Source organism: Paraburkholderia sp. LEh10 (assembly GCF_017814945.1).
Classification (GTDB): domain Bacteria; phylum Pseudomonadota; class Gammaproteobacteria; order Burkholderiales; family Burkholderiaceae; genus Paraburkholderia.
Genome location: NZ_JAGIPX010000030.1, coordinates 10,485 through 95,372, shown reverse-complemented (window position 1 = coordinate 95,372; position 84,888 = coordinate 10,485). Strand labels below are relative to the sequence as shown.

The following is an 84,888-nucleotide window of genomic DNA, read 5'->3' as shown; positions in this document are numbered from 1 at the left end:
GTACATGAAGCCGTTCTTGTCGGCGGTGCCGAACCAGGCGGCGGAGCGCAGTTTGCGGGGTTGGTCGGTCATGGTGTCTCGTTCAATTTAGTTCAAATATAGTAATACTATATGCCTTGTGCACTCCGATGTCCAATGATGCGTACAGGCAAACTTTTGCCGGACCTGTCGCGTTCGCAATGTTCAGAATAGTGCGTACAGGTCTCGCTAAAGCATAGGCAACGCCCGACGCCGATAATAAATTGAATGACGTTAGCGCGCTCGGCATGGGGGAAAGTACTAATCACATGTCCACGAATCGGCGCATATAGTTTGGCTAATTCGTCGGCAGCGTCGTGACAAATGAGGAGTTTCAAATAGTGGCAAGTTCGGACAATCGCTTCTTCGGATCGCTCGCTGCGCGGCTCGGCCGGCAGGTCGGCATGACGCCTCGCGGCGCTCGCATCGAACCATGCGAACTCACGCGTGCAGCGCATGCGCTTGCGTTACGCTGGGACCGCTAACAATCCGTTAGTCCCTCGAAGCTCTATCGCCCACTATATGAACACCAGACTTTCCATCGGCATCGTCGGCGTCGGCAAGATCGCCCGCGACCAGCATCTGCCCGCTATCGCCGCGCTCGACGGCTTCGAACTCGTCGCATGTGCGAGCCGCAATGCGCAGGTCGACGGCGTGCGCAACTACAAGACCATCGGCGAGATGCTTGCGAACGAGCCGCAACTCGACGCTGTGTCGCTGTGCGCGACGCCGCAGGTGCGCTTCGACCAGGCGCGCGCGGCCCTCGCGGCGGGCAAGCACGTGATGCTCGAAAAGCCGCCCGGCGCGAGCGTGCATGAAGTGGACGTGTTGCGTTCGATGGCGCGCGCCGCAGGCCGCACGCTGTTCGCGACGTGGCATTCGCGTTACGCGCCCGCTGTCGAAACGGCGCGCGAATGGCTCGCGCAACGCACGTTGAACGAAGTGCAAGTGCGCTGGAAGGAAGATGTGCGCCGCTGGCATCCGGGCCAGGCGTGGATCTGGACGCCGGGCGGACTCGGCGTGTTCGATCCCGGCATCAACGCGCTGTCGATCATCACGCACATGCTGCCGCGCGAAGTGATACTGCGTGCGGCGACGCTGTCGGTGCCCGCGAACGTGCAGACGCCGATTGCCGCCGACCTCGATTTCATCGACGCAGCAGGTGTGCCCGTGCGCGCCGAATTCGACTGGCGTCATGGTCCCGTCGAGCAATGGGAAATCGAAGTGACGACGACGGACGGCGTGCTCCATCTGAGCGAAGGCGGCAAGAAGCTCGCGATCGCGGGCAAGCCGGTCGGGCTCGGACCCGAGCGCGAATATCCGTCGCTGTATGAACGGTTCCACTGGCTGATCACGCATGGCGAACACGATGTCGATGTGCGCCCGCTGCGGCTGGTCGCCGATGCTTTCCTGCTTGGCCGTCGTCACGAGGTCGAGCCGTTCCACGACTAGAGCCTGGGAGAAATCCGGGCCTGGCCGTTCTGTCAACCTGTTAAGCGCTGATTCGAACTATCACAAGCAACGACCTGTTCAAGGAGACAAGCATGACCCGCAAACTTCGACGCCTCACGTTGTCCGCGATGGCCGCCACGCTATTGGCCGCGCCATTTGCAATGCAGATGACCGCGCACGCGGACGCGCCGCTGAAAATCGGCGTGCTCGTGAAAATGCCCGAGCAGGCATGGTTCATCAACGAGCAGAAGGCGGCGACGGCGTTGGGCCAGAAGGAGGGCTTCTCGGTGGTGAACATCGGCGCGCCCGACGGCGAGAAGGTGCTCGCAGCAATCGACAACCTCGGCGCACAGGGCGCGCAAGGCTTCGTGATCTGCCCGCCCGACGTGCGTCTCGGACCGGCGATTCAGGCGCGCGCGAAGCGCTACAACATGAAGTTCGTGACCGTCGACGATCAGCTGGTCGATTCGACGGGCAAGCCGCTCGCGGGCGTGCCGCATCTGGGCATGTCGGCGTTCAAGATCGGCAATCAGGTCGGCCAGGCGATCACCGACGAAATGAAGAAGCGCGGCTGGAAGCCGGAAGAAGTCGGCGCGATCCGCATCACCGACTACGAACTGCCGACGGCCAAGCTGCGCACCGACGGCGCAACGGAAACGCTGCTCGCGAACGGCTTCAAGAAGGACAACATCTTCGACGCGCCGCAAAAGACGACTGACGACGAAGGCGGCTTCAACGCAGCGTCGCCCGTGCTGTCGAAGCATCCGAACATCAAGAAGTGGGTGATCTTCGCGCTGAACGAAGAGACGGTGCTGGGCGGCGTGCGCGCCACCGAGCAACTGCACATTCCGGGTTCGGACGTGATCGGCGTCGGCATCAACGGCGCAGGAGAAGCGTTCGCCGAGTTCCAGAAGAAGGAACCGACGGGCTTCTTCGGCACGATCGCCGTCAGCTCGACCAACCACGGCAAGCAGAGCACGCAGAACCTCGTCGACTGGATCAAGTCGGGCAAGCAGCCGCCCGCCGACACGCAGACCACGGGCAAGCTGATGACGCGCGAGAACTGGAAGGACGTGCGCACGGAACTCGGAATCTGATGCGGCTTAACGGATGCAAGACACGATGAACGCGAACGACGCTGGCAGCGCGGCTTATGTCGCACCTTCCGATCAACCGTTGACCGCGGCCACGACGCATCTCGAACTCGACGGCATCACGGTCGCATTTCCGGGCGTGGTCGCGCTCGACAATGTGTCGTTCGACGTGCGCGGCGGCGAAGTGCATGGCCTGATGGGCGAGAACGGCGCGGGCAAATCGACGCTGCTGAAGGTGTTGTCGGGCGTGAACCAGACGCAGGCGGGCGCGTTGCGCCTTGCCGGCGTCGAGCACAAGTTCACGACGACGAAGGCCGCGATCGAGGCGGGCATCGCGATCATCTATCAGGAACTGCATCTCGTGCCCGAGCTGACGGTCGCGGAAAACCTGATGCTCGGGCAGTTGCCGAACCGCTTCGGCGTGCTCGACGAGAAGTCGCTCGTCAAGCGCGCGATGACGGAACTCGAGCGGCTCGGTGAATCGATCGATCCGAACACGCAGGTCAAGCGCCTGTCGATCGGTCAGCGCCAGATGATCGAGATCGGCAAGGCGTTGATGCGCGATGCGCGCGTGATCGCGTTCGACGAACCGACGAGCTCGCTGTCCGCGCGCGAGACGGAGCGGCTCTTCAAGATCATCAATGCACTACGCGCGCAAGGGCGCGCGGTGATCTACGTGACGCACCGGATGGACGAGGTGTACGAACTCTGCGACCGCGTCACGGTGTTCCGCGACGGCCGCAGGATCGAAACCTTCGACTCCGTCGCGGACCTCGATCGCGATCGCCTGATCAGTTGCATGGTGGGCCGCTCGATACGCGATGTGTATGGTTATCGTCCGCGCAAAGCGGGCGACGTTCAGCTTGAAGCGAAGCAGTTGATGGGGCCGGGGCTCTCCGCCCCGGTCTCCTTCACTGCGCGCAAGGGCGAGATCGTCGGCTTCTTCGGGCTGGTCGGCGCGGGGCGTTCCGAGCTGATGAAGCTGCTCTACGGCGCGACGCAGCCTGTTAGCGGCCATGTCGAACTCAATGGCAAGCGTGTGTCGTTTTCGACGCCGCGCGACGCCGTGCGCGCGGGCATTGCGTTGTGCCCGGAAGATCGCAAGCAGGAAGGCATCGTTGCGATTGCTTCCGTGGCCGATAACCTGAACATCAGCGCGCGGCGGCATTTCAGTCCGCTGAGTTTTCTGCTGAACGGCAAGCGCGAGCGCGACCTCACGCGCGAATACATCGACAAGCTGTCGATCAAGACGCGCAATACGGAAACGGTGATCGGCACGCTGTCGGGCGGCAACCAGCAGAAGGTGATTCTGTCGCGCTGGCTGGCGGAACGCATCGACGTGTTTCTGCTCGACGAGCCTACGCGCGGCATCGACGTCGGCGCGCGTGCCGAAATCTACGATCTGCTGTACGACCTCGCGGAAGCGGGACGCACGGTGATCGTCGTATCGAGCGATCTCGCGGAAGTGATCGGCATTGCGGACCGCGTGCTGGTGATGAAGGAAGGGCGCATCGTCGGCGACTTGCCTAAGGCCGATGCGTCGCCCGATCAACTGATCAAACTGGCTTTACCGCAGTGACGCAAACGCGTGACGCAGGCGCGTGAATCAAAAGCGTGAAGCAGCAACGCACCACGTAGACCACGGAACTGGAAGACCATGCAAACACCGAGCACCCGTCCGGCAACCGAGCCGGCAGCCAATCACGCCGCTTCGCCCGGCACGGCCGCACATGCGGCGCGCACATGGGACCTGATCAACAAGTCGGGCATCGTGATGGTGTTCGTCATACTGTTCGCGGTGCTGTCGTTCGCGGTGCCCGACTTTCTGACGAGCCGCAACATGCAAGGGCTGTTGCTCTCGGTCACGCTGATCGGCTCGATCTCCGTGACAATGATGTTCGTGCTCGCGCTCGGCGAGGTGGATCTTTCCGTCGCGTCGATCGTCGCGTTTTCGGGTGTCGTCGCATCGACGCTGATCACCGCGACGCATAGCGTGCTGCTCGGCGTCGCGGCGGGTGTGCTGGCGGGCGGCGCGGTCGGGCTCGTCAATGGCGTGCTGATCGCGCGCTACAAGATCAACTCGCTGATCGTCACGCTCGCGATGATGGAGGTGGTGCGCGGCCTCGCATTCATCACGTCGAACGGCGACGCGGTGATGATCTCCGAAGAGAGCTTCTTCGATCTCGGCGGCGGCTCGTTTCTCGGCATTTCATATCCGATCTGGAGCAACATAGTCGGCTTCGTGCTGTTCGGGTTTCTGCTGCGCAAAACGGTGTTCGGCAAGAACGTGCTCGCGGTGGGCGGCAATAGCGAGGCCGCGTTGCTCGCCGGTTTGCCCGTCACGCGCATCAAGATCACGGTGTTCGTGCTGCAAGGGCTCGTCACCGGCTTCGCTGGCGTGATGCTCGCGTCGCGGATGAGCCTCGGCGATCCGAAGACATCGGTCGGCCTCGAACTCGGCGTGATTTCGGCGTGCGTGCTCGGCGGCGTGTCGCTGACGGGCGGCGTCGCGACGATTTCGGGCGTGCTAGTCGGCGTGCTCATCATGGGTTCGGTGCAGGATGCGATGAGCCTGCTGAATGTGCCGACGTTTTATCAATACCTGATTCGCGGCGGTATTCTGCTGCTGGCGGTGTTGTTCGATCAGTTCAGGCGCAGCAAGCGGCGGGTTTGATTGCTCCGCCTGTGCATCGGTGTCGGCGTCAGCGCAACATAAACGACATCGCCGACAGGCAATTCAGCGTGCGAACCGCATGCTCGACAGAAGGCGCGGAGCACCGCAGCGTGACGCCGTCCACGCGTTCGAGCGACGGCATCTGTGCGAACAGATCGGCAAGCGCGGTGGTCTGCACGCGAAGCTCGATATCGACGGGTTGCGGCGTAACGCGTTGCGCAACAGCCCGCCTCTCCAGTCGCGCGACAACGTCCTTCGCGGCTTCCTTGATCGCATCGCACGCACGTTCTGGTGTTTGCGTGACGCCGCTGCCATAGCCCGTCGCGTTCTTCGTGACCACGAACACAGCTTCGGGAAACGAAGCGCGCGTCTCTTGCGCGAACACGTCATCGCCGGAAAGCAGCACGACGCGTGCGCCATATTCGGCGGCGAGCGCGCCATAAAGCCCTGCCTCGCCTACATCGCGTCCGTTCATCGTGACACGAGAAAAAGCAAAGCTGTTGATCGTGTGCGCGAGAATCCCACGGCTTTGCGCCATCGCGTGATAGCCGATCATGAACACGAGCTGCGGCGCGTATTCGAGCCCCGCCATCATGCCGAGCGTGCGCGGCTTGCCGAGTACCACGTTTGCGCGCGCATCGAGCATGTCGGGCAGCAGATTGCGAAAGCCGCCGTGCGAATCGTTGACCCAGACGTCCGTTGCGCCGCCCGCGAACGCGCCTTCGATCGCCGCATTCGCTTCGAGCGTCATCCAGCGGCGCGCGCGTTCATATTCGCCGTTGCCCGCGCGAGTTTGCTCAGGGCTCATGACGCCCGCGACGCCTTCTATATCGACGGAAATCAGTACCTTCATGTTGTGTGCCGTTTCAGCAGTTGATCGAGATCGGGCACCGCTTCGTGCAGCGAGAAACGCGTGTGAGCGTCCCGTCCCGTGACGGTCGTGGCCGACCACAACGCGTCGACGATCGCCTGCTCGACGCTATCCGCGCAGGCCTGAAACAGCGGATCGAGACGTGCATCATTGAGCAGCGGTGGCGGAGCATTGAAGTCGGCTTCGGACGCAACCGTCCAGGCCGTCGAGAACGCGAGCGCGATATCGCCGCTGCCGTGCCCGTAGACGGAGCCGGTGCGCGCGAGACCCGCGGCGGCGCGCATCGACAGACGTCTGAGCTGGCGCGCATCGAGGGGCGCATCGGTGGCGACGATCATGATGATCGAGCCTTGCTCGGGCTTCACTGCTGTTGCCGCGGCTGCGCGTCGCCGCGCGAGTTCGCGGCCAACGGGTATGCCATCGATAGTCAGCATCGGCAATCGGCCGAAGTTCGCGAGCACGAGCGCGCCGAGCGTGAACGCGTTCCCCGCCACGCTCGCCACACGCGACGCCGAACCGATCCCGCCTTTCAGGTCGAAGCTCGACATGCCGCGCCCCGCGCCGACCGAGCCGCGTGCGAACGCCGACGATGCCGTATCGAGTGCGTGAACATAGTGCGATTCTTCAACCGCGAGCGCCTGAATATCGTTCAGGTAACCGTCGTTGCATTCGAACACGAGCGGATTGACGGTCGGCCATTCGCGCCCGACCTGTGGATTGTTGGCGATGGCCGCGCGAATCTGCGCCTGCGCGACGGCTGCGACGCCGAATGTGTTGCTCAGCGCAATGGGCGTTTCGAGCACGCCAAGTTCTTCGACCTGCACGAGTCCGATGCTCTTGCCGAAGCCGTTTATCACGCTCGCCGCGGCGGGCACCTTTTGGCGATATGGATCGCCGCGATGCGGGCGGATCGCGGTCACGCCCGTCTGTATCGCGCCTCGATCGATCATGCAATGTCCGACCGTCACGCCGGATACATCGGCGATCGTGCCCAACGGACCTGCGGGCAATACGCCGATATGCGGCATCGGCGGCATGTTCATGGCCGGTCGAGCTTCGGATCGAGCGCGTCGCGCAAGCCGTCGCCGAGCAGATTGAACGCGAGCACCGTCAGAAAGATCGCGAGGCTCGGGAACAGCGCGATATGCGGCGCTGTCACCATGTCGGCGCGCGCCTCGTTAAGCATCGCGCCCCACTCGGGCGTCGGCGGCTGCGCGCCGAGGCCGAGAAACGACAGGCTCGCAGCCGTGATGATCGACGTGCCGATGCGCATCGTCAGATACACGATCACCGACGAAATCGTGCCCGGCAGAATGTGCCGCATGATGATGGTCCAGTCCGACGCGCCGATGCTGCGCGCCGCTTCGATATACGTCAACTGCTTGAGCATCAGCGTGTTGCCGCGCACGAGCCGCGCGAACGCGGGGATGCTGAACACCGCGACGGCGGCGATCACGTTGATCATGCCGTTGCCGAGTATCGCGACGATGCCGATCGCGAGCAGAATGCCGGGGAATGCGAACAGCACGTCGGCGACACGCATCGTGATGCGGTCCCACCAGCCTTCGTAATAGCCCGCGAGCAAGCCGAAGAACGTGCCGGCAATCGCGCCGATCGCCACCGACACGAAGCCCGCCGCCAGCGAAATGCGCGTGCCCGCGACGATGCGGCTGAAGATGTCGCGGCCCAGCGCATCGACGCCGAACCAGTGCGCAGCCGAGGGGCCCGCGTTCAATGCATCGTAGTCGAAATAGTTTTCCGGGTCGTACGGAACGAGATGCGGACCCGCAATCGATACGGCGACGAGCAGCAGCACGAACACGCTCGCCGCGAGTGCGACATGCTGCTTGCGGAACTTGCGCCAGAACTCGCTCCAGGGCGTGCGGATCGCGCGCTCTTCGTGAGCGGTCGAGACGGCGCGGGTGTTATCGGCGGTCGTGCTCATGCGGACCTCACTTGAAACGGATGGTCGGATTGATGACGGCGTACAGCACGTCGACGACCAGATTGATGACGATGAATTCGAACGAGAACAGCAGCACTTCGGCCTGAATCACCGGGTAGTCGCGCATCGCGACGGCGTCCACCAGCAGGCGGCCCATGCCCGGCCAGTTGAACACCACCTCGACGACGATCGAGCCGCCGAGCAGAAAGCCGAACTGCAAGCCCATCATCGTGACGACGGGAATCATCGCGTTGCGCAGGCAGTGCTTGATGACGACCCATTGCTCGGCGACACCTTTCGCTCGCGCGGTGCGCACGAAGTCTTCGTTCAGCACTTCGACGAACGACGCGCGCGTGAAGCGCGCCATCACGGCGGCGACGGCTGCGCCGAGCGTGACGGACGGCAGCACGTAGCTGCGCCACGAGCCATCGCCGACGATGGGCAGCCAGCCGAGCTGCACGGAGAACACTTCCATCAGCAGCATGCCGAGCGCGAACGCGGGAAACGAAATGCCCGACACCGCGAGCGTCATGCCGAGCCGGTCGGGCCACTTGTTGCGCCACACGGCCGACACGATGCCGATCGCCATCCCGAAGATAACGGCCCACACCATGCTGACGAGCGTGAGCAGCAGCGTCGGCATGAAGCGCTCGCCGATCTCCGCGGCGACGGGGCGCTTGCTGCGCGTCGACGTGCCGAAGTCGCCATGCGCGATGCGCGCGAAGAAGTTCACGAACTGCTGCGGCATCGGCTTGTCGAGTCCGAGATCGGCGCGCACGAGCGCGACGGTCGCTTCATCGGCTTCGGCACCGGCCGCGAGCCGCGCGGGATCGCCGGGCAGCATGTGCACGAACAGGAACACGAGACCGGCGACGATGACGAGCGTCGGCAGCAGGCCCAGCAGGCGTTTGACGAGAAAGTTCAGCATAGAGCGATCCGCTATCGAAAAGCAGGTGCGGCATGAGGCGAAGGCGCTGGTCCCGAAACCTGTGCTTCGAGACCAGCGCGGCTTCAGCGGCTTACTTCAACGCGATTTCGTCGAAGTTGAACGACCCGTCCGGCGCGACATACGCGCCCGACAGACGCTTGCTGCGCGCATACACGATCTTCTCCTTGACGAGGAAGATCCACGGCGCGTCCGTCCAGATGCGCTTTTGCGCATCGCCATAGAGCGCGGCCTTCTTCGTGCGGTCCGTCGTTTCCAGCGCCTTCGTCAGATCGCTGTCGACGTCATCGTTCTTGTAGTACGCGGTGTTCACGAGCTTCGGCGGGATCGACGACGACGCGAGCAGCGGCGTGATGCCCCAGTCCGCTTCGCCCGTCGATGACGACCAGCCGATGTAGTACATGCGCACGGGCGCCGTCGCGGGATCTTGCGCGCTCTCCACCCTCGCGACACGCTGGCCCGCTTCGAGCGCTTCGACGCTGGCCTTCACGCCGACTTGCGCCAGTTGCTGCTGCACGAACTGAATCGTCTTCTGCGACGTCGAGTTGTTGTACGCCGACCAGAGCGTCGTTTCGAAGCCGTTCGGATAGCCCGCTTCCTTCAACAGCGCGCGCGCCTTCGCGGGATCGTACGGCCACGGGCCGAGCTTCGTCGCGTAATCGACGCCTTCGGGAATCACGCCGTCGGCGGGCACCGCATAGCCGGAGAACGCGACCTTCGCGAGCGCTTCCTTGTTGATCGCATAGTTCAGCGCCTCGCGCACCTTCGGATTGTCGAACGGCTTTTTCGTCGTGTTCAGGCTGACATAGCGGTTGATGATCGACGGCGTCGCGACGATGTCGACCTTCGGGTTCGATTGCAGCGTCGCCGCCTGCTCGAACGGAATGCGGAACGCGAAGTCCGCCTCGCCCGTGCGCACGAGCGCCGCGCGCGTGTTGTTGTCGACGACCGGCTTCCAGTCGATCTCATCGATCTTCGGATAGCCCTTCTTCCAGTAGCCGTCGAACTTCTTCACCGTCAGATCGCCAGCGGGGTCCCATTTGACGAGTTCGAACGGACCTGTGCCGACGGGATGAAACGCGAGGTCCTTGCCGTACTTCCTGATCGCGTCGGGCGAGATCATCACGGCCGACGGATGCGCGAGCACGTTGACGAACGCCGAGAACGGCGCCTTCAGCGTGATCTTCACCGTGTACGGATCGACGACTTCCGTTTTCTCGATGCGGCTGAACATGTTGTAGCGCTTCAGCTTGTTCGCCGGATCGGTCACGCGGTCGAACGTCGCTTTCACGGCGGCCGCGTTGAAGTCGGTGCCGTCCTGGAACTTCACGCCCTGGCGCAGCTTGAACGTGTAGACGCGCGCGTCGGGGCTCGCTTCGTAGCTCGTCGCGAGCACATTGACGAGCTTCATGTCCTTGTCGAAGCCGAACAGGCCTTGATAGAACGATTTCGACACGGCTTGCGACAGCGTGTCGTTGGCGTCGTACGGATCGAGCGTCGTGAACGTCGAGTCGACGGCCATCACGGCGGTCTGCGCCGCGTGCGCGGCGCCGCAAGCGAGCATCGCAAAGACCAGCGCGCCGCTCGTCACGAGCGAACGCAGGCGCAACGGTTGAAGCATGGAAGGCGTAGTCATCGTTTCGTAACTCCACTGAGCAAGTGAACTGCTTGTTGTCATGCCGCTGGTCCACGCGGCTTCTGGTTTGTTGCCTGATAGTCTGGCTGACTAGTAAGCGCCGCCGATCCTGTGCGCGGCCACGAAATGATCCGGCCCGACCGCGACGAGCGGCGCGACAACGGGCTCGTTGTCGAGCGCGCGGATCGGGCTGGGCAACTCGTCGGCGGCGAGCATGCGCTTCGCGTGGCGGCGCGCCGGATCGGCGACGGGCACGGCGCCCATCAGCTTCTTCGTGTACGGATGCTGCGGCGATTCGAACACCGCGCGGCGCGGGCCGATCTCGACGATCTGCCCGAGATACATCACCGCGACACGATGGCTGATGCGCTCCACGACGGCCATGTCGTGCGAGATGAACAGATACGCGACGCCGAGTTCGCGCTGCAGATCGAGCATCAGATTGATGATCTGCGCCTGCACGGAGACGTCGAGCGCCGACACCGACTCGTCCGCGATCACGACCTTCGGGTTGAGCGCGAGCGCGCGCGCAATCGCGATGCGCTGACGCTGGCCGCCGGAGAATTCATGCGGATAGCGGCGCGCGGCATCGGCGGGCAGGCCGACCTTGTCGAGCAGCCACGCGACGCGTTCCTGCGCTTCCTTGCCGCTTGCGACGTTGTGCACGAGCAGCGGCTCCATGATCGAGAAGCCGACCGTCAGACGCGGATTGAGCGACGCGAACGGGTCCTGGAAGATGAACTGGATATCGCGCCGCAGCGCCTGCAACGAAGGGCCGCTCAACGAGCTGATGTCCTTGCCGTCGAACTCGATGCTGCCGCTCTGGCTTTCGACGAGACGCAACAGCGAACGGCCGGTCGTCGATTTGCCGCAACCCGATTCGCCGACGAGCGCGAGCGTTTCGCCCGCATGCAGATCGAAGCTGACGCGCTCGACGGCATGCACGCGGCCCGTGAGCTTGCCGAACAGACCGCTGCGCACCGGAAAGCGCGTGACGAGGTCGCGCACGCGGAGAACCGGTTGGGCGGGCGGGTGCTGCGCGGCGTCGTCATGCGCGGCGCGCGCTTCGTGCGACGTGTGCGCGTGCTCGCCATCAAGCGTGAGCAGTTGAAACTTCGCGGGCGCATTCGTGCCTTGCATCGAGCCGAGTTTCGGCACGGCGGCGAGCAGCGCCTTCGTATAAGGATGCGCGGGCGCGGCGAACAATTGGGCCGACTCGCCTTGCTCGACTTTCTCGCCGCGATACATCACCAGCACGCGGTCCGCCACTTCGGCGACGACGCCCATATCGTGCGTGATGAAGATCACGCCCATGTTCATCTCGTCCTGCAAGCCGCGTATCAGTTGCAGGATTTGCGCCTGGATCGTCACGTCGAGCGCGGTGGTCGGCTCGTCGGCGATCAGCAGCGACGGCTTGCACGACAGCGCCATTGCGATCATCACGCGCTGCCGCATCCCGCCCGACAACTGATGCGGATAGCGCGCGGCCACGCGGCGCGCCTCGGGAATGCGCACGAGATCGAGCAGGCGCAACGTTTGCGCGTGCGCTTCGCTGCGGCTCATGTTCTGATGCAGCGCAATCGCTTCGCCGATCTGGTCGCCCACCGTGAAGACGGGATTGAGCGACGTCATCGGCTCCTGGAAGATCATCGCGATGTCCGCGCCGCGAACGGAGCGCATCGTCGCCTGCGAGGCCTGCGCGAGATCGAGCACGCTGCCGCTGCGTCGGCGAAACGCGATACTGCCGTTCGCGATGCGTCCGCCGCCATGTTCGACGAGACGCATCAACGCGAGCGACGTCACCGACTTGCCCGAGCCCGACTCGCCGACGATCGCCAGCGTCTCGCCGCGATCGACGGACAGCGACAGATCGCGCACCGCGTTGAACGTGCTGTCGCCGCGACGGAACGAGACCGTCAGGCGGTCGATATCGACGACGCGTTGTGGCGGCAGGTTATCGAGCGCACGTGTCTGGTCAGGCGTGTTCGGCACGATGGTTTCTCCCGGCATTTGAGGCAGTGAATTGCGTGAGCGTTGTGGCTAGCGATAGATCGCCGTGACGGGCGCTTCGCCGACACGCGCGTAACCGCGATACATGCCTTCCGTGTTGAACGGCAGCACGACGTTGCCGTGCGCGTCGACGGCGATCAGGCCGCCGCGCCCGTCGATGCGCGGCAAGCGGTTCATCACGACGTCGTTTGCCGCTTCCTCCAAAGCCACGCCGCGATACGCCATTTGCGCGGCCACGTCGTAGGCGGCGACCATGCGCATGAACATCTCGCCGGAACCCGTGGCCGACACGGCGCAGGTGGCGTCATCGGCATAGCAGCCCGCGCCGATCAGCGGCGCATCGCCGACACGGCCCAACTGCTTGTTCGTGATGCCGCCCGTCGAGGTCGCGGCGGCGACGTGGCCGTACAGATCGACGGCGACCGCGCCGACCGTGCCGAACTTCTTGTTGGGATCGATGGGCTCGTGCGGCAGCGCGTCGTCCTTGACGGCCTCGTTTTGCGCGGCGAGCGCCGCACCGTCGTGATCGAGCATCGCACGCTGCTGCTCGCGCGCAAGCTGCCACTGACGATAGCGCGCATCGGTGTGAAAGTACGAGGGATCGACGAACTCAAGCCCTTGCGCCTGCGCGAACGCTTCCGCGCCTTCGCCCGTGAACATCACGTGCTCGCTGTATTCGAGCACGTGGCGCGCCGCGACGATGGGATTGCGCACGCGCTTCACGCACGACACCGCGCCTGCTTCGAGCGTGCGGCCGTCCATGATCGATGCGTCGAGCTCATGCGTGCCCGCCGACGTGAACACGGCGCCGTGCCCGGCGTTGAACAGCGGGCAATCTTCGAGAAGGCGCACGGCTTGCGTGACGGCGTCGAGCGCGCTGCCGCCGTCGGCGAGCACTTTCTGCGCGGCGACGAGCACCGCGTGCAATTCGGCGTGGTAACGCGCCTGCGCGTCGGAGGCCATCGACGCGCGCACGATCGTGCCCGCGCCGCCGTGAATCGCGATTACGGCTTTGGTGGTCATGGCTTTTTCTTTGCCTTCGTAGTGGTGGGCCGCGTGGATGTCTTCGAGTGGTTGCGTATCGCCGAGGTGTCGGTGAGCCAGGGCAGCACGAACCCGGTCATTTCGGCGGCGGCCTGCGCGGAACGCTTCGCGCGGTATGCAACGGCATCGCACAACGCTTCGATCACGGCGAGGACGGTCGCCTCGGAGGTTGCCGCGAGACGCCGCTCCGCGCGGATGAAGAGCGAGCGGGTCGCGAGCACGGCGAGCGGCGACGCCGGACCGTCGGTCAATGCAAGCACCTCCGCGCCGAGACTGGCGGCGCGGCGCGCGAGCTCGACCGTATCGTCGACATAGCGCGGGAACGCGATCGCGATCACGAGATCGCCCTTGCGCGCGTTGAAGAGGCGGCGTGCGGCATGCGTTGGCCCGCCGATCAGCGCAAGCGATTGCACGTTGTCGTGATACGGCAGCAGGTTGTGCTCCATCAAGCTCGCGAGAAACGCGCTCGCGCCCGAGCCGAGGATGAACACGCGCCGCGCGGCGATGATCGCCTCGACGGCGGCGAGCGCTGCGGCGTTGTCGATTGCGCTGCGCGTCGTGCTGAGATTGGTGGCCGCCTGTTCGAGCGATGAGCTGAAAAGCTCGTCGCCCGTCGTTTGTGCTTCCTGAGCCGAACGCAAGCGCTCGACGGGCGCGAGTGTCGCCTCGAAGCCCCGGACGAGTGCTTCGCGAAACGCCGGATAGCCGTCGAAGCCGAGCGCGCGGGCGAAGCGGTTCGCTGTTGCGATGGAGGCGCCGACCGCGTTCGCCAGCTCGTCGATGCGCATGGTCGCGGCGCGGAACTGGTTCGCCAGCACGAATTCGCCCATGCGCCGATGGACCGGCGTGAGGATCGGCATCGCGGCCGTGATGCGGGCGGCGATGGCGGGCTCGGCGGCAACAGGGGACTTGGGGCTGTGACGGGACATCGAGCGTTGCGGTCAGATTGATGGATCAGGAATGTAAGCGAATTTACATGAAAACTGTCTCATGAAAATAAATTTTCTTTCGGATAAGGGTTTGTACGGAGGGGTCGAGGAGAGTCGAGGCCGCGTCAGATGCGTTGTGACATGCCGATCCTTGCAGGCGCGGCTCATCGGCAGGCATCCTCAAGCATCGTCAAGTGTGCGGGTGCGCCCGCATCGTTTGTTTGATTTTTAGCAATGCTGCGCTCGCGCTTGATCCAACCTTCGCGCGAACGCGCCCATAGACGTTGCGCGTGAAGCGCAAGCGCAGACAGAAACAGCTGCCTCAAGTCAAGGCCGCCTTGTTTTGCTTCGAGACTTGTCGGGGTGAGCGCCGTGCGTCAGAACGAGTGGTGAACACCCGTCAGCACGATCGCCTGATTGAGTCCGCCCGATACGCCCGCCGTGAAGAATGCGGCGTTCGCGCTGTCGTTCGCGTGCTCATGCCGGTTTCTCTTCCTTTGCCTGCGTTGGTGGCGCGTGGCTCAAGCTCGCGGCGATCTTCGCGCCGACACTCGCGTGTCGAAGACGATGATCGGCGGCAATCTCGATGTGGCGTTTTATCTGCTTGCTGTCGTGCCGATTCTCGCGGCGCTGACTGTGCAGTTTCCTGGGATCGAGACGTAGGGGAAGATGTTGGAGCAACGGGAGGCTCGAGGTTCCTCTCTTCTTGACGGCTTGAATGTTGGGCCCACGGTGCGCGGCTGTTCGCGTAGCGTGGCCCAGGCCGTTTAGAGGTGAGAGTTTTCGGGAGTGAGTTCTGGGGTGGGGATTTCTTTCACCTCGGGGCGTGGCTTGTTGCGTTGATGGTCACGTAAAAGGCTGAAATTTCGCGGGAATTTGGGGGTTTTCGCAAAACGGCCAGACAGTGGCGCTTGCGTTGTCGAAGTCGTGAATCGCGCGACGCGGTGTAAAGGTGAGCGTTTTCGGGAGGTCGGTTTTCCATGTCCTGGGCTCGTATTGCCGAACGCCCGGTGTGAGTCCGTGAGGCACGTGTGCTCCGCGTGCGCGAAGGCTGCTCACCCTTGCGGCAACTCTCTCACGTCTGCCGTCGCCACCGCGCCGAACGTATCGCTCAACGCATAGTCAACGAGCTTTGCCGCCGACTCTTCCGCCGTCGACAGTTTCCCGCTGCGCTTCAACTCCTCGAACTTCTCGCGCATCGGAAACTTGTCCAAACCTGTCGAGCGAATCTCAGCCTGCATGTTCGTATCGACGACACCCGGCGCGACGCTGCAAATGCGCAGCGCGCGGTTCTGATCGAGTGCGACGGAACGCGCGTGATGATCGAGCGCGGCCTTGGTCGCGCAGTAAACGCTCCAGCCCGCATATGGATGCCGTGCGGCGCCACTCGAAATATGAACGATGCGCCGGTCGCCCGCATCCGGGCTTGCGGCAGCGAACGCGCTCGCCAGCATCAATGGCGCGCAAACGTTCAACGCCACGGCTTGCGCAATCGCAGCAACGTCCTGCGCCTCGACGGGACCAATCGGCTGCACCATGCCGGCGTTGTTGAACAGCAGCGCCGTTTGCGCACCGCGAAGGAAGTTGCCCAACGTATCGCCCGCGAGAAACTGCGCGAGACGATTAGCATCGGAAAGATCGACCTCGACCTGATCGAAGCCGGCCCGAGCGGCGAGCGCCTCGTTACGCGAGCGCGCAACACCCAGCACGGCGATGCCTCGCGCAAGCAGTTGTTCGGCGAGTGCCGCGCCGAGGCCGCGCGTATGGCCGGTGACGATGGCGCGAACAGAAGTAGTGGCGTTCATGTTGAGGTTCGAGAAAGCCGTTGAGGTGCCGATCATTTTCGCACGCGAGTCACGCGGCTGCATCCGCACGCCTCAATCGTGCCGGAAACGCTCGCGGTATTGCTTTGGCGTCGCACCGATACGCTTCGTGAACACGATCCGCATGCGGTCCGCCGTGCCGAAGCCGCAATCGTAGGCGATCGTCTTGAGCGCCGCGCCGCTGCTTTCGAGCAACTGGCGCGCCGCGTCCATCCGCGCGCGTTCGACGAACTCATGCGGCGTCACGCTGGTTTCCTGCACGAAGATCCGCGCAAAGTTGCGCGCGCTCATGCCCGCCACTTCGGCAAGCTGCCTGACCGTGAAGTTCTGCCTGATGTTTGCCATCACGTGCGCCTGCACCCTGGCGACGGGCGAAGTTTCGTCGGCGGGCGCAGTGAGGTAAGGGCTGAACTGCGACTGGCCGCCCTGGCGCTGCGAGAACACGACGAGCCGCTTCGCCACTTTCAGCGCGGTCTGCGGGCCGTGATCCTCGGTGACGAGCGCAAGCGCGAGATCGATGCCCGCCGTCACGCCCGCCGATGTCACGAGCCGGTCGTCGCGCAGATAGATACGGTCGAAATCGACGCGCGCTTTCGGGAACTGCGTCGCGAGTTGCTGCGCGTGCTGCCAGTGCGTCGTGACGTTGCGCCCGTCGAGCAGACCCGCGTGACCCAACGCGAACGCGCCCGTGCAGATAGACCCATAGCGCTTACATTGAGAGGCGACGTTCGCGAGCCATTGCGTGAGGCGCCCCTCCGGGATGCTCTCCGGCAACGCGGGGCCGCCCGCCATCAACGCGAGATCGAATCTCGTGCGCTTGTCGTCGAACGTTTCGTCGGCGACGAAGGTGATGCCGTTCGACGCCCGCAACGGCTTGCTGTCCACGGCGAGCAGCTTCACTTCATAGCGGTCCTTGCCGTCGATGAACAGGTTTGCTTCGGCGAAGACATCGACGGGACCGGCGACATCCAGCGCCTGGACGCCCGGAAAGATCGCTATGGCAACGCTCGGCATTCAATGACCTCGCAGACAACGCGTTGAGAGAAACGGCAGCAGACGACGTGAGCCTGGCAGCGTCCAGCCGTCCACGCAGGTTGTTGGCGAAGGCATCGAAAACAAGACTGAAGCCATCGCATTCACTTTGGAAACGGGACGCAGCCACCATCGAGCAGCAGGATAACAAACCCGCCCATCGACGAAGGGCGCATCGACCGTCACGGGCAGCTGCTGAACATCGCATTGATGGACACGTTTGCTGCAAGCGATCCCATTTCGCTGATGTGTTTCGACTGACGGCAAGCGTTCGCGGCGCGCTCGCGGCACAATATGAAGCATTGCATCTCGTTGCTATGCGCCATTCGTGTCCGCCATGGTCCTGAAGAACCTGCTCCGCCGCCTCGACCTCACGACCCTGCAACTCTTCATCGCCGTCTATGAGGAAGGCACGCTGACGCGCGCCGCGGAACGCGAGGCCATTGCCGTTTCCGCAGCCAGCAAGCGTTTGCTCGAACTGGAGCAGGCGGTCGGCGCGACGCTCTTTCAGCGTAACGCGCGCGGCATGACGCTCACGCCCGCAGGCGAAACGCTGCTGCATCACGCGCGCCGCGTGATGCGCGGCATCGAGAACATCGGCATCGAACTCGCGGGCCACGCGAGCGGCGTGCGAGGCTACGTGCGGATGATGGCGAACCTTTCCGCGATCGTCGAATTCCTGCCCGAAGACTTGCGTGCGTTTCTCGCGGTGAACGACCGCGTGAAGATCGATCTCGAAGAGCGGCCGAGCGGCGGCGTCGTCGAGGCGGTGGCCGACAGTCTCGCCGACTTCGGCATCTGTTCCGGTGAAGCGGACGCGCGCGGCCTCGAAGTGACGCATTATCGGCACGACGCGCTCTGCGTCGTGATGCGAGACGATCATCCGCTCGCGGACCGCACGAGCGTCGCGTTCGCGCAAACGCTCGACAGCGATCACGTCGGCCTGCACTCGGCCAGCTCGATCAATGCGCGCACGCATACGGCCGCGCGCCAGGCGGGCAAGCCGCTGAAGCTGCGCATCCACGTGCCCGGCTTCGACGCCGTGTGCCGGATGATTCAGGCGGGCATGGGCGTCGGCGTGCTGCCGATCAACGTCTATCGCATCATGGGCAGGCCGCTGGGCCTCGTGTCCGTTGCGCTCGAAGACGAATGGGCCGAGCGCGACCTCATCATCGTCACGCGCGACGCGGCCCATCTTTCGCCCGTCGCGAAGCTGCTGTTCGACCATCTGCGCTCCGTGGAAGCCGCGTCCAGCAAGGCTTAGCGCCGAGCGTTCGCGAACCGCGAACGGTCGTTGGCGAATTGCGGTTGGACGCCGGGGCCGCGTCGCTTCTAACCTTGTCTCCAACATGAAACAAGATTGGAGACAGCATCATGAGTGGTCCATTGAAGGGTATTCGCGTCGTCGAAATCGGCACGCTGATCGCGGCGCCGTTCGCCGCGCGGCTGCTTGCCGAATTCGGGGCGGAGGTCATCAAAATCGAAGCGCCCGAAACGGGCGACCCACTGCGCAAGTGGCGCAAGCTGCATGAAGGCACCTCGCTCTGGTGGTATCTGCAATCGCGCAACAAGAAATCGATCTGCGTGAATCTCAAGTCGGCGCAAGGCGCCGACGTCGTCAAGCGTCTCGCCGCCGACGCCGACATCGTCATCGAAAATCTTCGACCTGGTGCGCTCGAAAAGCTCGGCCTCGGCTGGGACGTGCTGCACGCGATCAACCCCAGGCTCACGATGGTCCGCATCTCCGGCTACGGACAGACGGGCCCGTACCGCGACCGTCCGGGCTTCGGCGCGATCGGCGAAGCGATGGGCGGCATCCGTTATACGACGGGCGATGCCGAGGGTGCGCCGGCGCGCGTCGGCGTGAGTCTCGGCGATTCGCTTGCCTCGCTGCACGGCGTGATCGGCGCGCTGATGTCGCTGCTGCGCGTGAAGACAGGGCAGGGCGACGGACAGGTGGTCGATGTGTCGCTCGTCGAAAGCGTGTTCAACCTGATGGAAAGCCTCGTGCCCGAATACGATCTGCTCGGCCACGTGCGCGAGCGCAGCGGCGGCGCGCTGCCGGGCATCGCGCCGTCGAACACGTATCGCACGGAGGACGGCGGCTTTGTCGTGATCGCGGGCAATAGCGATCCCATCTTCAAGCGCCTAATGCACGTGATCGGCCGAGCGGATCTCGCCGACGATCCCGCGCTCGCCCGCAACGACGGCCGCGTCGCGCAGAGCGCGATGCTCGATGCCGCGATCACGGCCTGGACCTCGCATCATTCGATCGACGATGTGCTGGCCGCGCTCGAGCAAGCGGAAGTGCCTTCGGGCCGCATCTATTCCGTCGCCGACATCGTCGCCGATCCCCACTACGAAGCGCGCGAGATGTTGCTGAAGGCGGAGTTGCCGGGCGGCGCGTCGGTGAAGATGCCGGGCATCGTGCCGAAGCTCTCCGACACGCCGGGCGAAGTGCGCTGGCAAGGTCCGGCGCTCGGCGCGCATACGTCGAGCGTGCTGGCCGATCTGGGCTATGAGCAAAGCGACATCGAGCGGCTGCGCCGCGAAGGAGCCGTGCAATGAACTTCGAACGCGAAGACATTCAGTTCGACAAGCTGGTCGTCCAGGAAGTCGCGCCGCGCGACGGCCTGCAGATCGAGCCGACGTGGGTCGAAACAGCCGACAAGATCGCGTTGATCGATCAGTTGTCGACGGCGGGCTTCACGCGTATCGAAGCTGGCTCGTTCGTATCGCCGAAGGCGATTCCCGCGTTGCGCGACGGCGAAGCGGTGTTCACGCAGATCCAGCGCCGCGAAGGCGTGATCTTCGTCGCGCTCGTGCCGAACGTGAAGGGCGCCGAACGCGCACTCGCGGCCCATGCCGACGAACTGAACCTCGTGATGTCCGCGAGCCAGACGCACAACCGCGCGAACATGCGGATGAGCTGCGAAGCGTCGCTGGATGCATTTGGCGATATCGTGCGGCTCGCGCGGCATTTCACGGTGTCGTTGAACGCGACGGTGGCGACGGCGTTCGGCTGTCCGTTCGAAGGCAAGATCGACGAAGGCCGCGTGCTGTCGATCGTCGATGCGTACCGTGAAATGGGCATTCACGGCATCACGCTCGCCGATACGACAGGCATGGCGAATCCGCGCCAGGTTGCGCGGCTCGTCAAGCGCGTGCTGCAACGCGTGCCCGCCGACGCGCTCACGCTGCACTTTCACAACACACGCGGCCTCGGCCTCGCGAACGTGCTCGCCGCATATGAAGCGGGCGCGCGCCGTTTCGACGCGGCGCTCGGCGGCCTTGGCGGCTGTCCGTTCGCGCCGGGCGCGTCCGGCAACATCTGCACGGAAGACCTCGTGAACATGTGCGACGAGATCGGCATTCCGACGGGCATCGATTTGCCGAAGCTGATCGCGTTGTCACGCACGCTGCCTGCATTGCTCGGTCATGACGTGCCGGGCCAGTTGATGAAAGCGGGCCGCAATTGCGACGTGCACCCTGTACCCGATTACGTACGCTGTATCTGAGCTTCTTTCAATCCAACTAAAAACTCAAGACCGGACGGCGCGGCCGGATCCGGGCCTCGCATGGGACGAGAGCGAGCGCTAAAGCGCTAACGCTCGTCGACACAAAGGAGACAAGCATGAGCACACCAGGCGCAGTCGCGGCGGACAGCCGCGACGACAAGCTATCGGCAACCGCCGACATCATCAAAAAGGTAGCGTGGCGGCTGATGCCGCTCATCATGATCTGCTACCTGTTCGCGTTCTTCGACCGCATCAACATCAGCTTCGCGAAGTTTCAGCTGCAAAGCGATCTCGGCTTTTCGGATACCGCCTATGGTCTCGGCGCGAGTCTCTTCGTGATCGGCTATGTGCTCTTCGAGGTGCCGAGCAACATGCTGTTGTACAAGGTCGGCGCACGCAAGTGGATTGCGCGGATCATGATTTCATGGGGCCTCGCGACGGCCGCGATGGTGTTCGTCAGCAACGAATGGCAGTTCTACGGTCTGCGCTTCCTGATCGGCGCGATGGAAGCGGGCTTTGCGCCCGGCGTGCTCTACTATCTGACGCTGTGGTTTCCGGCGAGCTATCGCGGACGCATCACGTCGCTGCTGTTTCTCGCGTCGGCGTTCTCGGGTCTGTTCGGCGCGCCGATCTCAGGTCTCGTGCTCGGGCAGATGGACGGCGTGTTCGGCATTCGCGGCTGGCATTGGCTCTTCATGCTCGGCGGCTTGCCGTGTGTCGTGCTCGGCATTCTCGTGCTCAAGGTGCTGAAGGATCGCATCGAAGACGCGGGCTGGCTGTCGCCGACGGAGAAGACCTATCTGTCGAGCCAGATCGCGCAACAGGCGCAGCCGACCACGCATGGCCACTCGCTGCTCGGCGCGATCCGCACGCCCGGCTTTCTGACGCTTGGGCTTATCTATTTCCTCATTCAGATCGCGTCGTATGGACTCAACTTCTGGGCGCCGCATCTGATCCGCAGCGCGGGCACGCAAAACCCGACGATCATCGGTTTGCTGACGGCAGTGCCTTATATTTGCGGCGCGATCTGCATGGTCGTGGTGGGGCGCTTGTCGGATGCCTCGGGCGAGCGCCGCAAGTTCGTCAGCGCGTTGCTCGTGATGGCGGCAGCCGGGTTCTTCGCTGCGGGCTACTTCGACAAGCAGACGGTGATGCTGGTTATCGCACTGGCTGTGCTCGGCGCGGGTGTGATCGCTTCGATTCCGGCTTTCTGGGCGTTGCCGCCGAAGCTCGTGACGGGCGCGGGCGCCGCGGGCGGCATTGCGTTGATCAATACGCTGGGCCAGTTGGGCGGCATCGTGAGCCCGGTGATGGTGGGACGTGTGCGCGACGTGACGGGCAGCACGACACCGGCGCTTTATGTGATCGGCGCGCTGAGTCTGATTTGTGCGTTGATCATTCTGTATGGTCTGCCGCAGTCGCTGCGGCAGAGGGATCATACGGCGAAGGCAAGCGCGTGACGTATCGATGATCTGATAGCAGACAAACGCACGGCCTTTGCCGTGCGTTGCGCGTTTCTTGTCTTCAAGCCTTCAAGTTCGCCGCCGCCACATCCTCCCGCGACCGCACCTGCAACACCGCATCGCGGTTGTCGAGCAAATGCTGCCGCAAGATCGCGCTCAAACGCTTGCCGTCGCGCGCCTCCAGCGCCTTGAGCATGTCATCGTGATCGTGAATCGCGCTATCCCACTTCGGAGTCTGAAAGCGTGCGGCCATAGCAAAGCGGACGCTCTCGAGCACGCGTGTTGACGTGCACGGTATAACCCGCCGCTTCGAGCACCTGTTGCGCGGCGCGCACGTTTTCCGGCTCGATGCTGTTATTGAACGGCTGTCGCAAGATCGATGCGAACACGGTGATGGTCGCGGACGGCACCAGTTGCCGTCATCAGATCCACGACGGCGCAGGTGTCGATGCCGTCCACGTCGCGCGCGTACGGGCACGGGCGTTGAAATAGGCGCAACGCGGCAAGCCTTCGCTTCAAGCGATCACGAAGCGAAGGCTTTCAAGCAACGCGCGGCTGACGCGCCTAGCTCGTCTAACGCGCGATGTCGCGCAAGAAGTCCGACACTCTCGCCAAACCCGTGACCAGCACATCGCGATTGTTCGTATAGCCGATGCGCACATAGCCTTCCACATCGAGTGCACTGCCAGGCGTGAACATCACGCCCGTCTTTTCGATCAGCGCGACGCAGAAATCGCGTGAACGCATATCGGCATCGACGCGCACCAGCGCCGTCGTGCCCGACTTCGGCTTCACATACGAAAGCAGCGGTTCTTTCGCGATCCACGCATCGAGCAGCGAGAGGTTCGTGCGCAAAATGCCGTGGTTGCGTTCGAGGATGGCCGTGCGGTTTTCCAACGCGATCGATGCGAGCAGATCGTTCAGCATGCCGACGCTGATCGTGTTGTAGTCGCGATGAATCTGCACGCGATGAATCAGATCGACGGGCGCGACGATCCAGCCCACGCGCAAGCCCGCGAGCGACCACGTCTTCGACATGCTGCCCGTGCTGATGCCCTTCTCGTACACGTCTGCAACCGATGCCGTGAAGCCGTTGCCTTCCTGATCGGTGCCGCGATACACCTCGTCGCAGAGCACATATGCGCCGCAAGAGCGCGCGATCTGCGCGATTGCTTCGAGCGATGCGCCGTCCATCAGCGAGCCGGTCGGGTTGTTCGGATTGTTGATCGCGATGACGCGGGTGGCCGGCGTGACCATGCGCCTGAGTTCGTCGAGGTCGGGCAGAAAGGCGTTTTCCTCGCGCAGCGCAGAATCTCGACCTTCGCGCCATAACTCTCGGGAATCGAATAGTGCTGCTGGTAGGTGGGCAGCACGGATATCACATGATCGCCGGGTTCGACGAGCGTTTCGTAGACCAGTGCGTTCGCGCTGATCGCGCCGTGCGTAATCAGCACGTTCGGCACGCTCTGCCTGTCATACAGACACGCGACGTTGCTGCGCAAACGCTCCGTGCCGTCGATTGCGCCATAGGTCAGCTTCATCGGCAGAATCTCGGCGAGCAGCGCGTCTTCCTTGCCCGCGATCTTCAGCAGTTCGCCGACCGTCAGCGATTCGACACACGTTTCAGCAAGATTCAGCTCGCACCGGTTCTCGTAGAGATCCATCCAGCGTTCGACCCCGAATTCCCTGATTTGCATAAGTTCCGTCCTCGGTTCGGTGAAAACAGCATTGGGCGCGACAGATCGTGCGTTCGCGGCGCGAATGAAATCGAGTATAGACTTCTTTGTCTCAAATGGACAAATTGAGTCGCGCGAATCCGGTCTCGCCGCAAATGGGCGGCGTCGCGCGCAGCATCGGAAAGCAACGAGAAAGAGTACGCCGCTAAGCGCTGCAGGCGTCGCGTATCAGACCGCGCGCAATGCCTGACGATAGAAGGCGGGCGATACACCGACGCCTTGCCTGAAGCGGTGACTGAAGTGGCTCGCGTTTGCGTAGCCGCATTGCGTGGCGATTTCGGCGAGCGGCAGCGTCGTCGTGCGCAGCAGCGTGCGTGCGCGTTCGAGCCGTTGCTGCGCGATCCACGCATGCGGCGGCAGGCCGAACGACGTGCGGAACATCCGCGCGAGGTGGAATTCGGAGAGGTTCGCGACGGCGGCCAGTTCGCCGAGCGTCAGCGGCTGCATCAGATTCGACTCGATGTAATCGCGCAGACGGCGGCGCGTCGCCACCGCGAGGCCGCCTTTGAGCACAGCGCCCATCCGGCTCACGCCTTGCGAGCGCAACAGCATGCTCAAGATTTCGTGCGCCGTTTCGTTGGCGCGCAAATGGCCATCGACGTCGTCCCATGCGTCGTTTGCGAGCGACTGGCAAAGCGCCGCAATGCGCTCGTCCTCGAAGTACGTGCGGTCAGCGAGCGTCAGTTCGCGCGGTTCGCGGTCCAGTTCGCGGATCGCGCGCTCCGTGAAATGCTCGGGCAGGAAATACAGGTGCATGAAATGCATGTGGCCGCGCACCCACCAGCCCGACTCGTGATCGCCGGGCAGCGCGCACAGGCGGCTTGGCGCGCCGTAGCGGCCCGGCAGCTTCTGGCGCTCCGTGCGATAGCCGCCGTCCAGATAGCACGACAGCGTGTGATGGCCGGGCTGCTCGTAGATCGTTTCGGCCTCTTCGGTGTCGCGCGTCCAGATCGCGACGGCGAGCTTGTCACCGAGCCACGCGAAACGATCGAGCGTCGCGTTGGACTCGCTGAGCGTCTGGCAGACCGAATGCAGGCCGAACGGCGGATCGGCTGGGTCGGTTGTGGCGATGGACGGTGTGATCACGTGAATGAAGCGAAAACGGAAGAGGCACTTGCGGTTCACCGCAAGTATACGTGCTGCATGCTTGCCGCTCCGGGCGCGTGCGAAAAGTGAGCAATTCTGGACAATCGAACGGACGTGCGCGGGTGCATAGTCCGGTCACGCGTATCGTCTGGCGTTTCGATCATGAATCTCTTTCTTTATGTTGTGACCGTGTTGATCTGGGGCACCACCTGGATCGCGATCAAATGGCAGCTTGGCGTTGTGCCGGCGCCCGTGTCGATTGCGTGCCGTTTCTGGCTTGCCGCAATCGTGCTGTTTGCGCTGCTGAAGATCATGCGCCGCCCCGTGTGGCCGCCTCGCGCCGCATGGCGTTTCCTGGCCGCGCAAGGGCTCGCGCTGTTTTGCGTGAACTTCCTGTGCTTTTATTACGCGGAAAGCGTCGTGCCGAGCGGTCTCGTGGCCGTCGTGTTTTCGACGGCGCCGCTGTTGAACTCACTCAACGGGCGGCTTTTCATGGGACGCCCGTTGCAGCCGACGGCCATCGTCGGCGCGGTGCTCGGGCTCGCGGGTATTTTGTGCCTGTCGCTTCAGCAAATGTCAGGGCGTCTCGGCGATCACGCCTCCTGGCTCGGTCTTGCCGTCGCTTTCGCGGGGACGATGTGCTTTTCGGCGGGCAATCTGCTGTCGAGCCGCATGCAGTCGATGGGGCTGCATCCCATCGTCACGAATAGCTGGGCGATGCTGATCGGCGCGAGCGTGCTGACGCTCGGCAGCTTCGCCGCCGGCTTGCCGTTCACCCTCGAATCCGATGCGCGCTATCTGGGCGCGCTCGTCTATCTGGCCGTGCCGGGATCGGTGATCGGATTCACGGCTTACCTGATGCTGGTCGGGCGCATCGGGCCCGAGCGCGCCGCGTATTGCACGGTGCTGTTCCCGTTCGTGGCGCTCGCGGTATCGACGGTGTTCGAGGGCTATCGATGGTCAGCGCTTGCCGTGATCGGACTCGTTCTGGTGGTGGCCGGCAACCTCGTGGCGTTCGGCTGGACGCAGCGGCTGTTCATGCGTCGCGCCCGCGTTGCGTGAGGCGCGATTTTCTTCACGCTACGCGTAATCCGATTCAAATAAAAGCATAAAAAATAGCCAATCGATTTATTTAAAGAAAGGCGGTCGAGTCCGATTTGAGAAAATAAGAGGCGCAATAATCTTATTCCATGCGAATTGGGTTAAATGATTCGCGCGGAATGGCAAATGCTTCAATCAGCGTATTGATGAAATGCGAATGAATTGTCTGCAAATGCCGACGCTTCTGCTTCTTGCAAGGATACGACCGTGAAAGCCTCGACCCGTCTGGCTGCCGCGCTGATCGCGCTCGGCAGCCTTATTCCCATTGACGTTGCCGCGCACTCGCAATTGACCTATACGACATCATGGATAGGCAACAGTTTCGGATTCGGCGATGGCAAATGGATGCAACAGGACATTCAGGCGATTAACGTCGCGCCGGATGGAACCGTATTCACCAATTCGCCATGGGATGAAAGCGGAAGCGAAATCGGCGCATATAAAAACGGCGACAAACTCGCCGTCGGCGGCGCGACGCATGGTTGGGGCGCGGCGGGCGGCGATGCGATCACGTCGAATCACACCTATGTCTATGCGGCGATGTCGATCGGCAATCGGAACAACGCGTTGGTCGGCGCCGACTATCCGCCGGGCGGGCAAACGTGGTTCGGCATCACGCGCCGCAGCGTCGCGAACATCGCGGCCGGCGCGCCGTTCGACAGCGGCATCGGCAACAGCGCGAACGCGACAAAGAACAGCTTCCTGCGCGTGAACGCGGTCGCGACGGGCACGGATGCGGGCATCCGCGGACTCGCGGCGACGGACACGGAACTATACGCGTCCGACACCTACGGCAATCAGATCATCGTCTACGACGCGAACACGATGCGGCGTGTGCGCTCGTGGAGCATCGCGGCGCCGGGGCGCATCGCGATCGACACAGACGCGTCCGTCTGGGTGATGAGCGGCTTCGGCACGGGCAATCCTCGCGTGCTGCACTATTCGCCGGCGGGCGTGCCGCTCGCGGGCGCGCTTGAGTTGCCGGCCGGCACCGTGCCGACCGACATCGCCGTTTCGCCTTCGGGACAGATTTTCATCGCGGACAACGGTACGAAGCAGCAAGTGCTGATCTTCGACAAGACGTCAAACGGCGCGACCCGCATGACAGGCGCGCTCGGCACGTTGTACGGCATCTTCCACGAGCCGAGAGGCACGCCCGGCAACTGGCGCTTCAACGGCATCACGGGCATCGGCTTCGATCAGCTGGGAAACTTCTATGTCGCGCAGAACGGCGAAGGACCGCGTCCGCTTGCGTCGTCGACGGTCGGGCAAGGCGCGGTGCTCGAAAGCTACACCTTCGCGACGCGCGGCTTCAACTGGCGGCTGCAGGGGCTGACTTTCGTCGATAGCGCCGCCTTCGATCCCGCGACGCCCGACATCGTCTACACCGGCGCGAGGCGCTTCACGATGGACTATTCGCAGCCGCCTGGCCGCGAATGGAAGAATGCGGGCTTTACGCTCGACCGCTTCGATTTCCCCGACGACCCCACGTTCCATCAGCCGCGCGGCGTGCGCGGCGAGCCGATGGTGCGGCGGATCAACGGCCGGCCGTATCTCTTCACGCTTGATCCGGGCGCGCACTACCTGAACGTCTATCGCTTCGATGCCGCGCACGACGAGGTTGCGATACCGTCCGGGCTCTTCGCGCAAAATCCGTTGCCGGGCACCTGGCCGGGCGGACAGCCGGCCTACGGCGAATGGATGTGGCGCGATGCGAACGGCGATGGCCGCGTGGACGCGAGCGAGATCACGGGCAATCCATCGACGGGCAGCACTGTCGGCAACGGCTTCTGGTGGGTCGATGCGGCGGGCAACGTGTGGCTCGCGACGCCCGCGAGCGGCATCCGCGAAATGCCGTTGCAGGGCTTCGACAGCGCCGGCAATCCCGTCTACACGTACGCGAGTTCGAAGATGTTTCCGATGCCCGCGCCGTTCAATCGCGTCGCGCGCATCGTCTATGTCGCGGAAACGGACACGATGTACGTGTCGGGCTACACGAGCAGCCTGCCGTGGGATGCGACGCACTGGAAGGAGGCGGGCCGCATTCTCGTGCGCTACGACAACTGGAGTTCCGGCGCACCCACACCCGTCTACACGATCGCGCTGCCGTGGAATGCGACGGACAATCCGCAGGTGACGCCTGTCGGCATGGCCGTGGCGGGCAACTATATTTTCGTCGCCGAGTTGTATACGCCGAAGGTCGATGTGTACGACGCGCGTTCGGGGCACATGGTCGGCTATATGACGCCGGGCGCGGCCGTCGGCAACACGACGGGATGGGTCGATGTGTATCTCGGCATCAGCGCCATGCGGCGCGACAACGGCGAGTACGTCGTGCTGCTCGAAGACGATGCGCGCGCGAAGATCCTGATGTACCGCTGGACGCCTTGAACGCGTCGTGAACCCTTGGCAATGGGCGCGAGTCGAACAGATAGCGCGGCCGGTTCATGCGGTCTGTGCGAATGGACGGCTGCGCGTGATCGGTATATATATAAGGGCAGAACCGTTTCCTTCACCGAGCCACAACAGGAGCGACGGATCACCATGATGCCCGACGATCCGGACAGGCAGAAAGCTGGCGAACAGCCGGACCTCGAACACCTCGACGCAGCCGTGTCACACGTGCATGAGATGGTGTCGTCGGGCAATATTGCCGCGAGCGCGGCGCGCGGCATTCTGTACAGCCTGATCGAAACGCTCGGTGCGCTGGTCGGCGATCCGGACCTGCCGGAGCATGCGCGTTCTGGCTACGAAGGTCTGCTCGAAACGGCGCGCGAACTGCGGGTCAAGCTCGATCGCTGAGTGAGTGTTACGCGGCATGCAGGTGGCGCTGTTTCGCGGGCCGCATGCGCGCGCATTCGGTCACACAATTCGACGATGCCGCGATCCGCTGTGATACAAAGGGCGCTCGTTCCGATACGCCCCATTTTCTCCTGATGCTTTCTTCGTCCGCTACGGCGTTGCTCGCGCTCGGCATCATCGTCGTGCTGATTACGCCCGGTCCCACGAATACGCTTCTCGCCGCCGCTGGCATGCGGCACGGCGCGCGCCGTTCGTTGCCGCTGATCGGCGCGGAGCTGGCCGGCTATCTCGTGTCGATTTCCGCATGGGGCCGCTTTCTCGCGCACGCGGCGCATACGTTGCCGTGGCTGCCTTCCGTGTTGCGCATCGCGAGCGGTCTCTACATTGCATACCTCGCCGTCGATATGTGGCGCGCGGCTGTCGCGTTGCCCGACTCGGAGCAACCCGCCAACGGGCCACGCGCGCTATTCGTCGCGACGCTGCTGAATCCGAAGGCGCTGCTGTTTGCGGGGACGATATTTCCGCCCATCGCATTCGAAAGCGCGGCGACTTATGCGTTCGCGATGTCGCTGTTCGCGTGCCTGCTCGTGCCCATCGCGCTTGCGTGGATCGCGTTCGGCGCGGCGCTCGGCAGCGGCAGGCTCACATGGCTCGATCCAGTGAAGATGCAGCGCGCGGCGTCGATCGTGCTCGGCATGTTTTCGCTGTCGCTCGCGTGGACCGCGTTGCACTGATTGCGGTCGGTTTGCGCAGTGGGTTTCACTCGCCAGCGGCGAGCGCGGCGGCGAGTCCATCGGGCGCCGACGTGATTTCCAGTTGCGGTGTGCCGTGCCAGTCGGCGCAACGTTGCAGCGCGCGCCGCAAATCGGCGGTCAGGCGGCCGCTCACGCGCACGCCGGGCTCGAGGTGCAGCGCCCTCAGTTCGAACACGCCGCTCGCGCGATGCGCCTTCGCATCGACGCGTCCGATCAGCTTGCCGCGACTCAGGATCGGCAGCACGTAGTAACCGTATTTGCGCTTCTCGGCGGGCACATAGCACTCGATCACGTAATCGAAATCGAACAGCGCGGCAACGCGCTTGCGGTCCCAGACGACGGGATCGAATGGCGAGAGCAGCGTCGTGACCGTCGATGCAAGCTGGCCGTTCGACGCATCGTCGATCATCGGCGCGAAGTCGCGGTGCACGAACGTGTCCTGCTTCCAGCCTTCGACCCGCACCGGCATCAGTTCGCCTTCATCGGCAAGCTGATGCAGCGCGTCGGTGTAGGGACGACGCGGCATGCGGTAGTAGTCGGCGACCCAGTCCGCGCGCACGACCGCGAGCGCGCGGCAACTGCGCCGCAGCAGTTCTTTCGCGACGAGATCGGCGGGCTGAAGGTCGCGCGCGTCGTTCCAGTGCGGCAACACGCGCTCCGTCACATCGTAGACGCGTTGAAAATTGCGCCGCTCGGCGACCATCAGTTCGCCGATCGCAAACAGCACTTCGAGATGCCGCTTTTCGGGTTTCCAGTCCCACCAGCCGTTGCTCTTGCCCGCTTCGCGCGCGAAATCCGCCGAGCGCACGGGTCCCGTCGCGCGGATATGCGCGAGCAGATCGTCGATCTCGGTGCGGTACTGGTCGTGCCAGCTGGCGGCGTATTTCCAGCCCATGTCGGTGGGATCGAGCATGCGGTGGCGCATCAGCCCGTAATCCTCGATCGGCAAAAAGCACGCTTCGTGCGACCAGTACTCGAAGAGCTTGCCTTCCGCGAGATGCTCGTCGAGCCATTGCGGCTGATACGGGCCAAGGCGGCTGAACAGCACGAGATACGGGCTGCGCGCGACGACGTGAATCGTGTCGATCTGCAGCTGCGCCATCTGCCGGATGGCGTCGAGCACATCGGCTTTGGTCGCCTTGCGGCGCGGCGGGGCGAGCAGGCCTTGGGCGGCGAGGTGCAGGGTGCGGGCGGCAGAAAGGGGAAGTGTTGTCACGCTGGTAGCGTTGCGGCAATGCAGTCGGTTATTGGTCGAACGAGCCGCGAACGACGCACAGACGACGCACAGACAACGCCCGACCTGGGATGTCCGGCACGGCGATTCGCGATGCCGGACTTTCCGCTACTGTAACTTGATCGCAACCAACGCACGGACGCGCTGCATCTTCAAACGATGCGTGAAGTCGCGTCCTCGCGCGTACTACCAGCGGCCGTGGTGGTGACGGCCTTCCCAGCCGCGATGATGGCCGTGATCGTGCCAGCGCGGACCGCCGCCCCAGTAGCCGCGCGGGTATCCGCCATAGCCGTAACCGTAGTAGACGGCCGGCGGCGGCGCGTAGATCACGGGCGGCGGCGCATAGACGACGGGGGGCGCGGCGTAGACGGGCGGCCCCAGATACACGCCAACGCCGACATGCGCAGATGCCGCCGTCGTTGCGCACGCAGCGGCTAAACCGAAAGCCACCAACACCATCGCATGTTTGATCATGCTGTTCTCCTTACTCGCGTTCCATGCAAGTCAATTGCTGATCGTGAAGCCAATCTGACTGAATGCTGACTTAATCTTACGAAGCAGAAAGAATCACAGGTGCAAGCAGACGGTCGCTAATGTAACAACCGGTAAGCGGCATGAAAGGCGGGCACGAGGGCGGCCGGCCCGCGCCGTGAAAGGCGCGGGCGGTGCAGCGAAGAATAACGAAAAGGAAGAATCAGGCGCCGAGCGCGACCGACTCGCCCGCGCGTTCGGCGAGCATCTGATGGATTTGCGCGACGACCTGCGCGCCTTCGCCGACTGCAGCGGCAACCCGCTTCGTCGATCCGGCGCGCGCATCGCCGATTGCGTATACGCCCTCGACGGAGGTCGTCAGATCGCAGGCCGAATTGGCGCCCGTGATCACGAAGCCCTTCGGGTCGAGTTCGACGCCGCATGTGCGCAGCCAGTCCGTATTCGGATCAGCGCCCGTGAACAGGAACAGGTGGCGCGAATCGAAACGGTCGCGCCCGTCGGCGCATGGATGCTTCAAGCCGACCTGGGTGAGCCCGCCATCGTTGCCTTCGAGCCAGCCGATCTCGGTGCCCGGATAGACGGTCACATTCGGCAGCGACGCGATCCGGTCGATCAGATAGCGTGACATCGTCGCCTCGAAGCCGCTGCGGCGGATCAGGACGTGGATGTGCTTCGCGTGCGACGCAAGATAGACGATGCCCTGGCCCGCCGAATTGCCCCCGCCGACGAGCACGATCTCTTCTCGCTTGCACAGCTTTGCCTCGACGGGCGACGCCCAGTAGTAGATGCCGCGGCCGTCGAAGCGTTCGAGGCCGTCGATCTCGGGGCGACGGTACACCGCGCCGCTCGCGATCACGATTGCCTGCGCGCGGATGCTCCCCTGGCAAGCCAGTTCGAGCCGGTACGGACGCTCCTCGCAGTGCAGATGCTTCACCTTCACGGGAATCGCGACGTGCGCGCCGAACTTCTGCGCCTGCACGAACGCGCGGCCCGCGAGCGCCTGGCCGGAAATGCCCGTGGGAAAGCCGAGATAGTTCTCGATGCGCGAGCTGGCGCCCGCCTGACCGCCGGGCGCGCGGCTGTCGAGCACGATCACCGACAGGCCCTCCGACGCCGCATACACGGCCGTCGCCAGTCCCGCCGGGCCCGCGCCGACGATCGCCACGTCGTACACGTATTCCGAGTCGAGATCGGGTATCAGGCCGAGACAGGTCGCCAGTTCGGGGTCGCTCGGATGACGGAGCACCGAGCCATCGGGACAGATGACGAGCGGCATGTCTTCCGGGCCGGCGGCGAACTGTTCGACGATACGCAGCCCGTCTTCGTCGCGCTCGTCGAGCACCGTATGCGGATGGCCGTTGCGCGACAGGAAGCCTTGCAGCGACACCAGCCGCCGGTCGTTGCTCTTGCCGATGAGGATCGGCCCGCCCGCGCCCTTCTCGATCAGCGAAACGCGGCGCAGGATCAGCGCGCGCATGATGCGCTCGCCGAGTTCGGCTTCCGCGACGATCAGCGCGCGCAGGCGCTCCGGCGAAACCAGCAGTGCTTCGACGGGCTCCAGCGCCAGGCCGTCAACGAGCGCCGGCTTGCCCGACAGCTGGCCGACTTCAGCGAGGAACGAGCCCTTGTGGTGTTCGTTGACGAGCAGTTCGCGCCCAAGGCCGTCGCGCTGATAGACCTTGACCGAGCCCGACAGCAGCACGAACATGCCCGGCCCCGTCTCGCCCGTGCGGAACAGCAATTCGCCCGTGTCGAAGTGGCGACGTTCGCCGAACCTGCACAGCCGCTTGATTTCCTCCAGCTGAAGTTCGGGGAACATCTGATGACGCCGCGTCGACAACGTCGAGAACGGCGCCTCGTTGGTGACGGCGCGTTGCGCCTCTTCACCCTCTCGCGTTACACCCATCGAATTCGCTCCTTGCTGTGCTGTGCTGCGCGCCCGCGCCGGCCACAGCCAATGTCGGTTCAGACTGTTTTCGGCGTAATGCCGACGGCGACGGTCGGTTCGGGCTCTTCGGCGAGTGGCTCGAGCTGGCCTCCCGCGTCGCGCCACGCATCGAGGCCGCCACGCAACGGCAGCACGTCCGCGAAGCCTGCTTCCGTCAATTGCTTCGCCATCCATGCCGCCGACACTTCGTTCGGACACGAGCAATAGATCACGAGCTTCTGGTCGTGCGGATACTTCGCGACGATTTCGTCGAGCTGGCGTTCGTCGGCGAATACCGAGCCGGGAATCACGAATGGATCGAGCGTGCGCTTTTCCTGCGAGCGGATGTCGAACAGGACGGGCGAGCGCTTGTCGAGCATCAGGGTGTTCAGTTCGTCGACGTCCATGCGCGCGGTGGCGAGCTTCTTGATGAGTTGGCGGCGCCGATACCAGCGGTACGCGCAGTAGATGGCCAGCAGCACCGCGACGACGACGGCCGTCATCTTGCCGAGGCGGCTTGCGCCGGCGAACAGCATGTCGATCTGCTGTGCGAACACGACGCCGAGCACGAGCCCGAGGCCGGACCAGAGCGTCGCGCCGATGCTGTCATAGGCGAGGAACGTGCGGTACGGCGTGCCCATCGCGCCCGCCATAGGAATGGAGACGATCGAGAGCCCTGGTACGAATTTCGCCACGGCGAGCACGCGCACGCCCCATCGGCCAAAGAAGCGTTCCGTCTTTTTCACGCACGTATCGCGCGAAAGCGACAGCTTGCACAGCGTCTTCAGCGTGTTTCCGCCGTAGATGCGGCCTGCCGCGAACCACGCGCTGTCGCCGATCAGCGTGGCGAACACGGCGAGAACGAGCACGGGCAGCACCTGCGTGCCGACCGAACCGGGATGCATCGCGGCCATCGCGCCAAATAGCACGAGAGAAGGCATTGCGGGCACGGGCAACCCGATCGACGCGGCGAGCACGTTGACGAATACGATGGCAGGCCCGTACTGCTCGACGAGATCATGTAGCATCGGCTTACTTTCGGGGCCATTTCGGGCCCGAAAACGTCTGGGATGGACTAAACGATTATGGACGCATTTTGACCACGTGCAAGCAAGGGGTGCGATGCGTCACGTAATGCTGAAATGCGGGAAAAGCGCTTGTTGCCTCGATCTTCGACAGGAAAACCAAGGTGCTCCCGGCGAGCGTCGCGCGACGTTCCGTGGGCGGTGTTACTTGGTGGCACCTGCGTGAAAAACAAGAGGCGCTCGCCGTACGAACCTGCGCGCGCTCGTCGTGAAGCTATGGCTGACTGCTGCGATTATTGACGGTGATTGTGCTGTTCGCCCGGCAGTTCGGCGCCATGCGCACGGATGGCTGCAATCAGTTCTGCCGGCGTGATTTCATAACGCACTTCACGGTGGATGCCCGGCTTGCGTTCATCGACCTCGATCAGAAGAATGCCTTTACCGTCTTCTGTCGATTCGAGACGCAGCGAGCGCAGTTCGCGACCCGTTGCATCGTCGTGCTCGGTGAGCAGGGCCATTGCCCCGGAAGACCCGGTGGTGCGCATCGAAAATTCCCTCTTGCGTGATTGAACAACGTTGCCGAACAGGCATTGTAAGGGCACTGCCGCGTGCCGTCTGTCGCGCGGCGCTCACAACCCTCCGATTATGCCGGCGCGCCGTGCGCAATGCAGCAATGGTGCGCGCCATTGTCCGCGAACACGCGGCGGCGCGGCTTTCGGCGGGGCGCTGGGGTTTTTTCGACGATTGCCCGCGTCACTGCAGCGGGCGATGAAGACCCATTTGTTGCACGCGTTCCGCACATTTGCAGTCGACCGTCGCCGGCTGTCATCGCAGTGACGCGTGCGTGTACTAGAGCAAGATCCGGGAAGCGGGGGCGCTCGTCGTTCCGATAAAGTCGCTGCATGCTCAAGGCTATCAACGCGGGAGAATCTGATGAAGCAATGCATGTTAATGCCGAGTCCGTTGGGCGACATTCTGCTGCGCGCTGAAGACGACGCGTTAACGGGCGTGTTCTTCGCCGGACAGAAATATTTTCCGGCAGCGGACGCGGCGCGCGATGCGCTCGATGCGGGCGGTCCGTCACGCGTTCTGCAACAGGCGCGCGAAGAACTCGGCGAATACTTCGCGGGCGAGCGGCGGCGCTTCACGGTGCGGCTGCGGATGCTGGGCAGCGCGTTCCAGCGCGACGTGTGGGAACAGCTCGAAAAGATTCCGTACGGCGAGACGGCGAGCTACGGCGGCATCGCGCAGCGCCTCGGCTTGCCGCTGTCCGCGTCGCGCGCGGTCGGCGCGGCCAACGGGCGCAATCCCATTTCGATCATCGTGCCGTGTCATCGCGTGATTTCGAGCGCGGGCGACCTGACTGGCTATGCAGGCGGACTGCACCGGAAGGAGGCGCTGCTGACGCTCGAGCGCCCGCAGGCGAAGCCGCCGCGCCAACTGGATCTGCTCGCCGTCGATTGAACGATGCGCCACGCGGCGGCGGCCTTTTCAGCGACGCGCGCCGCCCGGACGTACGGGACGTGCGGAATGTGCGGAATGTGCGGAATGTGCGGAATGTGCGGCAAAAAAATAGCCCGTCCATCAAGGGCGGGCTGTGTAAACGCCGTTGTTACTCGGGTCAGCCGGCCCGCACACACTCCTGGGCGCTGACCGTCGTATCTTTATTGGCCATTAGCGCGTTGTCGAGATGGGAGTAACGATGATCCATCAGACCAAAGCGTCTTCGGCGGCGTGAGCGCGATTCGTGTGCGCGGGCGCCGCCGGGCTGCGCAGGGCCGCGCCAGCGCGCGCCGGCGGCCTGCTCGCGGTTCGCGCGGGCGCCGCGTCCGCCACCGTGAACAGACGCACGGCCTCGTCGAGCACGTCGGCCTGTTCCGCGAGCCGTTGCGCCGTCGCCGCAGCCTGCTCGACCATCGCGGCGTTCTGCTGCGTCGCGCTGTCCAGATGCGAGACGGCCTGGTTCACCTGGCTGATGCCGTCGGCCTGTTCGCTGCTCGCGTTCGCCACTTCGACGATCAGCGACGACACGCGGGCGACGGCTTCATCGATCGCCGCCATCTGCGCCGTCGTGCGCCCGACCAGTTCCGTGCCGCGCGACACCTCGCTCACCGTCGTATCGACCACCTGCTTGATTTCCTTCGCCGACGCGGCACAACGCTGCGCCAGCATCCGCACTTCGCTGGCGACGACGGCGAACGAGCGGCCTGCCTCGCCTGCGCGTGCCGCCTCGACGGCGGCATTGAGCGCGAGGATGTTGGTCTGGAACGCGATGCCGTCGATCACGCCCGTGATATCGGCAATGCGCTTCGACGCTTCCGTGATGCCCGCCATCGTCTGCTCGACCTGCTGCGTGACCTTGCCGCCGAGTGCGGCGGCCGCCTGCGCTTCCTTCGCGAGATCGAGCGCGCGGACGGTGGCGTCGGCATTCGCCTGCACGGTCGTCGTCAGCTGCTCCATCGTCGCCGCCGTTTCTTCCAGCGAAGCCGCCTGCATTTCCGTGCGGCGCGCGAGATCGACGTTGCCCGTCGAAATCTCGTGCGCAGCGTCGAGCATCCCGCCGATCTGCGCACGCACGTCGAATACGATCGCGGCGAGATTCGCCTTCAGCTGGTTGAGCGCCTGCAGCACGTCGCCGAGATCGTCGTGGCGGGCGATCGCGAGGTCGGCGGTCAGGTCGCCCGCCGCCATCCGCGTGGCGAACGACGACATCGCGTTGACGGGCTGTCCCAGATGACGCGACAGCAGTTGCGCGGCGATGGCGCTCGTCGCGGCCGTTACGCCGAACGCGATCCAGAACGGCAGCGGCGGCACGCGGCCCCACGCGGCGATACCAGCGACGAGCAGCGCGACGGGCGCGACCGTGTAGCCGATCGTCGCGCGAACCGCGACGGGCAGACGGATCAACGCCTGCAGCTTGCCGACGAGACCCGTGCGCACCACCACGCCGTGTTGCAAGCGGTAGCCGCGCGCTTCGCCCGCGCGCATCTTCGCGTATAACGCTTGCGCCGCGCGGACCTGTTCGCGTTCCGGCTTCACGCGCACGCTCAGATAGCCGACCGTCGTGCCTTTCTCGACGACGGGCGTGACGCTCGCGCGCACCCAGTAGTGGTCGCCGTTCTTGCGGCGGTTCTTGACGAGCGCCGACCACGGACGTCCCGCGCGGATCGTCGTCCACATGTCGGCGAATGCTTCGGCGGGCATGTCGGGGTGGCGGATCAGGTTGTGCGGCTGGCCGATCAGCTCGTCGCGGGCGTAGCCCGACACGGCGATGAAGGCGGGATTGCAGTACTGGATCTTGCCTTTGAGGTCGGTCGCCGACACAAGCATCTGCGACGGCGGGTAGTCGTACTCGTTCTGGGTTACAGGCTGATTGTTGCGCATGACATTCCTTGAACTGCCGGATACCTTTGCATCCGAATCGATCTGTAAGGCTTAACGGCAGAGACCACTCAGGCTTTAGGGTTTCCTTGCAACTATCGAGGCAGGGCGCGGATCGAGCCGTGTTCTTCAGACGGATTGCGTCAGGCGGCAAACAGAATAAACTCGGTGCATATCGGGTCTGATCTCGCAGCATCTGGGCAAGGTCAGTTCGGCGAACGTCCGGCTGTGGAGGTCCACGGCCGGCTCACTATGAAGCCCGTCAATTGCGCGGGTCTAACCGGCTTCAGTGCGGCCTTGCCATGCACGAGGCGCAAATGTATGCAGAATCTTCTGGATCGCACGCAGGAATCGCTGGCTGAGGGCTTCGCCAGGCTCTCACGCTATGCGCGGCGGCAGCGCCGTGTCTATATCGCGACGATCGTGCTGCTGCTCGTCATCCTCGCCGTGTCTGCTTCGCTGCTCGCCGGGCTCGCGATTGGCAAGTACGTCGACTATATGCGCAGCATCCGCGCGCAGGATGCCGCGAACTTTTCGGTCGCGCTCCACAACGCCGAGTCGTTTCTCAGGCGCACTGAACTGACCGTCGATTACTACGAGACCACGAAGGACGTCCAGAGCGTGCCGCCCGAGGTCGAACAGGCGGTGCGGGCGAGCGGTGTTGCAGCCGGTTCGGCGCCGACCGCCGACAAGCGCTACGACCTGCTCGTCTCCGATGCGACACAGAAAGCATGGGGCGACGATCTGAACGCGCAGTTGTGGCGGCTTTCTTCCGTCGCCACGTCGACGCTCGTGACCCGCGAGGCCTTCGACGTGCCGTATCGCACGCTGATGGTCGGCCTGACGGACGACTATGCGGTGCTGATGCCTGGGCTGTCACAGCAGAACGACCCGGGGGCCCCGCCTCTCGCACCCGCGTTGATCGGGCAGTTACGTGCAACGATGGAGCGCAACCTGCTCGCGCAGTCGGGCGCGCGCGCACCGGCGAAAGGCACCTACGTATTATCGGCGCCATATCACGACCCGTTGCTCGGCGTGCCCGCGATCATGGCCATCACCGCCCACTATGCGGGCGATACACCCGTTGCGCTGATCGCCATCGTCAAGCCGCTCGATCAGTTCTTCACGTTTCCCGTGCGCTCGCCGCACGACGGCCTCGTGATGCTGGTCGGCAAGCGCGGCGTGATCAAGGAACTGCCGCCCGTCGATGCGGCCACGGCGCGCGAATTCATGCGGCGCGCCGCGCTGATTCCGCACGATACAAGCCGTTACTCGCTTGACGGCGTGCTGTTCTCCGTTCCCGTGAGCAATGCGGTGCCGTCGCTCGTGAGCCACCTGTCGTGGGGCGACATCGTCGGTGCGTTGCGCTGGCAACTGGGCGCGATCGTCGGGGTGACACTGCTGGCGGCGCTCGCGGTCATCCTCACGGCGAAGTACTGGGGACTTGCGCTGCTGCGCCGCTCGAACGAAGAGGCCGTGCGCGCGCTCGAAAGCGAAACGATCAATCACATTCTCGTCGCCGCGACGCCCGTCGGCCTGTGCATCGTGCGCCAGCGCGACTTTCACATCCTGACGTCGAACCAGCTCGCGCGCGAACTGCTGCATCTCGGCGATGCGCCGTCCGGCCTGCCCGCGCATATCGGGGCGGCGTTCAAGGAGCGCAATGCGCACGAAGCGGGGGCATCGCGCCTGGGCAAGTTCGCCGAGTTCATCGTCCCCGCGCTGCCCGTCGAACCCGCCGACGCCGACAAGCCGGATACGCAATACCTGCAGATCAGCTACGGCGCGGCGCGCTACCGGGGTGAGGACGTGCTGTTCTGCGCGCTTCTCGACGTCACCGTGCGCCACGCACTTGGACGGCAGATTCGCGCCGCGCAGAGCGAGACGGAAGCGATGATGAAAGCGCAGACCAGCTTCTTCGCCGCGATGAGCCACGAGATCCGCACGCCGCTGAACGCGCTGCTCGGCAATCTCGAACTGCTTTCGCTGACGCCCGGTCTCGATGCGCATCACCAGCGTCTGCGCGCCGTCGGCGCGGCTGCGGACGGTTTGCGCCACATCGTCAACGACATCCTCGATTTCTCGAAGATCGGCGCCGGCAAGATGAAGCTGTTGCCCGAATCGTTCAGGCCGATCGAAGACCTCGAAAATCTCGCGCTGTCGTATGCACCGCTTACGTCCGCCAGGCCGCTGCGCTTCTACGCGCATCTGTCTCCGTCGCTTTACCGGACGGTCCGCGGCGATCGCACGCGGGTCGTGCAGATCGTCAACAACTTGCTGTCGAACGCGTTCAAGTTCACGCCGAGCGGAAAGATCACGTTGACGGCCAATGTCGAGCCCGACTTGCACGACCGTCCCGTGCTGATGTGCCGGGTGATCGACTCGGGCATCGGGATGGATTCGTCGCTGGTCGCGCGCATCTTCAACCCGTTCGTGCAGGCGGAGTCGAACACGTCGAGCCGGTATGGCGGGACGGGCCTCGGCCTCTCCATCTGCGCGCGGCTTTGCGAACTGATGGGCGGCAAGATCGGCGTCGAGAGCGTGCCGGGGCTGGGCAGTGCCTTCACCGTATCGATTCCGCTCGAACCGACGGCCGAAGCGTTGGCCGCCGCCTCCGCCGAGCCGCCGCAGCAGCGTGGCAGCGCGCTCGTGCTGTGTCAGGAAGCGGCGTCCGCGAAGGTGCTCGACGAAATGCTCGCCTACGTGGGCTGGAGCGCGAGCAGCGCGGCCTCGGTAGCGGCGGCGGAGGCCTGGCTGCGCGCGCGTCGCCCCGGCTTCGTGATCGTGACGGGCGAATACGACCTTGAGACAGTCAAGGCATTGCGCGCGATCCGGCCCGTCGACGTCGTATGGCTGACGCGCTCCGGGCAGCATCAGCCGACGATGCGAGCCGACGGCGTGTACGAGGTGACGGAATTCAGCCACGACGCGATCTTCGCGTGCATCGGCCAGTTGACGGGCGGCGTGCCGTCGTTCGAAGCGCCGCCTGCCGCAGCAGCCTGGGACGAGCGCGCCGCCGATCCATCGCTGCAAGGATTGCGCGTGCTGGTCGCCGAAGACAATCCGCTGAACCAGACGCTGATCACCGAGCAATTGACGGCGCTCGGCTGTGAGCCGGTACTGGCGGACAACGGCCGCGAGGCGCTTGCGCTGCTGAGGCAGACGGGCGTCGATCTCGTGCTGACGGACATCCACATGCCCATCATGGATGGCTACGCGCTGATCGAGGCGCTGCGGCAATCGCATCCCCACCTGCCCGTGCTGGCGTTCAGCGCGGTGACGGCTGCCGAGCAGATCGACGAATGGCGCAGGCGCGGCTTCACTGCGTTCGTGCCGAAGCCGGCATCGCTGAAACAGGTGGCGACGGCGCTGCAGGGCCTCCGCTTGCGGGCGCGGGCGGAAGGAGCGGAAGCTGCGGAAGGAGCGGAAGGAGCGGAAGGTCCCGAACGTGGCAGTGAATCCGTCTCAGCCATCGAGGCGGACCGCGTCGACGCAGACAGCGCGCGTGCCGCGACCGTCGCCGACGCGGAACCAGAACCAGAACCACAAACAGAGCGAGGCAAGCCCGTCCCGCGCGGCACGCCGTCGGACACGCAAGCACTGCCCGATACCGCGCCCTCCCTCGATCCCGCCGACAAGGCGCGCTTCATGCAGATGCTCAAGGACTATCTGATGACCGATCTGCCGCGTCTCGCGTCGATCATCGAAAGCAGGGATGTGACGGCCCTGCGCGAATGGGCGCATGGCGCCGCGGGCGGCTTCCTCGTCGCGCAGGAAGCGGCGTTCGCCGCGCAGTGCCGTGAACTCCAGTATCTATGCGAGGGGCAGCCGCAATGGACGCCCGCTCACGCCGCGCGAGCCGCTGCGCTGCACGATCATTTGCGCAGCGCGTTCGCGCTGGACGTCGCTTCGATTCAATGAGCGCTCGCCGTCGTGGGAAAACAACGCATCGAGGTGGACATTGAGCGTACGCTTTGCGGGGGAGCCCGCCGCGTCGAGCCAGTGTGCCCTCCGCTTTGAAAGACCGGCGCGGCGCGAGTTGTTTTCGCTTTACACCGGTTTCGCACGAACTCGATAATGGGATTCCGTTTGCAATTCGTAATCTAGCTTCCGGGGCGGTGCGCGCGAATCTTCACGCGCACCACTTGCGCATGTGGCTGCCGTTCCTATAAAAAGTCGCCCTTTGACGTCGAATCGACTCAACCTTGGGAAGCGAAGCATGTCCGCGAACAAGATCAACAAGAACGCCGCCGCGGTCGCCGCGGGCGCAGTACTCCTCTCACTCGGCACGGGCGCGCACGCGCAAAGCAGTGTCACGATGTATGGCGAGCTGGACACGGGCCTCGCCTATCTCAGCAACGTCGGTGGGCACTCGCAGTGGAAAGCGACCACGGGTCTCGTCGACGGCAGCTATTGGGGCTTGCAGGGCATCGAGGATCTGGGCGGCGGCAATCGCGCGATCTTTCGTCTCGAGCGCGGCTTCTCGGTGACTTCGGGCGAAATGTTCAACGATCACCCGTATTACGTGGGGCTCGGCAACGAGAAGGCCGGCACCTTGACGTTCGGCCATCAGTACGACCTCGTCCACGACTACTTTGCGCCCTTCACGCTGACGGGCGGCACGGGCGGCACAGCATTCGCGCACCCGTTCGACAACGACAACGCGAACAACACCTATCTGGCGGCGAATTCCGTCAAGTACGCGAGCCCGTCGTTCGGCGGGCTGACGCTCGGCGGCATGTATGCGTTCTCCAATACGGCCGGTCAGTTCGCGAACAACCGTGCGTACAGCTTCGGCGCGAACTACCAGAACGGCGCGCTCAACGCGGGCGCGGCGTATCTGCATGTGAACGGGCGCGGCAACTCGTCGGTGGGCGCGTACGATGCCGTCGTGTTGCCCAGCGCAACCGATGTCTTCGATGCCGCCGTGCAGACGCAGAACACCTACGGCGTCGGCGTGAGCTATGCGATCGGCGATTTCACGATGGCGGCGGCGTGGTCGCGTTCGACGTTCACGGGCGTCACGGTCATCGATACGGGCGATGCCGCGCCGTCCATCGGCTTCTCGAACTATGAAGTCAACGGCATCTACCAGCTGACGCCGACCATCGCGCTGGCGGGCTCCTATACGTACACGAAGGGTTCGGGCGCACACTGGCACAACGGCGGCGTGCAGGCCGACTACCAGTTGTCCAAGCGCACCGATACGTATCTGGAGGCGATCTATCAGCGCGCGTCGTCGGGCGCGCCGGCCGTCATCAACACGGCCGATCCGTCGTCGAGCCACAACCAGGTGCTGATCGGCGCGGGTCTGCGGCACCGGTTCTGACGGACGCGCCGAATCCGAGGCCGACGCCGGGGCGGCCGGCTTCACGACACGCGCGTCATCAGACCTTCAGGCGCTTGCGGCCGGCTGAGCAGGTAGCCTTGCACGTAGTCGCAGTTCACGCGGCGCAGGATGTCGAGCTGCGCCGCCTCTTCGACGCCTTCCGCGATCACCTTGATGCCGAGCTTGCGCGCGAGGCCGATGATGCCCTCGACGATGGTTTGCGTCGTCGGGTCGTGATCGATCTTCGACGTGAAATACCGGTCAATCTTCAGCGTGTGCGGCCCGAAGTCGGCGAGATACATGAGACTCGAATAACCGGTGCCGAAATCGTCGATGGCGATGCGCACGCCGAGCTGCTTCAGCTCGACGATCGCCTTCTGCGCCTGCTTCGGATTCTTCATCAGCGCGGTCTCCGTCAGCTCGATCTCGAGCTTGTCGGGCGGAATGCCGTGCTGTTTGAGCGCGCGGTCCACGTCGCACACGATCTGCTCGCTGCCCAGCTGCCGCGCCGACACGTTCACCGACACGCCCAGATTCATCGCGCCCGCCTGCCGCCATTCGGCCAGTTGGTGCAGCGCATGGTCGAGCACCCAGACGCCGAGGTCGACGACAAAGCCCGTCTCTTCCAGCAGCGGAATGAAATCGCCGGGCGAAATCAGACCGCGCACGGGATGCCGCCAGCGGATCAGCGCTTCCGCGCTGTGCACGGCGAGCGAGTGCGGCTCGTGAATGGTCTGGAAGTGCAGGAAGAACTGGTTGGTCGCGAGCGCTTCGGGCACGTCGCGCTCAAGCTCGAAATCGCCGATGGTTCGCGCCGCTTCCTTGCCCGCGAACTGGTAGCCGTTGCGCCCGTTTTTTTTGGCCGTGTACATCGCGACGTCCGCGCTCGACAGCAGCGCATCGTGGCCGCTGCCGTGCTCCGGATAGATCGAGATGCCGATCGACGCCGTGATGAACGCGCCGTCGCTGTCCTGCAGGCGGTTCGCGCAGAGGCCGCCGAGCAGCGCCTGTGCCAGCGCCTCGAGCCCCGGCTTTTCCACCACGCTGCCGATCAGCACGGCGAACTCGTCGCCGCCCAGCCGCGCGACGAAGGCGTCGCCCGGGAGCGTGCGGCGGATGATCCAGCCGACGTTGCACAGCAGACGATCGGCGGCGAGATGGCCGAGCGTGTCGTTGAGCACCTTGAAGCGGTCGAGATCGACGAACATCAGGCCGAACGGCCTGCCCGCCGCGCACCGGCTTTCGATCTCGCGCAACAGCGCGGCGCGGTTCGCGAGGCCGGTCAGCGAATCGGTGTACGCGAGCCGGTCCAGTTCGGCGATGCGCTCCTGCTCGACGGTCACGTCCTCCGTGATGCCGATGATGCGCAGCACGTTGCCCTTGTCGTCGATCACTGGATAGCCGGTGCTGCGCAGCCAGCGCACTGCGCCGTCGGCCTTGCGGATCCGGTACTGCGCGCGGCCTTCCGTCGATTCGGCCGTGACGCGCTGCATTTCCGCCAACAGCGCCGTCCGGTCTTCGGGCACGACGAGTTCGAGCCAGCCGTTCGGATTGCGCATGAACTCTTCCGGGCTGATGCCGAAGACGTTCGACGAGCCAGCCGTGATGTAATTGAAAAACTCGAAATTCGCGCTAGACGAGAAGAATACGAGCTGCACGTGCGCTTCCATCTCCGACATCAACTCGCTTTTTGCGCGCAATTGCTGGAATAACTGCGTCTGGTTCGAAATGTCGAGCGAGGCGCAGACGACGGCGACCACCTTGCCACTGTGATCCTTGACGGGAATCAGCTGTGAGTCCCACCACTTCGGCTGCCCCGCAGTCGTCGTGCAACTGCCGCGAAACGACGCGGGTGTGCCGCCGAGCGCGCTTCTGAACGCCGCCGTCGCCGCACCGCTGTCTTCGCCTTTCCAGAAGCCAAGCCAGTTCGCGCCCGCGAGCTGCGCGGGCGACGTGGCTTCCATCAGCGTCGCGCCGTAATCGTTGATGCGCAGCATATGCCCTTGCAGATCGAGCAGCTTGACGCAATCCCGGCTCGCGTCGAGGAACGAACTGGCGAGCGCCATCGCCGCCGCGTGCCGCGATTTCTGCGCGGCGAAGCGTTGGCACGTCGCGATCATCGCGATTGCACCCGCCGTCGCGCCGGCCGCGACGTTCAGGCTGAACGGCGCGCCGGCGGGCCAGTGCAAGGCCATCTGCAGCGCGACGCTCGCCGTGCCCGTGCCGATTCCCGTGGCGACGCTGATCGCGAAGCCGACGGGGCCGACCGGGCGGCGACCCGACCACGCGTCGAGCAGCAGCGACAGAAAGTGCTGATCCTGGCGTGACTCGCGCGCCACGTCCCCGCGCAGCGCGCGGCGCCACTTCAGCGGGAAATTCGTCGTCATCGTGCGCATCCGTTTTCACGAGGCGCACGCAATGTGTCGCGACGTGGGCGGCTGTCCGGCGCAGCGATCGACGCGGCTTCAGGCGCAACCGCGAACGCCATTTCAGATTCAGCTTCAGGCGCAAGCCCGGCCGCGCAGGTGAGCGAATTCACGTGCGCTTTGCGCGGTGTGTGGACCGGTTGGGGAAACGAAATGCCTGTCATGATGGCCAGCCGCTTTGACGGTAGTTATTGCTGCGCTTGCGGACGGCGCTGCTTCCTTCGTTTACGGCGCGCCGGTTTTTTTTGTTTAGGCTAGGCAATTCTGCCTGCTTTCAAACGGTAGAACCATATTTTTTGTTGTGCGAGCAACGAAACGCGCACGCGCAGCGCGTGCTGTCCATGCGACGCGCATGCTTTCCGCCAGCCACGGCGCATATGCCTGGCTTCCCTAAGCTTTCGCGCCGCATCGGAAATCAGACGTAGGAATCGCACGGCCGGTTTGCAAACGACCGCCTGTCCGGCGCATCCGGCTCCCGCCGAACGGGCGCTGATAAATGCTGACGATCCCGTCGCGGCTTGCTAAATTGCGTGTTCAGGCACCGCAAAAGCCGCGAAGGCGGGCGGTTGCGCTTCCCGCGTCGCAACCCGCAACCGTGACGGCGTTGCACCGGCGAGACCCGGCAAGGAGACCCCATGCGCGCCGTATTCCAGTACCCGTTCCCCACCGCCGAGCGCAAGGTCGCGCGCAACAAGGTCGTCAGCGCGCGCGCCGCGGTCGAACTGATCCGCCCCGGCGACACCGTCGCGACGGGTGGCTTCGTCGGCGTCGGCTTCGCCGAGGAAGTCGCGATGGCGCTCGAAGAGCGCTTTTTCGATGCGAACGCGGCCACGACGGGCGGGCCGGGAGCGCTGGGCACGCCGGACGCGTCGAACGCGCATCTCGATCTGACGCTGGTATACGCGGCGGGCCAGGGCGACGGCAAGTCGAAAGGCCTTAACCATCTCGCGCACGAAGGTCTGGTGCGCCGCGTGATCGGCGGCCATTGGGGACTCGTGCCGAAGCTGCAACAGCTTGCCATCGACGGACGCATCGAAGCCTACAACCTGCCGCAAGGCGTCATTTCGCATCTGTTTCGCGATATCGCGGCGGGCAAGCCGGGGCATCTGTCGACGATCGGCCTTGGCACCTTCGTCGATCCGCGTCACGGCGGCGGCAAGCTGAACAGCAGGACGACGCAGGAGCTCGTCGAGCTGATGCAGATCGACGGCGGCGAGTATCTGCTCTACAAGACCTTTCCGATCGACGTCGCCATCGTTCGCGGCACGACGGCCGATGCGAACGGCAACATCACGATGGAACGCGAGGCGCTCACGCTCGAAGCGCTCGCGATCGCGATGGCGGCGCGCAATTCAGGGGGGATCGTGATCGTACAGGTGGAGCGGCTGGCCGATTCCAACACGCTCAACCCGCGCGAGGTGAAGATTCCCGGGATCATGGTCGATTGCGTCGTGGTCGCGCGGCCCGAGCATCATTGGCAGACCTTCGCCGAACCGTATTCCCCCGCATTCGCTAGCGAGCTGCGCGTGCCCGCAAGCTCGGTGCCGCCGATGGAGCTGACCGAGCGGAAAGTGATCGCGCGCCGTGCGGCGATGGAGTTGATGGCCAACAGCGTCGTGAATCTCGGCATCGGCATGCCGGAGGGCATCGCGAGCGTCGCGAACGAAGAGGGCGTGATCGACCTCTTTACGATGACCACGGAGCCCGGCGTGATCGGCGGCATTCCGGCGGGCGGACTGAATTTCGGCGCGGCGACCAACACTCAGGCGATCATCGATCAGCCGTATCAGTTCGACTTCTACGACGGCGGCGGACTCGACGTGGCTTTTCTCGGGCTTGCGCAGGCCGACCGTCAGGGCAATCTGAACGTCAGCAAATTCGGGCCGAAGCTCGCGGGCGCGGGCGGTTTCATCAACATCAGCCAGAGCGCGAAGCGCGTCGTGTTCGTCGGCACGTTCAACGCGGGCAACCTGGATGTCGTGGTCGAAGACGGCCGCCTCAGGATCAACCGGGAGGGCGCGTGCCAGAAGTTTGTCGATGAAGTCGAGCATCGCACGTTTAGCGGCGAGTATGCGGCAAAGCGCGGGCAGCCGGTGCTGTATATCACCGAGCGCTGCGTGTTCGCGCTGACGCCGCGCGGGCTCGAACTGACGGAAGTGGCGCCCGGCGTCGACGTGCAGAACGACATCGTCGCGCTGATGGGCTTCATGCCGATCATCGAACGGCCGCCGCGTCTGATGGACGAGCGCATCTTTCGCGCGGCGCCGATGGGCTTGCGTTCGATGCTGCTATGCCTGCCGCTCGACGAGCGCTTCAACTACGACGCCGAGAAGAACATGTTCTTCGTGAACCTGGAGGGCTTGCAGATCACGACACAGGAGCAGATCGACCAGATCTGGCACCAGGTCGAATCGCGGCTATCGGGCGTGCAAATCAAGCCGCAGGCGATCGTCAACTACGACAATTTTTCGATCAACCCGGAACTGATCGACACCTATTCGGCGACCGTGGTGAAGCTCGTCGAGCGGTTCTACTCTGGCGTGACGCGCTACACGACGAGCAGTTTCCTGCGCATGAAGCTCGGCGACGCGCTGGAGCAGCGCGATGTCGCGCCGTACATTAACGAACGTCCGGGCGATGCATCGACGCACAGATGAAACGCGCCTGCCGCGCCGACATGAAGCGCACACGATGAGCGTGAGAAAATAGCGTTTTACGCACGGCGGCGCTGTTCGCGCGTTACGCATTCAAGAAGTTCATCATGAGCGGTTTCATTCCCAGTGTGCCCGGCAAGAGCGAAAGCGATTTCGAAGTGAGCGCAGGCTCGAAGCTCGCCGGCTACCGGCGTTTTTTCGGCGTCTTGCGCGTGGTGCGCAAGACGGACGGCCGTCTGCTCTTTCCGTTCGACGGCGCACCCGATCTCGGCCCCTATCCGACGAAAGAAGAAGCGCTCGCTGCGGCGCAGGTGTATGGCGAGCATATCGTCGAGGGCGATCTGGCGCGGCCCGAAATGTAGGCGGCGCGCCGCCGGCGGTTTTGTGTTCCGGCCCCGTGCAATGCGCTTGAAGCGCGCGCATCGCGCGACTATCGTTTGATTGGACCCTGCCGGAGGCGATCATGCGCGCTGATGCCGTCGATGTGCATTTCGATAGTGCACACATGTTTCTCGACCTATCCGACGGCCGTGCCGTCGAATTCCCATTGAACTGGTTTCCGACGCTCGCCGCAGCCACCGATTCAGAGCGCGAACATTTCGCTATTTCTATCGACAAGCAGCAACTGTTCTGGCCTGAACTCGACGAAGACATGGACGTGACTGCGCTGCTGTTGTCGCTGCCTGAATCGATGCGCCACTAGTCGCGGCGTCGTTTTGCCGATGCTTGAGAACGCGCTGCTCGCGGCAGTGCGCCGGGCGTGGTCGTATGTCGATTCCGGTGCGCGGTTGTGCCTGCTGCATGCGATAAAATAGCCGCCTGGTGTCAATCGGAGCTCATGTGCGATCTGTCGTTATTTTTCTCACGCCTTCCCTGGACACCAAGACGGAATCTGTATCGGCAACTTCAGGCGCGCGTGATTCCGACGCCGACCTGACTCGCACTGCGATGGCCGTACATGATCGGGGAAATATCGTCGTCGAGTCGACGACAGATGACGGTCCGTCAGTTCAGGCTCACTAACAAGAATGAAAAAAACGGCGCGCTCGCCTTAGGCGGCGCGCCGTCGTTATTTGTGCGTCTGCCAACGAGCAGCGCGCGTCAACCGGGTGCCGGAAATGCGCAAAGTAGTAGCGCGGCTCGCCGCGCATCGCACTTTCCCAATCGCCTGGAATGCTACGGTAACGACCCACGGCGACGTGCAACAGTTAGACGAAAAGCACGACATGCACATCAGCGAGCGCCAGGATGCGGCCGTGCATCTCGACCCCGGACAAGCCCGTCATCAGGACGTCGGAGATCAGGCAGGATGTCTCGGCGATGTGTCCGGATTGCAGGTATTCCTCAGCGGATGCGAACAACCGTGTCTGCTTGCCGAAAGAGCGCACGAGCGTGTCCGTCGCGAGGCGGATAGCTTCGTCGTGGTCACTTTCAATGATGCGGACCTGGTGCTGAAGGCTGTGCTCGACGGTCGCGGAATCGCTCAGATGCCGGCCTATCAGATTTGCGATCACATTTCGCGCAACGAACTCGTCACGGCTTTGAGGCAGCACATGCTGGACGACCAGGGCCACTACATTTGCTACCTCTGCCGACAGCATTTGCCGACGCGCATTCGCGTCTTCATCGACTTCATGACCGAGCAGATTCACGCGCTCGATCTGAATTGCCTGAGCGGATGCAATCCGGATCACGTCGGGCCTTCGGCAGAGGGGATGGCGGCATGAATCCGATTCTTTGGCCATACGCGGCCTTGGCGATTGTCTTTTGGGCATCATATGTGAAGCTGGCCTCACATACGGCGGGCGTGTCTTCGCTATTGCGGATATGCGTGTCGCCGGTGTCGGGCAGCATGATGCTTCTGCGAGGCGCGGCTTGCGTCGCGAAGACGGCGGGCGTGATGTTGAGCTTTGGCGGCTGCATCGATGCGGCCGGGTCGTTGTCGGGCGGGCTCGCGTTTAGTTTCGCCCATTCGGTCGTCTACGCGATGGCGAGCGTCGTCAGGTTCGCGGAGACGGCGAGGGGCGGGAAATATAGTCAATGTCCATTATCAATGGGCGCTGTTCCCCTGCTACAGAAGGACAGAGTCCTCGATGCTCAGGTCTGCACCATACGCCCTGATTGACGACCCAAAGTCCGCTCTGCGATTACCGAGCGGGCTTTTTTAGTCCTTCCAATTTGCTTGTCGCAATCGGATAAAGCTTATTTGTCCCCGTTCTGTTGTTTCCATAATTGTGCTGACAAAAATCAATAGTTATGTACTGCAAATCAATATAGATTTATCGGTTAAAGGAGACGACGCGGCGATACATGTATTTCCGGCACATCCGTTACAAAAATGAGTTCTAGCCACACTAGCGAAACGGGTGACAAACGAAATGGGAACGTTAGATATTTCCGACGACGGAACAACCATTAGCTGGATAGATGCAATGAATTGCTTTCAATGGATGGCATGAGCACCATCGTTGTCCGAATGGCAGTGCCTCCATACTGGAAACCAAACAGAGGAATCACTCGCAAAAGGTGTCTTCCGGTGCGAGAAGCTGAGTGCGATCGTGAAGAGATTATCGCTGCGCTATGCGAATTGACCGCTCAGCGATCACATTTCGGATTCCGCAAACGGGATGATCGCAGACCAGCTCCTGCCACAACTGCGCTAAAAGTCTTTTCAAATGAAACACAACATCAAGAAGAAGTCGGTCGCATTTCAAGCAGCTCCCTGCGGGAATATTCAACATTGGGCACATTTGTGTGTGAACGCAAGCGTCGTCGTTGGCATGTGCGCGAACGGCGGGGTTCAGATGGCCAATGCGGCGGACGCTCCTACCCCCGCAGACACCGCAGCCGCCGCACGCGCGAACGCCGAGCAGAACCAGCAACTACAGCAGCAGCGCGACGCACAGCAGCGCGGTCAAGCGGTTAACGCACCCGCCGTGCGCTCGACCGTGCCAAAGGCCGGGGCATATCCCGAAGTTCCTCACGAATCGCCGTGCTTTCGCATCGACACATTCGCGCTCGACGTACCCGCCGCACTGCCCGACATCGCGCGCAAGAACGGCGCATCCAATCTGCCGCTTGATCCCTTCTGGTTCGCGCGCGAATGGCTCGACCACTACAGGGGCGAATGTATCGGCAAGGTCGGACTCGACATTCTCACGAAGGGCTTGCAGCAGGCGATTCTGTCACGCGGCTACGTGACGACGCGCGTGCTGCTGCCCGAACAGGACTTATCGACGGGCACGCTTAAGGTCGCGCTCGTGCCGGGTGTCGTGCGGCATCTGCGCTTCGCCGATCCCGCTACCGGCGGCACATGGAAGTCCGCATTCCCAGCGCGCGACGGCGACCTGCTGAATCTGCGCGATCTTGAGCAGGGTCTTGAGCAGATGAAGCGCGTGGCGTCGCAGGACGTGGACATGAAGATCGAACCCACGGATGTCCCTGGCGAAAGTGACGTGGTGCTGAACGTGAAGCGCTCGAAGCCCTGGAGTTTCGTCGCGTCGGTTGACAACTCGGGGACGAAGGCGACGGGCAAATGGCAAGGCAACGTGAGCCTTGGCCTCGACAATCCGCTGGGCCTGAACGACGTGCTCGCGGTCGGGGCGAACCAGGACCTGTCGTTTGGCAACAAGACGCTCGGCTCGCACGGCTTCAACGGCTCGTATTCCGTACCGTGGGGCTACTGGACGGCGACGCTCTCGGGTAACACGAACACTTACTACCAGAACGTTGCCGGCGTGAACCAGACGTTTGTGTCGAGCGGCAATGCGCAGACCACAGCACTCAGACTCGCACGCGTGCTCTCTCGCAGCCAGAGCGATGTGCTCGGCGCGTATGTCCAGCTATCGAAGCGCTTTGGCGAGAGCTTCATCGCAGGCACGTCCATCCCGATCCAGCAACGCAACAACACGTTCATCGAGGCGGGCCTGACTGACAGGCATTATTTCGGCGCAGCGCAGTTCGACGGCACGCTAGGCTACCGTCAGGGCATACACGGCCTTGGCGCGACGGGCGATCCTGACCCGAGCCTGTATGGCCCTTCCCAGGACGGCAAGTCACTGCCAACCTACCTCTACAAGATGGCCGTGCTCGACGCGAACCTGTCGGTTCCGTTCGCCATCGCGACACAGAACTTCCGCTATGTGACGACGCTGCACGGCCAGTTCACGAACGACCCGCTGTTCTTCATCGACGACCTGACCATCGGCAGCCGCTACACGGTGCGCGGCTTCGACGGCGAGACGATGCTTGCGGCAGAGAAAGGCTTTTACTGGCGCAACGAACTGCAGTGGCCCATCTTCGAGACGGGACAGACGCTGTATGCGGGAATCGACTATGGACGCGTGTTCGGACCCGATACGGCGGCGCTTGTCGGCACGCAACTCGCGGGCGCAGTGATCGGCATTCGCGGCGGCATGCCGGCGAAGTACGCAGGGTTGATGTATGACCTGTTCGCGGGGACGCCCCTCTACAAGCCGGCCGGGTTTCCCACGTCACGTGTGACAGTGGGGGTGCAGGCGACGGCGCAATTCTGATCGAAAAAGGAAGTCCGGCGGGGGCCACGCGTACAAACACCCAGCCACGCGTTTTCGGCAAATCCCCGGCAAAGGGGCAACACCCGCGCCGCGACGCGCATCGCGGATGCACGCTAACGGGCAAAACACACCCCATCGCGGATGCCCGCGATGGGGCAAAGCGAACCTCCAAATGTCACCGCGTTTGCCGAAGTCCTCATGAACACGGCGAGGGGCAAACCAAAGACCTCGTCGCGGAAGACGAGTGGGATGTTGTCGCGAGTTCGTTTCTCGAACTCGCGGATGCAATAGTGGGCGGCGCCACGCGCTAGCGGCAAATCCGCCTGCTCAAACCAGACCGGTCGCGTAATAGAGCCCGATAACAAAGAACACAGCGAGCGTCTTGATCACCGTCACGGCGAAAATGTCCCGATACGACTCGCGGTGCGTCAATCCCGTGACGGCGAGCAGCGTAATCACAGCGCCGTTGTGCGGCAGCGTATCCATGCCGCCGCTCGCCATCGCGACCACGCGATGCAGCACATCCATCGGGATATGCGCCGCCTCTGCGCCTTTGATGAACAGATCCGACATCGCCGCGAGCGCGATGCTCATGCCGCCGGACGCCGACCCCGTGATACCTGCCAGCGAGCTGACCGATACGGCTGCGTTGACGAGCGGATTCGGGATGCTCTTGAGCGCGTCGCTGACCACGATGAAGCCCGGCAGTGCCGCGATCACGCCGCCGAAGCCATACTCCGATGCCGTATTCAGCGAAGCGAGCAGCGCGCCGCCGACGGCCGCCTTCGTCCCGGATGCAAAGCGTTCCTGCACGCGGCTGAACGCCGTCACGACGACGAGCAGAATGCCGAGCAGCAGCGCGCCCTCGACCGACCAGATCGCGACCACCGACTTGATCGTCGCCGTCACCGGGCCGCCGTGGTTTCCGGGCAGCACGTCAGTCGCCACGGTGTACGACGCGCCGTACCAGTCGGGAATCATGCGCGTCAGCACGAAGTTCGCCACGCCGACGAGAACGAGCGGTGCGATCGCGAGCAGCGGATGCGGCAGCTTATCGGTTTCGATCGGTTCCGGTTCGTTGAGGAGCGACGTGCCGTAGCCTTCGCCCTTCGCCATTGCCGAGCGGCGGCGCCATTCGAGGAACGACAGGCCCACGACGATGATGAACAGCGACCCGGCGATACCGAGGCCGGGCGCGGCCCAGGCGGTGGTCTTGAAGAACGTCGACGGGATGATGTTCTGGATCTGCGGCGTACCCGGCAGCGAATCCATCGTGAACGAGAACGCGCCCAGTGCGATCGCGCCCGGCATCAGGCGCTTCGGAATATTGCTCTGGCGATACAGTTCCGCGGCGAACGGATACACCGCGAACACGACCACGAACAGCGACACGCCGCCGTACGTCAGCAGCGCGCACACGGCGACGATCACCGCGTTCGCGCGCGCACGGCCGATGTAGCGGATCGCCGAATGCACGATCGACGCGGCGAAGCCCGACAGTTCGATCACCTTGCCGAACACGGCGCCGAGCAGAAACACCGGGAAATACAGCTTCACGAAGACGACCATCTTCTCCATGAAGATGCCGGAAAACACGGGCGCGACGGCGGCCGGATCGACCAGCAGCACCGCGCCGAGCGCGGCGATCGGCGCGACGAGAATCACGCTGTAGCCGCGATAGGCGGCAAACATCAGGAACGCCAGGGCGGCGAGGACGATGACAAAAGCCAATTGAGTCTCCAATGCTTGGTTGTTCTACGTGGACGCGCGCAATGCGAAGCGCGGCGGCCGGGCCCTTTTTAGCAGGTTCCATGCCATGTCCATTTCACGCGGCTTTCTGGCCCGAGCGGCCGAATCCGCGGCGATAATCCGAACGATTGTACAGAACCGTCTTCAATTGGAGACGAAATTTCACGTTCGGATTTCGACGGGGCGAAGCATACCTTATTCAACGGGGTTCTTGCATGTCTACTACGTGAGATAATCCGTCCACGAATTGAGACAGCAAGCATAAAAATCAGGAGACAGCGACAACATGATGAACGACTGGTCAGGCCTGCCCGCGACCTACGGCGACGTCCTGCGCCGCGCGATGGACTCGCTTTTCCGCACATTCGAGAACTTCAGCGAAGGCACGTTCATCGTCGATGCCGATGCGCGCGTCGTGTGGATCAACAAACGCTACGCGGCGCGCTTCGGCTTTTCCGACCCGCAGCAGGCGATCGGCCGCGACTGCGAAGCGGTGATCCCGAACAGCCTGATGCGCGAAGTCGTGATGACGGGCAAGCCTATCCTGCTCGATATCCTCGAAACCGACCGCGAACCGCTCGTCGTCACGCGTCTGCCGTTGAAGGACGATGCGGGCAAGGTGGTCGGCGGCGTGGGTTTCGCGCTCTTCGACGAGATGAAGGCGCTCACGCCGTTGTTCTCGCACTACTCGCGCGTGCAGCAGGAACTGATCGCGACGCGCCAGTCGCTCGCGCAGGCGCGCCGCGCGAAGTACACGTTCGCGAGCTTCGTCGGCACGAGCGCGGCGAGTCTCGAAGTGAAGCGCCAGGCACGCCGCGCGGCGCAAATCGATTCGCCCGTGCTGCTGCTCGGCGAAACGGGCACGGGCAAGGAGCTGCTTGCGCACGCGATACACGGCGCGTCTGCGCGCTCGACGAAGCCGCTCGTCACCGTCAACGTCGCGGCCATTCCCGACGCGCTGCTCGAAGTCGAATTTTTCGGCGCTGCGCCTGGCGCCTATACGGGCGCGGACCGCAAGGGTCGCGTCGGCAAGTTCGAGCTGGCCGATGGCGGGACGCTGTTTCTCGACGAGATCGGCGACATGCCTTTGCCGCTGCAAGGCAAGCTGTTGCGCGTTCTGCAGGACCGCGAGTTCGAGCCGCTCGGCTCGAACCGCATCGTGCGCGCCGATGTGCGGATCATCGCGGCGACCTCGGCCGATCTGCCCGCGCTCGTCGCCGAGGGGCGCTTTCGCCCGGACCTGTTCTATCGCCTGAACGTGCTGACCATTCACGCGCCGCCGTTGCGCGAGCGGCAAACGGATATCGAGGCGCTCGCGTACACGATTCTCGAAGATCTGGCGACGCAGGTGCGCGGCGGCCATTTCGAATTGCACGAGGATGCGCTGCGTCTGCTGTGTGCGTACGGCTGGCCCGGCAACGTGCGCGAGTTGCGCAACACGCTGGAACGTGCCGTGATGCTGTCGGACAGCGAACGGATCGATGCGCGCGCGCTCGCGCCGTTCATCGGACCGCTGCGCGGACAGGTTTCGTTCGAAGCGCCCGCGTCCGTCGAGACGGCTTCGGCCCACGCATCGGACGGCGCGCAGCCGCAGCAGTGGGCCGACGCGATGGCGGCGTTCGAAAAGCGCTTTCTCGACGAGGCGTTGCGCGCCTGCGATGGACGCGTCACGGAAGCGGCCGCCCGCATCGGCATGGGACGCGCGACGCTCTACAAGAAGATCGCCGCGTACGGTATCGACGTGTGACCGTCGTCGCGGGCGGGCGGCCGGACTCGCCGCAAGCGTGATCGCGCAGTACGATCGTGGTGGCGGCAACGAGGCGAACGCGAAGGAGGCTCGGGTATGGCGCGCTGGATCGCAGGGTTCATGCTGTTCATTGCGAGCACGGCTTTCGATGCGCTGTGCGCGCAGCAAGCATCGTCAGCGGCCGTATCGGCGACGGAACTGCGCAACTGGTACCACGATCCGTTTTTCACGCTCTCGCACGCGATCGTCGACTGCCCGGTGCCGCTCGGCCCGATGATGACGCGCGCGCAAATGGAGGACGACGCGCATTATCGCGTGGAGCGGGGCACGACCTGCTGGCTCGCGCACAAGTGCAGCAAGCCGAACTCGTATATGTACGACGCTGATATCGCCAACGCGATTCACACGCGATTCATGAATCCGCATGCATTCGACGGCACGAGCCTGTGGATCACGGTGCAACGCCGCTTCGTCTATGCGGAAGGCTGCGCGCCTGCATCGTTCGACAGACAGGCTTTGCAGCAGCAGCTCGAAGCGATTCCGGATGTCGAGCAGGTGTTCGTGCGCATCGGCGCGAACCCGCGCGGCCCCGTGCCCTACAAGACGCTTGCGGAGCCCGGCAAGCCGCAATAGGCAACCCGGCTATGCGCGGCAAGCCGTGCAGACCGCGATAAGCGCAACGCAAGGCGGCCATGGCACAATCGCGATCGTCGAAAAACAAGTGGCCAACGGGGTTTTAGATGAAACGCAGTCAAACATCCGCGATGCGCGCGACGCGGTGGGTTCGCGGCGCGTCCCTTGCCGCCGTCGTCGCGATGACGGGCGGGCTTGCCGCATGCAGCAGCGCGCCGCCGCTGTTCTCGAAGGACGGCCGGCCTACCACGCTGGTCCAATGCCCGGCCGGTTCCGACAACTGCGAACAGCAGGCGCAGGCGATGTGCGGCGGCACATTCGATACGCTGCGCGTCACCACCGACAACGGCGTGCGCAGCCTGCTGTACGCGTGCCGCACGAAGTAAGCCGACACTTCGCCCGCGACGCCAGGCGCCCCGCGCCCGCCGTGCCGGGAAGCCATTTCTCGCCGTATTCACATTGGGTCGTCAGCACGCGGGCAGTTTTCTCGCATGCATCGCACAACCGTTTGCCGGCGTGACCCGATACCCGATGCACGCGTTGCGCCGACGCATCGCGCGCGGCGCTTCCGTGCGGAGCCCAACGGAACGCTTCGCTTTCCTCGTATAGATTGTCGAACAGCGAATGCGACAGCGCTCGCTTTAAAAGCGCTGTCGATCGATTCCGGGAAGGGTATGCAGGCAACAGACAACATAGAGAGAGCGGCAGCCGATTTCCCGCGGCGCATTTCGTGCCATTAAATGACGCCCTCGCAAGGGGCGACGGGGAAGGCAATGAATCACGAGCAGATCGAGAGAGACATCGAGCACCTGGAACGCGTCATATCGCGCATCTCCGTCGCCGACGGGATTCCGCTGTCATACTGGCGCAACCGTATCGCGTCGGTGTCGCTGGGCGCGCAGCTGCCGTCGCAGGTCAAGCGTGTTCAGAAGCTCAGCGACGCACTGCACGCGATCGAAGTTCGTTACAGGCGCTGAGCGCTATCGCCTTTCGCGCGCCGGTTCGTTCGACATCTCCGGGCCAGTGCGCTGTCATCGCGACGGCATCGACGACTGCTCCGCAGCGTCGTCGACGGCGCGGGCACTCGTGAATCTCTGACAGCACGGCGCTGCTACCCGGCACTTTTTAGGTCTGGTACGGTCACAGTTGCCGTACAGCTTCGAAGGAGACTTTGCCCGATGGCCACATATAAACAGCTGACCGCCCAGCTCGAAAAACTGCAGAAAGAGATGGAAGTCGCGCGCGAGCAGGAAGTGACTCAGGCGATCGCTGATATCAAACAGAAGATCGCCGACTACGGCATCACGGCCGAAGAACTCGGCTTTTCGAGCAAGCCGCGCGTGCCGCGCAAGCCCGCGCTGCCGCCGAAGTACCGCAACCCGAAGACAGGCGAAACCTGGAGCGGACGTGGCCGCGCACCAGGATGGCTCACGGGCAAGAATCGCGACAAGTTTCTGATCAGCGAATGATCGCCGGGCGATCGCCCATCGATGTCCGATGGGCGCGTTCGATTTAACGGCGCGCCGCCGTGCTTTTTCCGTTTCTCTTTCCGTTTCCCTTTCCGTTTCCCTTTCCCGTAGCGGTATCGACGTTCGGCCAGGCAAGCCGTTACAGTGAGCCAATGCGCGCCTGATGCGCGCACCGTTGCTGCGGTCCCGAAAACTCTCACCTTTGCGCTGCGCGGTTCGCTCGAAAGCGCGCGGCGTGCCGCCTGCCGATCGTCACTCGAAGCACGGCGAGAATCTTTCGCGCCGACCCGGCACGTGTCCTCAAAGCCTTGTGCAGCAACGGTTTGCGGCTTGCGGCCGGAATCGTGGATGGCGTTCGCGCCCGCGGTCCGGCACGCGCGTGCTCGGTATTCGAAGGTCGTTGTGGACCCGCGCCGCGCCCCTTCTGACGCCGTCTTTCGCGCGTCCCGAAAACGCTCACCTCAGCGATCCGATTGCCGAAGCCGCTCGTCAGTGGAAACCCGGAGTTGAGTGCGCCTCATACCCCGGATCAAAAAACATCGCTTCATCGTCCAGCTTTTCGGCCAGCACAATCAGCGCATCCAAATCAACCTGATGGAACGGGACAAATGAGCGCTACCACTGAAAAGCAACTGTATATCGGCGAAGGTTTCGAAGGCCCGGGGGTCAACCTCGCGCACATCAACGTGCTGGTCGGCCCGCGCAACGGCCCGGCTGGCCAGGCCTTCGCAACCGCGCTTTCGACGCCTTCCGCCGGCCACGCGCCGTTCGTCGTGATCGCGCGTCCGGGCGTGCCGACCAAGCCGCTGACGCTTTATGTGAACAAGGCGCAGATCGAAGGCGACTTCCACGGCAACGCGACGTGGGGCGCATCGCAGGCGGGCATCGCGAAGGCGGTGGCCGAGTCGCTGGAGAACGGCACGCTGCCGCCCGAAGCGGAAAACGACTGGGTTGTCGTGTCGGCGAACTGGGTCAACCCGAAGACCGACGATCTCGACGCCGTCTTCGAGAACAACTACCGCGCCTGCAAGAACGCGATCCTCGCGGCGATCAAGGGCCTGCCGCACAAGGAAGAAGTGTTCGCCGCCGCGCGCGAAGTATCGAACCCGTTCTACACGCCGAAGCAGCGCTAAGCCCTCAGCGGCAACAGTCAGGAGAGAAGCAATGGAATACGTTCGCCTCGGCCAGTCGGGCCTGAAGGTTTCGCGTCTGTGCCTCGGCACGATGAACATGGGCACGCCGCAATGGAAGCCGTGGATTTTCGATGAAGCGCAAAGCGAGCCGATCGTGCGTCACGCGCTCGAAGCCGGCGTCAACTTCATCGACCTCGCGGACTTCTACTCGACGGGCGTCGGCGAAGAAGTGGTCGGCCGCATCCTGAAGCGCCTCGCGCGCCGCGAGGAAATCGTCGTGACGACCAAGGTCGGCTACGACATGGGCGCGTATCAGAACGCGGGCGGCCACTCGCGCAAGCACATCATGGACGGCATCGACGGGTCGCTTACGCGTCTGGGCATGGATTACGTCGATATCTACATGCTGCATTTCTTCGACGTCAACACGCCTGTCGAGGAAACGATGGGCGCGCTCAACGACATCGTGCGCGCGGGCAAAGCGCGCTATATCGGCGTATCGACGATGTACACGTGGCAGTTCGCGAAGATCATGCAGGTCTGCGAGCGCAACGGCTGGCATAAGCCGATCAACATGCAACTGCAGCTGAACCTCGCGTATCGCGAGGAAGAGCGCGAAATGATTCCGTACTGCCAGGATCAGGGTGTCGGCGTATCGGTGTTCAGCCCGCTCGCACGCGGTCTCCTGACGAGCGATCTGCAATCGACGCGCAATCAGACCGACTTCTTCACCGCGCAAATGTACGGCGACGTGGCATCGCGCGAGATCGCGGCGTCGGTGGCGCGCGTCGCGGCGAAGCGCGGCGTGTCGGCGGCGCAGATCGCGCAGGCGTGGGTGCTGCAACGCGAAGGCATCGCGAGCATGCTGGTCGGCGCGGATTCGCCGGCGCAGTTCGACAGCGCATTGGCCGCGCTTGACACGAAGTTCGACGCGGACGAACTGCACGAGCTGGAGCGCAACTACACGCCGTGCGATCTGATCAACGACTACACGGCGGGCAAGCGCATCGCGCGCGAAGCGCGTCCGGCGCAAGGCGTGTTCGCCGATGTGTCCAGCCTGGGTAAAGCGGCATGAGTGGCAACATGAGCGAATTTCTGCGCACAGGCCACTACATCAACGGCAAGTGGTGTGAAAGCGCGAATACGTATGCCGTTCGCAATCCGGCCACGGGCGAGGTGATCGCGAACGTCGCGAAGGGCGGCGCGCAGGAAACGGCGCAGGCCATCGACGCCGCCGAGCGCGCTTTTCCCGCCTGGCGCGCGCTGACGGCCAAGGAGCGCGGCGCACGCGTGAAGCGTTGGGGCGAGCTGATGATCGAGCATCGCGATGCGCTCGCTGAGCTTTTGACGCGCGAGCAAGGCAAGCCGCTCGCCGAAGCGCAGGGCGAAGTCGGCTACGCGGCGAGCTTCTTCGAATGGTTCGCGGAAGAGGCGAAGCGCAGCTACGGCGACGTGATTCCGAGTCCGAAGCCCGCTTCAAAGATCATCGTGACGCGTGAACCCGTCGGCGTGGTCGCCGCGATCACGCCCTGGAACTTCCCGCTCGCGATGATCACGCGCAAGGCCGGCCCTGCCATCGCGGCAGGCTGCACGATGGTGCTGAAGCCTTCGGAAGAGACGCCGTTGTCCGCGTTCGCGCTAGCCGTGCTCGCCGAGCGCGCGGGTATTCCGGCAGGCGTGTTCAATATCGTGTCGGGCGATGCGGTGGCGATCGGCGGCGTGCTGACGGAGTCGCCTGTCGTGCGCAAGCTGTCGTTCACCGGCTCGACGCGCGTCGGCAAGCTGCTCGCAAAGCAGTCGGCGGATACGCTGAAGAAGCTGTCGCTGGAATTGGGCGGCAACGCGCCGTTCATCGTGTTCGACGACGCCGACATCGATGCCGCCGTGCAAGGCGCGATCGCGTCGAAGTTCCGCAACACGGGACAGACGTGCGTGTGCGTGAACCGCTTCTATGTGCAGGACGGCATCTACGATGCGTTCACAAAAGCGCTGACGCAAGCCGTGAAGGAGATGCGTGTCGGTGACGCGCTGAAGGGCGACGTCGAACAAGGTCCGCTGATCAATGAAGCCGCCTTGACGAAAGTTGAAGCTCACATCGCGGACGCGTTGCAACATGGCGCGAAGGCGCTGACGGGCGGCAGGCGTCACGCGCTGGGCGGCACGTTCTACGAGCCGACGGTGCTCATCGACGCGACGCAATCGATGCAAATCGCCGCCGAGGAAACCTTCGGCCCCGTCGCCGCATGCTTCCGTTTCAAGACGGAAGACGAAGCGATCAAGGCCGCGAACGATACGCCGTTCGGACTTTCCGCGTACTTCTATACGCGCGATCTCGGCCGTGCGTGGCGCGTCGCGGAAGCGCTGGAAAGCGGCATGGTCGGCATCAACGAAGGCATCATCTCGACGGAAGTCGCGCCGTTTGGCGGCGTCAAGCAGTCGGGCCTCGGCCGCGAAGGCTCGAAGTACGGCATGGATGAGTACGTCGAGCTGAAGTACATGATGATGGGCGGTCTCGGCCGCTAGTCGTCAGCGGTTCGTCCGCCACGCGCGGCGGATAGCAAGGGAGTGCGCGTCCCGGCGCGAGTCACGGGACGCGCGATAAAAAATGGAAAGGAGACATCTTGAGCGATCAAGACCTGCTTGCACGGCCGTCCGGCCCCGCTTCGTCATCCCCGCGCGTACACGCGCCAGGCCAATCGGAACTGTCGAATCGCGCGAACCCCGTCTCGCTCGATGACGTCCCACTCAACGCATTTCACATCAAGATCGCCGGACTGACGTTCGGCGCGCACTTCACGGAAGGCTACGCGCTCGGCACGATCGGCTATGCGCTCGCGATGCTCAACAAGCAGATGCCGCTCGACGCGTTCTGGCAAGGGATGATAGGCAGCTCGGCGCTGATGGGCATCTTTGCCGGCAGCCTCGTGTTCGGCTGGCTGTCGGACCGCATGGGACGGCAGCGCATCTTCCTGTTGAGCTTCCTGATCATCACGTTGGCGGCGTTCGCGCAGTTCTATGTGGCGTCGCCCGCGATGCTGTGCGCGCTGCGTGTGCTGATCGGCTTCGGCATGGGCGGCGATTTCGCCGTCGGTCACGCGATCCTCGCGGAGTTCTCGCCGCGCAAGCATCGCGGCACGCTGCTCGGCTCGTTCAGCGTGATCTGGACCGTCGGCTATGTCGTCGCCAACGTGCTCGGCATGCACTACGCGGATGCGTCGCCCGATGCGTGGCGCTGGCTGCTGGCATCGGCGGGCGTGCCCGCGCTCGCCGTGTTGTTCATGCGGATCGGCACGCCGGAATCGCCGCGCTGGCTGCATGGCAAAGGACGTGTTGCTGAAGCGCAGGCCATCGTTCTAAAGTACTTCGGCTCGAACGTCACGCTCGACGGCGCGCACGATGAGCACGCGCATGGCGCGCACGGCGGTTTTGCGCGCCTGTTCAAACCCGACCTGATCCGTCGCACGATTTTCAACTGTGCGTTCTTCGTGTGTCTCGTGATTCCGTACTTCGCGATTTACACGTTCCTGCCGTCGATCCTCAAGGCGATTCATCTCGACAACGGTTCGGGCGCGGACTTCCTGCTCAACGGCTTTCTGGTGCTCGGCGCGCTGCTCGGCATCTGGCTGACGATCGCGCTGTCGCGCCGCCGCTTCCTGATCGGCTCGTTTGCGGTGACGTGTCTGTCGCTGTTCGCGTTGAGCGTGCTGCCCGAGTCGGCGACACTCGCGATGATCGCCGCGTTTGCCGTGTTCACGCTGACGATGTCGGCGTTCTCGAATCTCGTCGGCGTGTTTCCGCCCGAGTGCTTCCCGACGGAAGTGCGCGCGTGCGGCGTCGGACTCGCTATCGCATGCAGCCGGCTCGGTTCCGCTATCGGCACGTTCCTGCTGCCGCTCGGCATTGCGCAACTCGGCTTCCATTCGACGATGCTCGCTTTGTCGGCGGTGCTGCTGGTCGGCATGATCGTGTCGATTGCGTGGGCGCCTGAAACCAAGCATCTGACATTGAACCAGGCGAGCGGCCGCTAGCGGCTCGCAAGTCCCAACTCCCTTCTTTGGTTAAAGCCCGAAGCGCCCGATGCGGGTGCTTCGGGCTTTTTGCATTGGCGCGTGCCGACGGTGCGAATCGCGAATTGCGGTGCGTCGTCCGTGTCTTTCCGAGATACGAGGGCCGTTGCTGAGATTCATCGGACGTATCGCGTAAATCGACAATGAGTCTCAATAACGCAAAGGTGTTCGCTCAGTTCGTTGCGTGGTTTGTTCTAGATCGAAAAGATGTAGATTCTTCATATCTCAGAAAATTGAGACTTCTCTTAAAGATTCTCGATCAAAGGTTTTTTAAGATTCTTCACATGCTGTACATCGCAAGACGGTCATAACCGACCAGGCACAAGCGAACGGCGTAAGCGGTGCGGCCTGACAAGCTGAATGTCGTACCGCTGGTTTTACGAAGCAATCCTTTGTTCAATGAGATTTCTTAAAGAGCACCACTATGAAAAAGCGCATTATTCCCACCGTCGCCGCCGCCGCTCTTGGGGCCGCCAGCCTTCTGTCGATCAACGCGCACGCCGCTGACGGCACGATCACGATCAACGGCGCCGTGTCGGACACGACCTGCTCGATCAACGGCGTCACGACCGGCTCGCCCGCGAACGTTAGCGCGACCTTGCCGACGGTTCCCACGGGCTCGCTGTCGGCGGCTGGCGCGACGGCCGGCACGTCGAATCTCGGCGACATCCAGTTCGCGCTGACGGGCTGCTCGGGCGCCGCAACCAAGGCTGTTGCGCGCTTCGAGAACGGGCCTACCGTCGACCAGAGCAGCGGCTACCTCGTCAACGAGGCGAGCGCTTCGCCGGCACAGAATGTCGAGGTGCGTCTGCTGAACGCGCAGATGCAGCCGATCAACGTTCTGACCAACACGAACAACGCCGTCGCCACCAACGGCGCGACGATCTCGGGCGGTGCGGCGACACTGAACTACTTCGCGCAGTACTACGCGACGGGCAAGGCACAGGCGGGCAGTGTGAACACGTCGGTGCAATACACGATGCAGTACCAGTAAGCGGCATCCGGAGGGCGTCTGTTTCGGCAAACGCCTTCCTGACCGGGTTGTTTCGAACAATGCGTGACTAGAGGTAAAGCGATGAAATCGTTGGGCCGGTTGCTGGCGGGTCTGGGTGTGGCGTGTGCGCTGTTCGCTGGCGCGGCGCAAGCGAGCGTGACGATCGGCGGCACGCGGGTCGTGTATCCGCTCGATCAGCGCGAGGTGACCGTCAAGCTGAACAATGACAGCCACACGCCGTCGCTGGTGCAGGTCTGGATGGACGACGGCGACCCCAATACAAAGCCTGCGGAGAGCAAGACACCGTTCGTGATCACGCCGCCGATTTTCCGCATGGACGCGGGCAAGGCGCAGACGTTGCGCGTGATGTACACAGGCGATGCGTTGCCGCAGGATCGCGAGTCGGTCTATTGGCTCAATGTGCTGGATGTGCCGCCCAAAGCCGATGCCGCGCCCGACGCTAACACGCTGCAATTTGCCTATCGCACGCGCATCAAGGTCTTCGTGCGTCCGCCGAAACTGCCCGGCACGCCAGACGCAGCGCCGCGGCAGCTCGACTGGAAGGTCGTGCCCGCGCCGCAAGGCAAGGGGCAGGCGCTGGCGGTGTCGAATCCGACGGCGTATCACGTGTCGTTCAGCGAGATCACGGTGTCGGCCAACGGCGCGACGTACAAGAACGAAAAGGGCGGCATGGTCGCGCCGCACGGCAAGGAAATCATCGACGTGCCTCAGATGAACGGCGTGCAGTCCGGCAACGTGCACTACATCGCGATCAACGACTTCGGCGGCGCGATCGAAGGCGATTCGTCCATCGCTCCTTGAGCCACAATTCGTGCTTCATGATGTGTCGCTGTATTCGACGCATCTCTTTTCCCTCATATCTCGAAAAGACGTGGACGCGTCATCTTGCGAATCGCGCTGCGCCATGCCAAACAAGGCTCTTCAATATCTCCAAATTAGGAGTCGTCTTAGATACTCCTATCTCATAAATCCATAACATCGATTCGTACCTGATCAACAGGCCGAAGTTTTTCGCAATCGAAGTTATCGGATCATGAAGCCCTCACGCCAACGTCAATCGAAAGTCGCTGCCAGCGCAGTGTCCGGGTCGTTCGTCTTGAATCCCGTCACGGCAGTGGTGCTGTCGGTGTTTGCAATCACAAGCATGAGCCCAGCATGTGCAGCCGAACAAGGCGACGCGCCGAAGTTCGACACGACGTTCCTGCAGATCGACACGCAACGCGTCGACATCGCGCGCCTCGCGCGCGGCAACATCGTGACGCCCGGCGACTATAGCGTCGATATCAGCGTGAACGGCAATCACGTCGCGCGCGACACCGTGCGCTTCGTCGCGACGCGCGAAGGCGAAAATGCCCGCGCGTGTCTGACGCGCAAGATGCTCGAAACCTTCGGCCTCGACTTTGCGACACTGCCGCGCAACGAAGCGCAACGCCCATCGAAAGAATCGGCTGACGCGTGTGTCGATGTCAGCACGCTGATACCGGAAGCAACGGTCGATTTCGACTTCACCGAGCAGAAGCTGTCCATTTCGATTCCGCAGAAGTTCATGCGCAACATGGCGCGCGGCTACGTGTCACCGGAGCTGTGGGACAAAGGCGTGAACGCGGGCTTTCTGAGCTACAACGCGAACGTCTATCAGACGAACGCAGGCAACATGCATTCGGTGCAGGAATATCTCGGTCTGAACGCGGGTGTGAATATCGGCAGCTGGCACTTCCGTCATCAGTCGTCGACGACGGCGGCCACGGGCCAGCCCACGCAGTTCGACAATATCGCCACGTACGTGCAGCACGACATCACGAAGCTGCGCGCGCAGGCGACCCTCGGCGACGCGCAAACGACGGGCGACATGTTCGACAGCGTATCGTTTCGCGGCGCGCAGATCGCCACCGACGACCGCATGCTGCCGGAATCGCTGCGCGGCTATGCGCCTGTCGTGCGCGGCACGGCGGAATCGAACGCGCGCGTGACGGTGCGCCAGAACGGCCAGGTGATCTACGAAACGAATGTGTCGCCCGGTCCGTTCGAGATCAGGGATCTGTATGCGACCGGCTATGGTGGCAATCTCGATGTGACCGTGACGGAAGCCGACGGCCGCACGAAGAGCTTCACGGTGCCGTATGCCGCCGTCGCGCAGTCGTTGCGCCCGGGCACGACGCGCTTCGCGTTCACGGCAGGCCAGTTGCGCGACGACTCGCTGCAGACGAAGCCCGTGTTCGGGCAAATCACGATGCAGCGCGGCCTGACGAATCTCGTCACGATCTATGGCGGCGGCATTGCGTCGAACGGCTATATCGCGGCGGATCTCGGCGCGGCGTTCAACACGAAGTACGGCGCGCTCGCCGCCGACGTCACGACGGCGCGCACGCAGATTCCCGGCTCGGAGACGCAACAGGGGCAGAGCCTGCACATCGGCTACAGCAAGTTCATCGATTTGACGGACACCAACATCGCGCTCGGCGCGTATCGCTACTCGACGGCGGGCTATCTGGGTTTCGACGATGCCGCCCGCGTGCGCGACGTCGCGCTGCATGACGGCGACGTCAACGCCGCCGCCCACGAGCGCGGCCGACTGCAACTGACGGTCAACCAGAATCTGAAGAACGGCAGCTCGGTGTTCGCGACGGTGTCGTCGCAGCATTACTGGAACAGGCCGAGCCACGACGTGTTCTATCAGCTGGGTTACTCGAATGGCTTCAGGTTCGGCACCTATAGTGTGACTGCGGGCCGCACGCGCAGCTCGGACGGCACGCTGTCGAACGAGATCATGGTGAGCACGACGATTCCGCTTGGCCATACGCAGCACGCACCGATGCTGACGACCAACCTCAGCGCGGGCACGGGCGCATCGGGCATGCAGTCGAGCATCAGCGGGACGGCGGGCGAGAACAACCAGTACTCGTACAACGCATACGGCTCTGCGAGCAAGAGTTCATCGGCCGATGTCGATGCGAACGGCGGCGTGAGCGGCAACTGGCGCGCGCCGTATGCGCAGGTGACGGCGTCGGCGAGCGGCGGCGCGCATTCGTCGCAGGTGGCGGCGGGTGTGAGCGGCTCGGTCGTTGCGCATCCGGGCGGTGTCACGTTCTCGCAGACGGTCGGCGACACGTTCGGCATCGTCGAGGCGAAGGGCGCGGCAGGCGCGTCGGTGTCGAGCGCAACGGGCGTGAAGGTGGATTCGCACGGCTACGCAGTCGTGCCGTTCCTGACGCCGTATGGAATGAATACGGTCGATATCGATCCGAAGGGCTCGTCGACGGGTGTCGAGTTCGAATCGACGTCGGAACATGTCGCGCCGCGGCTTGGTTCGGTCGTGATGCTGAAGTACAAGACCGAGACGGGCCGCGCGGCGCTGATCCGCGCGCCGCAACTCAGCGGCGAAGCGCTGCCGTTCGGCGCCGAAGTGACGGATGGCAATGGGCATAACGTGGGCGTCGTCGCGCAGGACAGCCGGATTTTTGCGCGCGGGCTCGAAGAGAGCGGGACGCTGGTTGTGAAGCTCGGCGAGCAGGATGGCAACGTGTGCCGGGTTCAGTATTCACTGCCGGTTGCGACCGACAAGCCCGGGGATGTGTATATGTCGCTGGAAGGGCATTGCGTTGGCGCGAACAAACCCGTCCGCGCCGACGTCGGTTCCGCTCAACAGGGCTGAGCCAAACAAGGGGACCCTTGAAATGTTCACCACGGAAATGATGAAGTCGGCATCCGCGCATCACGCACGTCGAATCCTCTGGCTTGATTTTGCGCATCTGCGGCGGGTCCTGCGCCTTGCTCTGCTCGTGCTCGTCGGTGTGACGCCCGTATTCGCGCACGCGAACATCGCATGCGAGGTTGCCAATATCTCCTTGACGCTTTCGGCAGGAACCATTTCCGTGCCTGTCGGCGCGCCGGTCGGGCAAACACTGGCCAGCCTTACACCCAGTACGTTCCAGATGAGCTGCCACTTTGTGAACCGTGTGAACAACGTGACTGCGGCGACCAACTACGCCAATTTCGCCACGACGCAGCTCGCGCCCGGATTCACCGATGTCTACCAGACCAATATCGCTGGCATCGGGGTTCGTTACACCTTCGATTCGGCGCAATGCAATGCCGCGCATGTCGTCGTGACCAACGGGCAGGCGCAGGTCGGTTGTTACTTCAGCGGACCTTTGGACGGTCCCTACCAGAACGCTGACATAACCGTCACGCCGACGCTGGTTGTTACAGGCACGATCGCGCCAGGCACCCGGACACTTTCAACCGTCCCGGTTGTGACAATCACGTATACAGAGAGCGATCAGAATACGTCCTGGAATAAGGGTTCGCTCTACACGGGGGCGGCGACCGGCCAATTCGTTCACGCCACTTGCTCGATCAATCAGTCCAATGTGTACGTCTACCTTCCCAACTCTGACACAAAGGCATTCGCTTCCGGGATCGGGGCGGTCACCGCATCGCAAGCGTTCCAATTGTCGCTTGCCTGTGCCTCGGGCGCGAAAGTCCTGATCACGCTGACCGACAGCGTCAACCCAGCTAACCGCACCAATACGCTGACGTTATCGAATGACTCGACTGCGCAGGGCGTTGGGATTCAAGTGCTCAACAGCGCCGGTACTGCCGTGTCGTTTGGTGCGGATTCGGCTGCGCCGGGAAATACGAACCAATGGGTGATTGGCGATTCGCCGGACGGCACGCTTCAGGTGCCGCTGAGCGCACGCTACGTGCGAACCGGCACGGTTTCGTCGGGCAGTGTCAAGGCGCTGGCGACCTTCACGATGTCGTATCAGTAGAAGTGTGAACCGGGCGTCGCGTTCGAGCGCCACGCATCCGTCTCAGGCAACGCGATGAACATTTCCAGCAAACTGCGCCGTCTGCTTCTCGTCTTTTGCGTGCTCATATTGACGATCGGCTTCAGTACTCATGCACAAGCCGATTGCACAACGTCGACGGGGCTGCCCACGACGTTCACCTACGGAGCCGTCGCGGTCGGAAACGCGGTTGCCGTGGGCGATGCCATTCCGGGCACCGTTCAGTCGTTTCACATTGTCGGCAAATGTACATCCAGTGCGACCTTTAGCAAGCCGGTCGTCGCGTGCCTGAATTCGGGTACGCCTGTCGCCGGAATGACGGGGGTCTATCCCACCAGTATCGCGGGTGTCGGCGTGCGCATGCGCGATTCCGGCGGCAATCCGATGGTGGGTACGGGCGCATGCTCGACGACCTCATCGTTGGGGAACACGGGAGCCGATGGGAGTTTCGACGTATCCGGGTCGGTCGAACTGGTCAAGACGGGGGCGGTCGGCAGCGGCACAATGTCGAGCATTGTCTACTACACGGGCGTGCTCAACACGGGTTTTACGCTGAACAACGGCGCCAACACCATGACGGTGGCGAGCGCTCCCATACGCGCGGTGACGTGCTCGGTGACTGCAGCGACGGCGAACCAGACCATTCCGCTCGCGACCGTCAGCCCCGCGATGTTCCCCGCCGCCGGGACCGTTGCGGCGAAAACGCCGTTTTCTCTGGGGTTGAATTGCCAGACAGGCGTGAAGGTATCGGTGACCTTCAATTCGACGTCCGGCACGACTGGCGTCGCGTCGGTTCTGGGCAACCTCGGTACGGCCACGGGAATCGGCGTGCAGTTGCTCGATTCGAGCCAAGCTCCGCTCGTGCTCGGCAATCCGCTGGTGCTGACGTCCAGCACGACGGGCAACATGTCGTTTCCGTTTTATGTCCAATACTATCGACTCGGCGCGGCGCCCGTGGTGTCGGGAACTGTGCGCGCGACGGCGATTTTCACGATGAGCTACCAGTAGAGCGCCGCGTGCCGCGGCGCGTTGTGTTCCCTCGCGCGCCGCGCGAGAGGTGACGGAAGCGGTACGGAAGTGACGGATGGCAATGGGCCGTAACGTGGGCGTTGTCGCGCGGGACAGCTGGATTTTTGTGCGCGGGCTCGACAACGGCACGTTGACGGTGAAGTGAGGCAAGCGCAGCAGTGCAGCTTTGAGGTATTCGTTGCCGGTGAAGGGCGGCAAGGTGGAGGTGGCGTATGCGTCGGTGGAGGCGCATTGCCTGTCGAGTGAAGCGCTGACTGCGAGCGCCGTTACACAGTGAAACGATCAACTATGCAAGCTTCAATCTTCAGCACGTGCATCGCATGCATCAAACGTCTATTGATGACCGTCTCGTTGGCGAGCTTCGCAACGGGCGCTTTCGCGCGGTACAACGACTGCACCGCCCCGCTGCCCATGACGGTCAACATCCCATCGGTCGGCATTCCCGCAAACCTCCCAAATGGCCAGACGATACCCGGCGCGCGAGCGTCGTTCAGCATCCCAATCAATTGCACGGTCAATCCCGGTGGAGTGTGGTGGATGACGGCGTCCTCGGGAGCGTTCTCGCTCGTATCCGGCTATTCGGATGTCTATACGGTACCAGGATTGGGGGCCGGAATCGGTTTTCGCATCCGCGATTCCTCAGGAGCGACGATGACGCCCATCAACAACGCCGGCTCGTTCAATACGTTCCAGTTCGGGACAGCACAACTGGGTGCGAACATCGTGCAAGGTTCGTTCGAGCTGGTCAAAACGAGCGATGCGGTGGTGGGTACATTCGGCTTTTCAGCAATGGTGCATGTTCAAAATCAGGAATGGGCGAACAACGGTGCCCAGGCAAGCAGCACCGTATCGTTTAAGTACACGGTGACGGGCACCGCTGTGCCCACCTGCTCGGTCACCACCACCGACGTAGCCGTGTCGCTGCCCATGGTGTCCAGATCTGCCTTCACGGGTGTGGGCGCGACGGCAGGAACGACGCCATTCGGCATCTCGCTGAATTGCGCGAGCAACGCGAAACCATCCATCAGCCTCACGGATGCCGCAGCGCCCTCCAACCAGAGCAATGTCCTCACGCTTTCCGGCGATTCGACGGCGGGAGGCCTGGGCGTTCAGGTGCTGTATCAGATGCAGCCACTGCCGTTGGGACCCGTGAGCTACGCATACTCGGGCAGCGCGCCCGTGACCAACGTGACTTCCCTCGGCACCCGATCCGGCGACACCAGCGTCGCCTTCACGGCACGCTACATACAGACGGCGCCGAGCGTCAATCCTGGAACCGTTAAGGCTGTCGCGACGTTCAATCTGTCCTACAACTGACATATCTCGGACGCATGGCGCCGTCGCGATGCAGCGGTGCGGAAGATGGCCGATTTCCATGCCCGAGCGCCATGACGTGTATCATTCGTCCCTACGCTCGGCTCCGCCGGCGATTCCGTCGCATCATCGCCGCGAACGGCCGCTACGCGGAAAAGCCCGCGTCAGCCCTTGTCAGCCGGACCAGGCCGCCAGGCCCGACCCTAATAGCCGCCTCACACGATGTCAGTCTCCGAACTCAAACGCCGCCGCACGTTCGCGGTCATTTCCCACCCGGACGCGGGTAAGACCACGCTGACCGAAAAGCTCCTGCTGTTCTCGGGCGCGATTCAGATCGCGGGCACCGTGAAGGGCCGCAAGAGCAACCGCTACGCGACGTCCGACTGGATGGAGATCGAAAAGCAGCGTGGCATTTCCGTCGCCAGTTCGGTGATGCAGTTCGAGTACGGCGACTGCGTGATCAATCTGCTCGACACACCGGGTCACGAAGACTTCTCCGAAGACACGTATCGCGTGCTCACTGCCGTCGATGCCGCCGTGATGGTGATCGACGGCGCGAACGGCGTCGAAGCGCAAACACTGAAGCTGCTCGAAGTGTGCCGCAGCCGCAAGACGCCGATCGTCACGTTCATCAACAAGCTCGACCGAGAAGTGCGCGAGCCGCTCGATCTGCTCGACGAAATCGAACAGCATCTGGGCGTCTCCGCCGTGCCGTTCACCTGGCCGATCGGCATGGGCAAGGACTTCCAGGGCGTCTATGACATCCAGAACGATCAGGTGCGCGTGTTCCGCGCCGGTCAGGACACGATCGGCGGCGAGGTCGAGACGCTGCGCGCGCCCGGCGACGATGAAGGCGAGCGCCGCTTCGGTCACGCGTGGGTGCGCGCGAAGGAAGAGATCGACCTGATCACGGGCGCGACGCCCACCTTCGATCGCGACGAATTCCTCGCGGGCCAGCAGTCGCCCGTGCTGTTCGGCTCGGCGATCAACAACTTCGGCGTGAAGGAAATTCTCGACGCGCTCGTCGATCTCGCGCCGCCGCCGTCCGCGCGCATGACGGTGCAGCGCCCGGTGCAGCCCGACGAGCCGAAGTTCACGGGCGTCGTGTTCAAGGTGCAGGCGAACATGGACCTCGCGCACCGCGACCGCGTCGCGTTTATCCGCGTGTGCTCGGGACGCTTCGAGCGCGGCATGGCGTTGAAGGTCACGCGCAACAACAAGACGTTCCGCGCGAACAACGTGGTGACCTTTCTGTCGCAGCGCCGCGAGACGGTCAGCGAGGCTTACGCGGGAGACATCATCGGCATTCCGAATCACGGCACGCTCAGTCTCGGTGATACGCTGACGGAAGGCGAACTGCTGCAATTCGTCGGCTTGCCGTTCTTCGCGCCGGAAATCTTCCAGACGGTCGAAGTGGTCGATCCGATGCGCGCGAAGCAGCTCGGCGAAGCGCTGAAGCAACTCGGTGAAGAGGGCGCAATCCAGGTGTTCAAGCCCGTCGCCGGCGGGTTGATGATTCTCGGCGCAGTCGGGCAACTGCAGTTCGAAGTGGTGTCGCACCGTCTGTCGACGGAATACAAGGTCGACGTGCGGATGTCGCCCGCGCGCTACCGGATGTCGCGCTGGGTGACCTGCGACGATGCGGCTGAACTGCGCCGCTTTTGCGATTCGTACTCGCCGCGTATCGCCCACGATGCCGCCGACGCTCCGACGTACCTCGCGTCGCACATCTCCGAGATCGAAGTCGCGCAGAAGGCGTGGCCGAAGATCGTGTTCAACGAACTGCGCGAACATTCGGGCGCGCCGTTCAGGAAGGGTATGTAGGCGTTTGCGTCTGCGACGTCAGCGGCGTCCGACACGCATCACATAACGGATCATTTTTCGGCAAAAAAGCCCGAAGCGCCTTTGAAGGCGCTTCGGGCTTTTTTATTGCGCATAACAAGGAAAGACGCGAACCAGCTTGCATATTCAACAAGGTTGCTTCTTCAACAACCGGGCGTGTTGTTGACATTACTCATTTAGGACCCTTGATCGTCAATGATACTTTTCCATCGAGGTTGGAAGCTAAATGTAATGTTCGATAACGGCCCGCTAACGATGATTCGTCAAAGCTTCGCGGGACATTCGATTGACCTTCATTGCTTCCACTTATCTCAACGGCGGCATCGTGCTTCAAGGTGATGCGTTTCGTCTTCGATACGCACACCTGTCGCTATTCGAGATGCTTTGCACGACTGGGTCGGTGGGCAGTCGCGTATCGGACGCGGATCGCCGTGGTCGGCGAAAGCGGGTTGACGCAATGCTGCGGCGTTAGTCGTGAAGATCGAAGAGGCACTTTTATCTGTACATTTTCTGGAGCATCAATATGCAAAAACGCGTCCTCTCTGCAGCCGTCTTCGCGGGCTTGGTCGGATTGCTTTCGACGGCTGCCGAGGCAGCCGATGGCACGATCACGATCAATGGTTCCGTGTCCGACACCACTTGCTCGATCAATGGCGCGGCGAGCGGTTCGCCCGCCGACGTGGCGGTGACTTTGCCCAATGTGCCGGCTAGCTCGTTGACGTCGGTTGGCGCGACAGCGGGCACGTCGAATCTCGGCGACATCAGGCTTTCGCTGAGCGGTTGTTCGGGCACCGCAACGAAAGCTATCGCGCATTTCGAAAACGGACCGACGGTTGACCAGGCGAGCGGCAATCTCGTGAATCAGGCCTCTGCGTCGCCGGCGCAAAACGTGCAGGTCCGTCTTCTGAATGCGAAGACCGAGCCTATTAGCATCCTGACGCAAGACAACAACGATATCAGCACCGATGGTGCAACGATCACGGGCGGGGCGGCCACGCTGAACTATTTCGCGCAGTACTACGCAACGGGTGAAGCCCAACCGGGCAACGTGAGCACATCGGTTCAGTACACGATGCAGTATCAGTAACCGTTGTCGTCAGGGCGTGGACTTTCGTGCACGCCCTGATCGATCTGACCGTCGACATTCATGAAGACTCCGATGATGCCAGCAGCACTAGTCCGTTGGACCGCCGCCGTGCTGGCGGGATCGATAGCCGCGGGCGGCGCGCTCGCCAGCGTGACGATCGGCGGCACGCGCGTGATCTATCCGCTCGACGAGCGGGAAGTGACCGTCAAGCTGACCAACGACAGCAAGAACCCGTCACTCGTACAGGTTTGGATGGATGGCGGCGATGCGAACGCGAATCCTGACGACAGCGCAGTGCCCTTCGTGATCACGCCACCGATCTTCCGCATGGACCCGAAGAAGTCGCAAACGCTGCGTGTAATCAATGGCGGCGAAGCGCTGCGTCAGGATCGGGAAACGGTCTACTGGCTCAATGTGCTGGACATTCCGCCGAAAGCAGCGGCCCGATCGGACGTGAATACGTTGCAGATTGCTTACCGTACCCGCATCAAGGTCTTCGCGCGTCCACCTGATTTGCCCGGCTCACCGGATGACGCACCGCGCCAGATTGCCTGGAAGATCGTGTCATCCGCCGATGGTGCTGGACAGTCGCTCGCCTTGTCGAATCCGACGGCCTTTCACGTCTCATACAGCAAGATCGCGGTTTCGGCCAATGGCCGCACTTTCGAGAACGCGAGAGGCGGCATGGTCGCGCCGTACAGCAAAGAGATCGTCCCGATGCCGGCGATGGATCGCGTGCATTCAGGCCGGGTTCGTTACACCGCCATCAGCGACTTTGGCGGCGCAATCGAGGGCGACGCGGACATCGTGCCTTAGTCGCATGCCGTAGTTCCATGAGCGGCCGGGTTCGCGGTCGCGAAGTTTTCTCCTGCTGTTCCGGGATGTGACGACGTGCGCGATTGCGCACGGCGGGTCCTCTGCGTCCGCGCCGTTCGCAGGCTCGCGATCGTCAGTGGGCTGCCGCGCTGGCTTGCCGTCAATCCGTCAATTCACTCATCCACAACGGGGCGCGGCATTCGTGCGCACGATTCCTGACACATGTCCTCTTTGCATCGTCTTCATTCGCGCAGCAGGTTGTCCACGGTGACGAGGTCGCTCGTGTTGCGTCCCGCTGCCGTGCTGGTGCGGTGCGCGTTCGCTGTCGTTGCAGCCATGCACGGGGAGTATGCGGCGGCCAGCGACGCGCCGAAAAACGTCGACTTCGACGGCCTGTTTCTGCGCTCTGGCGCGGCCGTCGATGTCTCGCGCTTTGAGCGCGGCAGTAACGTGGCGCCAGGCAGCTACAACGTGGACATCTGGCTCAATGGCATGCGTATCGCGCGCGACGATGTTCGCTTCGTGCCTGCCGGCGAAGACGGAAGCACACGTCCGTGCTTTGCGCGCAAGATGCTCGAGCATTGGGGCGTCGATTTCTCACGTATCGCTGCCGGCGAGGCCCGCGCGACTTCGGAAGCGGCCACGGCATGCATCGACGTGAGCACTGCCGTGCCGCAGGCCACGGTCGATTTCGACTTCAACGAACAGAAGCTCGAGATCTCGATTCCGCAAATGTACATACGCAACAGGGCGCGCGGCTATGTGTCGCCGGAGCTATGGGACAACGGCGTGAATGCCGGCTTCGTCAGCTATAGCGCGAATGCGTACCAGTTCAACAACGGCGGCGCCCGCTCGACGCAGGGATACCTCGGCGTCAATGTCGGCGTGAATGTCGGCGGCTGGCATTTCCGGCACCAGTCGTCGCTGACGGCGATGACCGGTCAGAAAACGCAGTTCGATGCCATCGCGACGTTCGTTCAGCACGACGTGACGAAGCTGAAGTCGCAAGCGGTCGTGGGCGAGTCTCACACGACGGGCGACGTGTTCGACAGCTTCGCGTTTCGGGGCGCACAGATCGCAACCGACGACCGCATGCTGCCGGAGTCGTTGCGCGGTTACGCGCCTATCGTGCGCGGCATGGCGGAATCGAATGCCCGCGTGCGCGTGAACCAGAACGGACAGACCCTCTACGAAACGATCGTGCCGCCGGGGCCGTTCGAGATCGATGACCTCTATCCGACGGGATATGGCGGCAATCTCGAAGTGACCGTGACGGAAGCCGATGGCCGGGAAAAGAGTTTTACCGTGCCCTATGCGGCCGTCGCGCAATCGCTGCGGCCGGGCATCACGCGATTCGCGTTCACGGCGGGCGAGCTTCGCAACGATTCGCTGCGCTCGACGCCCGTCTTCGCACAACTTACGGTGCAGCGCGGACTGACGAACCTCGTGACGCTCTACGGCGGCGGCATCGCTGCGAGCGGCTACGTCGCCGCGAATCTGGGCGCGACGCTTAACACGCCGCTCGGCGCCGTTGCCGCGGATGTCACGATGGCGCGTACGCAGGTGCCGGGGCAGGCATCGCTGCAAGGCCACAGCCTGCACATCGGCTATAGCAAGTTCATCGACTCGACGGACACCAATATCGCGCTCGGCGCTTATCGCTATTCGAGTGCCGGCTATCTGAACTTCGCCGACGCGGCACGGTTTCGCGACTACGTCCAGGGTGGCTCCGTCGGCAATCCAGCCGACCGTACGCGCGGCCAGTTCCAGCTGACGGTCAGCCAGAGTCTCGCCGGCTACGGCTCAGTGTTCGCCAACGTCACGGCGGAGGACTACTGGAACCGCAGTGGACGCAACGTGTTCTATCAGGCCGGCTACTCGAACGGCTACCGGTTCGGCACATACAGCGTGACATTGGGCCGTACTGAAAACGCGAACGGCACGCCTTCGAACGAAATCATGCTGACGACGACGATTTCGCTCGGCCGCTCGCGCCGGGCGCCGACACTGTCGGCGAGCTTCAACCAGAGCGGCAATCAGTCCAGCTTGCAGACGAGCGTGGGCGGCACCGTCGGCGATCGAAGCCAGTATTCGTACAACGTCTATGGCGCGATGCGCGACGGATCGGCGGGCGGCGTCGACGTGAATGGCGGCGCAAGCGGCACATATCGCGGCCGGTACGCGCAGCTGACGGCCTCGGCGAGCGGCGGCGCGCATTCGTCGCAGATGGCGGCGGGCGCGAGCGGCTCGATCGTCGCGCATCCTGGCGGCGTCACGTTCTCGCAGACCGTGAGCGAAACGTTCGGCGTCGTCGAGGCGAAGGGCGCGCAAGGCGCGGATGTGCGGGGCGCACCAGGCGTCGAGGTCGGCGCCGATGGGTACGCCGTCGTTCCGTACCTCACGCCGTATTCGATGAACACCGTGGAACTCGACCCGAAGGGCGTATCGATGGATGTCGAGTTCGCGTCGACTTCGGAGAGCGTGGCGCCGCGCTTCGGCTCCGTCGTGATGCTGAAGTACCGGACGGTGATGGGCCGCGCGGCGTTGATCCGCGCGCCGCAGTTGGGCGGCGACGCGCTGCCGTTCGGCGCGATGGTATCGGACGGCAATGGCATGGACGTGGGTGTCGTCGCGCAGAACAGCCGCATCTTCGCGCGCGGTCTCGAAGACGACGGCACGCTCATCGTGAAGTGGGGCGAAGAGCCGGGGCAGCAATGCAGCGTGCGGTATTCGCTGCCGGTGAAGCGTCCCACGACCGACGTGGGATATGTTTCCGTCGAGTCGCACTGCCTGTCGAGCCGAGCGCTGAATGTAAGCGCAATTACACCGTGAAGAGATCAACTATGCGAGCCTCTGCCTTGACCGCGTTCATCGCGTGCCTGAAACATCTGTCGATAGCCGTTGCGCTGGCGACCATCACAACCGGTGCATTCGCAAAGTGGAATGACTGCACCGCTCCACTGCCGATGAATATCGACCTCCCATCGGTCGCCATTCCAGCGGGCCTCGCCAGCGGCGAGGTGATACCCGGCGCTCGAGCGTCGTTCACTGTTCCGATCAATTGCACGGTCGATCCCGGTGAGGGTGCCTGGTCGATGACCTTGTCCTCCGGATCGCTTTCACCCTTGCCAGGACTGCCGGATGTTTTTACGGCGACGGGATTGCGTGGGGCGATTGGTTTTCGCATCCGCGACGCAAGGGGGACACCGATGTTGCCAATCAACTACAACGGCGCGTTAGACACGTTTCAGTTCGACCCTGCGCGACAGGGCGCGAACATTGTGCAAGGCTCATTTGAACTGGTGAAACTGGGCGATGCGGTGGTGGGAACGTTCGGTTTTTCGACGGGCCTGCACGTTCCAAACCTGGAATGGGCGAACAACGGCGACGAGGCGTCCAGCACCCTGTCGTTCAGCTACACCATCACGGGTACCGCCGTGCCGACCTGCTCCGTCACGACCGTCGACGTCGCCGTGTCGCTGCCGATGGTCTCCGTATCGGCCTTTACCAATGTCGGCGCAACAGCGGGAACGACACCCTTCGGCATCTTGCTGGATTGTGCGAGCGACGCTGAACCGTCCATCGGCCTTACGGATGCCACATCGCCCTCCAACCAGAGCAACGTCCTCACGCTTGCACCGGGTTCGACAGCGGCAGGCCTTGGTGTTCAGGTGCTGTATCAGATGCAGCCGCTGCCCTTGGGGTCCGCGAGCTACGTCTATGCAGGAGAACGAGACGCGCCCGCGACCCGCGTGACTTCCCTTGGCCCCCGATCCGGCGCCACGAGTATCGCGCTCGAGGCACGCTACATACAGACAGCCACGAGCGTCAGTCCGGGTACGTTGAAGGCCGTAGCGACCTTCAACCTGTCCTACAACTGATGCCCCGGACGCAGGGCGGACCCGTCGAAGTAGCGTACTGTCGTCGCACAGCAGGTGCCGCCAGCTTGCCGATAATTGAATGGCTTCGCCGGCCATGCAATACGCGCTGCTGCCACGCAGATAGCCCTCACGACATTTCCAGAACCTGCTCTCTCAGCCAGCTCGCGAACGCCTGCACATGTTCGAGCGCCGCGTGACGCGGCGCGATATCGAGCCAATACCCGTAAGGCCCGCTGACCTGGATCTGCGACATCGCCGCGAGGCTGCCTTCGCCCAGTTCCTCGACGATCATGTTGCGATCGACGATTGCCAGCCCCACGCCTTTACGCGCCGCGTGGATCGCCTGTTCGAGCGTCGAGAACTCGATGCCGTTTTCGGCGTAGCGCGCGGGCAGTCCGGCCTTTTCGAGCCAGTCCGGCCATAGGTTCAGGCGCGCGTCGTTGTGCAGGACATGCAGCGCGGGCAGCTTTCCAAGCAGCGTATCGAGCGGCTCGCCGCCAAGACGCTGCGCGCCCACGAGCGTATGCCGCTCGATCATCAGCAGTTCGGAATGCGCGTCGGGCACCGCGTCGCGCCCGAAGCGGATGTTGCAGTGGCAATCGTCGGTGGGTTCCGTGCGCACGGAGAGTTCGACGTCTGGAAGCTCGACGGCGAGCGAGCCCAGACGCGGCGAAAACCATTGCGTCGCGAAGGTCGGCGGCACCGACAGCACGAGCCGCCGACGGCCCTTCGCCGTCGTGACCTGGCGCGTGCCGCGCTCGAGCGTATCGAACGCTTCGGACACGCACGGCAAAAGCTGCTGGCCGGCCGTCGTCAGGCGGATGCCCTTGTGGTCGCGCTCGAACAGCTTCGCGCCAAGCGATTCCTCGAGAATCTTGATCTGCCGGCTGACGGCGCCCTGCGTCACGCACAGCGCGACGGCGGCGCGGTTGAAACTCATGTGCCGTGCCGTCTCTTCGAAAAAGCGCAACGCGATCAGCGAGGGCAGACGCCGCATAAATCTTCCTTCTGTTTCATCATTCTTCTCTGTTCCGCCTGCGACGGATTGCCTTGCCGCACGCTTTCATGGACTGACGCGCCGAACAGACACGCGACGGGCGCGGCGCCTCGAGGGCATGCCGCCGCGCGCCGTGGGGCGATTCTACATGGTGCGCCAGGCGAGGCGTGAACGCGGGCCTCGCGCGACGCATCGGCGGGCGCGGCCGCGCCGGTGCAGGCGCTTGCGTCCGCCCGGCGCTGCGCTAACATCGGACCGAAACGGCGGCGGAGCGGGGCGCCCCGCGGTGTGCGTCAGGAGCCGTCATCACCGCATCCCGCTCTTCGCCTATCCTGATGAAATCGCGCGCGTATCTCCCGCATGGGCCGTATCAGCCGGGTTGGGGGCGCGCGCTCACCTCACTTGCGGAGCAACCGTGACCGTACGCAATCTCGACGCATTGTTTCGACCGAAGTCCGTCGCCGTGATCGGCGCCTCGAACCGCGCGGGCAGCACGGGCGCGATCGTCTGGAAGCGGTTGATCGAAGGCGGCTTCGACGGCCCGGCCTGGGCTGTCAATCCGAAGTACGACATGCTCGACGGCCACGCGTGCGTCGGCAACGCGGGCGATCTGCCCGAAGCGCCGACCGTGGCCGTCATCTGCACGCCATCGCCGACCTGGCCGGGCATCGTCCACACGCTCGGCGGGCGCGGCACGCGCGCGGCGATCATCGTCGGCCTTTCGCGCTGCGACAATGACCGCGCCGATGTGCGCCACACGCTCGCCGCCGCGCGGCCGCATCTGCTGCGCGTGGTCGGGCCGGGCAGTGTCGGCGTCATGACGCCCGCGCTCAACGCGCATCTGGGCGCGCCCTCGGTGACGGTGCGCTCGGGCGGCGTCGCGTGGGTGTCGCAGTCGAACGCGCTGACCAACGCCGTACTGGGCTGGGCGCATGCGCGCGGTCTCGGCTTTTCGCATGTGGTGGCGCTCGGCGACGAGGCCGACGTCGATGCCGGCGACGTGCTCGACTATCTCGCGAGCGACCCCGGCACCCGCGCGATCCTGCTCGAAGTGGATTCGGTGAAGGCAGCGCGCAAGTTCATGTCTGCGGCGCGGGCGGCTTCACGCAACAAGCCGGTGCTGGCGCTGCGCTCGGGGCGCTCCGATCCCGCCGATGCGCTCTATTCGGCCGCATTCCGCCGCGCGGGCATGGTGCGCGTCGATGCGCTCGACGACCTGCTCGACGAAATCGAAACGCTCGGCGTCGGGCGCGTCGCGGCGGGCGCGACGGCGACGCTGATCACGAGCGACCGCGGCGTCGCGACGCTCGCCACCGACGCTTTCAAGGCCGCCGGCGACACGCTCGCGCCCTGTCCGCCCGGCACCGTCGATGCGCTCGCGCAGGCGTTGCCGCGCGCCGTGCCGGGCAATCCGCTGTTGCTCGGCAGCGACGCGGCTGCCGAGCATTTCGGCACGGCGATCAAGGTTCTGGCCGATCATCGTTTGACGGGCACGGCGTTCGTCGTACATGCATCGACGCACAGCGCGCCCGTCGAGGAAGTCGCGCAGGCGCTGATCGCGAACCAGCGCTACGCGTATCGCGGGTTGCTCGCGTGCTTTTTCGGCGGCGTGAAGCGCGAGACGCGCGACGCGTTGCACGAGCACGGCATTCCCGTCCATACGACTCCGCAGCGGCTCGCGCGCGCGTTCGAGCGTCTGGTCGAATACCGGCTCGTGCGCGAACTGCTGATGCAGACGCCCGAAGGCTTTCCCGCCCGCGTCCCCGAAGCCATCGACGCCGCGCAGGCGCAAGCTTGCGCGGCGCTCTCATCGGGCGTGACGGAGCTCGAAGGCGACGACGCGGCGCGGTTGCTCGCGCACTTCGGTTTGCAAACGGTGCCCGACGACGCGCGTGAAAACGCCGTCGTCGATATCACGGTGGAGCTGCGCGACGACGAGAATTTCGGCCCGGTGTTCCGTTTCACCGCGCCGGCCGAGCACGACGAAGCGCGGCCGATGTGCGTGTTCGGCCTGCCGCCGATGAACCCGGTCCTATCGCGCGACATCCTGTCGAACTCGGCGTACTCGCGCCAGGTGGCGCCCGAGCCCGTCCTCAACGCGTTGACGTCGATCTCGCAAGCGGTGTGCGAGATACGCGAGATCGTCTCGCTCAAGCTCGCGCTGCGCGTGATGAAAAACGGCGCGGCGATCGTCGCGCCGCGTTTGCGTCTGTCGGCGAACCGCACGCGCTTCGCGATCATGCCGTACCCGCGCCGCTACGAGGAAACGCTCGACTGGCGCGGCCAGCGCATCACGGTGCGGCCGATCCGCCCCGAAGACGAAGCCGCGCATCGCGAGTTCGTCGAATCGATGACGCCCGACGATCTGCGCCTGCGATTCTTCGGCGCGGTGAGCCGCTTCGATCATTCGCAGCTCGCGCGCATGACGCAGATCGACTATGACCGCGAAATGGCGCTGATCGCGACGACGCAAAACGATGACGGCTCGATCCGCACGCTTGGCGTCGTGCGCGCCGTGGCGGACCCGGACAACGAAACGGCTGAGTTCGCGATGGCCGTGCGTTCGGACCAGAAGGGGAAGGGACTGGGGCGCCTGTTGATGGAGCGCATCATCGCGTACGCGCGCGCGCGCGGCACACATTGGATCATCGGCGAGGCGCTGCGCGAGAATGCGGCGATGATCGGGCTCGCAACGGCGGTCGGCTTCACGACGACGCGGACCGAAGATCCCGGCGTCGTCGGTTTCAGGATGGCGCTGGATCAGCCGGACGAAGACAAAGAAAAAGGCGGCGCGCCGGGATTCGGCGCGTCGCCTGCATGCTCGTCGAACACACGCTGACGAAGCGCGGGCGGCGCCTGAGTGTTCGTTTTATGCCGCGAGTTTCGCGGCCGCTGCCGCGACCTGCTCGCGGGAGATCGACAGCTCTTCGAGCCATTCGGGCGCGTACGCCGCGCCCGTTTCGCGCTCGAGGCGCGCGATCGTCGCCGCGCAGCGCGGCGCGTCTTTCGGCGTCGCGATGAACGACTTCACCGATTGTCCTGCCGAGAACGCCTCGAAGAGCGGCACGCGCACTTCGTCGGGCAGCGTGCGCGTCCATTGATAGGGTTTGCCGTTGAACGTCACCGTCGGCGGCAGCATGCGCTCTTTTTTCGCGGCGGGAATCAGGCCGAAGTTGCGCGCCGCGTCGCCGATCTGTTCGGCCGAAAAGAGTTCGTCGGGCGTGATGTCGAATTGAGCGATGAACGCTTCTATCTGCTTCATCGCGGCGGCGCGGTCGTCGCGCTTTTGCTGCGCACGGGACACGATCTCGCGCAGTTCGTCGGCTTCGGCGCTCGAGATGGTGAAGCTTGCCTGCTTCTGCTGGAGTTCGGAAAAGCGCTGGAATTCGAGGTCGGACAGAAGTTTGGCCATTGAGGTTGGGTGCGCGCGGATGCGCGTGGGTTTTTAGGTGTTTGGGAAGGGGCGATATTCTAGCGCAAGGTTTGGGTTTGCTTTGCGGTTTGCTTCTGTTTTGCCGCTGTCGCTGGCATCCGGTGTTTTGCAGCTTTCGCGGGCGTCCGGTGTTTTGCCGTGTTTTGCCGCTTTCGCGGGCGTCCGGTGTTTTGCCGCTTTCGCGGGCATCCGCGATGCGGGTTGTGTTTTGCCACTGTCGCTGGCATCCGCGATGCGCCTCGCGGCGCGGGCGTTGCCCCTGTGCGGGGCGGCACTTACTTTCTTTGCCGCGGCAAAGAAAGTAAGCAAAGAAAGCCGCTCACACCGCAATCCTTGACCCTTGTCCACGGGCTCTGAACGTCCCCACAGTTCTCGTGGCAGCGTGCTGACCTCGTCCGTTGCCCACGCGCTGAATGAATGCCTCACCCACTTCGTGCGCTCGTACAACGGCTACCCGTCCCTGATGTTTCAGTGTCCTTTTGCGGCAAACGTATGTTGGTTGCCGCGCATCACAGGGCAGCGCTCGAACCGTGCAGAGACGTCGCGCGGTGACGGTGTTCTGAAGGCGCGAATGCCTACATAGGTTTGCCGCAAGGGGGCGCGGGAAATTCGAGGGCGTGGCTTGCAACGAAGGGGCACGAAGCGGTTGAGGCGCCAATCAGCGCGCTGGCAACGGACATGGGACAGCGCGTTGCCGCGAGAACTGTGCGGACGTTCAGAGCCCGTGGGTAACAGTCAAGGGTTGGCGGTGTGAGCGGCTTTCTTTGCTTACTTTCTTTGCCGCGGCAAAGAAAGTAAGTGCTGCCCCGCACAGGGGCAACGCCTGCGCCGCGAGGCGCAATCGCGGATGCCAGCGATAGCGGCAAAACACCGGATGCCAGCGATAGCGGCAAAACACCGGATGCCAGCGATAGCGGCAAAACACCGGATGCCAGCGATAGCGGCAAA

66 protein-coding genes and 4 pseudogenes are annotated in these 84,888 nt (G+C 63.6%); 43 read left to right on the top strand and 27 right to left on the bottom strand.

All coding sequences use genetic code 11. The annotated features are described in order from the left end of the window. Positions 1 to 540: 540 nt before the first annotated feature. The 4 genes from J8I87_RS24205 to araH all read left to right on the top strand — a co-directional run bounded on the left by J8I87_RS24205 (position 541) and on the right by araH (position 5,238). On the top strand, positions 541 to 1,470 hold the full coding sequence (locus J8I87_RS24205) for a Gfo/Idh/MocA family protein (RefSeq protein WP_209934505.1): 930 nt from the start codon (positions 541 to 543) through the stop codon (positions 1,468 to 1,470). Between the two features lie 92 nt (positions 1,471 to 1,562). Then, positions 1,563 to 2,567 carry an arabinose ABC transporter substrate-binding protein gene (locus J8I87_RS24200; protein ID WP_209934503.1) on the top strand — a complete coding sequence of 335 codons (1,005 nt, stop codon included), beginning with the start codon at positions 1,563 to 1,565 and terminating at the stop codon, positions 2,565 to 2,567. Between the two features lie 25 nt (positions 2,568 to 2,592). After that, positions 2,593 to 4,143 carry an L-arabinose ABC transporter ATP-binding protein AraG gene (araG, locus tag J8I87_RS24195; protein ID WP_409518795.1) on the top strand — a complete coding sequence of 517 codons (1,551 nt, stop codon included), beginning with the start codon at positions 2,593 to 2,595 and terminating at the stop codon, positions 4,141 to 4,143. A 78-nt stretch (positions 4,144 to 4,221) separates the two neighbouring features. Beyond that, positions 4,222 to 5,238, top strand: a complete 1,017-nt coding sequence (gene araH, locus J8I87_RS24190; RefSeq protein ID WP_209934501.1) for an L-arabinose ABC transporter permease AraH — start codon at positions 4,222 to 4,224, stop codon at positions 5,236 to 5,238. 28 nt (positions 5,239 to 5,266) lie between these two features. On the opposite strand, the gene J8I87_RS24185 is transcribed toward araH, so the two are convergent. The 8 genes from J8I87_RS24185 to J8I87_RS24150 all read right to left on the bottom strand — a co-directional run bounded on the left by J8I87_RS24185 (position 5,267) and on the right by J8I87_RS24150 (position 14,619). Continuing rightward, the gene (locus J8I87_RS24185) at positions 5,267 to 6,091 is read right to left on the bottom strand and encodes a M55 family metallopeptidase (RefSeq protein WP_209934499.1); all 825 of its coding nucleotides are present in this window, start codon (positions 6,089 to 6,091) and stop codon (positions 5,267 to 5,269) included. Continuing rightward, the gene (locus J8I87_RS24180; RefSeq protein WP_209934498.1) at positions 6,088 to 7,152 is read right to left on the bottom strand and encodes a P1 family peptidase; all 1,065 of its coding nucleotides are present in this window, start codon (positions 7,150 to 7,152) and stop codon (positions 6,088 to 6,090) included. The genes J8I87_RS24185 and J8I87_RS24180 overlap by 4 nt, the downstream gene beginning before the upstream one ends. Beyond that, positions 7,149 to 8,054, bottom strand: a complete 906-nt coding sequence (gsiD, locus tag J8I87_RS24175; protein WP_209934497.1) for a glutathione ABC transporter permease GsiD — start codon at positions 8,052 to 8,054, stop codon at positions 7,149 to 7,151. Before gsiD ends, J8I87_RS24180 begins: the two co-directional genes overlap by 4 nt. A gap of 7 nt (positions 8,055 to 8,061) precedes the next feature. Beyond that, on the bottom strand, positions 8,062 to 8,982 hold the full coding sequence (gene gsiC, locus J8I87_RS24170; protein ID WP_209934496.1) for a glutathione ABC transporter permease GsiC: 921 nt from the start codon (positions 8,980 to 8,982) through the stop codon (positions 8,062 to 8,064). Between the two features lie 91 nt (positions 8,983 to 9,073). Next, positions 9,074 to 10,636, bottom strand: coding sequence for a glutathione ABC transporter substrate-binding protein GsiB (gsiB, locus tag J8I87_RS24165; protein WP_209934495.1), 1,563 nt, complete (start codon positions 10,634 to 10,636; stop codon positions 9,074 to 9,076). A 90-nt stretch (positions 10,637 to 10,726) separates the two neighbouring features. Then, complete coding sequence (locus J8I87_RS24160) at positions 10,727 to 12,646, bottom strand: dipeptide ABC transporter ATP-binding protein (protein WP_209934494.1); 1,920 nt, start codon at positions 12,644 to 12,646, stop codon at positions 10,727 to 10,729. 30 nt (positions 12,647 to 12,676) lie between these two features. Beyond that, positions 12,677 to 13,669 carry an isoaspartyl peptidase/L-asparaginase family protein gene (locus J8I87_RS24155; protein WP_209934492.1) on the bottom strand — a complete coding sequence of 331 codons (993 nt, stop codon included), beginning with the start codon at positions 13,667 to 13,669 and terminating at the stop codon, positions 12,677 to 12,679. Beyond that, entirely contained in the window at positions 13,666 to 14,619 is a 954-nt protein-coding gene (locus J8I87_RS24150; protein ID WP_209934491.1) for a MurR/RpiR family transcriptional regulator, read from the bottom strand. The genes J8I87_RS24155 and J8I87_RS24150 overlap by 4 nt, the downstream gene beginning before the upstream one ends. A 505-nt stretch (positions 14,620 to 15,124) precedes the next feature. Between J8I87_RS24150 and J8I87_RS24145 the strand changes: the two are divergent. Then, positions 15,125 to 15,282, top strand: a pseudogene (locus J8I87_RS24145) (MFS transporter); the annotation flags it as partial. A gap of 392 nt (positions 15,283 to 15,674) precedes the next feature. Here J8I87_RS24145 and J8I87_RS24140 read toward each other — a convergent pair. Both J8I87_RS24140 and J8I87_RS24135 read right to left on the bottom strand, forming a co-directional pair. Then, positions 15,675 to 16,424 (bottom strand): SDR family oxidoreductase, encoded by a 750-nt coding sequence (locus J8I87_RS24140; protein ID WP_209934490.1) that lies wholly within the window; start codon positions 16,422 to 16,424, stop codon positions 15,675 to 15,677. 72 nt (positions 16,425 to 16,496) lie between these two features. After that, positions 16,497 to 17,456, bottom strand: coding sequence for a GlxA family transcriptional regulator (locus J8I87_RS24135; protein ID WP_209934489.1), 960 nt, complete (start codon positions 17,454 to 17,456; stop codon positions 16,497 to 16,499). A gap of 355 nt (positions 17,457 to 17,811) precedes the next feature. On the opposite strand from J8I87_RS24135, the gene J8I87_RS24130 reads away from it, so the two are divergent. From J8I87_RS24130 to J8I87_RS24115, 4 genes are all read left to right on the top strand, one after another. Further along, the gene (locus tag J8I87_RS24130; protein ID WP_209934488.1) at positions 17,812 to 18,738 is read left to right on the top strand and encodes a LysR family transcriptional regulator; all 927 of its coding nucleotides are present in this window, start codon (positions 17,812 to 17,814) and stop codon (positions 18,736 to 18,738) included. A 110-nt stretch (positions 18,739 to 18,848) separates the two neighbouring features. Further along, entirely contained in the window at positions 18,849 to 20,042 is a 1,194-nt protein-coding gene (locus J8I87_RS24125; RefSeq protein ID WP_209934487.1) for a CaiB/BaiF CoA-transferase family protein, read from the top strand. Next, on the top strand, positions 20,039 to 20,992 hold the full coding sequence (locus J8I87_RS24120) for a hydroxymethylglutaryl-CoA lyase (protein ID WP_209934485.1): 954 nt from the start codon (positions 20,039 to 20,041) through the stop codon (positions 20,990 to 20,992). The genes J8I87_RS24125 and J8I87_RS24120 overlap by 4 nt, the downstream gene beginning before the upstream one ends. A gap of 116 nt (positions 20,993 to 21,108) precedes the next feature. Then, positions 21,109 to 22,452 (top strand): MFS transporter, encoded by a 1,344-nt coding sequence (locus tag J8I87_RS24115; RefSeq protein WP_209934484.1) that lies wholly within the window; start codon positions 21,109 to 21,111, stop codon positions 22,450 to 22,452. A gap of 64 nt (positions 22,453 to 22,516) precedes the next feature. Here the strand turns inward: J8I87_RS24115 and J8I87_RS24110 are convergent. The 4 genes and pseudogenes from J8I87_RS24110 to J8I87_RS24095 form a co-directional block, all read right to left on the bottom strand. Beyond that, a pseudogene (locus J8I87_RS24110) lies at positions 22,517 to 22,696 on the bottom strand (GntR family transcriptional regulator); the annotation flags it as partial. Then, complete coding sequence (locus J8I87_RS24105; protein WP_209934515.1) at positions 22,674 to 22,865, bottom strand: hypothetical protein; 192 nt, start codon at positions 22,863 to 22,865, stop codon at positions 22,674 to 22,676. The pseudogene J8I87_RS24110 and the gene J8I87_RS24105, both read right to left, overlap by 23 nt. A 163-nt stretch (positions 22,866 to 23,028) precedes the next feature. Then, a pseudogene (locus tag J8I87_RS24100) lies at positions 23,029 to 23,996 on the bottom strand (aminotransferase). Between the two features lie 363 nt (positions 23,997 to 24,359). Then, on the bottom strand, positions 24,360 to 25,277 hold the full coding sequence (locus J8I87_RS24095) for an AraC family transcriptional regulator (RefSeq protein ID WP_313065671.1): 918 nt from the start codon (positions 25,275 to 25,277) through the stop codon (positions 24,360 to 24,362). A 162-nt stretch (positions 25,278 to 25,439) separates the two neighbouring features. On the opposite strand from J8I87_RS24095, the gene J8I87_RS24090 reads away from it, so the two are divergent. The 4 genes from J8I87_RS24090 to J8I87_RS24075 all read left to right on the top strand — a co-directional run bounded on the left by J8I87_RS24090 (position 25,440) and on the right by J8I87_RS24075 (position 29,914). After that, on the top strand, positions 25,440 to 26,339 hold the full coding sequence (locus J8I87_RS24090; RefSeq protein ID WP_209934483.1) for a DMT family transporter: 900 nt from the start codon (positions 25,440 to 25,442) through the stop codon (positions 26,337 to 26,339). Positions 26,340 to 26,585: 246 nt separating this feature from the next. Next, positions 26,586 to 28,769 (top strand): hypothetical protein, encoded by a 2,184-nt coding sequence (locus tag J8I87_RS24085; RefSeq protein WP_209934481.1) that lies wholly within the window; start codon positions 26,586 to 26,588, stop codon positions 28,767 to 28,769. A 153-nt stretch (positions 28,770 to 28,922) separates the two neighbouring features. Further along, positions 28,923 to 29,180, top strand: a complete 258-nt coding sequence (locus J8I87_RS24080) for a hypothetical protein (RefSeq protein ID WP_209934480.1) — start codon at positions 28,923 to 28,925, stop codon at positions 29,178 to 29,180. A 134-nt stretch (positions 29,181 to 29,314) separates the two neighbouring features. Further along, on the top strand, positions 29,315 to 29,914 hold the full coding sequence (locus J8I87_RS24075; RefSeq protein WP_209934512.1) for a LysE family translocator: 600 nt from the start codon (positions 29,315 to 29,317) through the stop codon (positions 29,912 to 29,914). A gap of 25 nt (positions 29,915 to 29,939) precedes the next feature. On the opposite strand, the gene J8I87_RS24070 is transcribed toward J8I87_RS24075, so the two are convergent. The 5 genes from J8I87_RS24070 to J8I87_RS24050 all read right to left on the bottom strand — a co-directional run bounded on the left by J8I87_RS24070 (position 29,940) and on the right by J8I87_RS24050 (position 35,158). After that, positions 29,940 to 31,151 (bottom strand): winged helix-turn-helix domain-containing protein, encoded by a 1,212-nt coding sequence (locus J8I87_RS24070; protein WP_209934479.1) that lies wholly within the window; start codon positions 31,149 to 31,151, stop codon positions 29,940 to 29,942. A gap of 204 nt (positions 31,152 to 31,355) precedes the next feature. Then, a complete protein-coding gene (locus J8I87_RS24065; protein ID WP_209934478.1) occupies positions 31,356 to 31,643 on the bottom strand; it encodes a hypothetical protein in 288 nt (95 codons plus the stop codon). Between the two features lie 220 nt (positions 31,644 to 31,863). After that, complete coding sequence (locus J8I87_RS24060) at positions 31,864 to 33,567, bottom strand: FAD-dependent oxidoreductase (RefSeq protein ID WP_209934476.1); 1,704 nt, start codon at positions 33,565 to 33,567, stop codon at positions 31,864 to 31,866. 59 nt (positions 33,568 to 33,626) lie between these two features. Beyond that, entirely contained in the window at positions 33,627 to 34,616 is a 990-nt protein-coding gene (locus J8I87_RS24055) for a DedA family protein/thiosulfate sulfurtransferase GlpE (protein WP_209934475.1), read from the bottom strand. Positions 34,617 to 34,906: 290 nt separating this feature from the next. Next, positions 34,907 to 35,158: a hypothetical protein gene (locus J8I87_RS24050; RefSeq protein ID WP_012403560.1), complete on the bottom strand. Its 252-nt coding sequence runs from the start codon at positions 35,156 to 35,158 to the stop codon at positions 34,907 to 34,909. A 388-nt stretch (positions 35,159 to 35,546) separates the two neighbouring features. Between J8I87_RS24050 and J8I87_RS24045 the strand changes: the two genes are divergently transcribed. Then, positions 35,547 to 36,077: a methylated-DNA--[protein]-cysteine S-methyltransferase gene (locus tag J8I87_RS24045; protein ID WP_245254117.1), complete on the top strand. Its 531-nt coding sequence runs from the start codon at positions 35,547 to 35,549 to the stop codon at positions 36,075 to 36,077. 246 nt (positions 36,078 to 36,323) lie between these two features. On the opposite strand, the gene J8I87_RS24040 is transcribed toward J8I87_RS24045, so the two are convergent. Next, positions 36,324 to 37,997: a PAS domain-containing methyl-accepting chemotaxis protein gene (locus tag J8I87_RS24040; protein WP_209934474.1), complete on the bottom strand. Its 1,674-nt coding sequence runs from the start codon at positions 37,995 to 37,997 to the stop codon at positions 36,324 to 36,326. Between the two features lie 318 nt (positions 37,998 to 38,315). Between J8I87_RS24040 and J8I87_RS24035 the strand changes: the two genes are divergently transcribed. Together J8I87_RS24035 and J8I87_RS24030 are read left to right on the top strand one after the other, a co-directional pair. Continuing rightward, entirely contained in the window at positions 38,316 to 41,915 is a 3,600-nt protein-coding gene (locus J8I87_RS24035; RefSeq protein ID WP_209934473.1) for an ATP-binding protein, read from the top strand. 298 nt (positions 41,916 to 42,213) lie between these two features. Continuing rightward, complete coding sequence (locus tag J8I87_RS24030; RefSeq protein ID WP_209934472.1) at positions 42,214 to 43,323, top strand: porin; 1,110 nt, start codon at positions 42,214 to 42,216, stop codon at positions 43,321 to 43,323. Between the two features lie 41 nt (positions 43,324 to 43,364). Here the strand turns inward: J8I87_RS24030 and J8I87_RS24025 are convergent, their stop codons facing one another. Beyond that, positions 43,365 to 45,710 carry an EAL domain-containing protein gene (locus J8I87_RS24025; RefSeq protein WP_209934470.1) on the bottom strand — a complete coding sequence of 782 codons (2,346 nt, stop codon included), beginning with the start codon at positions 45,708 to 45,710 and terminating at the stop codon, positions 43,365 to 43,367. A gap of 674 nt (positions 45,711 to 46,384) precedes the next feature. Here J8I87_RS24025 and J8I87_RS24020 point away from each other — a divergent pair. From J8I87_RS24020 to J8I87_RS23995, 6 genes and pseudogenes are all read left to right on the top strand, one after another. Continuing rightward, on the top strand, positions 46,385 to 48,406 hold the full coding sequence (locus J8I87_RS24020; RefSeq protein ID WP_209934469.1) for an acyl CoA:acetate/3-ketoacid CoA transferase: 2,022 nt from the start codon (positions 46,385 to 46,387) through the stop codon (positions 48,404 to 48,406). A 104-nt stretch (positions 48,407 to 48,510) separates the two neighbouring features. Next, positions 48,511 to 48,765, top strand: a complete 255-nt coding sequence (locus J8I87_RS24015; RefSeq protein ID WP_209934468.1) for a DUF6723 family protein — start codon at positions 48,511 to 48,513, stop codon at positions 48,763 to 48,765. 101 nt (positions 48,766 to 48,866) lie between these two features. Next, positions 48,867 to 49,106, top strand: a complete 240-nt coding sequence (locus J8I87_RS24010; protein WP_209934467.1) for a DUF2442 domain-containing protein — start codon at positions 48,867 to 48,869, stop codon at positions 49,104 to 49,106. Positions 49,107 to 49,827: 721 nt separating this feature from the next. After that, positions 49,828 to 50,130: pseudogene (locus J8I87_RS44905) on the top strand (LysR substrate-binding domain-containing protein); the annotation flags it as partial. Further along, a complete protein-coding gene (locus J8I87_RS24000; RefSeq protein ID WP_209934465.1) occupies positions 50,127 to 50,528 on the top strand; it encodes a hypothetical protein in 402 nt (133 codons plus the stop codon). The pseudogene J8I87_RS44905 and the gene J8I87_RS24000, both read left to right, overlap by 4 nt. Positions 50,529 to 51,207: 679 nt before the next feature. Next, entirely contained in the window at positions 51,208 to 52,938 is a 1,731-nt protein-coding gene (locus J8I87_RS23995) for a ShlB/FhaC/HecB family hemolysin secretion/activation protein (RefSeq protein ID WP_245254116.1), read from the top strand. Between the two features lie 327 nt (positions 52,939 to 53,265). Here J8I87_RS23995 and J8I87_RS23990 read toward each other — a convergent pair whose 3' ends face one another. After that, positions 53,266 to 54,669 carry a GntP family permease gene (locus tag J8I87_RS23990; protein WP_209934463.1) on the bottom strand — a complete coding sequence of 468 codons (1,404 nt, stop codon included), beginning with the start codon at positions 54,667 to 54,669 and terminating at the stop codon, positions 53,266 to 53,268. 304 nt (positions 54,670 to 54,973) lie between these two features. Here J8I87_RS23990 and J8I87_RS23985 point away from each other — a divergent pair, with 304 nt between their 5' ends. The 14 genes from J8I87_RS23985 to J8I87_RS23920 all read left to right on the top strand — a co-directional run bounded on the left by J8I87_RS23985 (position 54,974) and on the right by J8I87_RS23920 (position 70,549). Beyond that, a complete protein-coding gene (locus J8I87_RS23985; RefSeq protein WP_209934462.1) occupies positions 54,974 to 56,434 on the top strand; it encodes a sigma-54-dependent Fis family transcriptional regulator in 1,461 nt (486 codons plus the stop codon). 96 nt (positions 56,435 to 56,530) lie between these two features. After that, on the top strand, positions 56,531 to 57,067 hold the full coding sequence (locus J8I87_RS23980; protein ID WP_409518793.1) for a BON domain-containing protein: 537 nt from the start codon (positions 56,531 to 56,533) through the stop codon (positions 57,065 to 57,067). A gap of 107 nt (positions 57,068 to 57,174) precedes the next feature. Continuing rightward, a complete protein-coding gene (locus tag J8I87_RS23975) occupies positions 57,175 to 57,453 on the top strand; it encodes a hypothetical protein (protein WP_245254115.1) in 279 nt (92 codons plus the stop codon). Between the two features lie 387 nt (positions 57,454 to 57,840). Next, a complete protein-coding gene (locus J8I87_RS23970; protein WP_209934461.1) occupies positions 57,841 to 58,044 on the top strand; it encodes a hypothetical protein in 204 nt (67 codons plus the stop codon). Positions 58,045 to 58,245: 201 nt separating this feature from the next. Further along, complete coding sequence (locus tag J8I87_RS23965; protein ID WP_209934460.1) at positions 58,246 to 58,536, top strand: H-NS family nucleoid-associated regulatory protein; 291 nt, start codon at positions 58,246 to 58,248, stop codon at positions 58,534 to 58,536. A 608-nt stretch (positions 58,537 to 59,144) separates the two neighbouring features. Next, positions 59,145 to 59,669, top strand: coding sequence for a formaldehyde-activating enzyme (gene fae, locus J8I87_RS23960; protein WP_209934459.1), 525 nt, complete (start codon positions 59,145 to 59,147; stop codon positions 59,667 to 59,669). A gap of 31 nt (positions 59,670 to 59,700) precedes the next feature. Further along, on the top strand, positions 59,701 to 60,744 hold the full coding sequence (locus J8I87_RS23955) for an aldo/keto reductase (protein ID WP_209934458.1): 1,044 nt from the start codon (positions 59,701 to 59,703) through the stop codon (positions 60,742 to 60,744). Positions 60,745 to 60,752: 8 nt separating this feature from the next. Next, the gene (locus J8I87_RS23950) at positions 60,753 to 62,192 is read left to right on the top strand and encodes an NAD-dependent succinate-semialdehyde dehydrogenase (RefSeq protein WP_209934456.1); all 1,440 of its coding nucleotides are present in this window, start codon (positions 60,753 to 60,755) and stop codon (positions 62,190 to 62,192) included. Between the two features lie 98 nt (positions 62,193 to 62,290). Further along, positions 62,291 to 63,697: an MFS transporter gene (locus tag J8I87_RS23945; protein WP_209934455.1), complete on the top strand. Its 1,407-nt coding sequence runs from the start codon at positions 62,291 to 62,293 to the stop codon at positions 63,695 to 63,697. A 463-nt stretch (positions 63,698 to 64,160) separates the two neighbouring features. Further along, on the top strand, positions 64,161 to 64,730 hold the full coding sequence (locus J8I87_RS23940; RefSeq protein ID WP_209934454.1) for a fimbrial protein: 570 nt from the start codon (positions 64,161 to 64,163) through the stop codon (positions 64,728 to 64,730). An 81-nt stretch (positions 64,731 to 64,811) separates the two neighbouring features. After that, positions 64,812 to 65,552 carry a fimbria/pilus periplasmic chaperone gene (locus J8I87_RS23935; RefSeq protein ID WP_209934453.1) on the top strand — a complete coding sequence of 247 codons (741 nt, stop codon included), beginning with the start codon at positions 64,812 to 64,814 and terminating at the stop codon, positions 65,550 to 65,552. 232 nt (positions 65,553 to 65,784) lie between these two features. Beyond that, positions 65,785 to 68,403, top strand: a complete 2,619-nt coding sequence (locus J8I87_RS23930) for a fimbria/pilus outer membrane usher protein (protein WP_209934452.1) — start codon at positions 65,785 to 65,787, stop codon at positions 68,401 to 68,403. Positions 68,404 to 68,425: 22 nt separating this feature from the next. Beyond that, the gene (locus J8I87_RS23925; RefSeq protein ID WP_209934450.1) at positions 68,426 to 69,523 is read left to right on the top strand and encodes a fimbrial protein; all 1,098 of its coding nucleotides are present in this window, start codon (positions 68,426 to 68,428) and stop codon (positions 69,521 to 69,523) included. A 54-nt stretch (positions 69,524 to 69,577) separates the two neighbouring features. Beyond that, positions 69,578 to 70,549, top strand: a complete 972-nt coding sequence (locus J8I87_RS23920; protein ID WP_209934449.1) for a fimbrial protein — start codon at positions 69,578 to 69,580, stop codon at positions 70,547 to 70,549. 287 nt (positions 70,550 to 70,836) lie between these two features. Here J8I87_RS23920 and J8I87_RS23915 read toward each other — a convergent pair whose 3' ends face one another. Further along, complete coding sequence (locus J8I87_RS23915; RefSeq protein ID WP_209934448.1) at positions 70,837 to 71,082, bottom strand: hypothetical protein; 246 nt, start codon at positions 71,080 to 71,082, stop codon at positions 70,837 to 70,839. A 25-nt stretch (positions 71,083 to 71,107) separates the two neighbouring features. Here J8I87_RS23915 and J8I87_RS23910 point away from each other — a divergent pair, with 25 nt between their 5' ends. From J8I87_RS23910 to J8I87_RS23885, 6 genes are all read left to right on the top strand, one after another. Then, a complete protein-coding gene (locus tag J8I87_RS23910) occupies positions 71,108 to 71,887 on the top strand; it encodes a fimbrial protein (protein WP_209934447.1) in 780 nt (259 codons plus the stop codon). A 219-nt stretch (positions 71,888 to 72,106) separates the two neighbouring features. After that, complete coding sequence (locus tag J8I87_RS23905) at positions 72,107 to 73,708, top strand: peptide chain release factor 3 (protein WP_209934446.1); 1,602 nt, start codon at positions 72,107 to 72,109, stop codon at positions 73,706 to 73,708. Positions 73,709 to 74,249: 541 nt separating this feature from the next. After that, positions 74,250 to 74,813 (top strand): fimbrial protein, encoded by a 564-nt coding sequence (locus tag J8I87_RS23900; RefSeq protein ID WP_209934445.1) that lies wholly within the window; start codon positions 74,250 to 74,252, stop codon positions 74,811 to 74,813. A gap of 72 nt (positions 74,814 to 74,885) precedes the next feature. Then, entirely contained in the window at positions 74,886 to 75,629 is a 744-nt protein-coding gene (locus tag J8I87_RS23895; protein ID WP_209934444.1) for a molecular chaperone, read from the top strand. Between the two features lie 282 nt (positions 75,630 to 75,911). After that, complete coding sequence (locus tag J8I87_RS23890; protein WP_313065628.1) at positions 75,912 to 78,461, top strand: fimbria/pilus outer membrane usher protein; 2,550 nt, start codon at positions 75,912 to 75,914, stop codon at positions 78,459 to 78,461. Positions 78,462 to 78,487: 26 nt separating this feature from the next. Then, entirely contained in the window at positions 78,488 to 79,510 is a 1,023-nt protein-coding gene (locus tag J8I87_RS23885) for a fimbrial protein (RefSeq protein WP_209934441.1), read from the top strand. Positions 79,511 to 79,637: 127 nt separating this feature from the next. Here J8I87_RS23885 and J8I87_RS23880 read toward each other — a convergent pair whose 3' ends face one another. Further along, positions 79,638 to 80,507 carry a LysR family transcriptional regulator gene (locus J8I87_RS23880; protein WP_209934440.1) on the bottom strand — a complete coding sequence of 290 codons (870 nt, stop codon included), beginning with the start codon at positions 80,505 to 80,507 and terminating at the stop codon, positions 79,638 to 79,640. A 415-nt stretch (positions 80,508 to 80,922) separates the two neighbouring features. Here J8I87_RS23880 and J8I87_RS23875 point away from each other — a divergent pair, with 415 nt between their 5' ends. Further along, positions 80,923 to 83,346 (top strand): GNAT family N-acetyltransferase, encoded by a 2,424-nt coding sequence (locus J8I87_RS23875; protein ID WP_209934439.1) that lies wholly within the window; start codon positions 80,923 to 80,925, stop codon positions 83,344 to 83,346. Positions 83,347 to 83,376: 30 nt separating this feature from the next. On the opposite strand, the gene J8I87_RS23870 is transcribed toward J8I87_RS23875, so the two are convergent. The 3 genes from J8I87_RS23870 to J8I87_RS23860 form a co-directional block, all read right to left on the bottom strand. Further along, the gene (locus J8I87_RS23870) at positions 83,377 to 83,919 is read right to left on the bottom strand and encodes a hypothetical protein (RefSeq protein WP_209934438.1); all 543 of its coding nucleotides are present in this window, start codon (positions 83,917 to 83,919) and stop codon (positions 83,377 to 83,379) included. A gap of 33 nt (positions 83,920 to 83,952) precedes the next feature. Further along, positions 83,953 to 84,288, bottom strand: coding sequence for a hypothetical protein (locus tag J8I87_RS23865; RefSeq protein ID WP_209934437.1), 336 nt, complete (start codon positions 84,286 to 84,288; stop codon positions 83,953 to 83,955). 367 nt (positions 84,289 to 84,655) lie between these two features. Beyond that, positions 84,656 to 84,888: hypothetical protein (locus tag J8I87_RS23860; protein ID WP_209934435.1), on the bottom strand; the 233-nt coding region annotated here is incomplete at its 5' end.

Excerpts from the sequence above, each read along its gene's own strand:
- J8I87_RS23905 (WP_209934446.1), top strand. The coding sequence starts at position 72,107 with ATGTCAGTCTCCGAACTCAAACGCCGCCGCACGTTCGCGGTCATTTCC.
- J8I87_RS24125 (WP_209934487.1), top strand. The coding sequence starts at position 18,849 with ATGAGTGGTCCATTGAAGGGTATTCGCGTCGTCGAAATCGGCACGCTG.
- J8I87_RS24120 (WP_209934485.1), top strand. The coding sequence starts at position 20,039 with ATGAACTTCGAACGCGAAGACATTCAGTTCGACAAGCTGGTCGTCCAG.
- J8I87_RS24030 (WP_209934472.1), top strand. The coding sequence starts at position 42,214 with ATGTCCGCGAACAAGATCAACAAGAACGCCGCCGCGGTCGCCGCGGGC.
- J8I87_RS24040 (WP_209934474.1), bottom strand. The coding sequence starts at position 37,997 with ATGCGCAACAATCAGCCTGTAACCCAGAACGAGTACGACTACCCGCCG.
- J8I87_RS23970 (WP_209934461.1), top strand. The coding sequence starts at position 57,841 with ATGAATCACGAGCAGATCGAGAGAGACATCGAGCACCTGGAACGCGTC.
- J8I87_RS24015 (WP_209934468.1), top strand. The coding sequence starts at position 48,511 with ATGAGCGGTTTCATTCCCAGTGTGCCCGGCAAGAGCGAAAGCGATTTC.
- J8I87_RS23870 (WP_209934438.1), bottom strand. The coding sequence starts at position 83,919 with ATGGCCAAACTTCTGTCCGACCTCGAATTCCAGCGCTTTTCCGAACTC.
- J8I87_RS23980 (WP_409518793.1), top strand. The coding sequence starts at position 56,531 with ATGGCGCGCTGGATCGCAGGGTTCATGCTGTTCATTGCGAGCACGGCT.
- J8I87_RS23985 (WP_209934462.1), top strand. The coding sequence starts at position 54,974 with ATGATGAACGACTGGTCAGGCCTGCCCGCGACCTACGGCGACGTCCTG.
- J8I87_RS24115 (WP_209934484.1), top strand. The coding sequence starts at position 21,109 with ATGAGCACACCAGGCGCAGTCGCGGCGGACAGCCGCGACGACAAGCTA.
- J8I87_RS23880 (WP_209934440.1), bottom strand. The coding sequence starts at position 80,507 with ATGCGGCGTCTGCCCTCGCTGATCGCGTTGCGCTTTTTCGAAGAGACG.
- J8I87_RS23925 (WP_209934450.1), top strand. The coding sequence starts at position 68,426 with ATGTTCACCACGGAAATGATGAAGTCGGCATCCGCGCATCACGCACGT.
- J8I87_RS24075 (WP_209934512.1), top strand. The coding sequence starts at position 29,315 with ATGCTTTCTTCGTCCGCTACGGCGTTGCTCGCGCTCGGCATCATCGTC.
- J8I87_RS24035 (WP_209934473.1), top strand. The coding sequence starts at position 38,316 with ATGCAGAATCTTCTGGATCGCACGCAGGAATCGCTGGCTGAGGGCTTC.
- J8I87_RS24135 (WP_209934489.1), bottom strand. The coding sequence starts at position 17,456 with ATGCCGAGCGTTGCCATAGCGATCTTTCCGGGCGTCCAGGCGCTGGAT.
- J8I87_RS24090 (WP_209934483.1), top strand. The coding sequence starts at position 25,440 with ATGAATCTCTTTCTTTATGTTGTGACCGTGTTGATCTGGGGCACCACC.
- gsiC (WP_209934496.1), bottom strand. The coding sequence starts at position 8,982 with ATGCTGAACTTTCTCGTCAAACGCCTGCTGGGCCTGCTGCCGACGCTC.
- J8I87_RS24025 (WP_209934470.1), bottom strand. The coding sequence starts at position 45,710 with ATGACGACGAATTTCCCGCTGAAGTGGCGCCGCGCGCTGCGCGGGGAC.
- J8I87_RS23935 (WP_209934453.1), top strand. The coding sequence starts at position 64,812 with ATGAAATCGTTGGGCCGGTTGCTGGCGGGTCTGGGTGTGGCGTGTGCG.
- fae (WP_209934459.1), top strand. The coding sequence starts at position 59,145 with ATGAGCGCTACCACTGAAAAGCAACTGTATATCGGCGAAGGTTTCGAA.
- araH (WP_209934501.1), top strand. The coding sequence starts at position 4,222 with ATGCAAACACCGAGCACCCGTCCGGCAACCGAGCCGGCAGCCAATCAC.
- gsiD (WP_209934497.1), bottom strand. The coding sequence starts at position 8,054 with ATGAGCACGACCGCCGATAACACCCGCGCCGTCTCGACCGCTCACGAA.
- J8I87_RS24045 (WP_245254117.1), top strand. The coding sequence starts at position 35,547 with ATGAAGCAATGCATGTTAATGCCGAGTCCGTTGGGCGACATTCTGCTG.
- J8I87_RS23995 (WP_245254116.1), top strand. The coding sequence starts at position 51,208 with ATGGCCAATGCGGCGGACGCTCCTACCCCCGCAGACACCGCAGCCGCC.
- J8I87_RS24065 (WP_209934478.1), bottom strand. The coding sequence starts at position 31,643 with ATGATCAAACATGCGATGGTGTTGGTGGCTTTCGGTTTAGCCGCTGCG.
- J8I87_RS24080 (WP_209934480.1), top strand. The coding sequence starts at position 28,923 with ATGATGCCCGACGATCCGGACAGGCAGAAAGCTGGCGAACAGCCGGAC.
- J8I87_RS24130 (WP_209934488.1), top strand. The coding sequence starts at position 17,812 with ATGGTCCTGAAGAACCTGCTCCGCCGCCTCGACCTCACGACCCTGCAA.
- J8I87_RS23965 (WP_209934460.1), top strand. The coding sequence starts at position 58,246 with ATGGCCACATATAAACAGCTGACCGCCCAGCTCGAAAAACTGCAGAAA.
- J8I87_RS24200 (WP_209934503.1), top strand. The coding sequence starts at position 1,563 with ATGACCCGCAAACTTCGACGCCTCACGTTGTCCGCGATGGCCGCCACG.
- J8I87_RS24055 (WP_209934475.1), bottom strand. The coding sequence starts at position 34,616 with ATGCTACATGATCTCGTCGAGCAGTACGGGCCTGCCATCGTATTCGTC.
- J8I87_RS24160 (WP_209934494.1), bottom strand. The coding sequence starts at position 12,646 with ATGCCGGGAGAAACCATCGTGCCGAACACGCCTGACCAGACACGTGCG.
- J8I87_RS24020 (WP_209934469.1), top strand. The coding sequence starts at position 46,385 with ATGCGCGCCGTATTCCAGTACCCGTTCCCCACCGCCGAGCGCAAGGTC.
- J8I87_RS24060 (WP_209934476.1), bottom strand. The coding sequence starts at position 33,567 with ATGGGTGTAACGCGAGAGGGTGAAGAGGCGCAACGCGCCGTCACCAAC.
- J8I87_RS24150 (WP_209934491.1), bottom strand. The coding sequence starts at position 14,619 with ATGTCCCGTCACAGCCCCAAGTCCCCTGTTGCCGCCGAGCCCGCCATC.
- J8I87_RS24010 (WP_209934467.1), top strand. The coding sequence starts at position 48,867 with ATGCGCGCTGATGCCGTCGATGTGCATTTCGATAGTGCACACATGTTT.
- J8I87_RS23940 (WP_209934454.1), top strand. The coding sequence starts at position 64,161 with ATGAAAAAGCGCATTATTCCCACCGTCGCCGCCGCCGCTCTTGGGGCC.
- J8I87_RS24000 (WP_209934465.1), top strand. The coding sequence starts at position 50,127 with ATGAATCCGATTCTTTGGCCATACGCGGCCTTGGCGATTGTCTTTTGG.
- J8I87_RS23955 (WP_209934458.1), top strand. The coding sequence starts at position 59,701 with ATGGAATACGTTCGCCTCGGCCAGTCGGGCCTGAAGGTTTCGCGTCTG.
- J8I87_RS24205 (WP_209934505.1), top strand. The coding sequence starts at position 541 with ATGAACACCAGACTTTCCATCGGCATCGTCGGCGTCGGCAAGATCGCC.
- araG (WP_409518795.1), top strand. The coding sequence starts at position 2,593 with ATGAACGCGAACGACGCTGGCAGCGCGGCTTATGTCGCACCTTCCGAT.
- gsiB (WP_209934495.1), bottom strand. The coding sequence starts at position 10,636 with ATGACTACGCCTTCCATGCTTCAACCGTTGCGCCTGCGTTCGCTCGTG.
- J8I87_RS23930 (WP_209934452.1), top strand. The coding sequence starts at position 65,785 with ATGAAGCCCTCACGCCAACGTCAATCGAAAGTCGCTGCCAGCGCAGTG.
- J8I87_RS23920 (WP_209934449.1), top strand. The coding sequence starts at position 69,578 with ATGAACATTTCCAGCAAACTGCGCCGTCTGCTTCTCGTCTTTTGCGTG.
- J8I87_RS23910 (WP_209934447.1), top strand. The coding sequence starts at position 71,108 with ATGACGGCGTCCTCGGGAGCGTTCTCGCTCGTATCCGGCTATTCGGAT.
- J8I87_RS24180 (WP_209934498.1), bottom strand. The coding sequence starts at position 7,152 with ATGAACATGCCGCCGATGCCGCATATCGGCGTATTGCCCGCAGGTCCG.
- J8I87_RS24140 (WP_209934490.1), bottom strand. The coding sequence starts at position 16,424 with ATGAACGCCACTACTTCTGTTCGCGCCATCGTCACCGGCCATACGCGC.
- J8I87_RS24185 (WP_209934499.1), bottom strand. The coding sequence starts at position 6,091 with ATGAAGGTACTGATTTCCGTCGATATAGAAGGCGTCGCGGGCGTCATG.
- J8I87_RS23895 (WP_209934444.1), top strand. The coding sequence starts at position 74,886 with ATGATGCCAGCAGCACTAGTCCGTTGGACCGCCGCCGTGCTGGCGGGA.
- J8I87_RS23975 (WP_245254115.1), top strand. The coding sequence starts at position 57,175 with ATGAAACGCAGTCAAACATCCGCGATGCGCGCGACGCGGTGGGTTCGC.
- J8I87_RS23950 (WP_209934456.1), top strand. The coding sequence starts at position 60,753 with ATGAGCGAATTTCTGCGCACAGGCCACTACATCAACGGCAAGTGGTGT.
- J8I87_RS23900 (WP_209934445.1), top strand. The coding sequence starts at position 74,250 with ATGCAAAAACGCGTCCTCTCTGCAGCCGTCTTCGCGGGCTTGGTCGGA.
- J8I87_RS24050 (WP_012403560.1), bottom strand. The coding sequence starts at position 35,158 with ATGCGCACCACCGGGTCTTCCGGGGCAATGGCCCTGCTCACCGAGCAC.
- J8I87_RS24155 (WP_209934492.1), bottom strand. The coding sequence starts at position 13,669 with ATGACCACCAAAGCCGTAATCGCGATTCACGGCGGCGCGGGCACGATC.